This is a genomic window from Streptomyces resistomycificus, from assembly GCF_001514265.1.
Taxonomy (GTDB): Bacteria; Actinomycetota; Actinomycetes; order Streptomycetales; family Streptomycetaceae; genus Streptomyces; species Streptomyces resistomycificus.
On record NZ_KQ948998.1, the window covers coordinates 189,119 to 302,519 of the forward strand.

The 113,401-nt window shown below is 71.0% G+C and carries 99 protein-coding genes, 5 tRNA genes and 1 pseudogene (1 of these 105 only partly in view); 28 read left to right on the forward strand and 77 right to left on the reverse strand.

What is annotated here, in order from left to right; all coding sequences use genetic code 11:
• Positions 1–69: 69 nt before the first annotated feature.
• The 4 genes from AQJ84_RS29830 to leuC form a co-directional block, all read right to left on the reverse strand.
• Positions 70–714 carry an HU family DNA-binding protein gene (locus AQJ84_RS29830; RefSeq protein ID WP_030045294.1) on the reverse strand — a complete coding sequence of 215 codons (645 nt, stop codon included), beginning with the start codon at positions 712–714 and terminating at the stop codon, positions 70–72.
• A 137-nt stretch (positions 715–851) separates the two neighbouring features.
• Complete coding sequence (locus AQJ84_RS29835; protein WP_030045295.1) at positions 852–1,082, reverse strand: SCO5555 family protein; 231 nt, start codon at positions 1,080–1,082, stop codon at positions 852–854.
• Between the two features lie 276 nt (positions 1,083–1,358).
• Positions 1,359–1,952: a 3-isopropylmalate dehydratase small subunit gene (leuD, locus tag AQJ84_RS29840; protein ID WP_030045296.1), complete on the reverse strand. Its 594-nt coding sequence runs from the start codon at positions 1,950–1,952 to the stop codon at positions 1,359–1,361.
• A 5-nt stretch (positions 1,953–1,957) separates the two neighbouring features.
• Positions 1,958–3,388: a 3-isopropylmalate dehydratase large subunit gene (gene leuC / locus AQJ84_RS29845; RefSeq protein WP_053191542.1), complete on the reverse strand. Its 1,431-nt coding sequence runs from the start codon at positions 3,386–3,388 to the stop codon at positions 1,958–1,960.
• A 188-nt stretch (positions 3,389–3,576) separates the two neighbouring features.
• Between leuC and ndgR the strand changes: the two genes are divergently transcribed.
• Positions 3,577–4,293 (forward strand): IclR family transcriptional regulator NdgR, encoded by a 717-nt coding sequence (gene ndgR, locus AQJ84_RS29850; protein ID WP_010984119.1) that lies wholly within the window; start codon positions 3,577–3,579, stop codon positions 4,291–4,293.
• A 51-nt stretch (positions 4,294–4,344) separates the two neighbouring features.
• Here ndgR and AQJ84_RS29855 read toward each other — a convergent pair whose 3' ends face one another.
• Positions 4,345–4,911 carry a DUF4188 domain-containing protein gene (locus AQJ84_RS29855; protein ID WP_051870301.1) on the reverse strand — a complete coding sequence of 189 codons (567 nt, stop codon included), beginning with the start codon at positions 4,909–4,911 and terminating at the stop codon, positions 4,345–4,347.
• Between the two features lie 100 nt (positions 4,912–5,011).
• Here AQJ84_RS29855 and AQJ84_RS29860 point away from each other — a divergent pair, with 100 nt between their 5' ends.
• Positions 5,012–5,656, forward strand: a complete 645-nt coding sequence (locus AQJ84_RS29860) for a MerR family transcriptional regulator (protein ID WP_030045299.1) — start codon at positions 5,012–5,014, stop codon at positions 5,654–5,656.
• A 49-nt stretch (positions 5,657–5,705) separates the two neighbouring features.
• Here AQJ84_RS29860 and AQJ84_RS29865 read toward each other — a convergent pair.
• The 9 genes from AQJ84_RS29865 to AQJ84_RS29905 all read right to left on the reverse strand — a co-directional run bounded on the left by AQJ84_RS29865 (position 5,706) and on the right by AQJ84_RS29905 (position 9,770).
• Positions 5,706–5,778, reverse strand: a tRNA-Glu gene (locus tag AQJ84_RS29865).
• Between the two features lie 28 nt (positions 5,779–5,806).
• Positions 5,807–5,878, reverse strand: a tRNA-Gln gene (locus AQJ84_RS29870).
• Positions 5,879–5,898: 20 nt separating this feature from the next.
• Positions 5,899–5,971, reverse strand: a tRNA-Glu gene (locus AQJ84_RS29875).
• A 62-nt stretch (positions 5,972–6,033) separates the two neighbouring features.
• Positions 6,034–6,106 (reverse strand) — tRNA-Glu (locus AQJ84_RS29880).
• A gap of 42 nt (positions 6,107–6,148) precedes the next feature.
• A tRNA-Gln gene (locus tag AQJ84_RS29885) sits at positions 6,149–6,220 on the reverse strand.
• A gap of 91 nt (positions 6,221–6,311) precedes the next feature.
• On the reverse strand, positions 6,312–7,043 hold the full coding sequence (locus AQJ84_RS29890) for an HAD family hydrolase (RefSeq protein WP_030045300.1): 732 nt from the start codon (positions 7,041–7,043) through the stop codon (positions 6,312–6,314).
• A gap of 159 nt (positions 7,044–7,202) precedes the next feature.
• On the reverse strand, positions 7,203–8,687 hold the full coding sequence (gene gltX, locus AQJ84_RS29895) for a glutamate--tRNA ligase (protein ID WP_079022673.1): 1,485 nt from the start codon (positions 8,685–8,687) through the stop codon (positions 7,203–7,205).
• Positions 8,671–9,447, reverse strand: a complete 777-nt coding sequence (locus tag AQJ84_RS29900; protein WP_030045302.1) for a fumarylacetoacetate hydrolase family protein — start codon at positions 9,445–9,447, stop codon at positions 8,671–8,673. The genes gltX and AQJ84_RS29900 overlap by 17 nt, the downstream gene beginning before the upstream one ends.
• A 131-nt stretch (positions 9,448–9,578) precedes the next feature.
• A complete protein-coding gene (locus AQJ84_RS29905; RefSeq protein WP_030045303.1) occupies positions 9,579–9,770 on the reverse strand; it encodes a hypothetical protein in 192 nt (63 codons plus the stop codon).
• Positions 9,771–10,380: 610 nt separating this feature from the next.
• On the opposite strand from AQJ84_RS29905, the gene AQJ84_RS29910 reads away from it, so the two are divergent.
• The 8 genes from AQJ84_RS29910 (at position 10,381) to AQJ84_RS29945 (ending at position 20,990) form a co-directional block, all read left to right on the forward strand.
• Complete coding sequence (locus AQJ84_RS29910) at positions 10,381–14,169, forward strand: sensor histidine kinase (protein ID WP_053191546.1); 3,789 nt, start codon at positions 10,381–10,383, stop codon at positions 14,167–14,169.
• A gap of 9 nt (positions 14,170–14,178) precedes the next feature.
• The gene (locus AQJ84_RS29915) at positions 14,179–14,592 is read left to right on the forward strand and encodes a roadblock/LC7 domain-containing protein (protein ID WP_030611534.1); all 414 of its coding nucleotides are present in this window, start codon (positions 14,179–14,181) and stop codon (positions 14,590–14,592) included.
• 109 nt (positions 14,593–14,701) lie between these two features.
• The gene (locus AQJ84_RS29920; protein WP_030045307.1) at positions 14,702–15,097 is read left to right on the forward strand and encodes a DUF742 domain-containing protein; all 396 of its coding nucleotides are present in this window, start codon (positions 14,702–14,704) and stop codon (positions 15,095–15,097) included.
• Positions 15,078–15,653 carry a GTP-binding protein gene (locus tag AQJ84_RS29925; RefSeq protein WP_046258886.1) on the forward strand — a complete coding sequence of 192 codons (576 nt, stop codon included), beginning with the start codon at positions 15,078–15,080 and terminating at the stop codon, positions 15,651–15,653. The genes AQJ84_RS29920 and AQJ84_RS29925 overlap by 20 nt, the downstream gene beginning before the upstream one ends.
• Before the next feature lie 376 nt (positions 15,654–16,029).
• On the forward strand, positions 16,030–19,314 hold the full coding sequence (locus tag AQJ84_RS29930) for a nitrate- and nitrite sensing domain-containing protein (protein WP_053191548.1): 3,285 nt from the start codon (positions 16,030–16,032) through the stop codon (positions 19,312–19,314).
• Between the two features lie 10 nt (positions 19,315–19,324).
• A complete protein-coding gene (locus AQJ84_RS29935; RefSeq protein ID WP_005479603.1) occupies positions 19,325–19,738 on the forward strand; it encodes a roadblock/LC7 domain-containing protein in 414 nt (137 codons plus the stop codon).
• 96 nt (positions 19,739–19,834) lie between these two features.
• Positions 19,835–20,428 (forward strand): DUF742 domain-containing protein, encoded by a 594-nt coding sequence (locus AQJ84_RS29940; RefSeq protein WP_030040464.1) that lies wholly within the window; start codon positions 19,835–19,837, stop codon positions 20,426–20,428.
• Positions 20,409–20,990, forward strand: a complete 582-nt coding sequence (locus AQJ84_RS29945; RefSeq protein WP_026248371.1) for a GTP-binding protein — start codon at positions 20,409–20,411, stop codon at positions 20,988–20,990. The genes AQJ84_RS29940 and AQJ84_RS29945 overlap by 20 nt, the downstream gene beginning before the upstream one ends.
• Positions 20,991–21,057: 67 nt before the next feature.
• On the opposite strand, the gene AQJ84_RS29950 is transcribed toward AQJ84_RS29945, so the two are convergent.
• From AQJ84_RS29950 to AQJ84_RS29965, 4 genes are all read right to left on the reverse strand, one after another.
• The gene (locus AQJ84_RS29950; protein WP_030040466.1) at positions 21,058–21,585 is read right to left on the reverse strand and encodes a hypothetical protein; all 528 of its coding nucleotides are present in this window, start codon (positions 21,583–21,585) and stop codon (positions 21,058–21,060) included.
• A gap of 95 nt (positions 21,586–21,680) precedes the next feature.
• Entirely contained in the window at positions 21,681–21,869 is a 189-nt protein-coding gene (locus AQJ84_RS29955) for an acyl-CoA carboxylase epsilon subunit (protein WP_030040467.1), read from the reverse strand.
• A gap of 57 nt (positions 21,870–21,926) precedes the next feature.
• Positions 21,927–23,522, reverse strand: a complete 1,596-nt coding sequence (locus AQJ84_RS29960; RefSeq protein WP_030040468.1) for an acyl-CoA carboxylase subunit beta — start codon at positions 23,520–23,522, stop codon at positions 21,927–21,929.
• Positions 23,523–23,673: 151 nt separating this feature from the next.
• Positions 23,674–26,049 (reverse strand): polysaccharide lyase 8 family protein, encoded by a 2,376-nt coding sequence (locus tag AQJ84_RS29965; RefSeq protein WP_374935400.1) that lies wholly within the window; start codon positions 26,047–26,049, stop codon positions 23,674–23,676.
• 128 nt (positions 26,050–26,177) lie between these two features.
• On the opposite strand from AQJ84_RS29965, the gene AQJ84_RS29970 reads away from it, so the two are divergent.
• Positions 26,178–26,783 (forward strand): YceI family protein, encoded by a 606-nt coding sequence (locus AQJ84_RS29970; RefSeq protein ID WP_030040470.1) that lies wholly within the window; start codon positions 26,178–26,180, stop codon positions 26,781–26,783.
• Between the two features lie 96 nt (positions 26,784–26,879).
• Here AQJ84_RS29970 and AQJ84_RS29975 read toward each other — a convergent pair whose 3' ends face one another.
• The 12 genes from AQJ84_RS29975 to AQJ84_RS30030 form a co-directional block, all read right to left on the reverse strand.
• Positions 26,880–27,446, reverse strand: coding sequence for a YdeI/OmpD-associated family protein (locus AQJ84_RS29975; protein ID WP_030040471.1), 567 nt, complete (start codon positions 27,444–27,446; stop codon positions 26,880–26,882).
• Between the two features lie 19 nt (positions 27,447–27,465).
• Positions 27,466–28,020, reverse strand: coding sequence for a hypothetical protein (locus AQJ84_RS29980; RefSeq protein ID WP_030040472.1), 555 nt, complete (start codon positions 28,018–28,020; stop codon positions 27,466–27,468).
• Between the two features lie 31 nt (positions 28,021–28,051).
• Positions 28,052–28,966 (reverse strand): phytanoyl-CoA dioxygenase family protein, encoded by a 915-nt coding sequence (locus AQJ84_RS29985; protein WP_030040473.1) that lies wholly within the window; start codon positions 28,964–28,966, stop codon positions 28,052–28,054.
• 60 nt (positions 28,967–29,026) lie between these two features.
• On the reverse strand, positions 29,027–30,307 hold the full coding sequence (locus AQJ84_RS29990; protein ID WP_051869900.1) for an MFS transporter: 1,281 nt from the start codon (positions 30,305–30,307) through the stop codon (positions 29,027–29,029).
• Between the two features lie 14 nt (positions 30,308–30,321).
• Positions 30,322–31,881: an amino acid adenylation domain-containing protein gene (locus AQJ84_RS29995; RefSeq protein ID WP_063753109.1), complete on the reverse strand. Its 1,560-nt coding sequence runs from the start codon at positions 31,879–31,881 to the stop codon at positions 30,322–30,324.
• On the reverse strand, positions 31,881–32,123 hold the full coding sequence (locus tag AQJ84_RS30000; protein ID WP_030040476.1) for a phosphopantetheine-binding protein: 243 nt from the start codon (positions 32,121–32,123) through the stop codon (positions 31,881–31,883). Before AQJ84_RS30000 ends, AQJ84_RS29995 begins: the two co-directional genes overlap by 1 nt.
• A complete protein-coding gene (locus tag AQJ84_RS30005) occupies positions 32,123–33,247 on the reverse strand; it encodes an acyl-CoA dehydrogenase family protein (RefSeq protein ID WP_051869904.1) in 1,125 nt (374 codons plus the stop codon). The genes AQJ84_RS30000 and AQJ84_RS30005 overlap by 1 nt, the downstream gene beginning before the upstream one ends.
• Entirely contained in the window at positions 33,244–33,693 is a 450-nt protein-coding gene (locus AQJ84_RS30010; protein ID WP_053191549.1) for a hypothetical protein, read from the reverse strand. Before AQJ84_RS30010 ends, AQJ84_RS30005 begins: the two co-directional genes overlap by 4 nt.
• Entirely contained in the window at positions 33,686–33,964 is a 279-nt protein-coding gene (locus tag AQJ84_RS30015; protein ID WP_051869906.1) for a MoaD/ThiS family protein, read from the reverse strand. The genes AQJ84_RS30010 and AQJ84_RS30015 overlap by 8 nt, the downstream gene beginning before the upstream one ends.
• Before the next feature lie 32 nt (positions 33,965–33,996).
• On the reverse strand, positions 33,997–34,716 hold the full coding sequence (locus AQJ84_RS30020) for a hypothetical protein (RefSeq protein ID WP_128092267.1): 720 nt from the start codon (positions 34,714–34,716) through the stop codon (positions 33,997–33,999).
• 103 nt (positions 34,717–34,819) lie between these two features.
• Positions 34,820–35,959 carry a YcaO-like family protein gene (locus tag AQJ84_RS30025; RefSeq protein ID WP_030040480.1) on the reverse strand — a complete coding sequence of 380 codons (1,140 nt, stop codon included), beginning with the start codon at positions 35,957–35,959 and terminating at the stop codon, positions 34,820–34,822.
• Positions 35,952–37,175, reverse strand: coding sequence for a TfuA-like protein (locus tag AQJ84_RS30030; protein ID WP_053191553.1), 1,224 nt, complete (start codon positions 37,173–37,175; stop codon positions 35,952–35,954). The genes AQJ84_RS30025 and AQJ84_RS30030 overlap by 8 nt, the downstream gene beginning before the upstream one ends.
• A 1,082-nt stretch (positions 37,176–38,257) precedes the next feature.
• On the opposite strand from AQJ84_RS30030, the gene AQJ84_RS30035 reads away from it, so the two are divergent.
• Positions 38,258–39,235, forward strand: coding sequence for a hypothetical protein (locus AQJ84_RS30035; protein WP_128092268.1), 978 nt, complete (start codon positions 38,258–38,260; stop codon positions 39,233–39,235).
• 308 nt (positions 39,236–39,543) lie between these two features.
• The gene (locus AQJ84_RS30040; protein WP_030040484.1) at positions 39,544–40,326 is read left to right on the forward strand and encodes a serine protease; all 783 of its coding nucleotides are present in this window, start codon (positions 39,544–39,546) and stop codon (positions 40,324–40,326) included.
• 94 nt (positions 40,327–40,420) lie between these two features.
• On the opposite strand, the gene AQJ84_RS30045 is transcribed toward AQJ84_RS30040, so the two are convergent.
• The 7 genes from AQJ84_RS30045 to AQJ84_RS30080 form a co-directional block, all read right to left on the reverse strand.
• Positions 40,421–41,776 carry a hypothetical protein gene (locus tag AQJ84_RS30045; protein ID WP_030040485.1) on the reverse strand — a complete coding sequence of 452 codons (1,356 nt, stop codon included), beginning with the start codon at positions 41,774–41,776 and terminating at the stop codon, positions 40,421–40,423.
• 107 nt (positions 41,777–41,883) lie between these two features.
• Positions 41,884–42,216 (reverse strand): antibiotic biosynthesis monooxygenase family protein, encoded by a 333-nt coding sequence (locus tag AQJ84_RS30050; protein WP_053191555.1) that lies wholly within the window; start codon positions 42,214–42,216, stop codon positions 41,884–41,886.
• Positions 42,217–42,413: 197 nt separating this feature from the next.
• Entirely contained in the window at positions 42,414–44,018 is a 1,605-nt protein-coding gene (gene cimA / locus AQJ84_RS30055) for a citramalate synthase (RefSeq protein ID WP_030040486.1), read from the reverse strand.
• Between the two features lie 310 nt (positions 44,019–44,328).
• Positions 44,329–45,594, reverse strand: a complete 1,266-nt coding sequence (locus AQJ84_RS30060) for a TolB-like translocation protein (RefSeq protein WP_107082722.1) — start codon at positions 45,592–45,594, stop codon at positions 44,329–44,331.
• A gap of 193 nt (positions 45,595–45,787) precedes the next feature.
• Positions 45,788–47,869, reverse strand: coding sequence for a TolB-like translocation protein (locus AQJ84_RS30070; protein WP_037802898.1), 2,082 nt, complete (start codon positions 47,867–47,869; stop codon positions 45,788–45,790).
• Positions 47,870–48,312: 443 nt separating this feature from the next.
• Positions 48,313–49,401, reverse strand: a complete 1,089-nt coding sequence (locus tag AQJ84_RS30075; protein ID WP_053191557.1) for a branched-chain amino acid aminotransferase — start codon at positions 49,399–49,401, stop codon at positions 48,313–48,315.
• A gap of 338 nt (positions 49,402–49,739) precedes the next feature.
• Entirely contained in the window at positions 49,740–50,783 is a 1,044-nt protein-coding gene (locus AQJ84_RS30080; protein ID WP_030040492.1) for a 3-isopropylmalate dehydrogenase, read from the reverse strand.
• Positions 50,784–50,926: 143 nt separating this feature from the next.
• Here AQJ84_RS30080 and AQJ84_RS30085 point away from each other — a divergent pair, with 143 nt between their 5' ends.
• Entirely contained in the window at positions 50,927–52,498 is a 1,572-nt protein-coding gene (locus AQJ84_RS30085) for a purple acid phosphatase family protein (RefSeq protein ID WP_053191559.1), read from the forward strand.
• Between the two features lie 58 nt (positions 52,499–52,556).
• On the opposite strand, the gene AQJ84_RS44795 is transcribed toward AQJ84_RS30085, so the two are convergent.
• The 3 genes from AQJ84_RS44795 to AQJ84_RS30095 all read right to left on the reverse strand — a co-directional run bounded on the left by AQJ84_RS44795 (position 52,557) and on the right by AQJ84_RS30095 (position 55,601).
• Positions 52,557–52,688 (reverse strand): hypothetical protein, encoded by a 132-nt coding sequence (locus AQJ84_RS44795; RefSeq protein ID WP_107082724.1) that lies wholly within the window; start codon positions 52,686–52,688, stop codon positions 52,557–52,559.
• 305 nt (positions 52,689–52,993) lie between these two features.
• A complete protein-coding gene (gene pruA / locus AQJ84_RS30090; RefSeq protein ID WP_030040494.1) occupies positions 52,994–54,625 on the reverse strand; it encodes an L-glutamate gamma-semialdehyde dehydrogenase in 1,632 nt (543 codons plus the stop codon).
• 49 nt (positions 54,626–54,674) lie between these two features.
• The gene (locus AQJ84_RS30095) at positions 54,675–55,601 is read right to left on the reverse strand and encodes a proline dehydrogenase family protein (RefSeq protein ID WP_030040495.1); all 927 of its coding nucleotides are present in this window, start codon (positions 55,599–55,601) and stop codon (positions 54,675–54,677) included.
• 163 nt (positions 55,602–55,764) lie between these two features.
• Between AQJ84_RS30095 and AQJ84_RS30100 the strand changes: the two genes are divergently transcribed.
• The 5 genes from AQJ84_RS30100 (at position 55,765) to AQJ84_RS30120 (ending at position 62,040) form a co-directional block, all read left to right on the forward strand.
• Positions 55,765–57,039: a PucR family transcriptional regulator gene (locus AQJ84_RS30100; protein ID WP_053191561.1), complete on the forward strand. Its 1,275-nt coding sequence runs from the start codon at positions 55,765–55,767 to the stop codon at positions 57,037–57,039.
• Between the two features lie 122 nt (positions 57,040–57,161).
• Positions 57,162–58,658 (forward strand): ABC transporter substrate-binding protein, encoded by a 1,497-nt coding sequence (locus AQJ84_RS30105; RefSeq protein ID WP_030040497.1) that lies wholly within the window; start codon positions 57,162–57,164, stop codon positions 58,656–58,658.
• Entirely contained in the window at positions 58,655–60,406 is a 1,752-nt protein-coding gene (locus AQJ84_RS30110; protein ID WP_053191563.1) for an ABC transporter permease subunit, read from the forward strand. Before AQJ84_RS30105 ends, AQJ84_RS30110 begins: the two co-directional genes overlap by 4 nt.
• The gene (locus AQJ84_RS30115) at positions 60,396–61,379 is read left to right on the forward strand and encodes an ABC transporter ATP-binding protein (RefSeq protein WP_053191565.1); all 984 of its coding nucleotides are present in this window, start codon (positions 60,396–60,398) and stop codon (positions 61,377–61,379) included. Before AQJ84_RS30110 ends, AQJ84_RS30115 begins: the two co-directional genes overlap by 11 nt.
• Positions 61,366–62,040, forward strand: a complete 675-nt coding sequence (locus AQJ84_RS30120) for an ATP-binding cassette domain-containing protein (protein ID WP_030040501.1) — start codon at positions 61,366–61,368, stop codon at positions 62,038–62,040. Before AQJ84_RS30115 ends, AQJ84_RS30120 begins: the two co-directional genes overlap by 14 nt.
• Here AQJ84_RS30120 and AQJ84_RS30125 read toward each other — a convergent pair.
• A complete protein-coding gene (locus tag AQJ84_RS30125; RefSeq protein ID WP_030040502.1) occupies positions 62,027–62,611 on the reverse strand; it encodes a TetR/AcrR family transcriptional regulator in 585 nt (194 codons plus the stop codon). The genes AQJ84_RS30120 and AQJ84_RS30125 overlap by 14 nt on opposite strands.
• Positions 62,612–62,708: 97 nt before the next feature.
• On the opposite strand from AQJ84_RS30125, the gene AQJ84_RS30130 reads away from it, so the two are divergent.
• A complete protein-coding gene (locus tag AQJ84_RS30130) occupies positions 62,709–64,250 on the forward strand; it encodes an MFS transporter (RefSeq protein WP_053191566.1) in 1,542 nt (513 codons plus the stop codon).
• A gap of 36 nt (positions 64,251–64,286) precedes the next feature.
• Here AQJ84_RS30130 and serA read toward each other — a convergent pair whose 3' ends face one another.
• From serA to AQJ84_RS30160, 6 genes are all read right to left on the reverse strand, one after another.
• Complete coding sequence (gene serA / locus AQJ84_RS30135; protein WP_030040505.1) at positions 64,287–65,876, reverse strand: phosphoglycerate dehydrogenase; 1,590 nt, start codon at positions 65,874–65,876, stop codon at positions 64,287–64,289.
• Positions 65,877–66,143: 267 nt separating this feature from the next.
• The gene (ilvC, locus tag AQJ84_RS30140; protein WP_030040506.1) at positions 66,144–67,145 is read right to left on the reverse strand and encodes a ketol-acid reductoisomerase; all 1,002 of its coding nucleotides are present in this window, start codon (positions 67,143–67,145) and stop codon (positions 66,144–66,146) included.
• A 118-nt stretch (positions 67,146–67,263) separates the two neighbouring features.
• A complete protein-coding gene (ilvN, locus tag AQJ84_RS30145) occupies positions 67,264–67,791 on the reverse strand; it encodes an acetolactate synthase small subunit (RefSeq protein ID WP_030040507.1) in 528 nt (175 codons plus the stop codon).
• 20 nt (positions 67,792–67,811) lie between these two features.
• Positions 67,812–69,680: an acetolactate synthase large subunit gene (locus AQJ84_RS30150; RefSeq protein ID WP_030040508.1), complete on the reverse strand. Its 1,869-nt coding sequence runs from the start codon at positions 69,678–69,680 to the stop codon at positions 67,812–67,814.
• 237 nt (positions 69,681–69,917) lie between these two features.
• Entirely contained in the window at positions 69,918–72,932 is a 3,015-nt protein-coding gene (locus AQJ84_RS30155) for a putative bifunctional diguanylate cyclase/phosphodiesterase (RefSeq protein WP_030040509.1), read from the reverse strand.
• Positions 72,933–73,434: 502 nt separating this feature from the next.
• The gene (locus AQJ84_RS30160; RefSeq protein ID WP_078631891.1) at positions 73,435–74,388 is read right to left on the reverse strand and encodes a 2-hydroxyacid dehydrogenase; all 954 of its coding nucleotides are present in this window, start codon (positions 74,386–74,388) and stop codon (positions 73,435–73,437) included.
• A gap of 76 nt (positions 74,389–74,464) precedes the next feature.
• Between AQJ84_RS30160 and AQJ84_RS30165 the strand changes: the two genes are divergently transcribed.
• Positions 74,465–75,463 (forward strand): aldo/keto reductase, encoded by a 999-nt coding sequence (locus tag AQJ84_RS30165; RefSeq protein ID WP_030040511.1) that lies wholly within the window; start codon positions 74,465–74,467, stop codon positions 75,461–75,463.
• Positions 75,464–75,577: 114 nt separating this feature from the next.
• Positions 75,578–76,747 (forward strand): PQQ-dependent sugar dehydrogenase, encoded by a 1,170-nt coding sequence (locus AQJ84_RS30170; RefSeq protein WP_030040512.1) that lies wholly within the window; start codon positions 75,578–75,580, stop codon positions 76,745–76,747.
• Between the two features lie 3 nt (positions 76,748–76,750).
• Here AQJ84_RS30170 and AQJ84_RS30175 read toward each other — a convergent pair whose 3' ends face one another.
• The 7 genes from AQJ84_RS30175 to AQJ84_RS30205 form a co-directional block, all read right to left on the reverse strand.
• Positions 76,751–76,981, reverse strand: coding sequence for a DUF6191 domain-containing protein (locus AQJ84_RS30175; RefSeq protein ID WP_030040513.1), 231 nt, complete (start codon positions 76,979–76,981; stop codon positions 76,751–76,753).
• A 38-nt stretch (positions 76,982–77,019) separates the two neighbouring features.
• Positions 77,020–80,097, reverse strand: a complete 3,078-nt coding sequence (locus tag AQJ84_RS30180) for a helix-turn-helix transcriptional regulator (RefSeq protein WP_053191568.1) — start codon at positions 80,095–80,097, stop codon at positions 77,020–77,022.
• Between the two features lie 62 nt (positions 80,098–80,159).
• Positions 80,160–80,345 (reverse strand): hypothetical protein, encoded by a 186-nt coding sequence (locus AQJ84_RS30185; RefSeq protein WP_053191570.1) that lies wholly within the window; start codon positions 80,343–80,345, stop codon positions 80,160–80,162.
• A gap of 195 nt (positions 80,346–80,540) precedes the next feature.
• The gene (locus tag AQJ84_RS30190; RefSeq protein WP_030040514.1) at positions 80,541–81,158 is read right to left on the reverse strand and encodes a hypothetical protein; all 618 of its coding nucleotides are present in this window, start codon (positions 81,156–81,158) and stop codon (positions 80,541–80,543) included.
• 35 nt (positions 81,159–81,193) lie between these two features.
• The gene (locus AQJ84_RS30195; RefSeq protein ID WP_030040515.1) at positions 81,194–81,769 is read right to left on the reverse strand and encodes a GNAT family N-acetyltransferase; all 576 of its coding nucleotides are present in this window, start codon (positions 81,767–81,769) and stop codon (positions 81,194–81,196) included.
• Positions 81,747–83,993, reverse strand: a complete 2,247-nt coding sequence (locus AQJ84_RS30200; protein WP_030040516.1) for an MMPL family transporter — start codon at positions 83,991–83,993, stop codon at positions 81,747–81,749. The genes AQJ84_RS30195 and AQJ84_RS30200 overlap by 23 nt, the downstream gene beginning before the upstream one ends.
• Positions 83,994–84,194: 201 nt before the next feature.
• The gene (locus tag AQJ84_RS30205; protein WP_030040517.1) at positions 84,195–84,488 is read right to left on the reverse strand and encodes a hypothetical protein; all 294 of its coding nucleotides are present in this window, start codon (positions 84,486–84,488) and stop codon (positions 84,195–84,197) included.
• Between the two features lie 186 nt (positions 84,489–84,674).
• Between AQJ84_RS30205 and AQJ84_RS30210 the strand changes: the two genes are divergently transcribed.
• Positions 84,675–85,478 carry an SAM-dependent methyltransferase gene (locus tag AQJ84_RS30210; protein ID WP_030040518.1) on the forward strand — a complete coding sequence of 268 codons (804 nt, stop codon included), beginning with the start codon at positions 84,675–84,677 and terminating at the stop codon, positions 85,476–85,478.
• A gap of 75 nt (positions 85,479–85,553) precedes the next feature.
• On the opposite strand, the gene gatB is transcribed toward AQJ84_RS30210, so the two are convergent.
• From gatB to AQJ84_RS30255, 9 genes are all read right to left on the reverse strand, one after another.
• A complete protein-coding gene (gene gatB / locus AQJ84_RS30215) occupies positions 85,554–87,068 on the reverse strand; it encodes an Asp-tRNA(Asn)/Glu-tRNA(Gln) amidotransferase subunit GatB (RefSeq protein WP_053191572.1) in 1,515 nt (504 codons plus the stop codon).
• A 15-nt stretch (positions 87,069–87,083) separates the two neighbouring features.
• A complete protein-coding gene (locus AQJ84_RS30220) occupies positions 87,084–87,323 on the reverse strand; it encodes a hypothetical protein (RefSeq protein WP_030040520.1) in 240 nt (79 codons plus the stop codon).
• The gene (gene gatA / locus AQJ84_RS30225) at positions 87,320–88,822 is read right to left on the reverse strand and encodes an Asp-tRNA(Asn)/Glu-tRNA(Gln) amidotransferase subunit GatA (protein ID WP_053191574.1); all 1,503 of its coding nucleotides are present in this window, start codon (positions 88,820–88,822) and stop codon (positions 87,320–87,322) included. The genes AQJ84_RS30220 and gatA overlap by 4 nt, the downstream gene beginning before the upstream one ends.
• Positions 88,823–88,827: 5 nt before the next feature.
• Positions 88,828–89,124, reverse strand: a complete 297-nt coding sequence (gatC, locus tag AQJ84_RS30230; protein WP_007384860.1) for an Asp-tRNA(Asn)/Glu-tRNA(Gln) amidotransferase subunit GatC — start codon at positions 89,122–89,124, stop codon at positions 88,828–88,830.
• An 82-nt stretch (positions 89,125–89,206) separates the two neighbouring features.
• Positions 89,207–91,459, reverse strand: a complete 2,253-nt coding sequence (locus AQJ84_RS30235) for a putative bifunctional diguanylate cyclase/phosphodiesterase (protein WP_030040521.1) — start codon at positions 91,457–91,459, stop codon at positions 89,207–89,209.
• 279 nt (positions 91,460–91,738) lie between these two features.
• Positions 91,739–93,931 carry an NAD-dependent DNA ligase LigA gene (gene ligA / locus AQJ84_RS30240; protein WP_030040522.1) on the reverse strand — a complete coding sequence of 731 codons (2,193 nt, stop codon included), beginning with the start codon at positions 93,929–93,931 and terminating at the stop codon, positions 91,739–91,741.
• Between the two features lie 15 nt (positions 93,932–93,946).
• Positions 93,947–94,948, reverse strand: coding sequence for a methionine synthase (locus tag AQJ84_RS30245; protein ID WP_030040523.1), 1,002 nt, complete (start codon positions 94,946–94,948; stop codon positions 93,947–93,949).
• A gap of 292 nt (positions 94,949–95,240) precedes the next feature.
• Complete coding sequence (locus AQJ84_RS30250; RefSeq protein WP_037802891.1) at positions 95,241–95,939, reverse strand: SDR family oxidoreductase; 699 nt, start codon at positions 95,937–95,939, stop codon at positions 95,241–95,243.
• Positions 95,940–95,957: 18 nt separating this feature from the next.
• A complete protein-coding gene (locus AQJ84_RS30255) occupies positions 95,958–96,497 on the reverse strand; it encodes an LOG family protein (protein ID WP_030040525.1) in 540 nt (179 codons plus the stop codon).
• 50 nt (positions 96,498–96,547) lie between these two features.
• On the opposite strand from AQJ84_RS30255, the gene AQJ84_RS30260 reads away from it, so the two are divergent.
• Complete coding sequence (locus AQJ84_RS30260; protein WP_030040526.1) at positions 96,548–96,871, forward strand: DUF427 domain-containing protein; 324 nt, start codon at positions 96,548–96,550, stop codon at positions 96,869–96,871.
• A gap of 56 nt (positions 96,872–96,927) precedes the next feature.
• The gene (locus AQJ84_RS30265) at positions 96,928–97,707 is read left to right on the forward strand and encodes an alpha/beta fold hydrolase (protein ID WP_030040527.1); all 780 of its coding nucleotides are present in this window, start codon (positions 96,928–96,930) and stop codon (positions 97,705–97,707) included.
• Between the two features lie 13 nt (positions 97,708–97,720).
• On the opposite strand, the gene mnmA is transcribed toward AQJ84_RS30265, so the two are convergent.
• Complete coding sequence (gene mnmA / locus AQJ84_RS30270) at positions 97,721–98,851, reverse strand: tRNA 2-thiouridine(34) synthase MnmA (RefSeq protein WP_030040528.1); 1,131 nt, start codon at positions 98,849–98,851, stop codon at positions 97,721–97,723.
• 60 nt (positions 98,852–98,911) lie between these two features.
• Between mnmA and AQJ84_RS30275 the strand changes: the two genes are divergently transcribed.
• Positions 98,912–99,580: an N-acetylmuramoyl-L-alanine amidase gene (locus AQJ84_RS30275; protein ID WP_030040529.1), complete on the forward strand. Its 669-nt coding sequence runs from the start codon at positions 98,912–98,914 to the stop codon at positions 99,578–99,580.
• A 50-nt stretch (positions 99,581–99,630) separates the two neighbouring features.
• Here the strand turns inward: AQJ84_RS30275 and AQJ84_RS30280 are convergent, their stop codons facing one another.
• The 3 genes from AQJ84_RS30280 to AQJ84_RS42595 all read right to left on the reverse strand — a co-directional run bounded on the left by AQJ84_RS30280 (position 99,631) and on the right by AQJ84_RS42595 (position 101,390).
• Complete coding sequence (locus AQJ84_RS30280; protein WP_030040530.1) at positions 99,631–100,800, reverse strand: cysteine desulfurase family protein; 1,170 nt, start codon at positions 100,798–100,800, stop codon at positions 99,631–99,633.
• 117 nt (positions 100,801–100,917) lie between these two features.
• Positions 100,918–101,184 carry a hypothetical protein gene (locus AQJ84_RS30285; RefSeq protein WP_030040531.1) on the reverse strand — a complete coding sequence of 89 codons (267 nt, stop codon included), beginning with the start codon at positions 101,182–101,184 and terminating at the stop codon, positions 100,918–100,920.
• Positions 101,185–101,222: 38 nt separating this feature from the next.
• A complete protein-coding gene (locus tag AQJ84_RS42595; RefSeq protein WP_030040532.1) occupies positions 101,223–101,390 on the reverse strand; it encodes a hypothetical protein in 168 nt (55 codons plus the stop codon).
• Positions 101,391–101,526: 136 nt separating this feature from the next.
• Between AQJ84_RS42595 and AQJ84_RS30290 the strand changes: the two genes are divergently transcribed.
• Complete coding sequence (locus AQJ84_RS30290) at positions 101,527–102,153, forward strand: TetR family transcriptional regulator (protein WP_030040533.1); 627 nt, start codon at positions 101,527–101,529, stop codon at positions 102,151–102,153.
• A gap of 201 nt (positions 102,154–102,354) precedes the next feature.
• Here the strand turns inward: AQJ84_RS30290 and AQJ84_RS43225 are convergent, their stop codons facing one another.
• The 3 genes and pseudogenes from AQJ84_RS43225 to AQJ84_RS30305 all read right to left on the reverse strand — a co-directional run bounded on the left by AQJ84_RS43225 (position 102,355) and on the right by AQJ84_RS30305 (position 104,360).
• Positions 102,355–102,741 carry a hypothetical protein gene (locus AQJ84_RS43225; protein WP_030040534.1) on the reverse strand — a complete coding sequence of 129 codons (387 nt, stop codon included), beginning with the start codon at positions 102,739–102,741 and terminating at the stop codon, positions 102,355–102,357.
• 113 nt (positions 102,742–102,854) lie between these two features.
• Positions 102,855–103,432: pseudogene (locus AQJ84_RS40325) on the reverse strand (HTH domain-containing protein).
• Between the two features lie 76 nt (positions 103,433–103,508).
• Positions 103,509–104,360, reverse strand: a complete 852-nt coding sequence (locus tag AQJ84_RS30305) for a thioesterase family protein (RefSeq protein ID WP_030040535.1) — start codon at positions 104,358–104,360, stop codon at positions 103,509–103,511.
• A 155-nt stretch (positions 104,361–104,515) separates the two neighbouring features.
• Between AQJ84_RS30305 and AQJ84_RS30310 the strand changes: the two genes are divergently transcribed.
• Positions 104,516–105,727, forward strand: a complete 1,212-nt coding sequence (locus AQJ84_RS30310) for an alpha/beta hydrolase (RefSeq protein ID WP_030040536.1) — start codon at positions 104,516–104,518, stop codon at positions 105,725–105,727.
• On the opposite strand, the gene AQJ84_RS41495 is transcribed toward AQJ84_RS30310, so the two are convergent.
• The 7 genes from AQJ84_RS41495 to AQJ84_RS30345 form a co-directional block, all read right to left on the reverse strand.
• Positions 105,636–106,292 (reverse strand): trimeric intracellular cation channel family protein, encoded by a 657-nt coding sequence (locus AQJ84_RS41495; protein WP_078631893.1) that lies wholly within the window; start codon positions 106,290–106,292, stop codon positions 105,636–105,638. The genes AQJ84_RS30310 and AQJ84_RS41495 overlap by 92 nt on opposite strands.
• Positions 106,293–106,362: 70 nt before the next feature.
• Complete coding sequence (locus AQJ84_RS30320) at positions 106,363–107,655, reverse strand: ABC transporter ATP-binding protein (protein WP_053191576.1); 1,293 nt, start codon at positions 107,653–107,655, stop codon at positions 106,363–106,365.
• Positions 107,656–107,678: 23 nt separating this feature from the next.
• The gene (locus tag AQJ84_RS30325; RefSeq protein WP_030040539.1) at positions 107,679–108,776 is read right to left on the reverse strand and encodes an ABC transporter ATP-binding protein; all 1,098 of its coding nucleotides are present in this window, start codon (positions 108,774–108,776) and stop codon (positions 107,679–107,681) included.
• Entirely contained in the window at positions 108,773–109,771 is a 999-nt protein-coding gene (locus tag AQJ84_RS30330) for an ABC transporter permease (RefSeq protein WP_030040540.1), read from the reverse strand. The genes AQJ84_RS30325 and AQJ84_RS30330 overlap by 4 nt, the downstream gene beginning before the upstream one ends.
• 111 nt (positions 109,772–109,882) lie before the next feature.
• Complete coding sequence (locus AQJ84_RS30335) at positions 109,883–111,679, reverse strand: ABC transporter substrate-binding protein (RefSeq protein WP_030040541.1); 1,797 nt, start codon at positions 111,677–111,679, stop codon at positions 109,883–109,885.
• Positions 111,680–111,749: 70 nt separating this feature from the next.
• A complete protein-coding gene (locus AQJ84_RS30340) occupies positions 111,750–112,757 on the reverse strand; it encodes an ABC transporter permease (RefSeq protein WP_030040542.1) in 1,008 nt (335 codons plus the stop codon).
• Between the two features lie 307 nt (positions 112,758–113,064).
• Positions 113,065–113,401, reverse strand: the 3' end of a protein-coding gene (locus AQJ84_RS30345) for an enhanced serine sensitivity protein SseB C-terminal domain-containing protein (protein WP_053191577.1). 464 nt of this gene lie beyond the right edge of the window; 337 of the gene's 801 nt are visible here — the last part of the coding sequence; its start codon lies off the right edge, out of view; the stop codon is at positions 113,065–113,067.

Consider the following 113,401-nt stretch of genomic DNA (forward strand, 5'->3'; position numbering starts at 1 on the left):
CCCCCCAGCACGCGCCGCGGGCCGGACTCCGTGCGGAGTCCGGCCCGGCGCGTGAGTGCCCCTGTGCCCCTACCTCTTGCGGGCGGTGGCCTTCTTGGCGGTGGTCGTGCGAGCCGTCGACTTCTTGGCGGGGGCCTTCTTGGCCGTCGCCTTCTTCGCCGGGGCCTTCTTGGCCGTCGCGCTCTTCGCGGTGGTCTTCTTCGCGGCGGTGCTCTTGGCGGTCGCCGTGGTCTTCTTGGCGGGGGCCTTCTTCGCCGTGGTCTTCTTCGCGGTGGCCGTGGTCTTCTTGGCCGTCGTCTTCTTCGCGGTGGTCTTCTTCGCGGCTGCCGTCTTCGTGGTGGCCTTCTTCGCGGCCGCCTTCTTGACCGTCGCCGAAGAACCGCCGGTCAGGCTGCCCTTGGGGGCCTTCTTGACCGCGACGTCGTTCTTCGGGAGCTTCTTCGAGCCGCTCACCAGGTCCTTGAACCCCTGGCCCGCGCGGAAGCGCGGCACGGAGGTCTTCTTGACCCGAACCCGCTCGCCCGTCTGGGGGTTGCGGGCGTAGCGCGCCGGACGGTCGACCTTCTCGAACGAGCCGAAGCCCGTGACCGAGACCCGGTCGCCGGCGACGGTCGCGCGGACGATGGCGTCCAGGACCGCGTCGACGGCGTCGGCGGCCTGCTGGCGGCCGCCCAGCTTGTCGGCAATCGTTTCTACGAGCTGCGCCTTGTTCACGTCTTCCCCTTCGGAGACATTGCCAGAACGAAAGTGTTCAAGCTTTTTCGCACGTTAGGCAGATATATACCGCAAATCAAACACGAAACGGGCTTATCACCCGTGCGCCGCAACGAACTCGGCTGTCCTGGACTCGTTCAGCGTTCCTCTTCGGGGAATCGACCCGCGTCGAGGTCCGCCACGAACCGCTCCAGACGCCTTGTCGCGTCGGCGAGATCGTGCTTGGCCGCGGCCGTAATGACCAGCAGCTTCCGGGTCAGCGCCATCCGTACGCCCTCCGGGACTTGCAGTGCGCGCACTCTTGTGTGCGCTTCCTTGAGTTGGTCCGCGACTGCCGCATAGAGCTCGAGTTGGCCGTCGTGTTCCATGCACAGATTGTGCCATCTGGGGCGAGTTGTCGCCTGCTCAGGGGGCAACTGCCGCCTCGGACGGCCTCCCGGGCGCCTGGTGGAGCCACGGTCACCGTGGTCGCGTACCCCGGCAACAACCCTCATAACGTGGGAAGTTGAGAAGAGGTGTCGGCGGGGGCAGGGCCGTTCGGGTGCAGACACGGCTGTACCCCCGATCGGGCTGATCGGGGGTACAGGCGGGGTGTCGCGGTGGCCGAAACTCGACCTGTTCAGTTGCGCCGGGCGGTGCTCCGGTCAGATCTGGAGCGTCCTCGGCTTGTACGACGGGCGCTTGGCCTCGTACGCGGCGATGTCGGCCTCGTTCTGCAGGGTGATGGAGATGTCGTCCAGCCCGTTCAGCAGCCGCCAGCGGGAGTTCTCGTCCAGCTCGAAGGAGGCGGTGACGCCCTCGGCGCGCACTTCGCGGGCCTCCAGGTCGACCGTGATCTCGGCGGTCGGGTCCTTCTCCGTGAGTTCCTGCAGCGCGTCCACGATCTTCTGCTCCAGAACCACCGTGAGCAGGCCGTTCTTGAGCGAGTTGCCGCGGAAGATGTCGGCGAAGCGGGAGGAGATGACGGTCTTGAAGCCGAAGTTCTGCAGCGCCCAGACGGCGTGCTCACGGGAGGAGCCGGTGCCGAAGTCGGGGCCGGCCACCAGGACGGTCGCGCCCTGCCGCTCGGGGCGGTTGAGGATGAACTCCGGGTCCTTGCGCCAGGCCTCGAACAGCCCGTCCTCGAACCCGTCCCTGGTCACCTTCTTGAGCCAGTGAGCAGGGATGATCTGGTCGGTGTCGACGTTGCTGCGGCGCAGCGGGACGGCCCGGCCGGTGTGCTTGGTGAATGCTTCCATGACTCTCAGACTCCAGCGGGCGTACGGGTCTCGGCGTCGGACAGGTCAGCCGGTGAGGCCAGGTGGCCCAGCACCGCCGTGGCGGCCGCCACCTGCGGCGACACCAGGTGGGTACGACCGCCCTTGCCCTGTCGGCCCTCGAAGTTGCGGTTGGAGGTGGACGCGGAGCGCTCACCCGGGGCCAGCTGGTCGGGGTTCATGCCCAGACACATCGAGCAGCCCGCGTGCCGCCACTCGGCGCCGGCGTCCTTGAAGACGACGTCCAGGCCCTCGGAGACGGCCTGCAGGCCGACCCGCGCGGAGCCGGGGACGACCAGCATCCGTACGCCGTCGGCGACTTTGCGGTCCTTGACGATCTCGGCCGCGGCGCGCAGGTCCTCGATCCGGCCGTTGGTGCAGGAGCCTACGAAGACGGTGTCCACCTTGATGGACCGCAGCGGCTGGCCGGCCTCCAACCCCATGTACTCCAGGGCCTTTTCGGCGGCGTGGCGCTCCGAAGCGTCTTCGTACGAAGCAGGGTCGGGGACGTCGGCCGAAAGCGGCGCGCCCTGGCCGGGGTTGGTGCCCCAGGTGACGAACGGCGACAGCTCGGCGGCCTCGATGACGACCTCGGCGTCGAACTCGGCGTCCGCGTCCGTCTTCAGGGTCTTCCAGTACGCGACGGCCGCGTCCCAGTCCTCGCCCTTGGGGGCGTGCGGGCGGCCCTCGAGGTAGGCGAACGTGGTCTCGTCGGGGGCGATCATGCCCGCGCGGGCGCCGGCCTCGATCGACATGTTGCAGATGGTCATCCGGGCCTCCATCGAGAGCTTCTCGATGGCGGAGCCGCGGTACTCCAGGACGTAGCCCTGACCGCCGCCGGTGCCGATCCGGGCGATGATCGCCAGGATCAGGTCCTTGGCGGTGACTCCGTCGGGCAGTTCGCCGTTGACGGTGATGGCCATGGTCTTGGGCCGGACCAGCGGCAGCGTCTGGGTGGCCAGCACGTGCTCGACCTGGGAGGTGCCGATGCCGAAGGCCAGACCACCGAAGGCGCCGTGCGTGGAGGTGTGGGAGTCACCGCAGACGACCGTCATGCCCGGCTGGGTCAGCCCCAGCTGCGGGCCGACGACGTGCACGACACCCTGCTCGACGTCGCCCAGCGGGTGCAGCCGGACACCGAAGTCGGCGGCGTTCTTGCGCAGCGTCTCCAACTGGATCCGGGAGACCGGGTCCGCGATGGGCTTGTCGATGTCGAGGGTCGGGGTGTTGTGGTCCTCGGTGGCGATGGTCAGGTCGAGCCGGCGCACCTGGCGACCGCTCTTGCGCAGCCCGTCGAAGGCCTGCGGGCTGGTCACCTCGTGCAGCAGGTGCAGATCGATGAAGAGGAGGTCGGGCTCGCCCTCGGCGCGCCGGACGACGTGGTCGTCCCAGACCTTCTCCGCGAGTGTCCTACCCATCGCTTTCCCTCCGGCCGGAAAAGGTGCCCCGGCCCAAACTAGAGATCTTGAGGATGCGGCGCCCGCGCCCCTGTCCCCGGGCTCCGCCGCCTGGCCCGTTGGTCCGCGGGCCGCTGTGTCTTCCAGAGTGGCGTGTTCCACGCAAAATTGAACTTGCGTTTCACAGAGTGAGACGCGAGTATCGTTGCATGGACAACAGTAGCGGCGTCGGCGTTCTGGACAAGGCGGCCCTTGTTCTGAGCGCTCTGGAGTCCGGTCCGGCCACCCTCGCGGGTCTGGTCGCGGCCACCGGACTGGCACGACCCACGGCCCACCGGCTGGCCGTGGCTCTGGAACACCACCGGATGGTGGCGCGCGACATGCAGGGGCGTTTCATTCTCGGCCCCCGCCTGGCCGAGCTGGCCGCGGCGGCCGGCGAGGACCGCCTGCTCGCCACGGCGGGACCGGTGCTCACCCACCTCCGTGACGTCACGGGCGAGAGCGCGCAGCTCTACCGCCGCCAGGGCGACATGCGCATCTGCGTCGCCGCGGCCGAGCGCCTGTCCGGCCTCCGGGACACGGTCCCGGTCGGCTCGACGCTCACGATGAAGGCGGGCTCCTCCGCCCAGATCCTCATGGCCTGGGAAGAGCCCGAGCGGCTGCACCGGGGTCTGCAGGGCGCCCGCTTCACCGCCACCGCCCTCTCGGGCGTCCGGCGCCGGGGCTGGGCCCAGTCCATCGGTGAGCGCGAGCCGGGCGTGGCGTCGGTCTCCGCGCCCGTGCGCGGCCCCTCCAACCGCGTGGTGGCCGCCGTCTCGGTCTCCGGCCCCATCGAGCGCCTGACGCGCCACCCGGGCCGTATGCACGCCCAGGCGGTCATCGACGCCGCGGGCCGCCTCTCCGAGGCCCTGCGCCGCACCGGCTGACCCCGGGCACGCCTTCGGGGCACCTTCGGGGCAACACCGAGGGGGCCTGCCTCAACGCCGCGGCAGGCCCCCTCGGTCCCCCGACCCCCCTCGGACAGGCTTCTCGGCCTTCTCGTCCATCCCGGCCGACCGGTGCGCGAACCGCTGCGCCGCCCGCCGCCCCCGGCTCTCGACCGGCAGCACCCCCGTGGCCGCCGCGAGACCGAAGGGCGGCATGTCGAAGTAGATCGACTCGTACGACCCCTCGGGCACGACGTAGGCCTCGTGCCACAGCCCGACGTGCCCCCGCACCTTCCCCGCCCGCTCCTTGCGGTTGACGATCCCCCAGACCCGGTGGTGGAACATGTCGGGCGAGGCCGCGTACGCGTAGAGCTTCTCCTTGGACTCCCAGTACTGGACGACGTAGTACGTCCGCGGGGAAGCCGTCAGGAGCACGCGCCCCAGCAGCCCCCGGTCGGCGTCCCGCGCAAGCTCCCCCAGCATGCGGAACATCGACGCCATGACCGGCAGCCACTGGTGCACCGCCCAGAAGCGGTTGACACGCATCCCGATCAGCAGGACCACCACATCGCCTTCGGCGGCGGCGGTGGTGCGGCCGGCGATCGGCTTCGCGAACATGGCGACCCCCCGGCTGCCCGATCGGATAGCGGCACTATCCTTCTCAGCGATGCTTGGATAGTGGCACTTTCCAAGGAGAGGCGCAAGGGAGAGACGTGAGATGCGGCTGGCGGAGCTGAGCGAGCGCAGCGGTGTGTCCACCGCGACGATCAAGTACTACCTGCGCGAAGGGCTGTTGGCGTCGGGCCGCCAGATCAACGCGACCACTTCCGAGTACGACGACGAGCATCTGCGCCGGCTGCGGATGGTGCGGGCCATGATCCAGGTGGGCCGGGTGCCGGTGGCGACGGTCCGCAAGGTGCTGCGGCACGTCGACGACGAGTCCCTGGGGCGCACGATGCGACTGGGCGCGGCCCTGTGGTCCCTGCCGCAGGTCCCCGAGCCGGACGCGGACGACGAGTTCGTACGCTCCGCGCAGGGCGAGACGGAACAGCTGCTGGAGACGCTGGGCTGGTCGAACGCCCGGGCCCTGGTCACCATCTCCCCCGCCTACCGCTCGCTGGTGGTGGCGGTGGCCGCGCTCAGGCGGCTGGGCTACGACTGGAGTCCCGAACTGCTCGTGGCCTACGCCCGGTTGATGCACCAGGCGGCCGTGCTCGACCTGGACTTCATGGAGACCCACCCCTCGGAGGCCGAGAAGGCCGAGATCGCGGTCCTCGGAGCGGTCCTGGTGCAGCCGATGCTCCAGTCCCTGCACCGGCTGGCGCAGGAGGAGGAGTCGGGGCGGCGCTACGGCTTCGAGTGAGCGGACACGACGAAGGCCCCCCACCGAAGTGGAGGGCCTTCGCTTCGAGTACCCCCGACCGGATTCGAACCGGCGCTACCGCCTTGAGAGGGCGGCGTGCTAGGCCGCTACACAACGGGGGCGTGGACACTGCGTTTCCGCAGGCCCGAGCTGGTCTACCTGGACTCGAACCAAGACTAACTGAACCAGAATCAGTCGTGCTGCCAATTACACCATAGACCAAAGTGGTTTAGACCAGTCAGTACCCCCGACCGGATTCGAACCGGCGCTACCGCCTTGAGAGGGCGGCGTGCTAGGCCGCTACACAACGGGGGCCCTAGCGATCCTGCATGAGAGTCAGCGGGTGCGACCCGGACTGTCCCCCTGAGAAGGATCTGTACCCCCGACCGGATTCGAACCGGCGCTACTGCCTTGAGAGGGCAGCGTGCTAGGCCGCTACACAACGGGGGCTTCGCGGAGATGACCTCCGCTTTTGCAGATGAGCTCTGCGAGCTGGCCTACCTGGACTCGAACCAAGACTAACGGAACCAGAAACCGTCGTGCTGCCAATTACACCATAGGCCACTGGAACGCAAGCCCCTGAAGGGGTTTTGTTCTAGTGTGCTCCCCCGGGTTCCGGCCTTTCGGCCCGCTCTCCGGCGGCGCAGGAAGAACATTACCCGAAGGTGGACGGGGCTCCAAAACGGGTATCGGCGCCGAGGATCGCGGGGAGTTCGGCGAGCGAGACGATGCGGTGCCGCCCGGAGGGGACGTCGACGGTGGCCGTGCCCCCGTAGCGGTCGATCCACACGGAGAGCAGGCCGGCGTCCGCCGCGCCCTGTCCGTCGATCTCCGGGTGATCACCGACGTACGCGACCTGGTGCGGGGGCAGGGAGAGCGCCTCGCAGGCCGCGAGGAAGGCGGCGGCCTCGGGCTTGGAGACGCCGAGTTCCGCCGCGCACAGAATGGCCTCGAAGCGGTCGTGCACACCGAGGACGCGCAGTTTGCGGTCCTGGACCCGGATGCTGGAGTTGGAGAGCACGGCGTGCCGGTGAGTGGTGGCGAGGGCGTCCAGGACCGGCAGGACGTCCGGGAAGAGGGCCCAGGCCGTCTCGTAGTGGGCGATGTAGCGCTCGAACCAGGCGTCGGCCTCCGCGTCGCTCAGCTCCTCGCCCAGGAACACCCGCACGCGGTCCCTGCGCTGCCCCTGGAAGGTGTTCTCCCCCGCCGAGAACCGCGCCCACTGGGCGTCGGTGATCTCCCGCCAGCGCACGATCGCCTGCTCCAGGCTCTCGTACCCGTCGAGCAGGCCCTCGGCCGTGAGATGGCCGCGCATGCCGGCGCGGTCCGCGGCGCTGTAGTCGAAGAGGGTGTCGTCAACGTCCCAGACCACGGCGCGAATGCTCATGGTCCGACGGTAACTCCGCCCCGGGGTGCGCGTCCGGGGAACGGCGTTCCTCTTCGGGAAGTCATGATCGTGACGATGTGCGAGGGGAAGGCGCTCCCGTCACGGAACCACGCGGGGCGGCGGCCGTGCCGGCCGCCGCCCCGCGTGTCGGGTACCGGGCTACGCCGTCAGCTTCGCCAGTGCCGCGTCGACGCGGGCCAGTGTCGTCTCCTTGCCCAGGACCTCCATGGACTCGAAGAGCGGCAGGCCGACGGTACGGCCGGTGACGGCGACGCGGACCGGGGCCTGGGCCTTGCCGAGCTTGAGACTGTGGGCCTCGCCGGCGGCCAGGACGGCCTCCTTGAGGGACTCGGGGGACGTCCAGTCCGCGGACTCCAGCTTCTCGCGGGCCGTGCGGAGCAGGGCGTCCGAGCCCTCCTTCATCGCCTTCGTCCAGCTCGGCTCGTCGAAGACCGGCTCGGACAGGAACAGGAAGTCGACGTTGTCCGTGATCTCGGAGAGGACCTTGAGGCGGGTCTGGGCGTGCGGGGCGATCGCCTGCCACTTCGTCTCGTCGAAGTCCTCCGGCGCCCAGGGGGCGAACGGGGGCTGGAGCCACGGGCGGCAGCGCTCGGTGAAGTCCTTCACGTCCAGCAGCCGGATGTGGTCGGCGTTGATCGCCTCGCACTTCTTCAGGTCGAAGCGGGCCGGGTTGGGGTTCACGTCGGCGACGTCGAAGGCCGCGACCATCTCGTCCATCGTGAAGATGTCCTGGTCCGCGGAGAGCGACCAGCCCAGGAGGGACAGGTAGTTGAGCAGGCCCTCCGGCAGGAAGCCGCGCTCCCGGTAGAGGTTCAGCGAGGACTGCGGGTCGCGCTTGGACAGCTTCTTGTTGCCCTCGCCCATCACGTACGGCAGGTGCCCGAAGGACGGGATCTGCCGCGCGACGCCCAGCTCGATCAGCGCCTTGTACAGGGCGATCTGGCGCGGGGTGGAGGACAGGAGGTCCTCGCCGCGCAGGACGTGGGTGATCTCCATCAGGGCGTCGTCGACCGGGTTGACCAGCGTGTAGAGCGGGGCCCCGTTCGCCCGGACGATGCCGTAGTCGGGCACGTTCTCCGGGGTGAACGTCAGCTCGCCACGGACCAGGTCCGTGAAGGTGATCGTCTCGTCGGGCATGCGGAAGCGGACGATGGGCGTACGGCCCTGCGCCTCGTACCCGCCCACCTGCTCGGCACTCAGGTCGCGGCAGTGGCCGTCGTAGCCGGAGGGCTTGCCGGCGGCGCGGGCGGCCTCGCGGCGGGTGTCCAGCTCCTCCTGGGAGCAGTAGCAGCGGTACGCGTGGCCGGCGTCCAGCAGCTTCCGGGCGACCTCCTTGTAGAGGTCCATCCGCTGCGACTGGCGGTACGGCGCGTGCGGGCCGCCGACCTCGGGGCCCTCGTCCCAGTCGAAGCCCAGCCAGCGCATCGAGTCGAGCAGCTGGTCGTAGGACTCCTCGGAGTCGCGGGCCGCGTCGGTGTCCTCGATGCGGAAGACCAGAGTGCCCTCGTGGTGCCGGGCGAACGCCCAGTTGAACAGGGCGGTGCGGACCAGGCCCACGTGGGGGTTACCGGTGGGCGACGGACAGAAACGTACGCGGACGGGTGCGCTAGCCACGCTTGACAACCTTGTTGGTGAGAGTGCCGATGCCTTCGATGGTGACGGCGACCTCGTCGCCGACGGTGAGCGGTCCGACGCCTGCCGGGGTGCCCGTGAGGATCACGTCGCCGGGGAGCAGCGTCATGGCCTCGGTGATGTTGACGATCAGATCCTCGATCGGGTGAATCATCTCGCTGGTGCGGCCGAGCTGGCGCTGCTGGCCGTTGACGGTCAGCTGGATGGTGAGGTCGCTCGGGTCGAGGTCGGTCTCCACCCAGGGGCCGAGCGGGCAGGACGTGTCGAAGCCCTTCGCCCGGGCCCACTGCTTCTCGCGCTTCTGGACGTCGCGGGCGGTGATGTCCATCGCGCAGGTGTAGCCGAGGATGACGTCCTTGACGCGCTCACGCGGGACCTCTCGGCACATGCGGCCGATGACCACGGCCAGTTCGGCCTCGTGGTGCAGGTCCTCGGAGAAGGCGGGGTACTGGATCGCGTCGCCCGGGCCGATCACCGCGGTGGAGGGCTTGAAGAAGGCGAAGGGGGCGTCGGGCACCTCGTTGCCCAGCTCGCGGGCGTGCTCCGCGTAGTTGCGGCCGAAGGCCACGACCTTGTTGGGGAGCACCGGCGGCAGCAGCCTCACCTTGCTCAGCGGGACCTTCGTACCGGAGAGTTCGAAGTCGGCGAACGGGATGCCCTTGATGATGTCCAGGACGAGTTCGTCCGGCCTGTCACCCTCGACCGCGCCGAAGGCGACGTTCCCGTCGATGGAGAATCTGGCGATGCGCACGGGATCCTTGCGCCCCTCACTGAGCTGGCTGGAGTCTGACGCTCCAGGCTAACGCGGCCGGGCAGGCTCGAGGGGCTGGCGCCTCGCGCGTTTGCTGCGGGGCGCCCTTGATCCACGGCGGGCTTGGTGATCTACTCCTGGACGGCGCCGGCCATGGCCGGCATCTCCATCAGGATCGTGCGGCGGGGGTTGGCGGTCTGGGCCGGGAGGTCGACGGAGTGCTCCGGCTGCTCCGGGGTCTGCAGGTCGTCGGCGTCCTCGAGGTGCGCCAGCGTCGTGCGCCGCGGGTTGGCGGTGGTGCGGAACATCATCGTCGTCTTCACGGTGGTACGAGACCTGTTCTGTACGGGCGCCGGGTGTGCCGAGGACCGAAGGGCCCCTGGAGCGGCGCGGGTTGTCGGATCTGCCATCTCTGTAAAGCGTCAGGCTAAACATGCGATTCCCCTCGCGGACCGCACAGACTCCAAGATCGGTGTGTGAGTTTCCTCACTCACCTAGGGGTAAAACGGTCAAAACGGACCCACAACTCACCCTAACGAAACGGACATTGGCCCCCTGAAGCCATCATTCCGCTCCTGATCATGGCGACTGGGACACCGCTTGCCCTCGGTGAACTCGCGGGTGTATGCCCGGTATGGGTGGGATCGACTTCTACGTCCGGTGATCCGGCACTCACGTGGTGTCACGTAGGTCACGGCCTGGCCTACGGGCCTTGTTGGAGATCCTGCACTGTGCTGGAATTCCTCGGACCGCCGCAGGATCGAGCCGGCGCACAGGGGGCGCAGAGAAGCGCCGTGTGGCGGCGAGAAGGGGGAACCAGCGCGCCGGTCACTCACGACCACCAGGGGGGCGTAATTCAGGGCGCCCCCTACGACGCCGACACCGTCCTTCCGTTCGCGCGGAGGGGCGCCTGGTCCAGAGGTTGCGACGCTAGTGCAGGGACGTTTCAAGAGGGATGGCAGTGCTTCGGCGGAGCCGGAGCCGCGTGGCGGGACCGACCGCGGTTCCTCGCCCCAGCACGCCCAGAACCCGGGCACGGGTCCGTCCGGCGACGGCGGTGAGCGCCCCGGGCGCCCTGGTGTGTCCGCTACGACCGGCCCCGCCGCTCCGACCACGCCGGATGTGAAGCCGCCTAAGGGCCCGAGCGGTCCCGGCCCGCGAATAGCCCTGCGCAACTGGCGCATCTCCACGCGTCTGGTGTCGCTGCTCGCGCTTCCGGTGGTCGCGGCCACCTCGCTGGGCGCACTGCGTATCAACCAGTCGATGGACGACATCCAGCAGCTCGACAACATGAAGCTGCTGACGGAGATGACCAAGCAGGCCACCGAGCTGGCCGCCGCGCTCCAGGAGGAGCGCGACCAGTCCGCCGGTCCCCTGGCGCACTCCTCGGCCGCGAACAAGTACACGGTCAAGGGCTACCGGGACAAGACCGACCGGGCCATGGACGCCTTCACGGACGCCGCCGAGGAGATCGACTCCTCCAGCAAGGACGGCAACCTCCAGGGCGTCCGCGAGAGCCTCGTCGGCCTCATCCGTGACCTCAACGGCCTCGAGAAGATCCGCAGCTCGGCCTACGAGACCAAGAACAACGCCTCCCAGACGGTCGAGGGCTACCACCGCCTCGTCACCCACCTGCTCGACCTCTCGCAGGACATGGCCGAGGCCACCAGCAACCCCGAGATGATCCAGCGCACGCGCGCCCTGGCGGCCTTCTCGTCCGCCAAGGAGTACGCGTCCATCCAGCGCGCGATCCTCGCGGCGGCGCTGCCCGCCAGCAACACCACGGCCGGCCGGCTCACCGAGAACGACCGGCTGTACGCCGAGGGCGCCCTGGAGAGCGAGGACTCCGAGCTCTCCAGCTTCCGGAGCATCTACGGCACCGACAGCGCCCCCGAGCTCCTCAAGCCCATCGAGGAGAACAACCCGACCATCCAGGCCACCGACACCTACGCCAGCCGCGCGCTGCGCACGTCGACGGGTCTCGCCGACCTGGACAAGCGGTCGTACAAGGACTGGGTGGACGACAGCTCGACCAAGATCGAGCAGATGGGCAACATCGAGCACACGCTGCTCGAGGACATGGAGCAGAAGGCCCGCGAGCTGCGCAACGAGTCGGAGCGCGACGCGATCATCTCCGGTGCGCTGATCCTGCTCGTCCTCGGCATCTCGCTGGTCGGCGCGTTCGTCGTGGCCCGCTCCATGATCCGCTCGCTGCGCCGCCTCCAGGAGTCCGCCAACAGGGTCGCCCAGGACCGGCTGCCCGAGCTGGTCAAGCAGTTGTCGGAGTCCGACCCGCAGGACGTCGACACCTCCGTCGAGTCCGTCGGTGTGCACTCTCGGGACGAGATCGGCCAGGTGGCCGCGGCCTTCGACGACGTGCACCGCGAGGCGGTCCGCCTCGCCGCCGAGCAGGCCCTGCTGCGGGGCAACGTCAACGCGATGTTCACCAACCTCTCGCGCCGCTCCCAGGGCCTGATCCAGCGCCAGCTGTCGCTGATCTCCGAACTGGAGTCCCGCGAGGCCGACCCGGACCAGCTGTCCTCCCTCTTCAAGCTCGACCACCTCGCGACCCGCATGCGCCGTAACGGTGAGAACCTCCTCGTCCTCGCGGGTGAGGAGCCCGGCCGCCGCTGGACCCGTCCGGTCCCGCTGGTCGACGTGCTCCGTGCCGCCGCGTCCGAGGTGGAGCAGTACGAGCGCATCGAGCTGGCCTCCGTGCCGACCACCGAAGTGGCCGGCCGGGTCGTCAACGACCTCGTGCACCTCCTCGCCGAGCTGCTCGAGAACGCCACCTCGTTCTCCTCCCCGCAGACCAAGGTCAAGGTCACCGGTCACGCGCTGCCCGACGGCCGCGTCCTGATCGAGATCCACGACACCGGCATCGGCCTCTCCCCCGAGGACCTCGCCGCGATCAACGAGCGACTGGCGTCGCCGCCCACCGTGGACGTGTCGGTCTCCCGCCGCATGGGTCTGTTCGTGGTCGGTCGTCTGTCGCAGCGTCACGGCATCCGCATCCAGCTGCGCCCGTCCGACTCCGGTGGTACGACCGCGCTGGTCATGCTGCCCGTGGACGTCGCCCAGGGCGGCAAGAAGCCCCAGCCCAACCAGGGCGCCAACTCCGGTGGCGGTGCCGCCGCGGCAGCCGCCGGTGTGGCGGCCGCCCGGCGCGGCACCGGCCCGCAGGGCGGCGGCCCCCTCGGCGGCGGCCCCGCCGGTGCGGGCGCCCTCGGCGGCGGCGCGCCCACGGGCGGGCGGCTCGGTACCGGTCAGGGACCGCGCGCCGCGCTGCCCGGGCGTGACGGTGGCGGTCGTCCCGGTGGTGCGCCGGGCGGAGCACGCGGGCCTCAGGGTCCGGGCATGCCTCCGCAGGGCCGCCCCGCTCCCGCCGGTGCCGGTTTCGGCGGTCAGGCGCCGGGTGCCCCGCAGGGCCTGCAGGCCGCGGGCACCAACGGATCGCAGGGCCAGGACGCCTTCGGTGGCGGCCGTGGCCCCGTCCCGCCGCAGCCGCAGTCCTCCCCGCCCTCCAACGCGGGCAACGAGCAGCAGGGCCGGCGCCGTCGGCCGCAGCTGCCGGGCCGTGGCGGTGCGCGGGCCGAGCTGCCCGGTGGCAACGCGCAGCAGCCGCGGGTGCCCAGCTGGAGCGACGAGAACGCCCAGCCTCCGGTGCCGCGTGCCTCGCTCGACGCCCCGCGTGGCCACGACGAGCAGGACCCGGCGCAGACCTCCCGGATGCCGCGGATCGACGACCGGCAGGGCCCGGGCGCGACCTCGGAGATGCCGGCGATCCCGCGCGGCGACAGCCGTCAGGGCCCCGGTGTCCTGCCCGAGTTCGACTTCAACGCGCCGAACAGTGCCCCGAACACGGGCCAGTTCGACCGTCCCGGCTTCGACGCCCAGGCGCCTTCCGGCACCAACGGCACCCAGAACCCGGGCCAGTACGTCCGCCCGGACGTCTTCGGTACCTCGGCGGCCGGGCAGAGCAGCCCGACGGGTACGGGCCAGTTCCCCGCCCCGCAGGCGTACGACAACGGCTCCACCGGTCAGTTCTCCGTGCCGGGTTACGAGGGCGGCTCCACGGGCCAGCACGCGCTGCCCGGTCGCGAGAACCCGGCCGGCCCGTCCTCCACCGGCCAGTTCGAGCGGCCGCAGGGCAACGGCGCCGACTTCGGCGCTCCGCGTCCGCCGGCCCCGCAGCGTCCGCAGCAGCGGCCCGCCCGTCAGGAGCCCGAGGCGCTGCCGCCGGCGGGTCCCGGTGACGGCCGTACGCCGCTGTACGACACGCTCGAGACCAACTGGTTCCACGGCCAGAACGGCCAGCAGAACGGTCAGCAGGGCGCACAGCAGAGCGGTCAGCACAGCAACGGCTCCGCTCCCGCCGCGCCCGCCCCGCAACAGCAGGCTCCGGCCGCTCCTCAGCGTCCCGTCGCCAGCTCCTGGCGCAGCTCTCCGAACGACGACCTCGTCCGGCAGGCAGAGCGCGTACGGCAGCCGGCAGCGGGCGGCGTCACCACCTCCGGCCTTCCGCGCCGGGTGCCCAGGGCGAACCTCGTCCCGGGCACGGCTCAGCAGCAACAGCACCAAGCCGGTCCGCAGGTCTCGCGTGCGCCTGACGACGTACGCGGGCGGCTGACCAATCTCCGTCGGGGCATCGCGCAGGGTCGACAGGCCGGTTCCGGCCAGACCGGCAGCTTCCCGAGCCCCACTCACCAGCAGGAGCGTTAGTTGAGTCCGATGAGCCAGGCGGCACAGAACCTGAACTGGTTGATCACCAACTTCGTGGACAACACCCCCGGGGTGTCCCACACCGTCGTCGTGTCCGCCGACGGCCTTCTGCTGGCGATGTCCGAGGGTTTCCCGCGGGACCGTGCCGACCAGCTGGCCGCCGTCGCCTCCGGCCTCACCTCACTGACGGCCGGCGCGTCCCGGATCTTCGAGGGGGGCAGCGTGGCGCAGACGGTCGTCGAGATGGAGCGGGGATTCCTCTTCCTGATGTCCGTCTCGGACGGCTCGTCCCTCGCCGTACTCGCCCACCCCGACTGCGACATCGGCCTCGTCGGCTACGAGATGGCGCTCCTGGTCGACCGCGCGGGCGCGGTGCTCACGCCCGATCTGCGCGCCGAACTCCAAGGCAGTCTGCTCCACTGACCCGTCCGGATCCACCCGTCTCACCAAAACACCGTCCGGCCGACACATTCCCCCCACCGGCCTCTTCGGACGGCTTGCTGACCGACTTGCTGTCCCGCCCGGAGGACTCATGACCCCGCCCACCGCCTCTCATGATCCGTACGCGGAGCCGTACGAGGATGAGGGCGACCAGCCGCTGGTACGTCCGTACGCGATGACCGGCGGCCGGACCCGGCCGCGCTACCAGCTCGCCATCGAGGCCCTGATCAGCACCACGGCCGACCCAGCGGCGCTCATGGGACTGCTCCCGGAGCACCAGCGGATCTGCCACCTGTGCCGCGAGGTGAAGTCGGTCGCCGAGGTGTCGGCGCTCCTGGCCATGCCGCTCGGCGTGGCCCGCATCCTCGTCGCGGACCTCGCGGAGGCCGGACTCGTCGCCATCCACCAGCCGGGTGGCGACGACAGCACCGGCGCTCCGGACGTGACACTGCTCGAAAGGGTGCTCAGTGGACTTCGCAAGCTCTGACGGAGGCCGGGCGACCACCTCCGCGAAGATCGTGGTGGCCGGTGGCTTCGGCGTAGGCAAGACCACGTTCGTGGGCGCCGTCTCCGAGATCAACCCGCTGCGCACGGAGGCCGTCATGACGTCCGCTTCGGCGGGCATCGACGACCTGACCCACACCGGAGGCAAGACGACCACGACGGTCGCCATGGACTTCGGCCGCATCACGCTGGACCAGGACCTGATCCTGTACCTGTTCGGCACCCCCGGCCAGGACCGCTTCTGGTTCATGTGGGACGACCTGGTGCGCGGCGCGATCGGCGCCATCGTGCTGGTGGACACCCGCCGCCTCGCCGACTGCTTCCCCGCCGTCGACTACTTCGAGAACAGCGGCCTGCCCTTCGTCGTCGCGCTCAACGGCTTCGAGGGGCACCAGCCGTACGCTCCCGAGGAGGTGCGCGAGGCGCTGCAGATCGGCCCCGACACCCCGATCATCACGACGGACGCCCGCCACCGCTCCGACGCCAAGAGTGCGCTGATCACGCTGGTGGAGCACGCTCTGATGGCACGGCTGAGGTAAGACCAAATCGGCAGTTCCAGACGGAAGTTGCCGTAGACGCTTCGGAGCCGGCTGTGTCCTTTGACACGGTCGGCCCCGGTGTTCATAACGTTTCGGCAGAGGTATCCGTCGGTACGGCCACGCGACGCGGTCAAGCGGTGTCGCTGCGCGCACGAAAGCCCCGTCTTTTGACGGGGCTCGCGCTTTATGACCGTTTTATCTGGGGCTTACATCACGTCGTATCCACGCTCTCCCATGTTTGGTGGTGCGCAGGACGACATGCTGGAATGCCTGAACTGCCCAATAGTCAAAGACGTACTCACAGTCGTTGGCGAACCGGGCTCTGAGACACTGCGGCACAACGTTAGGTGCCGACCGCCGGAAGGTTGTTGGTCGAGTGAGGCGAAGCAAGAACGGTCCCGAGCCGTCGGCCCGGGGCAACTTCACCCCGCCGCCGCGCGGAGCGGCGTCCGCCCCTGTGCCCGGTTCGGAGCCGACGGCCACCCCCGCTTCGAGCGGCGGCCGTTTCTCCCCGCGCAACTGGCGGGTACCGACCCGGCTGAACGCGATCCTGCTCATACCCGTGCTGGTCGGCCTCGTCATGGGCGGCTTCCAGGTGAAGAGCTCGATCGACACCTGGCAGGAGGCCGAGGACGCGGAGAACACCGCGCGTCTGGTGCGGGCCGCGCTGGCCTACGGCAACGAACTGCTCGTCGAGCGCGACGTCACCGCCGCGCCCCTGCTCCAGGGCAAGGGCGAGAAGGACAAGACGGTCGTAGAGGCCCGCGCGAACACCGACAGGGCCGCCGACGCCTTCGACGAGGCCGTCCGGAGCATGCCGGACCGGCCCAACCTGAAGCGGCGCCTGGAACGCTTCCGCGAGGTGGAGCCGAACCTGGCGAAGCTCCGCAAGGCCGCCTACACCGACCAGCTCTCCGGCGTCGAGACCGAAGAGGGCTACGTCGACACCGAGCACAGGCTGCTGGAGTTCGCCAACGAGCTCGGTCTGGGCACCGGCAACATCACCAGCTACGGCCGTACGGTCTACGCCATCTCGCTGACCAAGGGCGCGGTGTCCCTGGACCGCTCCATCGGCATGCACATGCTGATCAAGCCCGGCCCCGAGGCCGCCGACCTGGCCAAGCAGCGTGTCGCCCTCACCTCGTACGCGTACCTGGAGGGCATCGCCATCCAGGAGTACGAGAGCGGCGGCACCGAGGCGGACGTCGCCAAGCTGGCGACGGCCCAGACGCAGATCAAGGCCGAGGGCGCGGCCATGGCCAAGGCGGCCAAGGCCAAGGACCCGGACTACGTCGAGCCGCCCGCCGACCCCACCTTGATGGTCACGAAGCTCGCCTCGCTGACCTCCACGGACACCAGTGAGCGCGCCGCGCTGGCCCAGGAGGGCATCACCGCGCAGAACTGGTGGGCGGTCACCACGCTCAAGTTCAACGCGTACAACAAGATCGAGACGGATCTGGCCGACACCGCGGTGGGCGAGGCCTCCGACATCGCCGACAGCGCCAAGCGCGACGCGCTCATCACCGGTGCCGCCGTCGTGATCGCCCTGCTCGCCGCGTTCATCCTGGCCGGCATGGTGGCCCGCCAGATGAGCCGCGCGATGCGCCAGCTGCGCAACGCCGCCTTCGGTATCGCCGAGCAGCGTCTGCCGATGCTGGTCGACCAGCTCTCCCGCACCGACCCCGGCCGCGTGGACACCCGTGTCCAGCCCATCCCGATCACCACCAGGGACGAGATCGGCGAGGTCGCCCGGGCCTTCGACCAGGTCCACCGCGAGGCTGTGCGACTCGCCGCCGAGCAGGCCCTGCTGCGGGGCAACATCAACGCGATCTTCACCAACCTGTCGCGCCGCAACCAGTCGCTGATCGAGGGCCAGCTGACCCTGATCACCGACCTGGAGAACAACGAGGCCGACCCGGACCAGCTGGAGAACCTCTTCAAGCTGGACCACCTGGCCACCCGTATGCGCCGCAACGGCGAGAACCTCCTGGTCCTCGCCGGCGAGGAGCCCGGCCGCCGCTGGGACCAGCCGGTCCCGCTGGTCGACGTGCTGCGCGCCGCCTCCTCCGAGGTGGAGCAGTACGAGCGCATCGAGCTGTCGGGCGTCCCGGAGGCCGAGATCCACGGCCGTGCCGTGACCGACCTCGTGCACCTGCTGGCCGAGCTCCTGGAGAACGCCACCACGTTCTCCTCCCCGCAGACCAAGGTCCGCGTGACCGCGACCCGTCTCCCCGACGGCCGCGTGATGATCGAGATCCACGACAAGGGCATCGGCCTCACCGCCGAGGACTTCGCGGACATCAACCACAAGCTGGCGAACCCGCCGACCGTGGACGCCGCGATCTCGCAGCGCATGGGCCTGTTCGTGGTCGGCCGCCTGTCCGACCGGCACGGCATCCGCGTCCAGCTGCGTCCCTCCGGCGAGCAGGCCGGCACCACCTCGCTGGTCATGCTGCCCGACGCGATCACGCACGGCGGCAGTGGCGGCGAGCAGCAGCGCGACGAGTTCACGGTCTCGCAGATCATCCCGGAGCAGCAGAACTTCCAGGGCGAGAACTTCAACAACGGCCTGCCGATGCGCACGGCCGCGGAGCTCGGCTTCGACGACAGCCGCTACACCGAGGTCCCGGACGACATCCGCGAGCTGGACCCCGTGGGCCGTTCGCTGATGCGCGAGGAGCGCCGCGCGGCCCTGGAGTCGACCCACGGCCAGCTGCCCGGCGAGCAGTCCCCGGACTCCGCCGCGTACGCCGAGGGCTTCAACGGGCAGGGCGGCTACCAGGACCCGCATCAGCCGTCGTACGACCCCCAGACGGCGTACGAGGACCCGCACCAGCCGTCCTACGAGGACCAGCAGCAGACGGCATACGAGGACCCGCAGCGGACCGCTTACGACGAGCCGCAGCAGCCGGCGTACGACGACTCGTACTACGCGCCGAACGGCGGGCTGCCGCAGAACGACACCTTCTCGTCCAACGGCGGTTACCCGGAGCCGACCTATCCGGAGCCGACGTATCCGGAGCCGGCCCGCGAGGAGCCCGCTCGGTCCCGTGCCGCCGCACCGGAGACGTTCTCGGCCTTCGAAGAGCAGTCCTATCAGGACGACTGGCCGCAGCAGGACGACTACCGCAACGGATACCAGGACCAGTACGCTCCGCAAGCGGAATCTGCGCAGGCCGCTGACGTGAGCGAGCAGGACCGCGTAGGCTTCGACCGTCCGGGACCGGCCGCCTCTGTCGGCCAGAACCTGACCGACGCCGGGCTCCCGCGCCGCGGATCCACCGCGAGCGGCGCGAACGGCTCGGGCGGCGCACGGCACGCGACCCAGGAGCCGTCGGCCCCCGCGGCGGCCCCCGCGGAGCGCAACGGCGACTGGCGTTCGTCGAACGACGAGCGCTGGCAGCAGGCCTCGGCTCTTCGCAAGCCCAAGGCGGGCGGGGTCACCTCCTCCGGCCTGCCGCGGCGGGTACCCAAGGCCAACCTGGTCGAGGGAGCCGCCGAGACCACTCCCCAGGGAGGCCCACAGGTCTCCCGCGCTCCCGAGGACGTCCGGGGCAGGCTGAGCAACCTGCGCCGTGGTGTCCAGCGGGGACGCAACGAAAGCAGCGAAACGAACGGCCAGGGCTTCGGTCCTGACAGCACCTACAACCAGGAGCGTTAGTGTGAGCCCGATGAGCCAGGCGGCACAGAACCTGAACTGGTTGATCACCAACTTCGTGGACAACACCCCCGGGGTGTCCCACACGGTGGTGGTCTCCGCCGACGGACTCCTTCTGGCGATGTCCGAAGGCTTTCCGCGCGACCGTGCCGACCAGCTCGCGGCCGTCGCCTCCGGTCTGACGTCTCTGACGGCAGGCGCCTCCCGCATCTTCGAGGGCGGCAGCGTGAACCAGACGGTTGTGGAGATGGAGCGGGGATTCCTGTTCATCATGTCCGTGTCCGACGGTTCGTCGCTGGCGGTTCTCGCACATCCGGAGGCGGACATCGGTCTCATCGGGTATGAGATGGCGCTTCTGGTGGACCGTGCCGGAACGGTCCTGACGCCCGATCTGCGTGCGGAGCTCCAGGGGAGCCTGCTCAACTGACAGACAGACGGTGCGTTTTGGCGTCCCGGGGCCGTAAGGTTTCGGGACGCGGCTCCACATTGATGGGTGCCCGGCACAGTCGGAGGAGGAGAGAAAGTGGCAACACCCCCAGGCGGTTCACCTTCGGGCAACTGGTCGTACGGCCCTGCCCAGGGCCAGGGCGACGGTTCCCAGAACCCGAACCGTTACAACTTCCCCTCCGCCCCCAGCCAGCAGCGGCGTCAGCCGTACGCGCCCCAGGGCCCCCAGGGTCCCGGGCCGTCGCCGTACGACCAGCCGCCCGCGCCGCGCATCCAGCCTGTGCAGCCGCAGCGACGCGCCCCTGAGCCCGCGCCCGCAGGCTCGTCGAACAACCCCCTGGTGCGCCCGTACGCCATGACGGGCGGTCGTACCAGGCCCCGCTACCAGCTCGCCATCGAGGCGCTGGTGCACACCACCGCTCAACCGCACCAGATGCAGGGTCAGCTGCCCGAGCATCAGCGGATCTGCAATCTCTGCCGGGAGATCAAGTCGGTGGCCGAGATCTCGGCCCTCCTGACGATCCCACTCGGCGTGGCCAGGATCCTCGTCGCCGACTTGGCGGAGGCAGGCCTGGTCGCCATCCATCAGCCCGGCGGCGACGAGAACGCCGGCGGCCAGCCAGACGTGACACTGCTCGAAAGGGTGCTCAGTGGACTTCGCAAGCTCTAGCGGCGGTCCTTCCCGCTCCACCACCTCGGCGAAGATCGTGGTGGCGGGTGGCTTCGGCGTGGGTAAGACCACGTTCGTCGGGGCCGTCTCGGAGATCAACCCGCTGCGCACCGAGGCCGTCATGACGTCCGCTTCGGCGGGCATCGACGACCTGACCCACACCGGGGACAAGACGACCACCACGGTCGCCATGGACTTCGGCCGCATCACGCTGGACCAGGACCTGATCCTGTACCTGTTCGGCACCCCCGGCCAGGACCGCTTCTGGTTCATGTGGGACGACCTGGTGCGCGGCGCGATCGGCGCCATCGTGCTGGTGGACACCCGCCGCCTCGCCGACTGCTTCCCCGCCGTCGACTACTTCGAGAACAGCGGCCTGCCCTTCGTCATCGCGCTCAACGGCTTCGACGGCAACCAGCCGTACAACCCGGACGAGGTGCGCGAGGCCCTGCAGATCGGCCCCGACACCCCGATCATCACGACGGACGCCCGCCACCGCGCGGACGCGAAGTCGGCGCTGATCACGCTCGTCGAGCACGCCCTGATGGCGCGTCTGCGCTAGCCACGGACACCGGACGGCCCCCGCACCTCCCTCGGGAGGTACGGGGGCCGTTTCGCGTGTTCTCGGGTCACCAGAGCCCCGCGGGGTCGCGACCGGCCGCTCTGAGCAGGATCTGCCGGATGGATCCCATCCCGTACCTCTCCTCGTCGCCGGAGATCTCGGCGACCTCCAGGAGGAGGGGCCGGGTGTCGACCTGCGCGCCACGGGCCTGCTCGCACAGCCGGTTCGACGCGACCATCTCGTCCCGGGTGTCGCGGCCGTGGTCCCTGGCGGACAGATACACGACGTGACGGCGGAAGCCGTCGGGGGTCCGCGCCGCGGGAAGTCCCGTGGCCCAGTGGAACGAGTGGCAGCGCTCCAGGAGCGCGCGCACCTCGCTCCGGGTCTGCTCGTCGCCGCGCTCGTAGAGGTCGAGCAGTCGGCTCAGGGCGGCTTCCGCCTCCTCGCGGACGTTCGCCTCGTCCAGCGGCCTGGGCCCTTCCCGCAGGCGTCTGTGCCAGTCGGGGTCGGTGAAGTCGATCGGCCGCCGCGCCAAGCGCTTCACCATCGCGTCGACCAGTTCGATCTCTTCCGCCAACTCGCCCGGTACGCCCACCGTCTCCCCCTGCCGGTCGTAGGGCCTCAACGTACGCGCGAAGGCCCCGGCCGCCCAAGTGGGCGGTCGGGGCCTTCGCAGGTCCTGCGCTGGGCTCAGCGCCAGCTGTGCGGGGCGCGGAAGCCGGGCTCGCGCTCCAGGCGGCGCCAGCCGGCCTTCGGGCGGCCACGGTGGGTCGGGGCAGCCGGGGCGGCGGCCGCGCGGGCCAGGAGGAGGGCCGTGATGGCGGCGACTTCCTCGGGCTCGGCGTGGCCCTTCTCGACACGAATGTCAGGGGTGTTCATGGGTGTCAGTCTCCGTGAGAGAGGTTTCCGCGGGGGTACCGCGAAGGATCCGCCGGGTTACTGCGGGGGGTTGCCGTGCTTGCGGGACGGCAGGTCGGCGTGCTTGGTGTGCAGCATCGCCAGGGACTTGATCAGGATCTCGCGGGTCTCGGCGGGGTCGATGACGTCGTCGACCAGGCCGCGTTCGGCCGCGTAGTACGGGTGCATGAGCTCGGACTTGTACTCCTTGACCATGCGGGCCCGCATGGCCTCGGGGTCCTCGGCCTCGGCGATCTGGCGGCGGAAGATCACGTTGGCCGCGCCTTCCGCGCCCATGACGGCGATCTCGTTGGTGGGCCAGGCGTAGGTGAGGTCCGCACCGATGGACTGGCTGTCCATGACGATGTACGCACCTCCGTAGGCCTTGCGCAGGATCAGGGAGATCCTCGGCACGGTCGCGTTGCAGTAGGCGTAGAGCAGCTTCGCTCCGTGCCGGATGATCCCGCCGTGCTCCTGGTCGACGCCCGGGAGGAACCCGGGGACGTCCAGGAAAGTGATGATCGGGATGTTAAAAGCGTCGCACATCTGGACAAAGCGTGCAGCTTTTTCGCTCGCCTCGATGTCCAGGACGCCGGCCAGCGAGGACGGCTGGTTGGCGACGATGCCGACGACCTGGCCGTCCAGCCGGGCCAGGGCGCAGATGATGTTGCGGGCCCAGCGCTCGTGGACCTCGAGGTAGTCGCCGTCGTCGACGATCTCCTCGATGACCTTGGTCATGTCGTACGGCCGGTTGCCGTCGGCGGGGACCAGGTCGAGCAGGACGTCGCTGCGGCGGTCCGTCTCGTCGCTCGGCTCCACCCGGGGCGGGTTCTCGCGGTTGTTCTGCGGGAGCATCGACAGCAGGTAACGCACCTCGGCGAGGCACGTCTCCTCGTCGTCGTAGGCGAAGTGCGCCACGCCGGACGTCTCCGCGTGCACGTCCGCGCCGCCGAGGCCGTTCTGGGTGATCTCCTCGCCGGTGACCGCCTTGACGACGTCCGGGCCGGTGATGAACATCTGCGAGGTCTCGCGGACCATGAAGACGAAGTCCGTCAGGGCGGGGCTGTAGGCCGCGCCGCCCGCGCACGGGCCGAGCATCACCGAGATCTGCGGGATGACGCCGGAGGCCCTGGTGTTGCGCTGGAAGATGCCGCCGTATCCGGCGAGCGCGCTGACGCCCTCCTGGATGCGGGCGCCGGCGCCGTCGTTCAGGGAGACCAGGGGCGCGCCGGCCGCGATGGCCATGTCCATGATCTTGTGGATCTTCGTGGCGTGGGCCTCGCCCAGCGCGCCGCCGAAGATGCGGAAGTCATGGGCGTAGACGAAGACCGTGCGGCCCTCCACCGTGCCCCAGCCGGTGATCACACCGTCCGTGTACGGCTTCTTGGCCTCCAGGCCGAAGCCGGTGGCGCGGTGCCGTCGCAGCTGCTCGACCTCCCGGAAGGAGCCCGGGTCCAGGAGCAGTTCGATGCGCTCCCGGGCGGTCAGCTTGCCCTTGGCGTGCTGCGCCGCGGTCGCCTTCTCGCCCGGGCCGGCCAGCGCCTGCGTACGGATCTCGTGCAGCTCGGCGACCCGCCCACGCGCGTCCGTCGGCTCGCCCGTCGACTCACCCGGCGCCTCATCCAAAACGGTCATGTAGCGACCTTACGAACACCACCGAGAAAAGCTCGCCGTCGACTCTTCACAGTCTCCGGACCGTTTTCCTGGTACCCCTGAACAGAACCTGGGCGGCATGCAGGCGTTCCGACTGCTCAGAGGGCGTCGCCGTTGTAGAGGTCGCACAAACTCATCCGGTGAGAGCCACCTCACATTCATGGGTGGCACATGCCCTCCCCGGAGTGACACGGAGGCGCAATCGGCGGTCTGCGGCGAGCACCTCGACCGAGTCGTCCGCGCGGATCACCTCGCCCACCGGCCGGTCCCAGGTGAGCTCGAGGGGCTCTCCGGTGCGGGGCGGTTCGCTCACGCAGAGGGTAGCGGTGCGGCCGCGGCGGCGGACCAGCACGCTCGCGCCGGCCGAGACGGTCAGTCCGCCGGCCGTGCCGCCCTGCCAGAAGTTGACGGCCGTGACGCCGAGGGAGGGGACGTGGACGGCCTGGCGCAGGCGGTCGTTGGCGGGGACCGCCAGCCAGTGGCGGTCGGCGGCTCGGGCGGCGACCGTGCGGCGGGAGGCTCCGGGCAGCAGGACGTAGGCGTGGGAGGCGTCCCTCGGGTCGGTGCCGTGGTCCAGCCAGAGCGTCTGCCAGCGGCGGGTACGGCGCTCGGTCGTGCTGCCGGTGTTGATGTCGGACCAGGCGCCGGTGCGGTCCTCGCGGAGCGTCCGCAGGCTGCCTCGCATGACCACCCAGCCTCCGTGGTCCTCCAGGTGAGCCCAGTCCCGGCCCCGTGTGAACTCCTGGGCGCCGCCCTCCCCCAGGTTGCGGTTGTCGACGACCGTCTCGACGGGGACGCCGTCGGCGCAGGTGATGCCGGCACCGAGGCAGACGACCGCGTCGTCGAGGCAGAACCACGACATGCGGGCCTCCAGGGTCGAGCCGAGCCCCTTCAGGTGCTGGCCGATGGCCGCGTACTCGCCGTCGGTCGTGCCGCCGACCCACCGCACCTCCGGTCTGGGCTCGCCCCACTCGCCGCCCGCCCGGTCCGGGAGGCGCCGGGTGGAGACGGTGGTGCCGGGGAGCCGGTACCAGTCGACGGTGGGCCAGTACCAGTCGGTGTACTGGTCCGCGCGCCCCGTCGGCCACCAGGAGAGCATGCCCGCCCCCGTGTGCCAGCCGCGCGGGTTCTCGCCGTTGCCGCACTCGTAGAAGGCGACGCGGTCGCTCGCCATGGCGATGCTCGCGGTGAAGGCCGGGCGGCGGTGGACGGCCCGGTCCATGGCCGCGAAGAGGTGGTGGCCGACGGGTTCGGGTGCGGGTGCCACCGGCGAGTCGGCGACGGCGTGCAGCCGGGCCAGGTCGGCCACGTCGAACTGCCGCGCCGTCAGGACGGGTGCCACGGTGTCCCGTTCGATCCAGCCCTTGACCCGTCCGTACCAGCGCTCGCGCTCTGCCGCGCTCGCGCCTTCGGCGAGCAGGGCGACGGCGGCGATGACGCCGTGCCCGTGGAAGTGGTCGCTGCGCAAAACCTGGCGGTCGTCGGCCTTGAGGTGACCGCGGCTGATGGCACGGCCGTTGACGCAGTCCATCACCAACCCGTCGTGGATCAGGGGTGCGTAGGCGCGCTCGACGCTGTCCAGGACGATCTGCCGGTTCGGGTCCGTCACCTCCCAGGCGGATCCGGCGAGCAGCGCGAAGAGGCGGCCGAGGCCGTCGAGCATGACCTGGCCGTACGTTCCCGAGTAGGCGACGCGGGTGTGCTGCACGAAGGAGCCGTCGGCATAGAGCCCGTCGCCTTCGGTGACGTACGGGAAGACCGGCGACAGCGCGTCGCGGGCGAGGGAGATCTTGGCGTCCGCGCGCCCCAGGACGCCGCGCAGGGCCACCGAGCGGCACAGGTCGACACGGTTGGCGCCGGTGGAGGTGCCGGAGTAGTCGGTGAGCATCGTGTCGGGGACGAAGTGGTCGACGGCGGCGCAGGCGGCGGCCCGTTGGGCGTCGGTGAGGTGGTCGTACAGGGCGGCCGTGAGGTCCATGAGCAGGCGGGGGCTGCCGACCTGCCATTCCCACCAGTTGCCGTAGCGGGTGGTGGAGGGGTTGTAGACGGTCGCGGAGAGGTGGTCGAGGCCTCGGATCACGTCCGCCAGGAGTGCGGGGTCGGCGGTGGAGCCGGTGCCCTGCCGGACGTACGCCTGGGTCATGGTCCACAGGCGGCCGTAGCTCTGGGTGATGCCGGCGGGCGGGTCGTAGGGGCGGTCCGGCCAGAGGGAGGCCGGGGCGGGGGCCATGGTGGCGCGGAAGCCGCGGGCCAGGTCGCCGGTTTCGGCGAGGCGGGCGGCGTAGGGCTCGGCGGTGGGGTCGTAGCCGGTGCCGAGGGCGATGTCGAGCCAGCGTCGGCGGAGGGCGGCGTAGGGGTCGTCGTCGCCCCGGGCGTCCTCGGCGCTGCCGCCGGACCGGCTCCCGGGGCCCGCCGCGGCGGCCGTCGCCATCAGGGCGGCCGTGAGCAGGAGGGCGCGGCGGGTGGTTCTCACGGAGGCGAGGGCTCGGCGCTGGTGCGTCATGCCCATGTCCTCTATCACCTCGGCTCGCTCACGCCAACACTCCGCCGACGGCATTGCAGGGGGCGCGGAATAGGTCTACGGTCTCCCTTGTTGGCAAAGTTGAACGTTCAACATTCTCTCTCAAGGAGCACACCATGAGCATCTTCGGCCGCAAGGACAGCACGGACACGACCGCCTCGGCGGCCGCCGTGAACCCCGACCTCGCCGCGCTGACCGGCGACTACTCGATCGACCCGGCCCACAGCACGCTCGGTTTCGTCGCCCGGCACGCCATGGTCACCAACGTCAAGGGCAGGTTCCTCGACTTCAGCGGCTCGCTGCACCTCGACGGCACCGACCCGTCCGCGTCCAGCGCGTCCATCGACGTCAAGATGGACAGCATCGACACGGGCTCCGCGGACCGCGACGGCCACCTCAAGAGCGCGGACTTCTTCAAGACGGACGAGTTCCCGGCGATGACCTTCCGCTCCACCTCGGCGGAGGCTCTCGGCGGCGACGACTACCGCATCACCGGCGACCTCTCCATCCTCGGCGTCACCAAGCCGCTCACCATCGACCTCGAGTTCAACGGCGCCGCGAAGGACCCCTTCGGCAACGAGCGCGTCGGTTTCGAGGGCAAGGCGGAGATCCTCCGCTCCGAGTGGGGCCTGACCTGGAACGCCGCGCTGGAGACCGGCGGCGTCCTCGTCTCCGACAAGATCAAGCTGAACTTCGACATCTCGGCGATCAAGAACCCGTGAGCCGGCCCGCGGCGACTCCGGTTCGCCGCGCGCCCCGTCGATCCCTGAGCGCACCCGCCCTCCACCCGCGTACCGGGAGGGCGGGCGCTCGGCGTGTCAACGCTGTGCCAGCCTGTCGACGGCCACCGCCACCTGGGCCGCGCGGCTCTCCGGGGTGCGGGCACGCAGCACGGGGAGCATGGCGAGGTACTGGTCCGTCCTGCCGAGGCCCTCGAAGGCGGCCCGGGCGCGAGGATCCCGCGCCAGTGCCGCGGCGAGGTCGTCGGGGACGGTGGCATCGCGCTGCGACTCGTACGCGGCGGACCACCTGCCGTCGGCCCTGGCCGCGTCCACCTCGGCGAGTCCGGCGGGACGCATGCGGCCGGCCGCCGTCAGTTCCTCCACGCGCCGGACGTTGACCATCGACCAGAGGCTGCCGGGGCGGCGCGGGGTGATCCGTTGCCGGTAGTGCGTGGCGTCGAGGCTCTTGCGCAGGCCGGTGATCCAGCCGTGGCACAGGGCTGCGTCGTTGACCTCGGCGGCGGTGACGGAGGGCAGCCCCGAGGACTTCTTGGCGATCTCGACCCAGAGGCCGGGGTGGGGGGCGGGGTGGGAGGTGAGCCAGCTGTCCAGGTCGGACACGGTCTCGAAGGGGCGGGACTCCGGCTCGTCGGAAGAGGGCATGAAGACACCCTAGGCAGGGTCACCCGCGCACCTCGGACAGCGCGCGAAAGCTGCGGACCCGGTCCGGCCGCGAGGTCGCGGCGACCGCGCGCAGGTGCCAACGGGCCGCGGGCAGACGGGAGTCGCGGTCCGGGGAGGTGTCGGGCACGGCGACGACGTCGTCCTGGTACACCTCCGTGAAGACGTATCCCGCCCCCGGGTCACCGAGCACCGGGCAGTACCGGACGGCGATCCGGAGGCACTCGGCGTGGAGGGCGGCGGAGGACACCACCGCCGATCCGTCCCTCGGCTCCTGGAGGGCCACCCAGGCCGTGACGTCCAGGTCGTCCCCGCACACCTGGCAGCCCCAGAGCCGACGGCACAGCTCCGCCTTCGCCCGCTCGATCTCGCGGAAGAGCGGTACCCCGTCGCCCATGGGGGTGACCCAGGGGTAGGGCAGTCCGCCCACCACGGGGCGTGGCAGGCCGGCCGGGTTCTGGAAGTCCTCGCCCTTGTAGCGCGGCGGATGGACGTAGACGACGTCCTTCATCCGCTGGCCGTCGTCCCGGTCCCGCAGGTAGACAACTCTCTGCATGTCCTCGTCCCTCCGTTCGGCGACCCCGCGGTCAGCGGGCGACGGTGCCTTCCCTCAGCCGCTCGATCATGCGCGCGGTCGTGGCGAGGGGAGCCTCGTCGGCCCGGGCGCCCGGCGGGGCGACGGCCGGCTGGTCGTTCCAGGTGTCGTGGCCGGCGAACGGGATGGTCTCGCCGGGCGAGTAGCGCGGCAGGCGACGGTAGGTGTTCACGCCGTCGACGGGTTCGCCGCGGACCAGGACGGGGTCCAGGTAGAGGCCCTGGCTCTCGATCCGGGTGGAGGTGGCGATGTAGCCGATGTCGAGGCCGCAGCGCCGCTTGGGCGAGGTGTTGGCCTCGGAGCAGTGCAGCAGGTGCGGGTGGTGGATGGAGACGTCACCGGGGTTGAGTTCGATGTCCACGACGCCCCGCTCCTCGGCCCACGCGCGCACCAGTCCCCCGTCGGCCTCCGAGAAGAGCATGTTGGGCCGGTCCGTGCGCGGGTTCGGCGGGTACAGCGGCAGCTTGTGGCTGCCGGGGATCATGCGCAGGCAGCCGTTCTCGGTGGTGCTCTCGTCGACGGCCAGCCACACCGTCAGCGCGTTCATCGGCGCCAGCTTCCAGTACGCGCCGTCCTGGTGCCACAGCACGGGCTGGCCGTCGTAGGGCGGCTTGCAGATGTAGTGCGCAGTGAAGCAGGCGAGGTCCGGGCCGAGGAAGTACGCGCCGATGTCCACGAGCCGCGGGTCCGATATGAGCCGTACCCAGAAGGCGTCGTTGCGGATGAGGGGGTGGTGGAGGTGCTCCGGCCGCAGCTGCGGGTACCTGGCGGTGAGCCACTCGACGTGGGCGCGCGCCTCTGCGAGCAGGTCCTCGGTGATGACGTCGCGGATGATGGCGAAGCCGTGTTCCTCGTAGTCGGCCGCGGCCTGTTCCAGTGCGGTGATGCGCGTCTTGGGTGCGGACATGTTCGTCTCCAGGTGGACGGGCGATGGTTCGGCGGGTGACGTGGTTTCAGGCCCCGGGGGTCAGACCTCCCACTCGGCGGGGAGCCGCCGGTAGCCGCGCAGCGGGGAGAGCAGCAGCAGGACGAGCGGAACGCCCATGGCCAGCGCTCCCGCCCACAGGGCCGTACCGGTGGACCAGCGGTCGGCGACCACACCGCCGACGAGTGCGCCCAGGGGTGTGGCGCCCTGGACGACGACGCTGTAGGCGGCGGTGACCCTCCCCATGTACTCGTTCGGGGTCACCCGGGCGCGAAGTCCCGCCGTGGACACCGACCGGCCGACGATGGCGAAGCCGATGAGGATCTCCGCCAGGGCGACGAGCGGCACCGCGGCGCCCCGGAAGTCTCCGGCCAGGGGCGCCGCCAGTACGGCGAACGGGGCCAGCGCGGAGAAGACGAGGGTCATCCGTATCTCCCCGTACCGGCGCCGCAGCCTGGGGGCGAGCAGGGAGGCCGTGAGTCCGGCGAGGGCGCCGAGGGTGGAGAGCAGACCGAACATCCAGGGGGCGATGCCGATCTCCTTGAGGAGGAAGACCGGCAGCATCGCCAGGATGATGCCCGCGCCGATGTTGTTCAGGGCAGCCTGGTTGAGCAGCAGCCTCAGCAGTGGCTGGCGGAACAGGATGCCGATGCCGTCGGTGATCTCGCGGCGGAACTTCCGTTCGGGCACGGCCTTGCCCCGGGCCACGTCGCCGTCCGGGTGGATGCGGCGCAGCAGCAGGACCGACGTGAGATGGCAGAGGGTGGCGAAGCAGTAGAGGACGGGTGCCGCGACCCCCTGGGTCAGGACGCCGGCGACGCCGGGGGAGATCGCCTGGATGGTGGTCTCGGACGTCTGGAGCCGGGCGTTGCCGTCCGCCACGCGCCGTCGGGGCAGCAGGTACGGCAGCACACTGCTGTGGGCGACGTCGAAGAAGACGCCGGCCAGGCTCACCAGCAGGGCCACCACGACCAGTTGGGCCACGGTGAGGACGCCCAGGACGTAGGCGACGGGGATGCTGCCGAAGGCGACCGCGTAGACGACGTCCGCGCAGACGAGCACGGGTTTCTTGCGCCAGCGGTCGATCCAGACACCGGCCGGCAGACCCACGGTCAGGAACCCGGCGCGGCTGCAGACGAAGATCAGGCTCATCACCAGGGGCGGTGCGTGCAGCAGCAGGAGAGCGGTCACGGGCAGGGCGAACCCGGCGACCTCCGAGGCCGCGTATCGGAACCCGTTGGCGGCCCACAGCCGCCGGAAGTCGGGGACCTTGAGGACCTCGGTGGTGTCGTCGTCGACGGCGTGGACGGAGGGGAGCGTCACGGTGGTGCCTTCCGTCAGCGGATGAGCGTCAGGCCGGGGGTCTCGGCGAGCGACGGCCGGGCTGCCAGTTCCGCCAGGGCCTTCCGGTCGACCTTGCCGTTCGCGTTGCGGGGCAGCCCGTCCGCGACCAGCACGAGATGCCGCGGGATCATGTAGTGCGGCAGCCGGGTGCGCAGCAGCTCGGGCAGCGGCCTGACGTCGTCCGGGCGGTCCGCGGTCACGAAGGCCGTGATCAGGTTGGAGAAGACCGGGTCCGGAGTCGCCACGGCTACGCACTCGTGGACGGCGTCGAGGGCGCGCAGGTGCCGTTCGATCTCGCCGAGTTCGACCCGGAAGCCGCGCGACTTGATCTGGGCGTCCTCGCGGCCGACGAACTCCAGGTCGCCGGCCGGGTTCTCTCGGACCAGGTCGCCGCTGGCGTACCACGACCGGCCGTCGGGGGTGCGGACGAAGGCGCGGGCCGTCTGCTCGGGGTCGAGGTAGCCCTCCATCAGCATGGTGCCCCGCACCAGGAGCCGGCCGGTGCGGCCGGGTTCCACCTGCTCCAGCCGCTCGTCCACGACGGTGATCTCGGCGCCGGGCAGCACGCGGCCGATGGGGATGACGGCGTCCGCGGGCTGCGGGCCGCGGATCTCGTGGAACGTGCAGACGTTGCTCTCGGTCGGCCCGTACACGTTGAGCAGGCGTACTGCGGGCAGGGCCGCGAAGAGGGTGTTCACGTCGCCCGGTTGCAGCACCTCGCCGCCGACGACGGCCGCGCGCAGTGACCGCAGTCCCGGGAGCAGGTCCCTGCCCCGGCGGGTGAGCCAGACCAGGGTCGAGGTCACGGCGTACCAGACGGTGCCGCCGACCTGGCGGCAGAAGTCGACGTAGGCGGCGGGGAAGGGCGCCGCCGACGCGGGCATCAGGGCGACGGCGGCGCCCACCCGGGCGGCGCCGAAGAGGTGCAGGATCGTGGGGTCGAAGTGCAGCGGAGCGGAGTTGACGATGACGTCGTGTTCCGTGAGGCCGAGCTCCCCGACCGACCAGTCGACGAAGGCCGAGGCGCTGGCGTGGGTGTGCACCACGCCCTTGGGCAGGCCGGTGCTGCCGGAGGTGTGGAGGACGTACGCGAGGTTGGCCAGCCGGTCGCGGGGCGCGGCGTCGGGGATCGCGCACCACAGCGGGCCGGCCTCCTCGTAGCCCGTGGGCAGGGGCTGCCACCGAAGGTCCGGGGCGACGGTGCGCCACTGCTCGCGGGCGGTGGTGTCGGCCACTAGGGCCCGTGGGCGGCAGCGGCCGACGATGAGCTCGGCGCGGGCGGGGGGCCCGTCCGGGTCGACCGGCACATAGCCGGCACCGGACCGCAGGATCCCGTGGACGGCCGCCACCGCGAGGGACGACTTCGCCCCGTGCCAGACGACCGCGTCCCCGGACTGGACGCCGAGGCCGCGCAGTGCGTCGCAGACGTGCTGGGCGATGCGGTCCAGTTCGGCGTACGTGAGCGTGACGACCGCGTCGATGACGGCGGGGCGGTCGCCGTGGCGGGCGGCGGTGGACCTCAGGTCGTCCGCGAGGGAGTGTCCGGCGGCCATCAGCACCCCTTGGTCCGCAGGAACGCGCGGATGGCGAGCGGGCTCTCGAAGTGGGCCGGGAGGATCTCCGAGTCCCGGATGGTGACCGACAGCTCCTTCTCCAGCAGCGAGACCAGGCTGAGCAGGGAGAGGGAGTCGACGATCCGGTGGGCGATCAGTGGGGTGTCGTCGACGATCTCGGCGCCCGGCGCCACCTCCCGGACCGCGGCGACCACGGCCCTGAGCACCACGTCTTCTGCCATCACAAACCCAGCCCTTCAGCGATGATCTTCATCTGCATGTCGGAGGTGCCGGAGTAGTACCGGCTGGCCACCGCGTCGGCCAGCAGCTGGGTCGCGCCCGTCTCGGGCAGCAGCGCGTAGCCGCCGTACAGGTCCGGCAGTTCCTGGCAGAACCGGTTGAACTCCGTGCTGACGTGCAGTTTCGTCAGGGACGACCGGCCGTGGTCGAGGGAGCCCCGGTCGGCCGCCCGCGCGGTGGCGTACAGCAGTTCCCGGGCGCTGGTCAGGCTCAGGTGCATCCGCACCAGGCGCCGGCGGATCGTGTCGTACGAGCTGAGCGGCTGCCCGAACTGGCTGCGTGCCCGGGTGTGGTCGAGCGCCCGGCGCAGCGCCCTGGCCATCAGCCCCAGCGTGGGCGCCAGGATGAAGGCCCGCTCGTGGCGCATCGCGTGCATGAGGACGGCGAATCCGCCGCCGGTGCCGCCGAGCCGGTCCGCGTCGTCCACCACGCAGTCGTCCAGGAGCAGTGAGCCGAGCTGGGCGCCCGCCAGGCCGGACTTCTCGATCGTCCTGCCGATCCGCAGTCCCGGGGTGCCCCGCGGGACCAGGAAGGCGGTGAGGCCGGACAGCGCGCTGCCCTCGGCGGTGCGGGCGAGGACCAGGAAGACATCGGCCGACGGTCCGTTGGTGACGAAGGTCTTGGAGCCGTCCAGACGCCACCGGCCTTCGCCGTCCCGCTCGGCGCGGGTCCGCAGGGACAGCAGGTCCGAGCCCGAGTCGTACTCGGTCGCGGCGAACGCGCCGACGGCCGTCCCCGAGGTGAGCCGCGTGAGGTACCCGGAGTGCTGGGCCTGGCTGCCGAACTCGAGGATCGGTTCCTGGCACGCCCACATCTGGGCGGCCATGGAGAAGGGCAGCCCGCTCAGCCCGCTCTCCTCGGCGAATGCCTCCAGGGCCAGACAGGCCGCCTCGTAGCCGGCACCGGCGCCGCCCGCGGTCTCGGGAACCGCCAGGGACAACAGTCCCTGGGCGGCCGCCTCGCGCCAGGCGGTCGACTCGCCCGGGCCCTTGCCCGCCCAGGACCGCAGCCCGGCCAGCCAGTGCGCGAACTCCGCGCCGTGCGCCGTGGTCTGCTGGACCGTCATGTCCGTGCGCCCCCGTCCGGGACGGGCCGCTTGAAGGCCCGATGTGACTCGGTGAGGCCGAACTCGGCGAAGCCGGCCGGCTGTTGGTCCAGTGGGGCGAGTGCCAGCAGCTCCGTCTCGGTGCCGACGGCACGGCTCGCGGCCAGCCAGTCCAGGATGTCCTCGGCGACTCCGGCGCCCCGCAGGCTCGGCCGGAGCTTGATCTCGTGGAGCATCAGCCGGCGCCGGCCCCCGGGCCGCAGCCGGCCGAGGGCGGTGACCGCGAAGGCGGCGACGACCTGGCCGTCCCGCTCGGCGACGTAGTGCGTGGTGCCGGGTGCGGTACGCCGGTCCGCCAGCCGGTCGGTGAACTCCTGCACGTCGCCGAATCCGTAGAGCTCCTGGACGGCCGCGGCGTCGTCGACCGCGGCCGCGCGGATCGTCCGGTGGGTTCGCGGGCTAGCCACCGGCCACCGCCGACATGATCATCACGGTGCTGCGGGGTGCCACCGCGACGTCCGGCGAGCCCAGGTCGCGGATGTTGTCCTCGCCGACGTAGACGCTGACGAAGGGAAGCAGCGCCCCGGAGCTGTCCGCCACGCGTGTACGCAGCGCCGGATGGCGCTCGTACACCTCGTCGATGACCTCCTGGAAGGTGCCGGCGGGCACGCGGAACCTGGTCTCGCCGTCCGCGAACCGGGCGAGCGGCGTCGAGAGGATGACCTCTACGTCGGACACTGCGTACTCCTCACGCTGATGCGGTGCGGTCGTCATTCGGAGGTGCTCGCCACCGTGGCGGAACGCCGGTCCCGGTGGGTCTCCCAGTGGCGGATCGCCTGCCGGAGCCGGGAGTCGTAGTCGGCGTCCTTGATGAAGCCGTGGCCCCGGCCGTCCCGGAGCATGGCGGCCCGGGCACTGTCGTGGCCCTTGAGGCTCCGCATGATCGGGCGCAGGTGCTCCAGCGCGAAGTAGGAGTCCTTCTCCGACACCAGCGCGTGCAGACAGCGGCCGCTGCCGGGTGCCGCCCAGTCCCGGATGATGTCGGTCATGGTCTCGGGTGCGGCCATGCCGGGCAGCCCGGCGAACGGAGCGGCCTCGCGTTCCCACTGCGGCAGGACGGTGGGGTCGTTGTGCGGCGAGACGACGAACGCGAGGTCGTCACCACCGGCCCGCACGCAGTGCTTGAGCGCGGCGTACCCGCCGGACGACAGTCCGTGCCAGACGGTGCCGCCGAGCCCGTGACGTTCCAGCAGGGCGGCGCGCAGCTCGTACATCCTCGGTGCGAACTCCTCCTCGCCGAGCAGGAACCAGCCGCAGCACGAGGTGGGGGTGAAGCGGTGGATGGGGTCGGAGAAGGACACGCACACGGACCCGGCCGCCTGTTCCCACTGCTTGCGCGCGAACACCGGCGGCACGTGTTTCTCGATCCGGCTGAAACCGTGGAAGAGGATGTGCAGATAGGGGCTGGTGACGGCCTCGGGCTCGGTCACCTCGTACTCGAGGACATAGCCTCGCGAGTGTCGGAAACTGCCCCGTCGGATCTTCACTGGCGAACCTCGCATCACTGGTCGGGCGTGGCAAGGGCGGTGGCGTTCAGGGGGAGAGCGTGCGTCCCTCCGCGTAGCGGAGTCCCGGGCAGACCACCCGCACGACGCTGAACGGCTCGGACGGCCCGGACAGCCGGACCACGAGGGGGACGTGGCCGGTGACGTCCGTCAGCCTCCGTACGACCGCGGCCAGTTCCTGTTCCATGTCCTCGTGGTCGCCGCCGTGGCCCCGCAGGGCGTCGGCGATGTCCAGCCCGTCCGCGTGCGGGTGGAAGCCGGGATCCGTACTGGCGTCCCGGGCGGTGTCCTGGTCCGACGGGATGTCGTCCCGGGTCGCGCTGATCTCGGTCAGCCGGCTCTGCACGGCTTCGGTCAGCGCACGGGACACCGCGACGTCCGGGTCCGTGTGGGTGCCGGAACCGGCGCACACGATGGGAAAGAGCGGGGACCACACGAACGCGGCGAACGTCGGTATCCGGAACCGGTTCGGGATACACGTGATCTCGAACCGGACGCCCGCGTCGGTGAGTTGGCGGGCCAGGGCGCGCAGGTGCCCGTCCCGGAGCGACGCCGGGTTCACCCTGAGGCGCCCCGGGCCGGTGCGGGACGGGTGGGCCGCCAGCACGTCGCGTTCGACCGCCTCGTAGATCCCGTGCAGACACGCCTCGGCGAACGTGTTGCCGGATGCCAGCCCGGTGCTGCTGGTCTGGAAGAGGCGTGGGCGCCAGAAGTGTTCCCCGCTGTAGGAGAGCCGGACGAGGTCGAGCGGAACCGGCACGGGCCGGTCGTCGGCGAGTGACCGTGCCGCGACCCAGGGCAGCTCGAGCTCCTTGACCCAGTCCTGCGTCGTACGGAGGTTCAGATCGGTCAGGGCGTACGGCAGGTCGAGGTCGCCGGCCGGGGCGACGAAGACCTCGGCGGACGGCCGTTCGGCGTGCCACAGCTCGACGGACTCCATGACCGCGGAGAGCTTCGCGAGGATCGGCGAGGCGCCCTTGCCCTGGGACACGGCGAGGGTCTCCGAGTCGGGCCGTACGGCGAGGAACACCGGGATGCCGATGTTGTCCAGTCGGGTGACGTCGGCGACCCGGGTGATGCCGTAGCGGCGCAGCCGGGGCTCCAGCCGCGCCCAGGTGATCTCCGGGGGCACCGCGCGGTGGGTGCCCGGCAGCCGGACCTTAGACATGGCCGCGCCCCTCGCTCGTGTGCGCCTCCTTCAGGGCCGACAGGTATCCGATGGCGAAGGGGCGCAGGGCCCGGGCTGCCTGGCGCGGCGAGGGGAACCCTCGCCTGCCGCACTCCGCGGACAGGTCCTCGCCGGCTCCGACGCCCCAGGTCCGCGTGAGCAGGCGGGTACAGACCGCCTCTCCGATCTGACCGAGGCTGCGCTCCGGGTGGGCGTCCAGGTGCTGCCGGGTCCGTGCGAGCCACTCGGCGACCCGGTCGCGGTCCTGTGCGGACTCGCGCCGCAGCAGGAGCCCGGCCTGGTGCGGATCGGCCAGGTCGGGGAGCGGACACAGCACGGCGGTGACCCGGCTCCGCAGCACGGGGTCGTCGAGCCAGCGGGCGGCGGCGGGGCCGAGTTGCCGCCGTACGTGTCCGCGGAACCCGGCCGCGGCTGCCGGGAGGGCCGGGTCGGGCGAGCCGTTCAGGTAGTCCCACCACACGTCGGGGAACCGGGCGTCGAAGATCTGCTGGTAGGCCAGCCGGTGGTGCAGGTCGCCGGCCGCGCTCGCGAACCTGTTGCGCCAGCGGCGGTGGTACTCGGTGTGCCAGTCCCGCTCGCCGGGAGACGGCGGGGAGTGCGTGGCGGGCGCGGCGGGCGCGGCGGGCGCGGCGGTGCCTGGTCGCCCGGCCCGTGCCCCGTCGCCGTGTCGCTTCTCCCGGGCCTCGTCGTCGAGTCGTCCGGCGAGGGCGAGGCTTTCGAGGGCGTCCTTCCGCTTCTGGTCGAAGGCACCGGGGTCGGCGGCGACGCGCTCGCCGTACCAGTCGGCGAAGCCGGGCTCGCCGCACTCCGCGGCGATGGCGCGTACCCGTTGTGAGGTGCGCAGCGGGTAGTACTCGCGCTCCAGCCGGGTCATCAGGGACCGGCTCGCCTCGCGCCGCAGGACGCCCGCGTCGCACGCGGCCAGGACGGCCCCGTACACGTTGACGAGAGGGACGTTGATCCCGGCCGGTGGACCGGTCTCGCTGTGCGCGACGCTCACCGCGTCGTCCCCGTCGAAGACGCCCGTGCGGTACCAGTGGTAGACGCGGCCGACGCCGATCATGCCGAACCGGTCGAGTTCGGCGGCGCGCAGGGCGCCGATGCTGGCCGCCCCGAGGACCGTGATCCCCCGCTCCAGCGCGTCGAGGATCTCCTTGTGCCGCAAGGCCAGACGGTGGTGGTAGATCCCGTCCACGATGACGGCGACATCCCCCGCGCGGAGCGCGCCCGTGAAGAGGTCACCGTGCCGGACAGGGCTGTGCAGGACGAATTCCGGGTGTTTCTTTCTTACGAGAGGTTCAGGGCACGACGGCCCGACATACACATGAACCGCCATGCCCTTCCCCCTTTTTCAACGGCGTGCCGGTCGAACCGATTCAGCCGGTCCGAACAACACGAACCGGTTGATGCGACATCGTCAGTCGCGGACTTCGCTGTCGGTGATGATCAGCGGGCTGTCGGCGAACAGACCCTCGAAGTCCTCACCGGTGAGCTCCTCGACGTCACTGGCCGTCTCGACAATGACCTCAGCCATGGATTTCTCCCAATCGCTATCGGTGGGAAGTGCCAGCACCTCTTGGCGCCGACTGCACGCTACAACGACGCCCGCTCACCTCGGGGAGGGGTATTAACCAACGTTGAAAGTCCTTTGCCTGGGAAGAGGATATCGACCAGCTCCCCTTGGGCCGGAATTTGCCATTCCGCGGTCAACCAAGAGCGTCGACCTTTCGGAAGTTTCTGTGAAAGCCCAGGTCAGAGCCACATTTGGCGGGCTTGGTCGACTGTTCCGGCACACGGGCCGAAGACGGTTCATTGCGTTTACCGAGGCGCTCTTGACGCCTCGCAAAGCCGGAGTGCAGGATCCCGAAGAGGGCATCGGAGTCATGGCACGTAATCCACGGGGGACTCGGAATGACTTTCCAGACCACACCCATGACCCTGGTCGTGGCCGGTCTTCTCTTTCACCAGGTCAACAGACACTGGGAGTACGGTTTCTCGGGCATCGGGCACCATTTCGCCCCGGTATTCGGTATACGACTGCCGCGCCCGGCGGTGATTTTCGGCCAAGTGGCCGCTCTCCCACTGGCCCTCCTGACGTCCGTCACCGTCCCTTCTCTCGCCGGACGCGCCGCAGCCGTCGCCCTCGCGTTTTACTGGATGCTTTCGACGCACCGGCGCCTTTCGGACCATTCCTGGCTCGGCGCGGTGGCCGCGGCGGTCATGGCGTTCACTCCGGTGGGCCTACACCCTTTTGTCGCACGGGATTTCCTCGCGGGCGTGTATCTGACCGCGGCGGTGCTGAAGGTGAACGACGAGTACCTGTTCACCGAACGGAGCGCGGGCCGGGTCGTCACCGCGCACTACTTCCGCCTGCTCAAGGTGCCGGTCCACCCCGGGCTGCTGCGGGCCGTCCCGCCGTTGGTGATCGTCTCCGAGTTCGCCGCCGGCGTGCTGCTCCTGGTGCCCGGCGGGGAGCGCGGGAGCCTGTGGCTCGCGATCCTGATGCATCTGGCCTTCGGTGTCTCGGGGAACTTCCCCTTCTCCGTCGTCGCCATGACGCTCTGGGTCACGGCGTTCTCCCCCGTCGGCCGGATCGACGTTTCCGGCAGCCCTTCGGCCATCTGGTCCGCGGCCCTGCTCGCCGGCCTGCTCGCCCTGGCCGCGGGGCGGACCGCCACCGGCCGCCGGTCCCTCAGCTGGCTGGTCAAGGACGCCTACCAGGGCGCGGTCTACGGCGGCCTGTGCGCGGTCGCCGTGCTGTCCCGCGGCCACGGCCCGGCCCCTGCCGACGGACAGGTGACGCTCGTCCACGGCATGGTCGCCCTCGCGTTCACCGTGAACTTCCTCCTGGTCGTGACCGGGGTGAAGCTGGAGTGGGCCTTCGCCATGTTCACCAGCCTCCGGCCCTTCGGCCGCTCCTGGCTGGAACGCCACCGGCTGCGGGACTGGCCGCGCTACTACGCGCTGGCCCTGCCCGCGCGGATCCCGACGTCACTGCTGCGCGAGATCGATCCCGGGTTCGTCTATCTGGCGACCCGGGCGGAGAACGTCGTCCACGAGGGCGTGGTCTACCACCTGGAGGCCGCGGCGAGGAAACACGGCGTCTCCTTCACCCCGAGGGCGATGACGGTCGACCCCCTCCTGCGTGAACTCGTCCCGGCGCCCACGGAACCGCCGGCTCCCGCGCCCCGGCGCCGCCTCCTGTCCTACCCGGCCATCGCACCCAAGAGCCTGGACCGGCACTACCTCGTGTGAGACCGGCGCGAGCCGAGGCACTCCGGCGGCTCGGGCTGCATCCGAGTCGGCCGTCATCTGTCGTCGACGGGCCCTCGCCGCCCGGGTGGTGGCACGCGGCCGCCGAGCGCGCCGCGCGTGGCTGAATCGCACCCCTTGTGCGGGCGGTCACAGCGTTCTCATAATCCAGCAACAGATTGACCTGCCCATGCCAGCGAGTACGCGCTTCTTTGTTCGCATAATTGGCATGCGCACGTCAATTTTCCATCTCGCGTTACGTCCGCACGTGTTGCACGACCCCAGGTCCACCCCCCACGGAAGGCATCACGGTGAAGAGACTCCTCACGGCACTCAAGAGATGCGCGGCCGTCGGCGCCGCCGCCCTCGCGATCGCCAGCCTTCAGCCCGTCTCGGCGGCCAACGCCGCCCCCGCGCCCGTAGTGGGCGGAACCCGCGCCGCGCAGGGCGAGTTCCCGTTCATGGTCCGGCTCTCCATGGGCTGCGGCGGCGCGCTCTACACCCAGCAGATCGTGCTCACGGCCGCGCACTGTGTGGGCTCGACCGGCCGCAACACCAGCATCACGGCCACCGCGGGCGTCGCGGACCTGCAGTCCACCAGCGGACGCGTCCAGGTCCGGTCGACCTACGTCTACCGGGCGCCCGGCTACAACGGTGACGGCAAGGACTGGGCGCTCATCAAGCTCGCCTCGCCCATCAACCTGCCGACGCTGAAGATCGCCACGACCACGCAGTACAACACCGGCACCTTCACCGTCGCCGGATGGGGCGCGGCCACCGAGGGCGGTTCCCAGCAGCGCTACCTGCTCAAGGCCAACGTGCCGTTCGTCAGCGACGCCACCTGCCGTTCCTACAGCGGCTACAGCGGTCTGATCCCCGGCGAGGAGATCTGCGCGGGCTACACCGCCGGCGGCGTCGACACCTGCCAGGGCGACTCCGGTGGCCCGATGTTCCGCCGCGACAGCGCCAACGCCTGGATCCAGGTCGGCATCGTCAGCTGGGGCATAGGCTGCGCCCGGCCCAACGCGCCCGGCGTCTACACCGAGGTCTCCACCTTCGCCTCCGCGATCGCCTCGGCCGCGTCGTCGCTCTGACGCCCGGCTCGCCCCACACCCACGTCCGCGGGTCCGGTGCTCCTTGCGCCGGGCCCGTGTCGGCGTTCTCGCCCCCTCGGCCCTGGCCCGTCCCTCAGAATCCCCCGCCGAAGTCCCCGCCGCCCCCGAAGTCCCCTCCTCCGCCGAAACCGCCGCTGAAGTCGCCGGAGTCGAAGTTCGCGCCGGAGACGTCGCCGCCTTCGTAGCCGCCGAAGTCGCCGTAGCCGGAGCCGTAGTCGGAGGCGTAGGCCGGGGTGGCCATCATGCCGCCGAGCATCGTGCCGATGAGGAGGCCGGGCAGGATGCCGCCGCCGAAGTAGCCGCCCGCCCAGGGACCGTAGGCCGGGCCCGCCTCCCAGTAGGGGCGACGGCCCTGTTCGGTGTCGACCTCGCGGATCACCGGGTCGCGGCCGTCGGCGAGGCGGGTCCGGTCGGCCGCGCAGACCGGGACCTCACGCGGGGCTGAGCCCACCGGCGTCCAGGTGGCGTCGGCGACGGACGGGCCGTGGCGCGGGTCGAAGAAGCAGGGCGAGCGACGGTCGGGCAGCGGCGCTCCCTCACGGCGGGCGGCGAGCCTGGCGAGCGAGAAGCGGCCGTCCTCGATGGCCTGGGTGACGGCCCGGACGTCCTCCGGTCTCGCCGCCTGGGCCATGTACGTCTTCCCCTTGTCGTAGGCGTCCAGCGCCTGCTCGTAGTCCGCCCGCATGGCGTCGTCCGCGCCGGGCTCCCCGGGATGGAAGTCGAGACGGTCCAGTTCCTCGCCGAACGCGGTGATGTCCTCGTCGACCACGACCCGCAGCTTCTCCAGCGCGGCCCGCTGCTCCTCCTCGTGCCGGCGCCGGTTGCGCCGCACCAGCGCGTACGCGCCCCCACCGCCGGCCACCAGGACCGCGCCGACGGTGATCAGGGCCGTGGTGGAGACCCCGCCGCCGCTGTCGGCGGAGTCCCAGGACGCGGGCGCCGAGCCGCCCATGCCGGGGAGGGCCTGGTCGGTGAAGTCGCCGAGCTGGGTCTTGGCGTCGCGCTCGCCCTCGACACTGCCGACCAGGTTGCGCACGGCGGCGTTCGAGAGGACGGAGGAGTCGGCACCGGCGTCGAAACGGTCGCCTACCCGGACCGCGTACAGGCCGGTCACGCCGGTGGCGGTGCGCAGGTTCCGCAGCAGGTTGTCGGTGGGCTGGTCGGCGGGCAGGACCGCCACGAACAGGGGCTTGTCCGCGTCCTCGATCTGCTTCGCCAGCGCGTCGGCGTCCGCGGAGGACAACTGCGCCGACGCGGCCGGATCGACGTAGACGGGGCTTTCGCGCAGGGCTTCGGCGACCGCCGTCAGACTCGTGGCCGCGGAGGCGCGCGGGGCGCCCGCCGTCAGGACCGCCATCGCGGTCAGGACGGCGAGCGTCAGCGCGACCAGCAGTCCGGTCGCGCCTCGGGTCGGTGTCGCGGCCTTCATACCTCGAAAGTACCCGAAAACGCAGCTATCGGACATGCGTGCGCATGCGGACTTCAGGCCGCGCGACAGGCCCGCGAGGGATCCCCCACAGGATTCCCCACCGCCCCTCAGTCGCGGCTGAAGGCGTAGGCCCGCTCCACCCGCGCGACTTCCACGCTGTAGGAGGAGTACCAGCGTTCACGTCCGAGCCGCTGGGCTTCGAGATGTTCGGGGTGGGCCTTCCACGCCGCTATCGACGCCTCGTCCGCGTAGTAGATGACGGTGAGGTCCCGGCCGTTCTCGTCCGTCAGCGACTCGCGGCCGAGGTAGCCGGGCTGCGCCTCACCGAGCGCGGCCATGCGCTCGCTCATCGCCGCGTAGCCTTCGAGATCCGCGGCCGGCCGCGCGGTGATGATCACTGCGTAGTACGGCGGCGCGGGGCGGGCGAACGAGGTGGTCATGCGAGAGGCCCTCCGTCTGTAAGGAGCAAATGACGCAAGGCTACTGACATGATTCTCGGGTGGCCACCGCTTTGTACGACGAGGCTCCGGCGCGGCCGGTGGCGGCGGCGAAGACGATCGCGGCGAACACCGCACGGCCGTCACAGCTCCGCCGGCCACCACCCTTGTGCGTCCGTCTGCGCCGTCAGGACATCGTCCTACTCCGCCGGCGCCACCCCGGCCCGGAGCAGCCCGTAGGTGTACGCGTCCTCCAGCGCCTGCCAGGACGCCGCGATCACGTTCTCGGCGACGCCCACCGTCGACCACTCCCCCGCCCCGTCGGACGTGGAGATCAGGACGCGGGTCGTGGACTGCGTGCCGTGGACGCCTTCGAGGATGCGGACCTTGTAGTCGACGAGCTCGAGCTTTGCGAGCTGGGGGTAGATGCGCTCCAGGGCGACGCGCAGGGTGCGGTCGAGGGCGTTGACCGGGCCGTTGCCCTCGGCGGTGGCGACGATGCGCTCGCTCTTGGCCCAGAGCTTGACGGTGGCCTCGTTGGCGTGGGTGCCGTCCGGGCGGTCCTCGACGATCGCACGCCAGGACTCGACCTCGAAGTACTTGAGGGGCTTGCCCTCCACCTCGGCGCGCAGCAGGAGTTCGAAGGAGGCGTCGGCGGCTTCGTAGGTGTAGCCCTTGAGTTCACGCTCCTTGACCCGCTCGACCACCCGGCCGACCAGCTCGCGGTCGCCGCCCAGGTCGATGCCGAGTTCCTTGCCCTTGAGCTCGATCGACGCGCGGCCCGCCATGTCGGAGACCAGCATCCGCATGGTGTTGCCGACCTGCTCGGGGTCGATGTGCTGGTACAGGTCGGGGTCGACCTTGATGGCGGACGCGTGCAGGCCCGCCTTGTGGGCGAAGGCGGAGACACCGACGTACGGCTGGTGCGTGGACGGGGTGAGGTTCACGACCTCGGCGATCGCGTGCGAGATGCGGGTCATCTCGCGCAGCTTGCCGTCGGGCAGCACCTTCTTGCCGTACTTCAGCTCCAGGGCCGCCACCACCGGGAACAGGTTGGCGTTGCCGACCCGCTCGCCGTAGCCGTTGGCCGTGCACTGGACGTGGGTCGCGCCCGCGTCCACCGCGGCCAGGGTGTTGGCGACCGCGCAGCCGGTGTCGTCCTGGGCGTGGATGCCGAGGCGGGCACCGGTGTCGGCGAGGACCGTGGAGACGACCGCCTGGATCTGGGCCGGGAGCATGCCGCCGTTGGTGTCGCAGAGGATGACCACGTCGGCGCCGGCCTCGGACGCGGCCCGTACGACCGCCTTCGCGTACTCGGCGTTCTGACGGTAGCCGTCGAAGAAGTGCTCGCAGTCGACGAAGACTCGGCGGCCCTGCGCCTTGAGGTGGGAGACCGTGTCGCGGACCATCTCCAGGTTCTCGTCCAGCGTGGTGCGCAGGGCGAGCTCCACGTGCCGGTCGTGCGACTTGGCCACCAGGGTGATCACGTCGGCGCCCGCGTCCAGGAGTGCCTTGACCTGGGGGTCCTCGGCGGCCTTGGCGCCGGCCCGGCGGGTGGCGCCGAAGGCGACCAGCTTGGCGTGCTTGAAGTCGATCTCCTGTCGGGCGCGGGCGAAGAACTCGGTGTCGCGCGGGTTGGCGCCGGGCCAGCCGCCCTCGATGAAGCCCACGCCGAAGTCGTCCAGGTGCCGTGCGATGGCCAGCTTGTCCGCGACGGTGAGGTTGATCCCCTCCCGCTGCGCGCCGTCGCGCAGGGTGGTGTCGAAGACGTGGAACGAATCGTCGAGCTCGCTGGTTGCGGTCATGGTCTCAAGGCTCCTGAGGATTGGATCTCGGTCTTTACCGGAATGACCGGCTCCACCGTCCCCACATAGTCCCTCGCGCTCTCGCCTCCGGCTGCGGGTGGGCCAGAAAAGCGAAAAACCTCTCGCGGGTGCGAGAGGTCTGCGCGCGGGTCGAGGACGACGGTGTCCGCCCGTACCTGGTCGTACGTGGCGGTCACTGCGGACCGGCGCGCCTGCTGCCAATAATCGTGGCGAACGAGAGCACGGAGGCAGTCTGGCACAGACCGTCCCCGTGCTCACCGTCCGTCTCAGGATGCGAGCACTCGGTTGATCACCGCAGGTGCCGGACGAAGACGTGCGTGGTGTCGTGGGAGTCACCGGGCACGAGGTCCGCGGCGCTGCTGCTGAAGGCGACCTGGCGGCCGTGCCGGTCGATGACCGGGAAGGACACCCCGTAGGAGCCGCTCGGGCCGCCCTGCACCGAGGGGCTGGCGAGCACGGTGTGTCCGGTGCGCAGATCGCGCACGTACGCCTGACGCGCGTGGTTCGGGTCGGCGGGGTCGGACGAACCGAACACGAGGTAGCGGCTGTCGGCGCTGAGCCGGGGATAGGCGGTGGAGGCGGCCGGGTCGGCGGCGTCGATCCGGCGCACCTGACCCGTCCTCAGGTCGCGGACGAAGGCGTTGTGCCCGTTGTTGGTGTCGCCCGGGGTCAGCTGCGAGTCCAGCGAGTTGAAGACCGCGTACCGGCCGTCGGCGCTGACCTGCGGAAACTCCGTCTGCCCGTCTGAGGTCGTGCCCTGCGGTGCCTGGTCGGCCTGGAACAGCTCGCCGCTCGGCACGTCACGCACGTACGCGTCGCTCCAGTCACCCCGGGCGGGGTGCGGGACGAGGAACTGGTAGCCGACCCGGCTGCCGTCCGCGCTGATGGACGGGCGGGCGGCGGCGGACTTCCAGGCGTTCTCGCCGGGCACCTGGCTGATCCGGACGGCGTCGCCGGTCACGCGGTCGACGCGGTAGACCCGGTTCGAGCCGTCCCCCGCCGGCGCGTCTCCCGTGCGCAGGGCGACGAGGGCGACATAGCGGCCGTCGGCGCTGAGGGCGGGGCTGCTCGCGGCGCCGTAGCCCGTGGCGAGGGCGTCGTCGATCCGCTGGAGGGCGCCGGTCTTGAGGTCCTTGACGAAGACGTGGTTGTCGGCGGTGTCGTAGGTGGGGTTGGAGGTGAACGCCAGATGGCGGCCGTCGGCGCTCAGGGAGACGTCCAGGACGTGACCGCCCCCCGAACCGCCGTCCTCCCCGGTGCTCGCCAGGCGGGTGGTGCCGGTCCTCAGGTCCCGCACGAAGGCGTCGGCGGTGCCGTCGGAGTCGCCCGCGACGAGGTTGTCGGCGTCGGAGACGAAGGCCAGGTAGTGGCCGTTCGCGCTCAGACTCTGTCCGCTGGAGGCGCCGTTGCCGTCCGTGCCGTCCGGGGCCACGCTCGCCTTCTCCGTGTGCGGGGCGCCGGGTGCCGCGCCCGCCGTGGATCCGGTGAGCGCCAGGGCCGCGGTGGCCGCGACGACGGTGGCCGCCAAGGCGGCGCGGTGCTTCTTCGTGCGCATGGTTGTTCCCCCGTTGTGCCTGTGCATGGTCAATCCCCCGTGGTCGTTCGCTGTGATCTGGTCGTCGGGCGTGATCCGGTTGATCGTCGTGATCCGGTCGTTCGCTGTGGTCCGGTTGATCGTCGTGAACCGATCGTTCGCTGTGGTCCGGCTGATCGTCGTGAACCGGTCGTTCGGCGTGACCGCCGTACGGTCATTGCACTGTCCGCAGGAAGACGTCCGCCACCCCGTTGGTGTCCCCCTCCACCAGATCGGGTGACGCCGACTCGAACGCGACGACCGTGCCGTCGGCGTTGACGGAGGGGTGCCGGGCCGGGAGGTCGTTACGGCCGCCCCAGCGGTCGACGCTGATCAACTGCCGCTTCCCGGTGGCGAGTTCCGTCAGGTGGACGGCGCCGCGTGCGGTGTACGCGACGAACGCGCCGTTCCCGGCGAGCGAGGGCTGCGCGCCCCTGATCCGGGTCGTGGTCCCGGTGTCGAGGTCGCGGACGTGGACCTCGCCGCCCCGCTGGAAGGCGACCCGGCGGCCGTCCGCGCTGATGGACGGCGCCGAGGAGCGGTCGCCGGCCTTCTCCAGATCGCCGGTGTCCAGGTCACGGACGTAGACGTCGCCGCCCTGCTCGAAGGCGACGTACCGGCCGTCGTGGTTGATCGACGGGTTGCCCGCCGCCCTGCCCGAGGGCTCGCTGACCACGTCCGTGGTGCCGCCGTTGAACTTGAAGCGGTAGACGCGGGGCTGGGGCGAGGGGTCCGCGTCGGTCGCGGGCAGGGTGGCGGCGTAGGTGATCCACTGGCAGCTGGGGTCCACGCCGGGCTGTCCCGTCCAGGTGAAACGGACGCCCTGGTAGGAGCCCAGGGTGGTCAGCTTGCCGACCGAGCGGTTGCGGATGTGGATCTCCGGGCCGCCGTCGGTGCCGGAAGGGGCCACGTAGCCGACCATGCGCCCGCTGGAACAGGGTGTGCCCTCGTGCGAGGGACCCTGGGCGGTGGAGTCGACCTGGGCGATGCCGCCGGCCGCGTGGACGAACACGTCCGTGTCCTGGGGGTCGACGCTCCCCCGTGAGGTGAAGGCGACGACCTTGTCCTCACCCATCACCGGTTCGTACGACGCCCCGGGCCGCTGCTGCCCGGTCGCCGTGAGGCTGACCCGCTCGGTGACGGACGGCATCGGGGCCGGGTGTGCCCGCAGCCCGCCCGAGAAGACGAACACGTCCGCCTCCCCGTTGGTGTCACCCGGCACCAGGTGGGACGCCCTCGAACCGAACGCGACCGCCCGCCCCTTGGCGGCGAGCGCGTCCGGCATGATCTGGGCGTCCGACGGCAGGACGGCCCCGCGCGCCCCCGTCCGCAGGTCGCGCACCCGCCTGCCGTCCTCGCCCGCGACGACGGCGTACCGGCCGTCCGCCGTGACCGCGGAGACGCTCCCCTCGGCCACGGGCCGTCTGTCGCCCGTGCGGAGGTCGTAGGCGTACAGCCGGCCCTCGGCCTCGAAGAGGACGCGGTGGCCGTCCTCGGTGATGCGGACCAGTGAGCCCTGGCCTAGGCCCGCGTCGGCCTGGGTCCGCTCGCCCGTCGCCCGGTCCTTGACGAAGACGTCGTTCGGGTCGTCCTCGGATCCCGCGACCTGGTAGGCGACCCGCCGGCCGTCGCCGCTCACCGAGGCCCCGCGCTTCGCACCCTCCTCGGCCGGCGAGACGAGCTCGTCGGTGCCGGTGGCCGTGTCGCGGACGTACAACAGCCGGGTGCCCTGCGGGCCGTTGCGGTTGCCGACGGTGTACACGACGTGGGTGCCGTCCGGGCTGATCGCCTGCATGCCGCCCAACTCCGCGGAGCCGGGCGGGTCTTGCGGCCACAGCCGCTCGGAGCGGCCCGTGACCCGGTCGTGGACGTAGGGAGCCGCGAACCGGGTGCCCGCGGAGAACCCGACGAACCGCCCGTCCGCGCTCATCGTGGGCGAGCCGTACGTGTAGCCGGGGCCGAGGTCTATCGCGGTGAGCCCGCCCGTGGCCAGGTCCTTCACCCGCAGGCACGTGAACTGCGCGCAGCCCAGGCTCGCCGCCCTCGACGTGAACGCGACGGACCGGCCGTCGGCGCTGATCGCGGCACCGTCGGACGGCCCGTCGGCCTGGTTGCCGTCGGCGGCGGTGCTGACCCGTTCGACGCGCGGCGTGTGCGGTGCGTGAGCGTGCGGTGCGTGCGGTGCCGCTGCGGCACTCGGAACGGCGGCTCCGGCGAGCGCGAGCAACAGCACCGCACCTAACGAGCCTCTGGACACACGTACGACGTTGGACATGTTCCCCCCAGTGATCCCCGTGGACGCTTCGCCCCCGGCCCCGCGCCAAGGGCTCCGTCCGAGGCAAACGCACCATCGGCCACCGGGTCAATCGGCCTTATTGCGTACAACCCGGGCGGAAGGTCAGGCGTCCGCGAGGAGGCTCTCGCCCAGGAACTCCCGTACGTGGCCGAGATTCATCCCCCGGTCGGGGCCGACGGCCGGAACTCGGCGCGCGAACCCCCTCCGCGATCAGCGCCACCGGATCCCGGTCCGGTGCGGGTCGCGGTGGGCGTCGGGGACGTACAGGTCAGGGGACGTACAGGCCGAGGTTCACGTGAGGCGTTCGCGGGCCGGGCCCGCACGGGCGAGCGGCCGGCCGCGCTCGGCGTCCAGCCGGCCCTCGCCTCACTCCTGGGTCTGCGCCACGAGGTGCGTGGGCGGCCTCAGCCCAGCCGGTGCATCCAGCCGTGCTTGTCCGGCGTCGTCCCCCGCTGGACGTCCAGCAGCGCCTGGCGCAGCTTCAGGGTGACCTCGCCGGGCTCGCCGCCGGACTGCCGCCACTCGGCGGTGGCGCGCTTGACCGTGCCGACGGGGGTGATGACGGCGGCGGTGCCGCAGGCGAAGACCTCGGTGAGGCTGCCGTTCTCGGCGTCACGCTGCCACTGGTCGATGGAGACGCGGCCCTCCTCGGACTCGTAGCCGAGGTCGCGGGCGACGGTGAGGAGGCTGTCGCGGGTGACGCCCTCCAGGATGGAACCGGTCAGCGAGGGCGTGACGATCCTGTCCCCGTACACGAAGTACAGGTTCATGCCGCCGAGTTCCTCGATCCACTTGTGCTCGACCGCGTCGAGGTAGCAGACCTGGTCGCAGCCCTTGGCCGCCGCCTCCGCCTGGGCGAGCAGCGAGGCCGCGTAGTTGCCGCCCGTCTTGGCGTCGCCCATGCCGCCGGGGACGGCGCGGACGCGGTCCTCGGAGAGCCAGATGGAGACGGGCTTGACGCCGCCGGGGAAGTAGGCGCCGGCCGGGGAGGCGATGACCAGGAAGAGGTACTCGTTGGCCGGCTTCACGCCCAGGCCGACCTCGGTCGCGATCATGAAGGGGCGCAGGTAGAGGGACTCCTCGCCGCCGTGTGCCGGCACCCAGGCCTGGTCCTGGCGGACGAGGGCGTCGCACGCCTCGATGAACGTCTCGACCGGCAGTTCCGGCATGCCGAGGCGGCGCGCGGAGGCCTGGAAGCGGGCCGCGTTCTTCTCGGGGCGGAAGCTGGCGACGGAGCCGTCGGGCTGGCGGTAGGCCTTGAGGCCCTCGAAGATCTCCTGCGCGTAGTGCAGGACCATGGTCGCCGGGTCGATGGAGAGCGGCGCGTACGGGACGAGCTGGCCGTCGTGCCAGCCGCGTCCCTCGGTCCACTTGATGACCACCATGTGGTCGGTGAAGTGGCGGCCGAATCCGGGGTCGGCCAGGATCGCCTCGCGCTCCGCGTCGGAAAGTGGCGAGGCCGAGGGCTTGAGCTCGATCGTGGGCGTCGTCATGAGTGTGATGTCCTTCGCTTCCTGGCGAACGTCTGGGCTACCCCGCGTCCTTCTGCCGGGGGTCCGGGGATTGCCCCCGGGAGATGCAGCACCGGTCGGATGGTGACGGGCCGCGCTCACGCCCGTACTGCCAGTGGCCAGTGCTAGGACGTCCGAGCATTCCCTCATTCCGCGGCTCCGCGTTCGATTATCGCGCGACGGAGGCCGAGGACGAAAACAGCGTGAATGCGACCCAGGGGATGATGGTGGCACCCGGCGGGGACATGCGAAAGCCGCCGGGTACGAGTGACCCGGCGGCTTGGGGAGATCTCGCTGGGGAGATCGAGGAGCGCGGCGGGTCAGCCGGCTACTCGTACGGCGAGGGCGTCGCCGATCTCCGTGGTGGAACGGGCGGGCTTGCCGGTGCGCTCCGCGAGGTCGGCGGAGACGGCGTCCTCGATGCGGGCCGCCTCGGCCTCGTAGCCGAGGTGGCGCAGCAGGAGGCCGACGGACAGGACCGTGGCGGTGGGGTCGGCCTTGCCCTGGCCGGCGATGTCCGGGGCCGAGCCGTGCACGGGCTCGAACATCGAGGGGAACTCGCCGGAGGGGTTGATGTTGCCGCTCGCGGCGACGCCGATGCCGCCGGAGACGGCCGCGGCAAGGTCGGTGATGATGTCGCCGAAGAGGTTGTCGGTGACGATCACGTCGAAGCGCTCGGGCTGCGTGACCAGGTAGATGGTCGCCGCGTCCACGTGCATGTACTCGGTGGTGACGTCGGGGAACTCCGCGGCCACCTTGTTGAAGATGTCGGTCCACAGGTGCCCGGCGAAGGTCAGCACGTTGTTCTTGTGGATCAGTGCGAGCTTCTTGCGGGGGCGGGCCTGGGCGCGGGCGAAGGCGTCACGGACCACGCGCTCGACACCGAAGGCGGTGTTGACCGAGACCTCGGTGGCGACCTCGTGCGGGGTGCCCTTGCGGATGGTGCCGCCGTTGCCGGTGTACGGGCCCTCGGTGCCCTCACGGACCACGACGAAGTCGATCTCCGGCTCGCCGGCCAGCGGGGTGGCGACACCCGGCAGCAGCTTCGACGGACGCAGGTTGACGTGGTGGTCGAAGAGGAAGCGGAGCTTCAGCAGGAAGCCGCGCTCCAGGACGCCGGACGGGACCGACGGGTCGCCGATCGCGCCGAGCAGGATCGCGTCGTGCTGCTTGAGGGCCTCGGCGTCCGCGTCGGTGAGGGTCTCACCGGTGGCGTGGTAGCGCGTGGCGCCGAAGTCGTACTCCTTGGTCTCCAGCTTCACATCCTGCGGGAGGACGGCGGAGAGGACCTTCAGGCCTTCGGCCACGACTTCCTGCCCGATGCCGTCACCGGGGATCACTGCGAGATTGATGCTGCGAGACATGTCGGCACCGTACTCCTTGTCCCATGGGATGACACGCTCCGTCCGCGATACGGACACCCACACGGGGGGACGGTGTCGTTCGTTCCGTTGGCGTTCACCCGTATGTGTGGCGGGTGTTGGGCTGCGATGGGAAGTTCACCGGCATGGACACACCGGACTTCGGCATTCCCCCGCAGCTCGCGCGTCGGATGAGCATGGCGGAGCAGTACGAGTACCTGCGCACCAGGCTGACCCGGCGCCGCACGCTGGTGACGGCCGGCGCGGTGGCGGGCGGGCTGCTGACCGGCTGCTCCTCCTCCGGGTCCGGATCCTCGGCCGCCGCGTCGGCGTCGGCGAGCGCCTCCTCTCGCGGGGCTGTCCACGGTTCTGTCATCGCGCCCTTCGGCCGCCATCTCGCCTTCGGCACCGACCCGAAGACCCAGATGCGGATCTCCTGGCAGGTGCCGCTCGCCGTACGGAAGCCGTACGTCCGCATCGGCACGCGACCCGACGACCTGAGCCGCCGGATCGAGGCCGAGGTCCGCGACCTGCACACGCCGGGAGTGACGGGCGTACGGCCGGCGCTCGACCAGTACTACCTGCACGCGGCCCTGGACGGCCTGCGCCCCGGCACGACGTACTACTACGGCGTCGGACACGACGGCCTCGATCCCGCGTCGCCGCGGCACCGCAGGACCGTCACGTCCTTCCGCACCGCCCCGGCGAGCCCCGAGCGGTTCGTGTTCACCGCCTTCGGCGACCAGGGTGTCAGCAAGGCGGCCGCCGCCAACGACCACGTCCTGCTCCGCCAGGACCCGGCCTTCCACCTGCACGCAGGTGACATCTGCTACGCCGACGTCAACGGCCGGGGTGAGAAGTCGGACGGCTACGACCCCGCCTTCTGGGACCTGTTCCTCCGGCAGAACGAGCCGGTCACCAGGTCCGTGCCCTGGATGGTGACGACCGGCAACCACGACATGGAGGCCTGGTACTCACCGGACGGCTACGGCGGCCAGCTGGCCCGCTGGTCCCTCCCGGACAACGGCTTCGACCCCCGCTCGGCCCCGGGCGTGTACGCCTTCACGTACGGCAACGTCGGCTTCGTGGCGCTGGACGCGAACGACGTGTCGTACGAGATCCCCGCCAACCTCGGCTACAGCGGCGGGAGGCAGACGGCCTGGCTGGACCGGAAGCTGACCGAGCTGCGGGCGGCCGAGGGCGTCGACTTCGTCGTCGTCTTCTTCCACCACTGCGCGTACTCGACCTCCTCGCACGCCTCCGACGGCGGTGTGCGCGACGCGTGGCTGCCACTGTTCGACCGGCACCAGGTGGACCTGGTGATCAACGGGCACAACCACGTCTACGAGCGCACCGACGCCGTCAAGGACGGGAAGGTCGGCGGGACGGTCCCGATCGGCGGAACCACCGACCCCACCCGGGACGGGACCGTGTACGTCACGGCGGGCGGTGGCGGCAAGGACCTGTACGGATTCCCGGACGGCGTGCAGGAGAGCTACCAGGGGCACGTCAGGGACCGCGAGTCCGTCGACACCTTCTCCTGGAGCAAGGACAAGGAGTCCGCGCCGGAGACCGTGGAGTGGTCGCGGGTGCGCTACCGGGGCTTCTCCTTCCTCTCGGTCGAGGCGGAGAGCGGGGCGCGGCCGCGCCTGAAGGTGTCGGCGCTGGCGCAGAGCGGGGAGCGGGTCGACGGGTTCGAGGTGCGGCGCGGCGGTTGAGACCGCGCCGCACCTCGAGCGGGTGCGGCTCCCGGCTCGAACGAAGAGGTGGGTCGGCTCAGTGGCCGGTCTCGCCGCCGTTGTCGCGGCGGTCGAGGGCGCGCTGCAGGGCGGCTGCGGCGTTCTTTCGGTCGGACTCGGGCGTACGGGAGATACGACGGACTCGGCGGCGGGCGGTCGTCTCGGCCATGGGAAATCGACTCCTTCGAATTCCTGGAGTGCACGGAGGATTGCGAGACGCCGGAAGGGGCGGGGAGCTGTGCCGCAGGGGTTGCCTGCACGGGGCGCGCTCTCGACCGCCATTCGCTTGGTCGAGCGAGACGTTCGGCTCCTACAAAGCTAAGGGAGGAGCACGCCCCTGTCTCCACAATTACTCGGACTTCCTACTATCTGAGACGGTGCAGTGGCTCACACCCCACTGAGCTGCGGTTTCACCGACGCGGACACACGAACGGGCCAGGTCGAGGACCTGGCCCGTTTCCCGTGGGGGGAGTGTCAGCCCATGTGCGGGTACGTGTAGTCGGTCGGCGGGACCAGCGTCTCCTTGATGGCGCGGGTGAGCGTCCAGCGCATCAGGTTCTGCGGGGCACCGGCCTTGTCGTTGGTGCCGGAGGCACGGCCGCCGCCGAAGGGCTGCTGGCCGACCACGGCGCCGGTCGACTTGTCGTTGATGTAGAAGTTGCCGGCCGCGTAGCGCAGCTTCTCCATCGTGTACGCCGCCGCCGCGCGGTCGCCCGAGACTACCGAGCCGGTCAGCGCGTAGTCGGACACCGACTCCATCTGCGTCAGCATCTCGTCGTACCGGTCGTCCTCGTAGACGTGCACGGCGAGGATCGGGCCGAAGTACTCCGTGGTGAAGACCTCGTTCTCCGGGTCGGTGCACTCGATGACGGTCGGCCGGACGAAGTAGCCGGTCGAGTCGTCGTACGAGCCGCCCGCGACGATCGTGCAGTGGGGGTCCGACTTGGCGCGGTCGATGGCCGCCTTGTTCTTGGCGAACGACCGCTCGTCGATGACCGCGCCGATGAAGTTCGACAGGTCGGTGACGTCACCCATGGTGAGGTAGTCGACCTCGGCGGCGAACTCCTCCTTGAAACCGGAGTTCCAGATGGAGGCCGGGATGTACGCCCGGGAGGTCGCGCTGCACTTCTGGCCCTGGTACTCGAAGGCACCACGGGTCAAAGCGGTCTTCAGGATCGCCCGGTCGGCGCTCGGGTGGGCGACGACGAAGTCCTTGCCGCCGGTCTCGCCGACCAGGCGCGGGTAGGAGCGGTACTTCTCGATGTTGTTGCCGACCGTCTTCCACAGGTACTGGAAGGTCTTGGTCGAGCCGGTGAAGTGGATGCCCGCGAGATCGCGGTGCTCCAGGGCGACCTTGGAGACCTCGATGCCGTCGCCGGTGACGAGGTTGATGACACCCTTGGGCAGCCCGGCCTCCTCCAGGATCCGCATGAGCAGCACGGCGGCGTGGGTCTGCGTCGGCGACGGCTTCCACACCACCACGTTGCCCATCAGCGCGGGCGCGGTCGGCAGGTTGCCGGCGATCGCCGTGAAGTTGAAGGGCGTGATCGCGTAGACGAAGCCCTCGAGGGGGCGGTGGTCGAGGCGGTTCCAGACGCCCGGGGAGTTCGCCGGGGGCTGCTCGGCGAGCAGGTCACGGGCGTACTTGACGTTGAAGCGCCAGAAGTCGACGAGCTCGCAGGGGGTGTCGATCTCGGCCTGCTGGGCGGTCTTGGACTGGCCGAGCATGGTGGAGGCGGCGAGCGTCTCGCGCCAGGGGCCGGCCAGCAGTTCGGCCGCGCGCAGGATGATCGCCGCACGGTCGTCGAAGGCCATCGCACGCCAGGCGGGCGCGGCGGCGAGGGCCGCGTCGATGGCGTCCTGGGCGTCCTGCTGGGTGGCGTTGCCGTAGGTACCGAGGACGGCCTTGTGGTTGTGCGGCTGCACGACGTCGAAGCGCTCGCCGCCGCCCAGTCGCTTCTGGCCGCCGATCGTCATCGGCAGGTCGACGGGGTTCTCGGCCAGTTCCTTCAGCTTGGCTTCCAGCCGGGCGCGCTCGGGCGAGCCGGGGGCATAGCCGTGCACCGGCTCGTTGACGGGGGTGGGGACCTGGGTCACAGCGTCCATGGGTTCCGTAACTCCTTCTTGAGCGGTGTGTGTCGAGCGGGGTGCGGGCTCAGCCCTTGGTGATCATGCTTCGTGCGAAGAACCGCAGGTTGGCGGGCTTCTCCGCGAGGCGCCTCATGAAGTAGCCGTACCAGTCGGTGCCGTAGGCGGTGTAGACACGCATCCGGTGGCCCTCGGCGGCGAGCCGCAGGTGCTCGTCGCCCCTGATGCCGTACAGCATCTGGAACTCGTACTCGTCGAGCTTGCGGCCGGCCTGCCGGGCGAGCTCCTGGGCGATGGAGATCAGGCGCGGGTCGTGGGACCCGATCATCGGGTACCCCTCGCCCTCCATCAGGACCTTCAGGATCCGGACGTACGCCTTGTCGATCTCATGCTTGTGCTGGTAGGCGACCTCGGCGGGCTCCTTGTACGCCCCCTTCACCAGCCGGACCCGGCTGCCGCTTTCGGCGAGGCGGCGGGCGTCGGCCTCGGTGCGGAACAGGTAGGCCTGGATGACGCAGCCGGTCTGCGGGAAGTCCTTCCGCAGCTCGTCGTGGATGGCGAACATCGAGTCGAGGGTGGTGTGGTCCTCCGCGTCGAGCGTGACGGTCGTCCCGATGGCGGCGGCGGCCTCGACGACGGGCCGGACGTTGGCGAGGGCCAGTTCGTGGCCGCCGGGCAGCGCCTGTCCGAACATGGACAGCTTGACCGACATCTCGGCGCGGGTGCCCAGCTCCAGCTGCTTCAGCCGGTCGACGAGCTCCAGGTACGCGTCCCGCGCGGCGGCGGCCTGCTCGGGGGTGGTGATGTCCTCGCCGACGACGTCCATCGTCAGCTCCAGGCCCCGGTCCGTCAGCTCCCGGACGATCGGCACGACCTCGTCCACGGTCTCACCGGGAATGAAGCGGTCGACGACCTGCTTGGTCACCGGCGCCGCCGAGATCAGGCGGCGCATCCGGTCGCTGCGCGACGCGGCGAGAATCACGGGACCCAACACGGGGCACCTCCACATACCAACCCAGATGAGGCCGCCTCCCGACGATCCGGGAACGGCACGGAGAACCACCGTGAAACCTAAGGATCCCTCCGATCGTCGGCCATCGACAGCTGTCACGCATCCGTGCCGCAGATCTCAGACAGATGTATGAAGGGCTCGCGAAATGCGGGAGAATGCCCGGGTGACGACGTCGGACCACAAGGACCACAAGGACGACTACCAGGAGCTGGTCGACGAGCTCTCGGCGCTGCTCGGCACCCCGGCGACGCTCGAGAGCCGGGACTTCGAGCTGATCGCCTTCGGCGCCTACGACAGCGAGGGCGAGCTCGACGCCTCGGCCCTGGACCCGGTGCGCACCCGCTCGATCCTCACCCGGCGCTCCACGGCCGCCGTCCGGACCTGGTTCGAGGGCTTCGGCATCACCCGGGCGACCGGTCCGGTCCGCATTCCGCCCACCCCTGAGGCGGGCGTCTACCGCGGCCGGATCTGTCTGCCCGTACGCCACCGGGGCGCCGCCCTCGGATACGTCTGGCTCCTGGACGACGACCCGGGCCCGACCGGGCTCCAGCTCACGGCCGCGATGGAGGTGACCGCCCGGATCGGCGCGCTGCTCGCGGACGAGGCACAGCACGGCGCGGACCTCTCGCGGGAGCTGCGGGCGGTGCTCACCGCCGAACGCGGCTGGCCGCGCGACATGGCGGTGGCCGAACTGCGCACCGCTCTCGGCCCGCGCGCCGACACCCTCCACACGGTCGTCTGCGTGACCCCGTGGCCCTCCGCCGACCCGGACGACGCCCCCTCCGTCCGCACGGTGCCGGGGGCCACGGCCCTGTGCACCCTTCCCTGGGGGGCGACGGCCACCTCCCTCGCCCTCCTGGTGCGCCTGCGCTCGACGGACGTCCTCACGCCGGCGACCTCGGCGGCGAGCCGGCTGCTGGAGCGGGCTCGGCAGGGACCGTGGGGCGAGCAGGACTCCGCCAAGGCAGCCGCCCCGGCCGCCTCCAGGGCCGCCGCCAGTGTCCCTCCCGGTGTCGCCGCGGGGATCGCCGCCGCCCGCACCGGCCTCGCCGACCTGGGCACCGCCTGGCACGAGGCGTCGGCAGCCGCCCGCGCCGCCCTCGCGGAACCCCACCTCGGCCCGGTAGCCGAGTGGTCGTCGATCGGCCCGTACCGCCTCCTGACCTCGCTCCCCCCGGAGACGGTCCAGGACCCCGCCGTACGCACCCTCCTCTCCCCCGCCCACCGCGAGCTGGCCCGCACCGCCGAGGTGTACCTGGACTGCGCGGGGCAGGCCGGCCGCACGGCGGCGGAACTGGGCATCCACCGGCAGACGCTCTACTACCGGCTCTCGCGGGTGGAGCAGCTGACGGGCCTGGACCTCGACGACGGGGAGGACCGGCTGTTGCTGCACATGGCGTTGAAGGGGGCGCGGCTGTAGCGGGGCGCGGCTGTAGCGGGCGCCGCCGCTGGTCCGACATCCGGGACGCAGTTGATGAAAACGATTGTCATCGTGCTACGGTCACCTCGCTCCCTTGACCACCCCTTTGCCCGGAGGGCCCTGTGCGCCTGCCCGCCCGCCGTCTGCTGCCCGCCACCGCCGTCGCGGCCGTCTCCGCCCTGCTCACCGGCTGTTTCGCCGGCGCGGAGTCGGCCACGGAGGGCGAAGCGGGCGGCAAACGAATACGTGTCGCGATGATGCAGCCCCCGCGCTCGGGGCTCTCCCCGCTGTCCGACGACGCGTTCAAGCTGTCCCGCTGGTCGACGGCCGAGACGCTGGTGCGGCTGGACGAGGACGGCGACGCCGAGCCCGCGCTGGCCACCAAGTGGACTCAGTCGGGCAGGAGTTGGACCTTCACCCTCAGAGAGGGCGTCACCTTCCACGACGGCACGGACCTGACCGCCGAGACCGTCGTCCGCTCGCTCGGCGAGGCCGCCGACGCCTCCCCCAAGCCGCGCATCCTGGACGGCGTGGACCTGACGGCGAAGGCCCGGGGCGAACACACGGTCGTCGTCACCACCGGCACCGAGGACCCCCTCGTCCCGCAGCGGCTCAGCTCCCCGCAGCTGTCGATCCTCGCGGCGAAGGCGTACACCGGGAAGACGGTGAACCCGGTCGGCGCCGGCACCGGCCCCTTCGAGCTGACCAGGGTCGACGGCACCTCCTCCGCCACCCTCGACCGCTACGACGGCTACTGGGGCGGCAAGGCCCAGGCCCCCGGAATCGACGTCAGGTTCGTGCCGGACGGGACCGCCCGCGCCGCCGCGCTGCGCAGCGGCGAGGCCGACATCGTCGAGGCGGTGCCCGTGTCGCAGGCCGCGCTGCTCGACGAGGACCTGATCACCGAGGTCCCGATGCCGCGCACCAACACGCTGTATCTGAACACCGAGAAGGGCGCCTTCAAGGACGCCTCGCTGCGCGCCGCCGCCCGCGAGGCGATCGACGCCGAGTCGATCGTGAAGGGTGTGTACGAGGGACGCGCCGACGTCGCCGAGGGACTGCTGGGGCCCGCCCTGCCCTGGGCGTCCGAACTGCGCGCCCCGGTGTCCCGCGCCAAGGCGGGCGCCCCGTCCGGGAAGACCATCACCATCGGCACCTTCACGGACCGCGCCGAACTGCCCGAGGTGGCGGCCACCCTGCAACAGCAGCTCCAGAAGGCCGGCTTCAAGGTCAGGCTCGACGTCCGTGAGTACGCCAACATCGAAAGCGACGCGCTGGCGGGCGAGTTCGACGCGTTCATCCTGTCCCGGGCCACCGTCCTCGACTCCGGTGACCCGGCCGCCTACCTCTACAGCGACTTCGCCTCCGACGGCTCCTTCAACATCTCCCAGCTCGCGAACTCCGGGGTGGACAGGGCCCTGACGAAGGCGGGCGGCACGCGCAGCGGTGAGGCCCGGCGCAAGGCGGTCATCCAGGCCGAGGCCGCCGTGCTCGCCACCGACGCCGCCGTGCCCATGCTGCACGAGCGGGTGATCCAGGGCGACGCCGCCTCGGTCGTCGGCGCCGCCCACGACCCCCGTGAGCGGGAGCTGGTCACGGCGGACACCCACCTCAAGTGAAGCGCCCCACGTTCCCCTCGGGCACGGCCGGGGCGACCCGGGCACTGTGCCTGCTCGCGGTCCTGACCACCGTGGGCCTGCTGCCCTGGCTCTCCGGCAGGGACCCCGCCCTCACGGTCCTGCGGGCCCGCTCCGCCGAGCAGGAGCCGACCGAGGAGGCGCTGGACGCCGTACGCCAGGATCTCGGACTCGACGCCGGTCCCCTCTCGCTGCTGGGGAAGTGGGCCTCGGACCTGGCGCGCGGGGACCTCGGCACGTCCTGGGTCTCCGGCACCGACGTCCTGCCCTCGGTCGCCTCCGGGCTCCAGGTGTCGCTGGCGCTGATGGGCGTGGCCTTCGGTGTGGCGGTGCTGCTGGCGTGCGCGCTGGTGGCGCCCGTGCTGGTCCGGGGGCGCGGGTCGGCGGGGGCCTGGGCCGCGATGCTGGCGGCCCTGCCCGAGTTCCTGCTGGCCACGGTCGCGCTGCTGGTGTGCGGGGTGTGGCTGGGATGGCTGCCGACGTCCGGCTGGCAGGGCCCGCTGTACATGGTCCTGCCCGCGCTCGCCCTCGGTGTCCCGGCGGGCGGTCTGCTCGGCCGGCTCGTCGCGGACGCGCTGCCGGCCGTGCTGGACGAGCGGTGGGTGGAGTTGTGGCGAGGGGCCGGAGTCAGCCGCGGGAGTGTCTCGGCGGCCGCGCTCAAGCGCGTACTGCCGCCGCTGGTACCGCAGTTCGGCATGGTCGCGGTGGGGCTGACGGGCGGCGCGGTGGCCGTGGAGACCGTGTTCGCCGTGCCCGGCATCGGCCGTACGGCGCTCGGCGCGGCCAAGTCCCAGGATCTGCCGCTGCTCCAGGGGGCCGTCCTGGCCCTGCTGCTGCTCGGTCTGGTCACCGGCGCGGCGGCGGCGCTGGTACGGCGTCGGCTGCTGGGCCCGGCCCTGCGGGACTCCGGGCTGTCCCTGCCGCCGGCCCGGCCGGTCCGCGCGCACCCGGTGATCCCGCTGGCCCTGTTCACGGTGCTGGCCGTGACGATCGGCTGGGGCCTGCTGCGCGACCCGTACGCCCTCGACACGACCGCGCGGCTGGCCGCGCCCTCCTGGTCGCACCCGCTCGGTACCGACGGTCTGGGCCGCGACGTACTCGCCCGGCTCGGACACGGCGCCGCCCCCACGGTCGGCACGGCGGCGGCCGTCTGCCTGCTGAGCCTGCTGGTCGCCCTGACACTCGGCTTCCTGCCCGGCGTCGCGGCCGGCGCGGCGGACATCGCCAACGCCCTGCCTCCGGTGATCGTCGGCATCCTGGTCGCCGCGGTGGCCGGGCCCGGCACCGGCGGGGCGGCCCTCGCGGTCGCGCTGATCTCCTGGCCGCCCCTGGCCGCACACGCGGCGGCCCTGGTGCAGGAGGTGCGCGCGTCCGCGTTCCTCACCGCCCAGCGGGCCATCGGCGCGTCGCCGTGGTGGATCCTCACCCGGCACGTGCTTCCGTCGGTGGCGGCGCCCGTGGCCCGGCACGCCCTGCTCCGGCTGCCCGGCATCGCCCTCGCCCTGGCCTCCCTCGGCTTCCTCGGCCTGGGCGCCCAGCCGCCCGCCCCGGAGTGGGGCCTGCTGCTCGACGAGTCCCGCGCCTACGTGGAACGCGCCCCGTGGGCGGCGCTCGCCCCGGCGGTGGCGCTGGCCCTGCTGGCCGGTCTCGCGGTGTCGGGCGCGGCGTACGCACAGGGCCGTCGGACCACTCGACGCGTCACGAAGAAGGAGGCCCTCGTTGCGGCCTGAGCCCCTGCTGTCGGTACGCGATCTGCGGATCGCCTTCGACGGCGTCGAGGCCGTGCGCGGCCTGTCCTTCGACGTCCGCCCGCGCGAAGTCCTCGCCGTGGTCGGCGAGTCGGGCGCGGGCAAGTCCCTCACGGCCCGGGCGCTGCTGGGGATGCTGCCGCCGGACGCGACGACGAGCGGGACCGTCCGGCTGCTCGGCGAGACCGACCTCGCGGCCCAGCGCGGCCGGCGCATCGCCCTGGTCCCGCAGGACGCGCTGTCCGCCCTCTCCCCCGTGCACACCGTGGGGGACCAACTCGCCGCCGCGGTGAGGTCCGTGACCCGTGTGTCGCGCAAGGAGGCCCGGGCCCGGGCGGTGGCCGCACTCGACCGCGTGGGCATCCCGGACGCCGCCCGCAAGGCGCGGGCGTATCCGCACGAGTACTCCGGCGGCATGCGGCAGCGGGCGGTCATCGCGATGGCTACCGTCAACGCACCCGACGTCCTGGTCGCCGACGAACCGACCACCGCCCTCGACGAGGAACGCCGGGAGCAGGTCCTGAGCGTCCTCGGCGAGCAGCGGGAGGCGGTCGGGGCGGCGCTCGTGCTGGTCACCCACGATCTGGAGGTGGTGGGCCGGCACGCCGACCGCGCGCTGGTCATGTACGCCGGACGACTGACCGAACTGGGCCCGGCCAAGGAGGTGTTGGGCCGCCCCCTGGCCCCCTACACGGCGGGCCTGCTGGCGTCCCTCCCCCGGTACGCCCCCGCCGGCCGCCGCCTGCCCACCCTTCCCGGCACCCCGCCCGCGCCGGGCGCGTTGCCCGAGGGCTGCGCCTTCGCCCCGCGCTGCCCGCTGGCCGCGGACGCCTGTCACCACGAGGAACCGGAGCCGCAGCGGCTGGACGAACGGCTCGTGGCCTGCCACCGCCAGGCCGAAATCCCCCACCCCGCGGTCGAGTTGTTCCGGGAGGAGCCGCATGCCGCTTCTTGACGTCCGCGATCTCGTCGTCCGATACGGCCCCCTCACGGCGGTGGATCACGTCTCCTTCACCCTGCGGGCCGGAGAGACCCTCGCCCTCAACGGCCCCTCCGGCTGCGGCAAGTCCTCCACCGCCTTGGCCGTGCTTGTGCTGCGCCGACCGGACGCCGGTGAAGTGCGCTTCGAGGGACGGGAGTTGACGACCCTTACGGAAGGCGAGCTCCGCCCCCTCCGTCCGCTTATGCAGCCCGTGTTCCAGGATCCGTACGGCTCCCTCAGCCCCCGCCACCGCATCCGTGACGCGGTGGCGGAACCGCTGAAGGTGCAGGGCCGCTGGAGCGCGGGGGCCGGCCCGGCGCGGGTGGCCGAACTCCTCGACCGGGTCGGTCTCGACCCGTCGTACGGGGACCGGTACCCGCACGAGCTCTCCGGCGGCCAGTGCCAGCGCGCCGGCATCGCCCGGGCGCTCGCCTCCGAGCCACGTCTGCTGGTCCTCGACGAACCGGTCTCGGCCCTCGACCCGTCCGTGCGGGCCGGCGTGCTGAACCTGCTGGCCGACCTGCGGGACGAGCTCGGCCTCGGCTACCTGTTCATCTGCCACGACCGGGCGGTCGTACGGCACTTCGCGGACCGGGTGCTGGAGATGCGGGCCGGGCGGATCAGCGCTTCGTAGCCGCGGCGATCACCTGGCGCAGACCCTCCGCGATCTGCTCCGCACCGGGCGCGGTCTTCGGGTCGAAGGTCCACTGCGCGATGAGGCCCGTCATCAGGGTCACGTACAACATGCCGACGGTGTCGGCGGTCTCGTCGGAGACGTCCTCCTCGCGGCCGCCCATGAGCAGCGGGATCAGGCCGCGCCCGGCCTCCCGCTGGGCGCGGGCCAGGTGGTCACGCACCTCGGGCAGCTGGTCGCCCATGGTGACGACCTCCATGCTGAGGTGCCAGAGGGAACCCGGCTGCCGCATGGTGCCGATGATGTTCGACCACACCTCCTGGAACCGTTCGAGGGAACCGGGCTCGGTGGCGCTCAGGCCGGCCTCGCCCCCCTCGAACGCGTCGCCCATCCCCTCGACCAGCGAGACGTACGCCTGGGCCAGCAGCGCGCCCTTCGAGCCGTAGTGATAGCCGATCGAGGCGAGGTTGGTCCCCGACTCCTTGACGATGTCGCGCGCCGTCGTCCGCGCGAAGCCCTTCTGCAGCAGGCAGCGCTTGGCGCCTTCGAGCAGATCCTCACGGTGTCCCATGCGGCCCACCCTACCGCCGCCCCATACAACCGTCCTAGACGCACGTATTACACAAGCGTTCTAGACAGACGTTTAATACGTGCGTACATTCCTCGGCATGACGACGAACCCGACGAGCACCGCCCCGCCCCCCGCCCGAGCCGGGCGCCGCGAATGGACCGCCCTCGGCGTGCTGATGCTCCCGCTGCTGCTGGTCTCGATGGATGTCTCCGTGCTCTACTTCGCCATCCCGGCGATCAGCGCGGACCTGGCCCCGAGCGGCACCCAACAGCTGTGGATCTTCGACATCTACGCGTTCGTGCTGGCCGGACTGCTGATGACGATGGGCTCGCTCGGCGACCGCGTCGGCCACCGCAGGCTCCTGCTGACCGGCGCCGCCGCCTTCGGCACCGCCTCACTGGTGGCGGCGTACGCGAACAGCGCCGAGACCCTGATCGCGGCCCGCGCGCTCCTCGGCATCGGCGGCGCCACGCTGATGCCGTCGACGATGGCCCTGCTGCGCACCATGTTCACCGACCCCGGCCAGCGCGCGAAGGCGATCGGCATGTGGTCCGGCGTGATGACGGCCGGGATCGCACTCGGCTCGGTGATGAGCGGTGTCCTGGTCGAGTTCTTCTGGTGGGGCTCGGTCTTCCTGGTCAACCTGCCCGCCATGGCCCTGCTGCTGGCCCTGGGCCCGGTGCTGCTCCCCGAGTCGAGGAACCCCGCCCCCGGCCGCTTCGACTGGCTGGGCGTCCCCCTGTCGATGGCCGCCGTGCTCCCCGTGATCTACGGCCTGAAGGAGATCCCCTCGGAGGGCTGGAACGTCCGCTACGTCGTCTCGATCACCGTCGGACTGCTCTTCGCGGCCTTGTTCGTGCGCCGCCAGCGCACCGTGGACTCGCCGATGATCGACCCCGCCCTGTTCCGCGGCCGCGGCTTCGCGCCGTCCGTCGCCCTGAACCTCGTCTCGGCGTTCGGGATCATGGGGTCGGCCTACTTCACCACGCAGTACCTGCAGTCGGTGCTCGACAAGAGCGCGCTGGAGGCGGCCCTGTGGGCGCTGCTGCCGTCGCTGCCGATCGGGGCCGCGGCGCCGGCCGCGACCGCCCTGGTCCTCAGGGGCGTCGACCGCGCGCACGTCGTCACCGCGGGCTTCGCGATCGCCGCGGGCGGCTTCGCGCTGCTCGCCCTCGCCGGTACGGACTCGATGGGGCTGGTGCTGACGTCCTGCGGTGTCCTCGCGGTCGGCGGCGTCACCGTGATGTCCCAGATCATGGACCTCGCGATGGGCAGCGCCCCGGTCGAACGGGCGGGCAGCGCGTCCTCACTGATGGAGACGGGCGCGGAGTTCGGCGGCGCGCTGGGCATGGCGCTGCTCGGGTCGATCGGTACGGCGGTCTACCGCCACGAGATCCCGGCCTCGGCACCGGAGGCGGCCCACGAGACGCTGGGAGGAGCGCTGGCGGTCGCCGACCGGGTGCCCGGGCTGGCGGCCGCGGCCCGGGAGGCGTTCACCAGCGGGATGCAGGGAGCGGCGATCGCGGGGGCGGTGGTCCTGGCGGGGGCGGCGGCGGTTGCGGCGGTGACGCTGCGGGGGCTGCACGCGCACAGCAGGACGCCGGACGAGCCGAGTGATCTCAGCCCGTCCGGCGTCTGAAGCTCCTCCCGGGAGCGCGGCCCCCGGGTGGTGATGTCAGACGAGGTTCACGGCGCGAGCGGACGTCGCGCCGATCTCCTCGGCGACCTCGGTCAGCACTCCGGCCGGCACCGTGTCGTCCACGGTCAGCACGGCCAGCGCCTCGCCGCCGGCCACCGCACGCGACACCTGCATGCCGGCGATGTTGATGCCGGCCTCGCCGAAGACACGGCCCACGGTGCCCACGACACCCGGACGGTCCTCGTACTTGAGGACGACCATGTGGTCGGCGAGCGCGAGATCCACGTCGTACTCGCCGACGGCGACGATCTTCTGCAGGTGCTTCGGGCCGGCCAGCGTGCCGGACACCGACACCTCCTCGCCGTTGCCGAGCGTGCCGCGCACGGTCACGACGTTACGGTGGTCGGCCGACTCCGAGCTGGTCGTCAGCCGCACCTCGACACCGCGCTCCTGCGCGAACAGCGGGGCGTTGACGTACGACACCGTCTCGTCGACGACGTCCTCGAAGACACCCTTGAGGGCGCTGAGCTCCAGCACCTTCACGTCATGCTGGGTGATCTCGCCGTAGACCTCGACGTCGAGGCGGACCGCGACCTCACCGGCGAGCGCCGTGAAGATCCGGCCGAGGCGCTCGGCGAGCGGCAGACCCGGCTTGACGTCCTCGGCGATGACACCGCCCTGGACGTTCACCGCGTCCGGCACGAGCTCACCGGCGAGGGCGAGGCGCACCGAGCGGGCGACCGCGATACCGGCCTTCTCCTGCGCCTCGTCGGTGGACGCGCCGAGGTGCGGGGTGCACACGACCTGGTCCAGCTCGAACAGCGGCGAGTCGGTGCACGGCTCCTTCGCGTACACGTCCAGGCCGGCGCCGGCGACGCGGCCCTCCTTGAGCGCGGAGTACAGCGCCTCCTCGTCGACGATCCCGCCGCGCGCGGCGTTCACGATGCGCACCGACGGCTTGACCTTGTGCAGCGCCTCGTCGCCGATGAGACCGAGGGTCTCGGGGGTCTTCGGCAGGTGCACGGTGATGAAGTCGGCGACCTCGAGCAGCTCGTCGAGCGACAGCACCTTGACGCCCATCTGCGCGGCCCGCGCGGGCTGCACGTAGGGGTCGTAGGCGACGACCTTCATGCCGAAGGCCGACATGCGCTGGGCGACGAGCGCGCCGATGCGGCCGAGACCGACGACACCGAGGGTCTTCTCGGCGAGCTCCACACCCGTGTACTTGCTGCGCTTCCACTCGCCGTTCTTCAGGGCGGTGTTGGCCTGGGGGATGTGGCGCGCGGTCGCGACCAGCAGTCCGCAGGCCAGCTCGGCGGCGGTGACGATGTTAGAGGTGGGGGCGTTGACGACCATCACACCGGCCTTGGTGGCGGCGGAGACGTCGACGTTGTCCAGGCCGACGCCGGCTCGAGCGACGACCTTCAGCTTGTTGGCGGCGGCGATGGCCTCGGCGTCGACCTTGGTGGCCGAACGGACCAGGATGGCGTCGACCTCGGCGATGGCGGGGAGCAGTTCGGCGCGGTCGGCGCCGTTGCAGTGCCGGATCTCGAAGTCCGGCCCGAGCGCGTCGACGGTGGCGGGCGACAGCTCTTCAGCGATGAGTACGACTGGTTTCGAGCTCACGTGAGTCCTCACATGTCCAATGCGGACGGCCGTCCCGACGGCCGCATGCGGTGGAGGGTTGCTAGCCGCGTGGAAGACGCACGACGCTGTGGGCCTGACGCGTATGTAGTACGGCAGTGTAGTGGCGCGGCTGAGGTCGTCTTACGCCTCGGCGGAAGGATCACCCGTCCGTGGCCGGACAGGTGGGACGACACCCGGCGGGGGCGGGCGTCACCCGGTGCGCCGAAGGGGCCGGAACGGATGCTCCGGCCCCTTCGGGCTGAGGGCCTACGCCTCGTCGTCGTTGACCCACGACATGAGCTTGCGCAGCTCCTTGCCGGTGGTCTCCAGGAGGTGGTTCTCGTCCTGGGTCTTGTACTCGTTGTACTTCTTCAGGCCGCCGTGGTACTCGGCCATCCACTCACGGGCGAAGGTGCCGTCCTGGATCTCGGCGAGGACCTTCTTCATCTCGGCCTTGGTGGCGTCGGTGATGATGCGCGGGCCGGTGACGTAGTCGCCCCACTCGGCGGTCTCGGAGACGGACCAGCGCATCTTCTCCAGGCCGCCCTCGTACATGAGGTCGACGATCAGCTTCAGCTCGTGGAGGCACTCGAAGTAGGCGATCTCCGGCTGGTAGCCCGCCTCCGTCAGCGTCTCGAAGCCGGCCTTGACCAGCGCGGCCGTACCACCGCAGAGGACGGCCTGCTCACCGAACAGGTCGGTCTCGGTCTCCTCGGTGAAGGTGGTCTTGATGACGCCGGCGCGGGTGCCGCCGATGCCCTTGGCGTACGACAGGGCCAGCGCGAAGGCGTTGCCGGTGGCGTCCTGCTCGACGGCCGCGATACACGGAACGCCGCGGCCCTCCTCGTACTGGCGACGGACGAGGTGGCCCGGGCCCTTGGGGGCGACCATGCAGACGTCGATGCCGGCCGGGGGCTTGATGAAGTCGAAGCGGATGTTCAGACCGTGGCCGAAGAAGAGGGCGTCGCCCTCCTTGAGGTTGTCCTTGATGGACTCCTCGTAGACCTGGGCCTGGATCGGGTCCGGGACGAGGATCATGATGACGTCGGCCTCGGTGGCGGCCTCGGCCGGGGTCACCACGCGCAGCCCCTGCTCCTCGGCCTTCGCCTTGGACTTGGAGCCCTCGTGCAGACCGACACGCACGTCGACACCCGAGTCACGGAGCGACAGCGCGTGGGCGTGGCCCTGGCTGCCGTAACCGATGACCGCGACCTTGCGGCCCTGGATGATGGACAGGTCGGCGTCGGCGTCGTAGAACAGCTCGGCCACTTTGGGTTCTCTCCTTGTGTGCAGGTGTTGCGTTCCACCGTATGACGGCGGGCGGAAGTGAAGTTTCGGGGTCTCGGTATACGGGCGGTCGGTGGTCGCCGACCGCCCGGACACGTCGTTATGCCGACCGGTCGAGGGCGCGCAGCGACCGGTCCGTGATCGAACGCGACCCGCGTCCGATCGCGATGGTGCCCGACTGGACGAGTTCCTTGATGCCGAACGGCTCCAGCATCTTGAGCATCGCGGACAGCTTGTCACTGCTGCCGGTCGCCTCGATGGTGACGGCCTCGGGGGAGACGTCGACCGTCTTGGCGCGGAACAGCTGGACGATCTCGACGATCTGGGAGCGCGTCTCGTTGTCGGCGCGCACCTTCACCAGAACGAGTTCACGCTGGACGGCGGAGCCCGGCTCCAGCTCGACGATCTTCAGCACGTTGACGAGCTTGTTGAGCTGCTTGGTGACCTGCTCGAGCGGCAGTTCCTCGATCACGTTCACCACGATGGTGATACGGGAGATCTCCGGGTGCTCGGTGACGCCCACGGCGAGCGAGTCGATGTTGAAGCCTCGGCGGGAGAACAGGGCGGCGATCCGGGCGAGGATGCCGGGCGTGTTCTCCACCAGGACGGAGAGCGTGTGCTTGGACATGTCTCTTGGGTCTCTCTCGCTCAGTCGTCTTCGTTGTCGCCGAAGTCGGGGCGGACGTCCCGGGCGGCCATGATCTCGTCGTTGGAGGTGCCGGCGGCGACCATCGGCCACACCATCGCGTCCTCGTGGACGATGAAGTCGATGACGACCGGGCGGTCGTTGATCGAGTTCGCCTCCTCGATGACCTTGTCGAGGTCGTCCGGCGACTCGCAGCGGATCGCGTAGCAGCCCATGGCCTCCGACAGCTTCACGAAGTCGGGGACGCGGGTGCCGGCGCCCGGCTGCTTGCCGGAGCCGCTGACCGACCCGGCGGGGCCCGAGTGCAGCACCGTGTTGGAGTAGCGCTGGTTGTAGAAGAGGGTCTGCCACTGGCGGACCATCCCGAGGGCGCCGTTGTTGATGATCGCGACCTTGATCGGGATGTTGTTCAGGGCGCAGGTGGTGAGCTCCTGGTTGGTCATCTGGAAGCAGCCGTCACCGTCGATCGCCCAGACCGTCGTGTCCGGCGCACCGGCCTTGGCGCCCATCGCGGCCGGGACCGCGTAGCCCATCGTGCCCGCGCCACCGGAGTTCAGCCAGGTCGCCGGCTTCTCGTACTGGACGTAGTGCGCGGCCCACATCTGGTGCTGGCCCACGCCCGCGGCGAAGATCGTGCCCTCGGGAGCGAGCTGCCCGATGCGCTCGATGACCTGCTGCGGCGACAGGGACCCGTCCTCGGGCTGGTCGTAGCCCAGCGGGTACTTCTCGCGCCACCGGCTGAGGTCCTTCCACCAGGCGCTGTAGTCGCCCCGGTGGCCCTCGCTGTGCTCGCGCTGGACGGCCTGGACCAGGTCGGCGATGACCTCGCGGGCGTCACCGACGATCGGCACGTCGGCGGCGCGGTTCTTGCCGATCTCCGCCGGGTCGATGTCGGCGTGGACGATCTTGGCGTACGGGGCGAAGCTGTCCAGCTTGCCGGTGACGCGGTCGTCGAAGCGGGCTCCGAGGGCGACGATCAGGTCGGCCTTCTGCAGCGCGGTGACGGCGGTGACCGCACCGTGCATGCCCGGCATTCCCACGTGCAGCGGGTGGCTGTCGGGGAATGCGCCGAGCGCCATCAGTGTGGTGGTGACGGGCGCTCCGGTGAGTTCTGCGAGGACCTTGAGCTCGGCGGTCGCCTGGGCCTTGAGGACGCCACCGCCGACGTACAGGACGGGCCGCTTGGCGGCGGTGATCAGCTTGGCGGCCTCGCGGATCTGCTTGGCGTGCGGCTTGGTCACCGGCCGGTAGCCGGGCAGGTCCATGACCGGCGGCCAGGAGAAGGTCGTCTTCGCCTGGAGGGCGTCCTTGGCGATGTCGACCAGGACCGGGCCCGGGCGGCCGGTGGCGGCGATGTGGAAGGCCTGGGCGATCACCCGCGGGATGTCCTCGGCCTTGGTGACCAGGAAGTTGTGCTTGGTGATCGGCATGGTGATGCCGACGATGTCCGCTTCCTGGAAGGCGTCCGTACCGATCGCCTTGGAGGCCACCTGGCCGGTGATCGCCACGAGCGGCACCGAGTCCATGTGGGCGTCCGCGATCGGCGTGACCAGGTTGGTGGCACCCGGGCCGGAGGTCGCCATGCAGACGCCGACCCTGCCGGTGGCCTGCGCGTAACCGGTGGCCGCGTGGCCGGCGCCCTGCTCGTGGCGGACCAGGACGTGACGCACCCGGGTGGAGTCCATCAGGGGGTCGTACGCCGGGAGGATCGCACCGCCGGGAATGCCGAATACCGTGTCGGCCCCGACCTCCTCGAGAGAACGGATGAGGGACTGCGCACCCGTCACCTGCTCGGGCGCGGACTGGTGTCCTCCGGATCGGGGCCGCGGCTGCGGGTGATGGGCCCCGGTGGCCTGCTCGGTCATCGGCATTCTCTTCTCGATGCTGAGGGTTTTTGCGAAGTTTGTGCGGTATACGGCATTTGTACGGCAGGTACCTGTGCAACAAAAAACCCCTCGTGCCGGGAGGCAAGCGAGGGGAGCGCGCCGGGTGCGGTCGCTGGGAGTTCCGGGTCCGTCCGGACCTCACCAGCGTCAGCCGACGCGCTTTCCAAGTACGAGAATTCGGGTGCGCATGGCATTGACCCTCCCCCCGGCGCGCACCCACTGTCAAGTGGGTGGGACGGGAGTCTCATTATGTGAGCGCAGGGTAGTGGCGCCACCGAGAACCGCGGGCACACCACTGGTGTACACCCCCGCACCGCCACCCGCGAACGCGGGCTCCGCCGGTCCGTGCGGCACCGGATAGTGGCCGGATCCGAGCGCTCTGCGCAGCCGGTACTCGTCCAGCGGACCGGAGAACGCCATGCCCTGGCCGTGCGTGCACCCCATCGCGCGCAGCGCCAGGACCTGTTCCGGGAGATCCACGCCGTCGGCGACGGACTGCAGTCCCAGGTCCCCGGCGATCCGCAGCAGCCCGCTGGTGATCTTGTGCAGCCGGGCGGACTCGACGACTCCCTCGACGAGACTGCGGTCGAGCTTCAGCACGTCGACGGGGAGCCTGCGCAGGGCCGTGATGGCCGCGTAGCCGCTCCCGAAGCCGTCGAGGGCGATCCGGACGCCGAGTCTGCGCAGGGCGCTCAGGCGGCGTTCCAGCTCGTCCAGCGGGACCCGGGGGTCGGCGTCGGAGAGTTCGACCACCAGCGACCCGGACGGCAGCCCGTGCCGGGTCAGCAGGGCCTCGACCGAGCCGAGCGGCATCGAACGGTCCAGCAGCCGACGCGCGCCCAGCCGGACCACCACCGGCACGGCCACCCCGGCCGCGGCCCGCTCGGCGGCCTGTTCGACGGCTTCTTCCAGGACCCAGCGCCCCAGCTCCGCGGTCTTGTCGCTGTCCTCGGCCACCCGCAGGAACTCGGCGGGTGTGAACAGCACGCCCTGCGAGGAGCGCCAGCGCGCCTGCGCGGCGACCGACGCGATCCGGCCGTCCTCCAGACACACCACGGGCTGGTGCAGCAGGGTGAACTCGCCGTCGTGCAGTGCGGCCCGCAGCCGCGTTGCCAGCTCAGCCTTGCGTACGACGTCCTGCTGCATCTGGGGGGCGTACAGCTCGACCCGGCCCTTGCCGCCCGCCTTGGCGCGGTACATGGCGAGGTCGGCGTTGCGCAGGATCTCGCCCGCGCCGAGGCCCGGCTCGGCGAAGGCGACGCCGATGGAGGCGGCGACCCGGACGTCGTTGCCGTCGATGAGGTAGGGCTGGGAGAGGGTGATTCTCAGCCGGTCGGCGAGATCCAGGATGTGGCCTTCCCTGGCGGTGCGGTCGCGGCTGCCGTCGCCGACGATCAGCGCGGCGAACTCGTCGCCGCCCAGCCGGGAGGCGGTGTCCCCGTGCCGGACGGAGTCCTGGAGTCTGCGGGCGGCCTGGACGAGCAGCTCGTCCCCGGCCTGGTGCCCGATCGTGTCGTTGACCGCCTTGAAGCCGTCCAGGTCGATGAAGAGGACCGCGGTGCCGCGGTCGGAGGAGCGGCGCCCGGACAGGGCCTGCTGGACGCGCTGGGTGAACAGCGCGCGGTTGGGCAGGTCGGTGAGCGGGTCGTGCTCGGCGTTGTGCTGGAGCTGCGCCTGCAGGCGCACTCGTTCGGTCACGTCCCGGCTGTTGAAGATGAGGCCGCCATGGTGCCGGTTGACGGTGGACTCGACGTTGAGCCAGCCGCCGTCGCCGGAGCGGAAACGGCACTCGATACGGGTGGTGGGTTCCTCCAGGGGGCTGGCGGCGAGGAAGCGGCGCACCTCGTGCACCACGCAGCCCAGGTCCTCCGGATGGATGAGGCCGGCCAGTTCGGTTCCCACGAGCTCCTCCGCGGGACGTCCGTAGACGCCCGCGGCGGCCGGGGAGACGTACCGGAGGATGCCGTTGGGTGCGGCGATCATGATGACGTCGCTGGAGCCCTGCACCAGGGAGCGGAAGTGGTTCTCCTTCTGCGCCAGCTCCTGGGTGAGGGTGATGTTGTCGAGCAGCATGATGCCCTGGCGCATCACCAGGGCGAGCACCACGGTGCCGCCGGTCAGGAGGACCACGCGGTCGACGCTGCGGCCGCTCAGGACGTTGTAGAGGATCCCGAGCGTGCAGACGGCGGCGGCGAGATAGGGCGTGAGCGCGGCCAGGGAGCCGGCGATGGGCCGGGACGCCGGGTACCGGCTGCGATCACCCCCCTGTGCGGGCGGGTGCGGGTGGGGGTGCGGGCCGGTTCGCTGTCCCGGCAGGTGTTCGTGCACCACGCGCGTGTGCCCGTCGGCCCGGCGCCGGGCCGGGTGCTGCCGCGGGGCGTCGGGCCGGCCCTGGCGCGGAGCGGCCCAGGGGGCGTACGCGAGCAGCAGCGAGCCGGCGAACCAGCCCGCGTCGAGCAGCTGCCCAGAGCGGTAGGTGTGGTGCAGCAGCGGTGAGGTGAACAGGGCGTCGCACATCACGGTCAGGGCGAGTGCGCCGATCGCGGTGTTGACCGCCGTACGGTTGCCCGCCGAGCGCCGGAAGTGCAGCGCGAGCACCATGCTGACCAGGGCGATGTCGAGGAGCGGGTAGGCGAGCGACAGCGCGGTGTGCGCGACGCTCGACCCCTCGGACTTCGCCGCCTGCGCGAGGGCGAGGCTCCAGGAGAGGGTGAGCAGCGAGCCGCCGATCAGCCACGCGTCCAGGCCGAGACAGACCCACCCCGCCTTGGTGACCGGTCGCTTGGCGAGAACCAGCAGGCCCACGATGGCGGGCGGCGCGAAGCACAGGAAGAACAGGTCGGCGTAGCTGGGGCTGGGCACGGGCCGCCCCAGGACCACCTCGTACCACCCCCAGATCAGGTTGCCGAGGGACGCCATCGCCGAGGAGAGGGCGAACAGCATCCAGGCGGGTCGAAAGCGGATACGGCGCCTACGGGCGTAGAGGAAGCAGGACACCGCTGCGGCGCCGGCCGCGGCGCTCAGCCCGAAGTCACCCATGATCAGTGCGACTTGGCGTGAGCCCCAGCCGGCCGCGGAACCGACGGCGTATCCCGCGCAGACCAGGGCCAGGACGAGTTGGCGGACCAGGCCGGACCCACCACCGAAGGCCGGAGGGCGGGGCGGCGTCGCCCTCGGGACGGGGTGTGCGCGCGGGGCCCCGTCGAGCGTGGTCGTGGAAGGCGGGGGCGAACTCACCGGGCCCTCCCGGTCCGCGCCGCTTGGGGGTCCCTGGGGTCCCGGTGCGCTGGGTGCGCATGCCTCCTGCGGCTGCTGTGCCTGCGGTGTGGATGACTGTGCTGCTGGTGGCTGTGCCGGTGATGGCCCTGCCGGCCGCCGTGCTGTCCGTGGTGACTGCAATGGCCGGCGTGGTGACCGCGTCTGCGCGCGGCCGTGTGCCAGGGTCGCCGTCGGCGGCTCCGCCGCGTCGGATCGTTCGTCCATAGGCCGTGCATCGCCCGTCGCCCCCCTCACAGTCTGAAATGTCCATCCCCGGCGCCGAATGTGCGCGGCGCAGCCCCTGTCGGGACGATACACCAGTCTCGTCACTCAGGGACATAGTTCCTCTACGCTCCGTGACGACCAGCGGCGATGTGAGCACGGACCGCGTCCGGGAGGTTGCGGAGGGTGCCGGAAACGGGTTTTCGCGCCTGTCGCGCCCGTCGTGCGGAGCGTGCGCGCGGCGCTCATCTCGCGGGCGTCACGCGCCCGTTGGGCCCGTCGTAAGGATCACGTTGCGCAGGGGCTCCCGGTTCACGAATCGGTTCAACTGGTCCACCAGCAGCCGCTTGGCACGGGGCAGGAACGCCGACGAGGGGCCCCCGACGTGCGGGCTGACGAGCACGCCCGGCGCGTGCCACAGGGGGTGCCCCGGGGGCAGCGGTTCGGGGTCGGTCACGTCGAGGGCCGCGGTGATCCGGCCGCTCTCCAGCTCGGCCAGCAGCGCCTTGGTGTCGACGACCGGGCCCCTGGCCACGTTGACCAGCAGCGCGCCCTCCTTCATACGGCCGAGGAAGTCGGAGTTCACCAGGTGGCGGGTTGCCTCGGTGAGGGGCGTGGCCAGGATCACGACGTCCGCCTCGGGGAGCAGGGCGGGCAGTTCGGTGAGCGGATGCACGGGCCCGCGCGCCGTGGTGCGCTCAGAGCGCGCGACGCGCGCCACCCGCGCGACCTCGAACGGAACGAGCCGGTCCTCGATGGCCGATCCGATCGAGCCGTATCCCACGATGAGCACGTTCTTGTCGGCGAGCGCCGGCCGGAACCCACCGCGCCACTCCCCCTTGTCCTGGGCCCGCACGAAGTCGGGAACGCCGCGCAGGGAGGCGAGGACCAGGGTGAGCGTGAGCTCGGCGGTGCTGGCCTCGTGCACCCCGCGCGCATTGCACAACCGCACGCCGGGACGCAGGTACCCGAGGCCCGGCTCGATGGAGTCGGTGCCGGCCGTCAGTGTCTGCACCACCTCCACGGAGCGCAGCCGGGGCAGCGGCCGCAGCCCGACCTCCAGGGGCTTCATGTAGGGGACGACGTAGTACACGCAGTCGGCCGGGTCCGCCGGGAAGTCCTCGCCCCCGTTCCAGAAGCGGTAGTTGAGGCTCTGGGGGAGACCCTCGATCTCTTCCGGCTGGATGGGCAGCCACACGTCAGCAGCAGTCATGGTCAGGAGGCTATGTCAGGGACGCGGCACGGCAGAGGTTAGGTTGGGGGGCCAGGAGAGGGAGGGTCACGAGCAGGTGGAGCGCAGGACGATCGGCGCGGCGGCGCTCGCGGTGGGAGCCGTCGGACTCGGGTGCATGCCGATGAGCTGGGCGTACAACGGATCCCGGCAGCGCGGCGACGAGTCGCTCCGGGCCGTGCACCGGGCGCTGGATCTGGGCTCGACTCTGCTGGACACGGCCGACATGTACGGCCCGTTCACCAACGAGCTGCTGCTGGGGCGGGTGCTCAAGGAGCGGCGCCAGGACGCGTTCGTGTCGACCAAGGTCGGCCTGCTGGTGGGCGAGCAGCACATCGTGGCCAACGGCCGTCCCGGTTATGTCCGGCGCGCCTGCGACGCGTCACTGCGGCGCCTGCAGACGGACGTCATCGATCTCTACCAGCTCCACCGGGCCGACCCCGAGGTGCCCGTGGAGGAGACCTGGGGCGCCATGGCGGAGCTCGTACAGGCCGGGAAGGTGCGGTCCTTGGGGCTGTGCGCGATGGGCGCGCGGGGCGGTCGCCGTTCCGGGGCGCGGTTGTACGACGCGACGATCCGGCAGTTGCAGCGGGTGCAGCAGGTCTTCCCGGTGAGCGCGGTGCAGGCCGAGCTGTCGGTGTGGTCGCCGGAGGCGACGGAGGCGCTGCTGCCGTGGTGCGAGGCGCGCGGCATCGGTTTCCTGGCGGCGATGCCCCTCGGCAACGGCTTCCTGACCGGCACGCTCACCCCCGGCCAGGGCTTCGAACCCGACGACGTGCGTGCCCGCCACCCTCGGTTCACCGCCGAGATGATGGCCGCCAACCAGCCGATCGTGGTCGGTCTGCGCCGCGTGGCCCGCCGGCACGGCGTGGACGTCACCCCGGCCCAGGTGGCCCTGGCGTGGGTGCTGGCGCAGGGGCGCCACGTGGTCCCGGTGCCCGGGACCAAGCAGGAGCGCTGGGTGACGGAGAACGCACGGGCGGCGGCCCTGCGCCCCACGGCACAGGATCTGGCGGAGGTGGCGGAGCTGCCGAGGGCGCAGGGATCCTGGGAGTAGAGGTCGTCGGTGGGCAGGCCCTCACGTATCGGGTTGCGGTGATCGGGAACCTGTGAGGCGCGAGCGGTGTATGAAAAGGAGAACCTGCCGCTGGACCGCCCCGTCGAAGGGACCATGATCGTGCAACGTCGAGCTGTGTCGGCCGTGTTGGCCGCGGCCGCGCTCGTACTGACAGCCGGATGTTCCTCCGACGACGGAGGGGGGTCGTCGGGGAGCGACAGCGCCGCACCGAGTACCACGGCGTCGGGGTCCGGGCCCACCGGGCAGGCCGCTGAGGATCCCCCTCCCGCCAAGGGTTCGGTGAAGGTGGTCCGCACGGTCGCCGAGGGTCTGAGCACCCCGTGGGGCCTGGCCCCGATCCCCGGCGGCGGCCTGCTGGTCTCCTCCCGCGACGAGGGCACCATCACCCGGGTCGACGAGAAGACGGGCAGGAAGACCGAGCTGGGCGAGGTGCCCGGGGTGTCCCCGGCCGGCGAGGGCGGCCTGCTGGGCATCGCCCTGTCCCCGGACTACGCCTCGGACCACATGGTCTACGCGTACTTCACCTCGGCCTCCGACAACCGCATCGTCCGCATGCTGTACGACGAGCGAAAGCCGTCGGGCCAGCAGCTGGGCGCCCCCGACACCGTCTTCAAGGGCATCCCCAAGGGAGTGATCCACAACGGCGGCCGGATCGCCTTCGGCCCCGACAGGATGCTGTACGCGGGCACGGGCGAGAGCGGTGACACCGGTCTGTCCCAGGACACCAAGTCCCTGGGCGGCAAGATCCTGCGCATGACCCCGGAGGGCGAGCCCGCCCCGGGCAACCCCTTCCCCGACTCCCCCGTGTACTCCTACGGCCACCGCAATGTGCAGGGCCTCGCCTGGGACGACAAACAGCGTCTGTTCGCCTCGGAGTTCGGCCAGAACACCTGGGACGAGCTGAACGCGATCAAGCCGGGCGACAACTACGGCTGGCCGGAGGCCGAGGGCGACTCCGACGACTCCGCGTACCGCAACCCCGTGGCCCAGTGGGGCACGGACGACGCCTCCCCCAGCGGGGCCGCCTACGCCGAGGGTTCCATCTGGATGGCGGGCCTCAAGGGCCAGCGCCTGTGGCGCATCCCCCTGAAGGGCACGGAGGCCTCGGCGGACCCGCAGGCCTTCCTGGAAGGCGAGTACGGCCGGCTGCGCACGGTCGTCGCGGCCGGCGGCGACAAGCTGTGGCTCGTGACCAGCAACACGGACGGGCGGGGTGACCCGAAGGAGGGCGACGACCGGATCCTGGAGATACAGGTCAGCTGACCGTCAGCCGCCGGAAGAGGAGGAGCCCTCCTCTTCCGGTCCGTCCGGCCCGTCCGGCCCAGTCGGCTCGTCCGGCAGGGGTGGCCGTACGACGACCTTCCCGGACGTGAGGTCTATGGGCCCGCGGCCGGGGTCGCCGTCGCCGACGTCCTCCCGGGTGAGCTCCAGCCGGTTCTGCTCGTCGCGGGTGTGCTTGCGACCGGGGGCGAACAGGTCCTCGAAGGCGTTGAACACGGGGTCTCCCTCGGCCGGTGTCTCTTACAGCGTATGCCTCAGGGTGCCGTCCGCACCGGGAGGGATTCGGACGGGAACAGCCCGAGCCGATGCGCGACCGCCGCCGCCTCACCTCGGCCCGAGACGTCCAGCTTGGCCAGGATGTTCGAGACATGGACGCTGGCTGTCTTCGGGGAGATGAAGAGTGCCTCGGCTATCTGGCGGTTGGTGCGGCCCGCGGAGACCAGTCTCAGGACGTCGCGTTCCCTGCCGGTGAGGCCGAGGGAGCCGGCCGGGTCGGCGGGGGCGGGCCGGTGCTCGGCGGGCCGCTTCAGGGGAAGGCGGGCGCGTTGGGCGAGGTGCGTGACGGCGTCGTCGAGGGGGCGGGCTCCGAGGTGGGAGGCGACGGCGTGGGCGAGACGGAGCAGCTCGGTGGCGCGGTCGCGGTCGTCGGCGCTCTCCCCCGCGAGCAGCAGTTCCTCGGCGAGGCGGTGACGGACGCGGGCGAGGTCGTAGGGGCGCTCCAGTGCCTCGAAGGCGGTGACGACCTCCGTCCAGGTGTCCGGGTCGGCGGCCTGCTCGGCTCGCAGCAGTTCGGCGCGGACCCAGCGTTCGTAGGCCTGCCAGACCGGGACGTGGGTGGCCAGCGGCTTGGCTGTGCGGCGGATGCGTTCGAGGATCCCGGACCGGCCGCGGTCGGCGGCGGGCAAATCGCGCGCGTCGGCCTCCGCGGCGGCAGCGGTGAGCAGCATCCGCCAGACATAGCGGTGGGTGCCGGGTGGGAAGCCGGCCTCGAGGGCGCGTTCGAGTTCGGCGCGGGCGTCCAGGAGGCGGCCCTCACCCGCGGCGATGCCGATCGCGATGCGGACGAGGGGCAGGTCGTGCTGGGGCGTGCGGTCATGGGTGCCGAAGTGCGCGCGGGCGGCGGCCAGATGGTCTGCGGCCGCGGTCAGGTCGCCGCGGTCGAGGGCGAGTTCGGCGCGCAGGGTGGCGTGGAAGCCGCGTGGTTTGGCGCTCTGGCCGACGCGTTCGGCCCTGGTACCCGCTTCGGCGGCGCGGTCCCAGTTGCCCAGGGTGTAGAGGGTCTCGGCGAAGTTGCCCCAGATCCAGGCCTCGGAGTCCAGCAGGCCGAACTTCCTGGTGTAGGCGATCCCCTCCTCCAGGAGCGGCACCGCTTCCTGGGAGCGGCCCACGGACTCGAGGGCGGAGGGCAGGTTCACATAGGCACGGCCGGCGATGGTGGTGATGCCGCACTCCACCGTCTGCCGTTTGACGTCGGCCATCTCGGCGAGCCCCCTCTCCACGTCACCGGCCTCGACCGTGAGACCGCCCAGGGTGAGACGGCCGTTCATCTCCGTCTCGCGCACGCCGAGCATGCGCGCGTACTCGACGGCGCGTTCGGCGGCCGTGAAGGCCTCGGGGCCTGGGGCATGCACCATGGACCAGTTGGCCACGTTGGCGAGGACCTCGGCGTGCACCTCTGAGGGCGGCAGGCCGCGGACGAGTTCCTGTGCGGTGGCCAGTTCGGCCCAGCCGTCGCCGCGGGCCTGCGACTGGACCAGGCGGGAGCGCTGGGTCCAGAACCAGGCGGCGCGCAGCGGGTCGTCCTCGTCCTCCAGCAGCCGCAGCGCCCGCTTGGTGATCTTCAGGGCGCGTTCCCGCTCCGAGCACAGCCGTCCGGCCACCGCGGCCTCGGCCATCAGGTCGAGGTAGCGCAGCGGGCTGGTGGCGGAGTCGCCGCCGCGGGCCGGGGAGGTCTCGGTGTAGTCGGCGGGGCGCAGTCCGGCGCGGACCTCCTCGGGGGCGGAGTCCCAGAGTTCCATCGCCCTCTCCAGAAGCCGCAGTTGTTCGGAGTAGGCGTGCCGGCGGCGGGCGGTGACCGAGGCGTCGAGGACCGCGGGCAGGGCCTTGGCGGCGTCGTGGGCGTGGTACCAGTAGCTGGCCAGGCGCATCACGCGTTCGCCGGCGGGGACGAGCGTGGGATCGGCTTCCAGGGCCTCGGCGTAGCGGCGGTTGAGGCGGGAGCGTTCGCCGGGCAGCAGGTCGTCGCCGACGGCCTCGCGGACCAGGGAGTGGCGGAAGCGGTAGCCGTCGCCGTCGGGGGCGGCGAGCAGGATGTTGGAGTTGACGGCCGCCCTGAGCGCCTCGATGAGGTCGTCCTCGGCGAGTCGGGCGACGGCGGCGAGCAGCCGGTACTCGACGGTGGAGCCGCCCTCGGCGACGATCCGGGCGACCCGCTGGGCGCTTTCCGGCAGGCCCTCGACGCGGACCAGGAGCAGGTCGCGGAGGGAGTCGGTGAGGCCGGCGCAGCAGTTCTCGGAGGTGGCGACGGCAAGTTCCTCGACGAAGAAGGCGTTGCCGTCGGAGCGTTCGAAGATGTCGTCGACCTGGGCCGGGTCGGGTTCCCTGGCGAGGATGCCGGCGATCTGGCAGCGGACCTCGGTCCGGTTGAAGCGGCCGAGTTCGATCCGGCGGACCGTGCGCAGCCGGTCGAGTTCGGCGAGCAGGGGCCGCAGCGGGTGGCGGCGGTGGATGTCGTCGGAGCGGTAGGTGGCGAGGACGACCAGACGGCCGGTGCGCAGGGTGCGGAAGAGGTAGGCGAGGAGATGGCGGGTGGAGGCGTCGGCCCAGTGCAGGTCCTCGAGGACGACGACGACCGCGCGGTCGGCGGCGACCCGCTCCAGGAGGCGGGCGGTCAGTTCGAAGAGGCGGGCCATGCCCTCCTCGTCGTGCCGGCCGGAGGCGGCCTCGCCGAGTTCGGGCAGCAGCCGGGCGAGCTCCTCCTCCTGGCCGGCGGCCGCGGCGGCCAGTTCGTCGGGCAGTTCGCGGCGCAGCGCGCGCAGGGCCGTGGAGAAGGGGGCGAAGGGCAGCCCGTCGGCGCCTATCTCGACGCAGCCGCCGAGCACGACGACGGCACCCCGGCGGCGGGCCGCGGTGGCGAACTCCTCGACAAGGCGGGTCTTGCCGACTCCGGCCTCGCCCCCGAGCAGTAACGCCTGCGGATCTCCCTCAGTGCCTGAAGCCTGGGATGGCCCCCCACCCGCGGCGCGGGCGAGCGCGTCGGACAGCGTGTCCAGCTCCTCGGTGCGACCGACGAACACCGGACTGACGGATTGGGTCTCCACGCGCCCGAGCATCGCACGCGAGTGCGAGGGCACGGCACCTGTTTTCGCGGGGAGACCCGTTCCCGTCCCGGCGCTCACGCCGTACGCGGGAAGCGGTGCCGGCGGGGGCGGCCGGTATGCGCCTCGCCGTCGGCGGCGCGTGCGGCCGCTTCACGGCGGGCGGCACGGCGGCTGAGGACGGCCTCGCGGGCCTGCCGCTCGTGCTCGGCCCGGCGTATCAGGTCGGCGGAACGGAACTGGGAGAGCTCGTACTCGTACATGGTGTGTCCCTTGGTGAGAGTCGGTTTCGCGTCGCCCTCGGCGATGTCTCAACCTTCGTCTCCCAGGAGGGTCCGCCACATCGGGAGAGTTCCGCATCTTCGGCGGTGGGCGGGGCCTTAGACGTGCGTGAGGGGCCTTAGGCGGGCCGTAAGGCGTTCACGGCGTACCTAAGACCCCTCGGGTCACGTGGTGTTTCAGCTGGTGGAGGGCAGCCCCATCAGGACGTCGGTGTACTTGAGGACGGCCAGGAGCAGGCCGATCACGCCGAGCGTGACACCGCCCCAGGCGACCGACTTGATCCACACGGGCTGCGGCCTGCCGGGCACCCCGAAGGCGGGCCGGGCGAGCACGACGACACCTACGATCAGCGCGGTCAACGCGAACAGACCGGCCCACACCGCGGTGGTCTGCCAGGCGTCGCCGTAGACCTCCTTGACCTGCGTGGCGACGCTCGCGCTGGACGAGGTCTGCAGCTGGCCGACGAGGGTCTCCCGCGCGGCACCGACGGTGCCGATCCACCCGCCGGTGAGCGAGACGAGGCCGAGCGCGGCGGAGACGACGGCGCCGGCGCCCTGTCCGACGCCGGTGGGTCCCTCGGCCTCGACCGGCACGAGGCCCTCGTCCAGGTCGTCGGCGTCGGTGCCGGAGCCGGCCTCGGCACCGGCCTCCGTGTCCGCCTCGGTCTTCGAGTCCGCCTCGGTCTTCGTCACACCGTCGGTCTTGGTGAGCTCGGTGGCGCCCGCCTTCTCCTCGTCGGTCGTGGCCTCGGCACCCGTCTTGGCGCCGGTCTCGTCAGCTGTCTTGGTTCCCATGTCCGGCACCGTACGGATCCTGTCTGAGAGGTTTCTTAACGTTGGCTGTGCGCGGTACGCGCGCGTGCTTCCCGCCACTCGGGCGCGAGGACGGACCACACCTCGAGGTCGTGCCGCACCCCACGATAGGGGTGGGTCTCCCGCTGCACGCCCTCCAGGGTCATCCCCAGCCGCCGGGCCACGTTCAGGCTGGGCGTGTTCCCCGAGGCGGCGATCCACTCGACGCGGTGGATGCCGCGCTGCTCGATCGCGAAGTCGATGAGCACCCGCATCGCCCGGGTGACCAGACCCCTTCCGGCGCCGGCGGGTTCCAGCCAGCAGCCGACCTCGCAGTTGCCGGTGTCGGCCCGGAAGTTCAGGAACAGCACACCGCCCACGAGCCGACCGTTCAGCCACAGTCCGTGCAGGGACCCGGTGTCGGCGGCGCGCATGTCGGCGTACCGCTGGAGCAGGGCACGGGCGGACTCCACGTCCGTCTCCTTGGAGCCGAAGGCGATGAACTGCCCGATGAACTCGCGTCCGCGGTCCAGATGCGCCAGGAACTCCTCGGCGTGCCACGGCTCCAAGGGACGCAGTTCCGCTCCGTCGTCACCCAGAGATATCGCGTACATCCTCTTCTTCCCGCCCCTTCGCCAGTACGTCCGCCGCTTCGGCGTCCGTCGCGGCGGCCAGCCTTTCATGGGCGGCGCGGGCCTCGGGCGGCTCGATGCTGATGCGGGGCATACGGCGGTCCAGCCAGCCTGGCAGCCACCAGTTGGCGCCGCCGAGCAGGTGCATCAGGGCCGGGACCAGCAGCGTGCGCAGCACGAAGGCGTCGAGGGCGACGGCGGCGGCGAGCGCGATGCCGAACATGGCGATCACACGGTCGCCGCTGAGGACGAAGGCGAGGAAGACGGAGATCATGATGACGGCGGCGGAGTTGATCACCCGGCTGGTCTCGGCGAGGCCGACGCGGACGGCCCGCCGGTTGTCGCCGGTCTCCAGCCACTCCTCGTACATCCGGCTGACCAGGAAGACCTGGTAGTCCATGGAGAGCCCGAAGAGCACCGACACCATGATCACGGGCAGGAAGGGCTCGATGGGGCCGGCCCGGCCCAGACCCAGCAGTTCGCTGCCCCAGCCCCACTGGAAGATCGCGACGACCACACCGAAGGCGGCGGCGACGGCTGCCACGTTCATCACGGCGGCCTTCAGCGGGATGCCGACGGACCGGAAGGCGAGCAGGAGCAGCAGACAGCCCAGCCCGATGACGACGCCGACGAAGACGGGCAGCTTGCCGACGATGACGTCGGCGAAGTCGTCGTAGCCGGCCGTCACCCCGCCGACCTGGACGTCGAGGGAGGTGCCGGTCTCGGCGCGCGGCAGCACCTCGGTGCGCAGCCGGTCGACGAGGTCGCTGGTGCGCTGGGACTGCGGCGACGACTCGGGGACGATCGTGAAGTACGCGGTGTGGCCACCCGTGTCGTACGTCACCGGGGTCACCGAGGCGACGCCCTCGGTGGTGCGGATCGTCGCGTCGAGGTTGTCGAGCGCGAGCCGGTCCTCGGCACCGTGGACCTGGGTGACGAGGGTGAGGGGGCCGTTCACGCCCGGCCCGAAGCCGTCGGCGAGGAGGTCGTAGGCCTGGCGTGTGGTGGCGGCCTGCTGGTTGTTGCCCTGGTCGGACGTGCCCAGGTGGAGGGAGAACGTGGGCAGGGCGAGGAGGGTGATGACGCCCAGGGCGAGAGCGCCGAGCAGCTTGGGATGGCGCTCCACGAACGCGGACCAGCGGGCGGCGAATCCGGTCGGCAGTTCGGGCTGGGGCCCGTGCTCGGTGAGGTGGCGGCGTTCTCGGCGGCTGAGGGCGCGCATGCCGATGAGGGAGAGCAGGGCGGGCAGCAGGGTCACGGAGGCCGCGACCGTCAGGACGACGGTCAGCGAGGCGGCTATCGCGACGCCGTTGAGGAAGCCGAGCCTGAGGATCAGCATGCCCAGCAGGGCGATGCACACCGTGGCACCCGCGAAGACGACCGCGCGCCCGGTGGTGGCGACGGCGTTGGCGACCGCCTCGGTGACCGTCAGGCCCCGCTTCAGGCCGCGCCGGTGTCTGGTGACGATGAACAGCGCGTAGTCGATGCCGACGCCCAGCCCGATCAGCATCCCGAGCATGGGTGCGAAGTCGGCGACGGTCATGACGTGGCCGAGCAGCACGATCCCGGCGTACGCGGTGCCGACGCTGACGAGTGCGGTGGCCAGCGGCAGCAGTGAGGCGGCGAGCGATCCGAAGGCGAGGAAGAGGACGACCCCGGCGACGGCGACGCCGACCACCTCGGCGAGGTGTCCGCCGGAGGACTCGGTGAGCGCTATCGCGCTGCCGCCCAGCTCCACCCGCAGGTCGTCGCCGCGGGCTTCCCCGGCGGTCCGTACGACGGCCTGCGCCTGGCCGCGGTCGACCTCCTCGGCCGGGTCGTCGAAGGTGACGGTCGCGTAGGCGGTGTGCCCGTCGGCGCTGATCCGGCCGGCGCCCTGCCCGTCGTAGGGCCCGGAGACGGCGGCGACGCCGGGCAGTGCCGCGATGCGGTCCAGGGTGCGGGTCATGGTCTGTTCCACGTCGGCGGAACGGACGGATCCGGAGTCCGTGTGCCAGACCACGGTGTCGCTGTCGCCGCCGAGGTCCGGAAAGCCGTCGCGCAGCAGTTCGGTGGCGCGGCCGGACTCGGTGCCCGGGACCTCGTAGTCGTTCGAGTAGGCGGAACCCGTGACGGCGGCGGCCGTGGTCACTCCGCCGAGGGCGACGAGCCACAGGATGACGACGACGAGGCGTCGTTGGACACACCAGCGTGCGAGGGCTGCCACGAACGAGCTCCCGGGGGCTATATGTGGATCTTTGGCCGGGAACAGTCGTCCATGTCACGTCATGATGTGAACGGCCCGCAAAGAACGCATGAGCAATGCAAGAGCCACTCTTGCAGGAGGAAATGATCGTTTACGCAGTTCGTGGGCTTATTCACAGGAGTGGGAGGTAGATCACAGGACAGTAACGGGTGCTCTGTCACCTCAGTCGAACTGATCGCCCAGCGCCATCACCATCACGCCGAAGACCAGCAGCCACAGGGCCCGCCTGGTACGCCCCCGGGACCCGAGGACCGACGCCAGCGCGCACACGACCGCGCCGCACGCGTAGGCGGCGGGCACGAGCGCGGGCGCCGAAGAGGTCAGGCGGAGCGTCGACGCGGCCACGCCGGCGAGCGCCAGCACCGCCCCGGTCGTGGCCGCGGTCCACCGGGCCCGCCGCGCCTCCTGGGCCGGATCTCCGACGTCGTGCATCTCGGAATCACCGCGTCCGCTCATGGCGGGCGAGCGTAGCGCGTCGCCCTGAGAAACCCGGGTGCGGGACGGCGGCGCGGCTGCTAGCGTCCCCGCGTCCGTCGTTCCCGGCACATCGCCGTCGACCGAAGCAGGTGCATTGTTTGAAGGTCCGACCGAGCTCCTACGCATCTCTTTCCCCTACGAAGGACTCAAGGAGCCCGTTCACCGATGTCCGACATCACATCGAGGACCACGAACGACGACCTCGCTAGTCGTCTGACCCACCCCCGCTGGTCGCGCAGCAACCGCTACGACGCCCGCTGGACCATCGAGAACCAGATGGGCCCGCACGCGCTGTGGCTGCTGGAGTGGCTGGCCCCCGCACTCGGCCTGGAGGACCTGCGCCCCGGCGCCCGTGTCCTCGACCTGGGCTGCGGCCGCGCCATGACGTCCGTGTTCCTCGCCAAGGAGTATGACGTCCACGTCACCGCCGCCGACCTGTGGGTGAAGGCCGACGAGAACGCCGTACGCGTCGCCGAGGCCGGCGTCGGCGACCGGGTGCTGCCCGTGTTCGCCGAGGCGCACGACCTGCCGTTCGGCGAGGGGAGCTTCGACGCGATCGTCTCCGTCGACGCCTACCAGTACTTCGGCACCGACGACCTGTACCTGCCCACGCTGACCCGGCTGTTGAAGCCGGGCGGGCGGATCGGTGTCGTGGTCCCCGCACTGCGCGAGGAGCCGGAGGGCAGCGAGCCTCCGGAGCACCTCAAGCCGTTCTGGGACCCCGGCTTCTGGGCCTTCCACACCCCCGGCTGGTGGCGCCGCCACTGGACCCGCAGCGGGGCCGTGGAGGTCGAGGCCGCCGACTGGCTGGAGGACGGCTGGAAGGACTGGCTGCTGTGGAGCGAGGTCTGCGCCGAGGAGAGTCCCTACCCGTGGATGGCCGACATGGCCCGTGAGTCGGTGGACCTGATCCACGCCGACGAAGGGCGCGCGCTGGGCTTCGCACGGGTGGTGGGCCACCGCCGGTAAGTGACACACCTGGGGGGATGCATCGCAACCGATGCATCCCCCCAGGGCCGGCGAAAAGAGCGTCCGGCAGGAGCCTCAGCCCTCGCTGACGCCCAGCTTCTCCAGGATCAGTTCCTTGACGCGGGCCGCGTCCGCCTGACCGCGCGTGGCCTTCATGACGGCGCCGACCAGCGCGCCCGCCGCGGCCACCTTGCCGCCACGGATCTTGTCCGCGACGCCCGGGTTGCCGGCGATGGCCTCCTCGACGGCGGTGGTGAGCGCGCCCTCGTCGGAGACGACCTTCAGACCGCGCTTGTCAACGACCTCGTCCGGGGTGCCTTCGCCCGCGAGAACGCCTTCGATGACCTGGCGGGCCAGCTTGTCGTTGAGCGACCCCTCGGCCACCAGGGACGTGACCCGGGCGACCTGCTGAGGCGTGATCGGCAGCTCGTCCAGCGACTTGCCCGACTCGTTGGCGCTGCGGGCCAGTTCGCCCATCCACCACTTGCGGGCGGACGCCGCGTCGGCACCGGCGTCGATCGTGGCGACGATCGGCTCCAGGGCGCCGGCGTTGAGGATCGCCTGCATGTCGAGGGCGGAGATGCCCCACTCGGCCACGAGCCGGTTGCGGCGGGCCAGCGGCAGCTCCGGCAGCCCGGCGCGGATCTCCTCGACCCACTCGCGCGTGGGGGCCACCGGAACGAGGTCCGGCTCCGGGAAGTACCGGTAGTCCTCGGCCTCCTCCTTCACGCGGCCCGAGGTCGTCGACCCCGTGTCCTCGTGGAAGTGCCGCGTCTCCTGGATGATCGTGCCGCCGCCGTTCAGCACGGCCGCGTGCCGCTGGATCTCGAAGCGGGCCGCACGCTCCACGGACCGCAACGAGTTGACGTTCTTCGTCTCGGAACGGGTGCCGAACTTCTCGCGGCCGTGCGGGCGCAGCGACAGGTTCACGTCGCAGCGCATCTGGCCCATCTCCATCCGGGCCTCGGAGACGCCGAGCGCCTTGATGACCTCGCGCAGCTCGCGCACGTAGGCCCGCGCGACCTCGGGAGCACGCTCCCCCGCACCCTCGATCGGCTTGGTGACGATCTCGATGAGCGGGATGCCGGCGCGGTTGTAGTCGAGCAGCGAGTGGGAGGCGCCGTGGATGCGGCCGGTCGCGCCGCCCACGTGGGTCGACTTGCCGGTGTCCTCCTCCATGTGGGCGCGCTCGATCTCCACACGGAAGGTCTCGCCGTCCTCCAGCTGCACGTCGAGGTAGCCGTTGAAGGCGATCGGCTCGTCGTACTGGGAGGTCTGGAAGTTCTTCGGCATGTCCGGATAGAAGTAGTTCTTCCGGGCGAAGCGGCACCACTCGGCGATCTCGCAGTTCAGCGCGAGACCGATCTTGATCGCGGACTCGACGCCGGTCGCGTTGACGACCGGGAGCGAGCCGGGCATGCCGAGGCAGGTCGGGCAGGTCTGCGAGTTGGGCTCGGCGCCCAGCTCGGTCGAACACCCGCAGAACATCTTGGTCTTGGTGCCGAGTTCGACATGGACCTCGAGGCCCATCACGGGGTCGTACGACGCCAGCGCGTCCTCGTACGACACCAGGTCGGTCGTGGTGGTCACGGTGTAACTTCCCTCTCAGCCCAGCAGGACGTCGTCGTCGCCCAGCCGCTTCAGCTCGCGGTAGAGGATGGCGAGGCCGGTGACGATGGCGACGGCGGACACGGTGGCGTCGATCAGGACCAGGGTGTCCTTGTCGGCGCGGGCCTTCTTGAGCCGCTTGGCGACACCGAACGCGCCGAACGCGGTCCCGGCGATGGACAGGTACGTACCGGACTTGGACTTCTTGAAGCCCTTGGCCTTGGTCAGTGCGCTCACAGCGACGGAGCCTCCTCGATCAGCGGGTGACCCCACCTTTCCACGAAGGCGGCCTCGACGGCGGCGCCGACCTTGTAAAGACGGTCGTCCTTCAGCGCCGGGGCGATGATCTGCAGCCCGACCGGGAGGTTGTCCTCCGGGGCGAGACCGCAGGGCAGCGACATGGCCGCGTTGCCCGCGAGGTTGGTCGGGATGGTGCACAGGTCGGCGAGGTACATCGCCATCGGGTCGTCGGCACGCTCGCCGATCGGGAAGGCGGTGGTCGGCGTGGTCGGCGAGACGATCACGTCGACCTGCTCGAAGGCCTTCTCGAAGTCGCGGGTGATGAGCGTACGGACCTTCTGGGCACTGCCGTAGTACGCGTCGTAGTAGCCGCTCGACAGGGCGTACGTGCCGAGCATGATGCGGCGCTTGACCTCGGGTCCGAAGCCCGCCTCGCGGGTGAGGGAGGTGACCTCCTCGGCCGAGTGGGTGCCGTCGTCGCCGGTCCGCAAGCCGTAGCGCAGGCCGTCGAAGCGGGCGAGGTTGGACGAACACTCGGACGGCGCGATCAGGTAGTACGCCGACAGGGCGAGGTCGAAGGACGGGCAGTCCAGCTCGACGATCTCGGCACCGAGCTCCTTGAGGAGGGCGACGGACTCGTCGAAGCGCTGGATGACGCCGGCCTGGTAGCCCTCGCCGCGGAACTGCTTGACGACGCCGACACGCATGCCCTCGACGCTGCCGTTGCGGGCGGCCTCGACGACCGGCGGGACCGGGGCGTCGATGGAGGTGGAGTCGAGCGGGTCGTGCCCGGCGATGACCTCGTGCAGGAGGGCCGCGTCCAGGACCGTACGGGCACAGGGGCCGCCCTGGTCGAGGGAGGACGAGAACGCCACCATGCCGTAACGGGAGACGGCCCCGTAGGTCGGCTTCACGCCGACCGTGCCGGTGACCGAGGCCGGCTGGCGGATGGAGCCGCCGGTGTCGGTGCCGATGGCGAGCGGGGCCTGGAAGGAGGCGAGCGCGGCCGAGGAGCCGCCGCCGGAGCCGCCGGGGATCTTGGTGAGGTCCCAGGGGTTGCCGGTCGGGCCGTAGGCGCTGTTCTCCGTCGAAGACCCCATGGCGAACTCGTCCATGTTGGTCTTGCCGAGGATGACCACGTCGGCGGCCTTCAGCCGCTTGGTGAGGGTCGCGTCGTACGGCGGGATCCAGCCCTCGAGGATCTTCGAACCGACGGTCGTCGGGACGCCCTCGGTGGTGAAGATGTCCTTGAGCGCGAGCGGGACGCCGGCGAGCGGGCCGAGCTTCTCGCCCTTCGCCCGCTTCTCGTCGACGGCCCTGGCCTGCGCGAGAGCGCCCTCGCGGTCGACGTAGAGGAAGGCGTGGACCTTCTCGTCGACGGCCTCGATACGGGCCAGGTGGGCCTCGGTGACCTCGACAGCGGTGAGCTCGCCGGAGGCGATCCTCGCGGCGGTCTCGGCGGCCGTGAGCTTGATGATGTTGACGTTGTCCGTCATGGCGGTTAGTCCTCCCCCAGGATCTGCGGCACCTTGAAACGCTGCTGCTCCTGGGCCGGGGCGCCGGAGAGCGCCTGCTCGGGGGTGAGCGACGGACGGACCTCGTCCGCCCGCATGACGTTCGTCAGCGGGAGCGGGTGCGAGGTCGGCGGTACGTCTTGGTCGGCGACCTCACTGACGCGTGCGACCGCGCCGATGATGTCGTCCAGCTGTCCCGCGAAGTGCTCGAGCTCTTCGGGCTTCAGCTCCAGACGCGCCAGCCGGGCGAGGTGGGCGACCTCCTCGCGCGTGATGCCAGGCATGCAGCGATCCTCTGGGGTGAGTGCGTGTGGTGTGGGGCCAATCCTATGGGGCCGCCGCCCGTGCCTGTTAAACGGTTTCCCGTTACTCGGCGGCCGGGAGCGCCGCCCGCGGCCGCTGCCAGCCGCGTGCGCCCCGTGCCCTGAGCCACGCCGTGGTCTCCTCGGGCGGCATCGCGGCCGCGACCAGCCAGCCCTGTACGGCGTCACAGCCCAGGTCCCGCAGCCGCTCCCAGGTCTCGTCGTCCTCGACACCCTCCGCCACGACGAGCAGGCCCAGCGAGTGGGCCAGGTCGATCGTGCAGCGGACGATCGCGGCGTCCTCGGTGTCGATGGCGAGCCGGGCCACGAACGAACGGTCGATCTTCAGCTCGCTGACGGGCAGCCGGCGCAGATGCACCAGCGAGGAGTAACCGGTGCCGAAGTCGTCCAGGGACATCTTCACGCCGTGGCCGGTGAGCCCGGCGAGGGTGTCGGCGGCGCGCTGCGGGTCCTCCAGCAGGACGTGCTCGGTTATCTCCAGCTGGAGCGCTCCCGCCGGGACGCCGTGGCGGGCCAGCCGGGCTGCGACGGAGCCGGCGAAACCGGGAGTGTGCACGTCACGCGGGGAGACGTTGACCGCCACCGGCACGAACAGCCCCTGGGAACGCCACCGGGCGACCTGGCCCAGCGCGGTGTCCAGGACGTACTCGGTGAGGTGGGGCATCAGGCCGGACGACTCGGCGATGGCGATGAACTCGTCCGGCGGGACCTTGCCGCGCTCGGGGTGCACCCAGCGGACCAGGGCCTCGAGCCCGGCCACCTGTCCGTCGAAGCGGACCTTGGGCTGGTAGTGCAGCTGGACCTCGTGCGCGTCCAGGGCCCGGCGCAGATCGCCGAGCAGGCCGAGGCGGTCCGGGGTGTTGGAGTCCCGCTTGGACTCGTAGACCTCGACGCCCGTGCGGTCCCGCTTCGCCTGGTACATCGCCACGTCCGCCCGGCGCAGCATGCCCTCGGCGTCCAGGGCGTGGTCGGGGAAGACGGCGACTCCGGCGCTGGCCTCCAGGACGAGGGTGAGGCCGTCGAGGTCGAGCGGGGAGCTGAGGGCGGCGACGAGGCCGCGGGCGACCCGGGTCGCGGAGGTGGTGGAGTCGGCGACCGGCAGTAAGACGGCGAACTCGTCGCCGCCGAGCCGGGCTGCCTCCGCCCCGCGGGGAAGCGCCAGCCGGAGCCGGTCGGCTATCTGGAGGAGCAGCCGGTCACCGGCGAGATGACCGAGGGTGTCGTTGACCGAGCGGAAGCGGTCGAGGTCGATGAGCATCAGGGCGGAGCGGGCGCCGATGCGCTCGGCGTCGTCCAGGGCCGTCCAGATGCGCTCCAGCAGCCACTGGCGGTTGGGGAGCCCGGTCAGGGGGTCGCGCAGCTGTTCCTCGGCCCGGGCCCGGGCTATCCAGAGGGTGGAGTCGAGGGCGATGAGGGGGATGGCGAACAACGGCAGCAGGATGGGCTTGGCGGTGGCGACCACGCAGACCAGGGGCGCGATGCCGAGCAGGGCGGCGGCGAGCAGGCCCTGTCTGACCAGGGCGGTGCGGGCGACGGTGGGCAGGCCGCCTGAGCGCGGGGCGTGCAGGTACCAGCCCAGGGTGCGGGTGACCGCGAGGTAGGCGACCGCGACCAGCACCACCTCGGGGGCGGTGTAGAGGGTCCAGGTGTCCGGGTTCCACGGATGCTCGACGGACGGCACCCGGCCGAACGCGCCCAGCAGGAGGGCCCCGGCGGCGATGCCGAGGATGTCGACCGCGCCGTGCAGGACGCCCTGGCGCCAGCGGTGGCGGCGGGCCACACCGACCAGCAGGACGACGGTGAGGCTGACCATTCCGGCGGGCACCCAGCCGTACAGCAGCAGGACGGCGAGGGTGAGGGCGGCGCCCGAGCCGGTGCCGCCCCACCAGCGGGCGCGGCCGAGCGCGACCAGGTGGCCGACGATGATGCCGGTCAGGACGGCCAGGGCCCAGCCGACCGTGCCGGACGGGAAGAGCGCGTGGCCGCCGGTGAAGGCCCGGTAGAAGCCGGCGCCGAGGACGAAGCCGGCCGCCGCGACGATCGCCGCGGGCAGGGCGGGCCAGGACAGGTGGCGTTCCAGCTCGGCGCTCCGCAGCCCGGACGAGTGGTCGTCGGTGAGCTGGGCACTCGTGTCGTCGGTCTGCGTGTAGGGTCCGGCCGGGTACTGTCCGCTGACGCGCCCCTCCGCGCCCGGACGCTCCTGCGGCCGTCCGCCACGCCGGCTCTCCCGCCATGCGCCGAGCATTCCGCGCAGGCGCAGGCGTGAGTCCGGGGCGGCGCTCTCGCTCGGTTCCATTCCCGTCCCTCTCACTGCCGGCGGTGCCCACGCCACGCGGCCCGATGCCCGACAAACCTCGACGGCGCCGCGTCGGAAAACCCTTCCCCGCGCTCTTCAAGGCTCTTCAAGAGCAAAGGGATGCCCCGACCGCAGCTGGGCACGGCAGGCGCACATCTCAACAGTAGGCCGCAGAAGGCTTCCACGGGCACCGGTCGGCGACGGTTGCCCGAATGCGCACCGGCCACCCGTATGCATCTGGTATGCGCCGATCGGGTGGCCTTCAACCGCTGCTCCTCGCTACTCCTGTGCCGGAAGCACGACTTCGGCGGCCGCTTCGGGGCCCTGTTCCAGCAGGACCGTGAAGCCGTCCTCGTTCAGAACGGGCACCTTGAGCTGCATCGCCTTGTCGTACTTCGATCCCGGATTGTCACCCACTACGACGAAAGACGTCTTTTTCGAAACAGAACCGGTCACTTTCGCGCCACGGATCTGCAACGCCTCCTTGGCGCCGTCACGGGTGAATCGCTCGAGAGTGCCGGTCACGACGACGGTGAGCCCTTCGAGGGGACGCGGGCCCTGGTCCTCACCCGAGCCCTCCTCCTCCATCCGGACGCCGGCGGCCTTCCACTTGCGGATGATCTCCTGATGCCACTCCTCGGAGAACCACTCTTTGAGTGATTTCGCGATGATCGGGCCGACCCCGTCGGTGGTCGCCAGCTCCTGCTCGGAGGCCTGCTCGATACGGTCGACGGAACGGAACTCGCGGGCCAGCGCCTCGGCGGCGACCGGACCCACGTGACGGATCGACAGGCCGGTGAGGACGCGCGCGAGCGGGCGCTCCTTCGCGGCCGCGATGTTCTCCAGCATGGCGAGCGCGTTCTTCTTCGGCTCACCCTGCTGGTTGGCGAAGACGGTGGCGACCTTCTCCTCACCGCTCTTCGGGTCACGCTTGGGCAGGCCGCTGTCCTGGTCGAGGACGTACGCCTTGATGGGCAGCAGCTGCTCGATGGTGAGGTCGAACAGGTCGCCCTCGTCGGCGAGCGGGGGCTCGGCGGGCTCCAGGGGCTGGGTGAGGGCGGCCGCGGCGACATAGCCGAAGTGCTCGATGTCCAGCGACTTGCGCCCGGCAAGGTAGAACAGGCGTTCGCGCAACTGGGCGCGGCAGCTGCGGGCGTTCGGACAGCGCAGGTCGATGTCGCCCTCCTTCATCGGCCTGAGGCCGGTACCGCACTCCGGGCACTCGCTCGGCATCACGAACTCGCGCTCGCTGCCGTCGCGCAGGTCGGCGACCGGCCCGAGGATCTCCGGGATGACGTCACCGGCCTTGCGCAGCACCACCGTGTCCCCGATGAGGACACCCTTGGCCCTGACGACGTCCTGGTTGTGCAGTGTGGCGAACTCGACCTCGGACCCCGCGACGGTGACCGGCTCGACCTGTGCGTACGGCGTGACCCGGCCCGTACGGCCCACGCCCACACGGATGTTGATGAGTTTGGTGTTCACCTCCTCGGGCGCGTACTTGTACGCGATCGCCCAGCGCGGGGCGCGCGAGGTGGAGCCCAGGCGGCCCTGCAGCGGAATCTCGTCGAGCTTGACGACCACGCCGTCGATCTCGTGCTCCACGGAGTGGCGGTTCTCGCCGTAGTACGCGACGAACTCCCGCACGCCGTCGAGGCCGTCGACCACCTTGTTGTGCCGGGAGGTGGGCAGGCCCCAGGTCTTGAGGAGGTCGTAGCCCTGGGACAGGCGGGTCATGCCGTCGAAGCCCTCCAGGGCGCCGATGCCGTGGACGACCATGTGAAGGGGGCGGGTGGCGGTGACGCGCGGGTCCTTCTGACGCAGCGAACCGGCCGCTGCGTTGCGCGGGTTGGCGAAGGGCTTGTCACCGGCCTCGACCAGCCGGGCGTTGAGCTCCTCGAACTTCTCCATCGGGAAGTAGACCTCGCCGCGGATCTCCACGAGGTCAGGGACGCGGTCGCCGGTCAGCCGGTCCGGGATCTCCGCGATCGTACGGACGTTGGGTGTGATGTCCTCGCCGGTGCGGCCGTCGCCGCGGGTCGCCGCGCGCGTGAGGCGGCCGTGCTCGTAGGTCAGGTTGACGGCCAGGCCGTCCACCTTGAGCTCGCACAGGAGGTGGTAGCCGGAGGCGCCGACGTCCTTGGCGACGCGCTCCGCCCAGGCGGCGAGCTCCTGGTCGCTGAAGGCGTTGTCGAGCGAGAGCATGCGGGAGCGGTGCCGGACCGCCGTGAACTCCGTCTCGTAGGCCCCCGCGACCTTCTGCGTCGGCGAGTCCGGGGTGCGCAGCTGCGGATACTCCTCCTCCAGCGCCTCCAGGGTGCGCAGGAGTTGGTCGAACTCCGCGTCGCTGACGACCGGAGCGTCCTTCACGTAGTACCGGAAGCGGTGCTCCTCGATCTGCTCAGCGAGCTTCGCGTGCTTCTCCCGTGCCTCCGCGGGCACCGTAGTCTCCGCTTGCTTGTCGCCGGCCACCGTGTTGTCCTCCCGTTACTCTGGGTTGTCCGCGAGGGATCTCGCCGCCCGGACGCAGTGCGCGAGGGCCTCGCGCGCATACGCGGGGGAAGCCCCCGCGAGTCCGCACGACGGCGTGAGGGTGACCGCGTCCGTGAGAAGCCCCGGATGCAGCCCCAGCCTGCGCCACAGCGTTCTGACACCCATGACGCTACCGGCAGGGTCTGACAATCGGGTGTCCGTGCCCGGCACGACACCGGCGAACAGCCGGGTGCCGCTCTCCACCGCCTCACCGATCACGTCGTCGTCACGCTCGGTGAGGAGCGAGAAGTCGAAGGAGACAGCCGCCGCGCCCGCCCGGCGCAGCAGGGCGAACGGGACGTCCGGTGCGCACGAGTGGACCACGACCGGGCCGCCGGCGTGAACCCCGACGACGTCCCTCAGGGTGGCCTCGACGACCTGCCGGTCGGGGGCGCGGTGGGTCCGGTAGCCGCTCGCGGTCCTCACCTGCCCGCGGAGCACGGCGACGAGGGAGGGCTCGTCGAGCTGGAGGACGAGTTGGGCGCCGGGGATTCGGCGCTGTACCTCCGCGAGGTGCTGCCGCAGGCCCTCGGCCAGGGAGGCGGCGAGGTCGCGGCAGGCGCCGGGGTCGCCGAGGGCGGCCTCGCCGTTTCTCAGTTCGAGGGCGGCGGCGAGCGTCCACGGGCCCACGGCCTGCACCTTCAGCGCGCCCTCGTATCCCTGGGTGAACTCCTCCAGTGCGTCCAGGTCCTCGCCGAGCCAGGAGCGGGCCCGCTTCGTGTCCCGGCCCGGGCGGTCGCCGATCCGCCAACCGCTGGGCTCCACGCGCGCGTACAGCTCCACGAGCATTCCGGCGGTCCGGCCGATCATGTCGGCGCCGGGGCCGCGGGCGGGGAGTTCGGGCAGGAACGGGAAGGTCTCGAAGGAGCCGGTGGCGGTCCTGGCGGCTTCCCTGGCGTCGCCGCCGGGCAGCGAGCCGATGCCGGTGGCGGGGCCGAAGGTGGGGTTCGCGTTCACGTGGGGAAGCCTACGGAGGTCTGGGAGGGGCGGGGGCGCGGGTGCGGGCTTGGTGGTCTCGCCCCCGCCGCCCCTACCCGTCCCGTCCCCAGGGGCGGCGCCCCTTCGACCCCGCCGGGGGCTGCGCCCCCGAACCCCCGTCGGCCCTGAAGGGGCCTTGTCCTCAAACGCCGGACGGGCTGGGGGTGGCCGTACCGAGGCCTGGGGTGTGGCCGTACCAAGGCCTGGGGTGTGGCCGTACCAAGGCCTTGTCCTCAAACGCCGGACGAGCTGGGGGTGGCTTACATGTGGTTCAACGGCCCGGTCGCACCGTGAGGTCGTTGATCTCCGCGTCCTTCGGCAGGTCCAGCGCCGTGAGGATCGTCGTCGCCACCGACTCGGGATCGATCCAGCGGGACGGGTCGTAGGTCTTGCCCTCCTGCTGGTGGACCTTGGCCTGCATGGGGCTGGCGGTGCGGCCGGGGTATACGGAGGTGACGCGGACGCCGTTGGCGTGTTCCTCGTGCCGCAGGGAGTCCGCCAGGGCCTTCAGGCCGTGCTTCGACGCCGCGTAGGCCGACCAGTCTGCGTGGGCGTTGAGGCCGGCGCCGGAGTTCACGAAGACCACGTGGCCGTGGCCGGCGCGGAGCTGGGGCAGGAAGTGGCGGGTCAGCTCGGCGGGGGCGACGAGGTTGACGTTGAGCTGGTGGCGCCAGGTCTTGGGGGTCAGCTCGCCGACCGGACCGAGGTCGACGACGCCGGCGATGTGGAGCAGGGAGTCCACCCGGTCCGGGAGCGACTGGTGGGAGAACGCCCAGCTCAGCTTGTCGGGGTCCGCGAGGTCGCCCACGAGTGTCCGCGCGCCGGGGTACTCCGCCGCCAGTTCCTTCGCGCGCCCGGCGTCGCGCGCGTGCAGCACGAGATCGTCCCCGCGCGCGTGCAGCCGGCGGGTCACTGCCGCGCCGATGCCGGAGCCGGCTCCGGTGATCACATGAGTAGCCATGCCCGCCATGCTCGCATCACGCCGGTGTCACTCGACGCCCTGGCTCTCCTCCAGATACGCCAGCGCCCCCACCGGCTCCTCCGCGAAGAACACCAGGTCGGTCAGCGGGCGCGGCAGGAATCCCTCGTCCTCCATGCGGCGGAACTGCTCCTTGAGCCCGTCGTAGAAGCCCGCGGTGTTGAGGAGCACGACCGGTTTGTCGGTGTGACCGTGCTTCTTCAGCTCCAGGATCTCGGTCGCCTCGTCGAGGGTGCCGGTGCCGCCGACCATGACGACGACGGCGTCGGCGTTCTCCAGGAGGAGCCTCTTGCGCTCGGCCAGGTCCTTCGCCACGACCATCTCGTGGGCGCCCGCGCGTGCCTTGGCCGCCAGGAAGTCCACGGAGACCCCCAGCAGCCGGCCGCCCGCCTCCTGCGCCCCGTCGGCGACCACCTTCATCAGCCCGACGTCGGAACCGCCCCACACCAGCGTGTGTCCGCCCTTGCCGATCAGCCTGCCGAACTCCCGCGCGGGCCGGGTGTAGCGCTCGTCGAGGTCGGCGGCGGAGAGGAAGACGCAGATTCGCATGAAGCCACCGTACGCGGGAAGAACCGGCGGACCGCGGGCGCTGTTCCGGTATGGCCGAAGGACACAGGATCACCATCGAGCAGGGCACGCAGCGGGTACGGGTCGTGCGGGGCGACCAGGTGCTGGCGGAGACCGAACGGCCCCTCCTCCTGCGGGAGACGGGCTGTCCGGTGCGGTACTACATCCCTCCGGAGGACGTACGGCTCGACCTGCTGACGCCCTCCGGGACGCACACCTACTGCCCGTTCAAAGGCACCGCCTCCTACTGGTCGCTGCCGGACGCGGCCGACCTGGTCTGGGCGTACCCCGACCCGAAGCCGGACGTGGCCGGCATCAAGGACCACCTCTGCTTCTACGAGGTGGAAGTGCTGTAGCGGAACTGACGTGTCGTGACCGGTGAGTCCGGTGCGGTCCGGCAGTCTCCACAGGCATGGACAAGAAGACGACTTCGCGCGACGGCACCCCCCTCGCGTACCAGAGCAGCGGTGCGGGCCCCGCGGTCATCCTCGTCAGCGGTGCCATGTCGACGGGGGCCACGGTGGCACCGTTGGCCGGACACCTCGCCGACCGGTTCACCGTGGTCCCCTACGACCGCCGGGGCCGTGGCCACAGCGGCGACACCGCCCCGTACTCGGTGGACCGGGAGGTCGAGGACCTGGGGGCGCTGATCGAGGCCGTGGGCGGTCAGGCGTCGCTCTTCGGCGTCTCCTCGGGCGGCGCGCTGGCGCTGCACGCGGCGGCGAGCGGGCTGCCGGTGCGTCGGGTCGCCGTGTACGAGACGCCGTACGCCGTGGACGAGGACGGCGTGCGGCGGTGGGCCGAGTACACCGAGCGGCTGAACGGGGCGCTCGCGCAGCAGCGGCGCGGGGACGCGGTCGAGCTGTTCCTGCGGCTCACCGGCATGGCCGAGGAGATGATCCAGGGTGCTCGCCAGGCCCCCATGTGGGCCGGCATGGAGGGCGTCGCCCCGAGCCTCGCGTACGACGCCGCCGTGCTGGGCGACGGGCGGGTCCCGGGGTCCCTGCTGGCCTCGGTCACCGTCCCCGTCCTGGCGGTCGCCGGAGGCGCGAGCCCGGCGTGGATGCGTCAGGCCGCGCGGACGGTCGCCGAGGCGGCGCCTGAGGGCACGTACCGGGCGCTGGAGGGGCAGACCCACATGGTGGATCCGGTGGCCCTGGCGCCGGTGCTGGCGGAGTTCTTCGCCGAGTGACCCGCCGGGGTGGTCAGGCCACCCCGGCCGCCGCCCGCACCGTGGACGCGATCGTGGCCGAGCCCACCACGCGCGTGCCGTCGTACAGCACGATCGCCTGGCCGGGGGCCACGCCGCGGACCGGCTCCGTGAAGGTGACCTCCAGGGAGCCGTCGACGAGTTGGGCGGTGACCTCGGTCTCACCGCCGTGGGCGCGGAGCTGGGCGGTGTAGGTGCCGGGGCCGGTGGGGGCGGCGCCGCACCAGCGGGGCTTGATCGCCGTCAGGGCGTTCACGTCGAGGGCGTCGGCCGGGCCGACCGTGACCGTGTTGTTCACCGGGGAGATGTCGAGGACGTAGCGCGGCTTGCCGTCGGCGGCCGGGGTGCCGATGCGCAGGCCCTTGCGCTGGCCGATGGTGAAGCCGTACGCGCCCTCGTGGGTGCCGAGCCTGGTGCCCGACTCGTCGACGATGTCGCCCTCCGCCTTGCCCAGGCGGGCGGCGAGGAAGCCCTGCGTGTCGCCGTCGGCGATGAAGCAGATGTCGTGGGAGTCGGGCTTCTTGGCGACGGCCAGCCCACGGCGCTCGGCCTCGGCGCGGATCTCGTCCTTCGTCGTCACGGTGTCGCCGAGCGGGAACATCGCGTGGGCGAGCTGCCGGTCGTCCAGGACGCCGAGGACGTAGGACTGGTCCTTGGCCATGTCGGAGGCGCGGTGCAGTTCCCGCGAGCCGTCGGAGTTCACGGTGACCTGGGCGTAGTGGCCGGTGCAGACCGCGTCGAAGCCGAGGGCGAGCGCCTTGTCGAGCAGGGCGGCGAACTTGATCTTCTCGTTGCAGCGCAGGCAGGGGTTGGGGGTGCGGCCGGCCTCGTACTCGGCGACGAAGTCCTCGACGACGTCCTCCCGGAAGCGGTCGGCGAGGTCCCAGACGTAGAACGGGATGCCGATGACGTCCGCGGCGCGGCGGGCGTCGCGCGAGTCCTCGATGGTGCAACAGCCACGCGCGCCCGTGCGGAACGACTGCGGGTTCGCCGAGAGGGCGAGGTGGACGCCGGTCACGTCGTGCCCCGCCTCGGCCGCGCGGGCGGCGGCGACGGCGGAGTCGACGCCGCCCGACATGGCGGCGAGGACGCGAAGGGGACGGGTGGGCTGCGTGGTCTCAGTCATAACCCTTCAAGAGTAAGGGCGCTCGGGAACCGGAGCCCACGAGTATCCGTTCACGATCACATGGGGGCGAGACGAGCCAACGAGAAGGACGCCGACCGGCGGATCGGTCGGCGTGCCCTGCTGATCGGCGGGACCGCCGCGGCCGTGGGCACCGGGGTGCTGGCCCGCGACGAGCTGGCCCGCCTGTGGTGGCGCGCGCCGGGCGTGGAGAAGCCGCGCAAGGAGGGCGAGGTCGACTACACGGGCGCGCGCTGGGTGGCGGCGTCCGACGCGAACTGGCGGCGCGCGGACCGCCCCGACGACTACGGCGTGGACATGGTGATCATCCATGTCACCCAGGGCAGCTTCGACAGCGCGGTGAAGGTCTTCCAGGACCCGGGGCACGGCGCGGCCGCGCACTACATCGTCGGCAAGGACGGCACCGTCGCCCAGATGATCCGCGAGCTGGACGTGGCGTACCACGCGGGCAACCGCGACTACAACGAACGCAGTGTCGGCATCGAGCACGAGGGTTTCGTCGACCGGCCGCAGGACTTCACGGACGAGATGTACGAGGCCTCGGCGCTCCTCACCGCCCGGATATGCGCGCGCTACGACATCCCGGTCGACCGGGAGCACATCATCGGCCACGTGGAGGTGCCGGGCACGGACCACACCGACCCGGGCGAGCACTGGGACTGGGACCGGTACCTGAAGCTGGTACGGAAGGCGCGTACGGCGGTGGCGTGAGCGGCCCCGCGTCCGCGGCGTGACCCGAACGACAGGCCCTGCGACAGGCCTTACGTCAGTCCCGCCGCGCGGGCCCGCTCCACCGCCGGGCCGATCGCCTGGGCGACCGCCTCGACGTCGGCCTCGGTGGAGGTGTGGCCGAGGGAGAAGCGCAGGGTGCCGCGGGCCAGGTCGGGGTCGGTGCCGGTGGCCAGCAGGACGTGGCTGGGCTGGGCGACGCCCGCGGTGCAGGCGGAGCCGGTGGAGCACTCGATGCCCTGGGCGTCCAGGAGGAGGAGCAGGGAGTCGCCCTCGCAGCCCGGGAAGGTGAAGTGCGCGTTGGCCGGGAGGCGGCCTCCGGGGGCCGGGTCGCCGCCGAGGATCGCGTCGGGGACGGCCTTGCGGACCTCTTCGACCAGGCTGTCGCGCAGGGCGCCGATCTCCCGCTCGAACCACTCGCGCTGCTGGGCGGCGAGCCGGCCGGCGACCGCGAAGGACGCGATGGCGGGGACGTCGAGGGTGCCGGAGCGGACGTGCCGTTCCTGTCCGCCGCCGTGCAGGACGGGGACGGGGGTGTGCTCGCGGCCGAGCAGCAGGGCGCCGATGCCGTACGGTCCGCCGATCTTGTGGCCCGAGACGGTCATCGCGGCGAGGCCCGAGGCGGCGAAGTCGACGGGGACCTGACCGAATGCCTGGACGGCGTCGGCGTGCAGCGGGACGTCGAACTCGGCTGCGGTTTCGGCGAGTTCGCGGATCGGCAGGACCGTGCCGATCTCGTTGTTCGCCCACATGATCGTGGCCAGGGCGACGTCGCCGGGGTCGCGGGCGATGGCCTCGCGCAGTGCGTCGGGGTGGACCCGCCCGTACGCGTCGACCGGGAGGTACTCGATGGTGGCGCCCTCGTGTTCGCCGAGCCAGTGGACGGCGTCCAGGACGGCGTGGTGCTCGACGGGGCTGGCGAGGACCCGGGTGCGGGCCGGGTCGGCGGCGCGGCGGGACCAGTACAGGCCCTTGACCGCGAGGTTGTCGGCCTCGGTGCCGCCGGAGGTGAGGACGACCTCGCTGGGGCGGGCGCCGAGAGCTTCCGCGAGGGTCTCGCGGGCCTCCTCGACGGTTCGCCTCGCTCGGCGGCCGGATGCGTGGAGGGCGGAGGCGTTGCCGGTGACGCTCAGGTGCGCGGCGAGTGCCTCGACTGCCTCGGGGAGCATCGGGGTGGTCGCGGCGTGGTCGAGGTATGCCATGGTGGCCACGATTCTACGGGGCCGTGGTGAGCGGTCTCCGGGCGAGGTTGGCCTGGCGGCGGAGTAGGGACCGGCCGCTGGGACGGGCTCGCGCCGGCACGCCGTTGTGCCGGTCGGTCAGAAGCTCCAGGAGACCGAGTTGTCCATCTGCATGAAGGCCAGCAGGACGACGAGGTCGGCGATGCCCAGGCCCATGCCGAGGTAGGCGCGGCCCTTGCGGGTGGTGCCTCGCCACAGGGAGGCGGCGGCCAGGGCGATGGCGGTCGGGCCGAGGAAGAGGTTGAGGACGAGAAGGCCGATGAGGCCGAGGACGAAGGACGCGACGGCCATGCCGTCGGCGTCGCGGATGCCGGTGCGGCGGCTGGCAGGTGCGGTGAGTTGCATGACGGATCAGCTCCCGGGGTCGGACGGACGGCGGACGGTCAGTGGGTGGTGGTGCCGCGACGACGGCCGTGGCGCTCGCGGATCGCGAAGATGCCGAGCCAGGCGGCGATCACGACGGCGGTGACGGCGGTGAAGCCGAGCGGCGCGTGGGCGACGGCTCCGAGGACGACGCCGAGCAGCAGGAGTGCGGCGACGAGGAACAGCATGGGTGGGACCCCCTCCGGCGAGACGGACTCGCGTGACGTTTCGGTGAACGGTTGTGGTTACAGTTGTTCACTGACTTCCCAGTCTAGCGCGTCTCACGACTTTTCAATTACAGAGAACAGTTGTTAACTGCATGGCATGAGTCACACCCTCGGTATCCGGCAGGCACAGAAGCAGAAGACCCGGCAGGCGCTCCTGGACGCCGCGTTGGAACTGCTGGAGGAGCAGAGCCTGAGCAGCCTCGGTCTGCGCGAGGTCACCCGTGCCGTCGGCGTCGCCCCCACCGCCTTCTACCGGCACTTCCGCTCCACCGCGGATCTCGGCGTGGCCCTGGTCGAGGAGGCGCTGGGCAGCCTGCACCCGATGATCAGGACGACGGTGTCCTCGGCGGACGGTCACGACCAGCGCATCACACGGGCTGTCGAGTTGATCGCGGGCCATGTGGACGCGTACCCCGCCCACGTCCGCTTCATCGCCCGTGAGCGACATGGCGGAGTGCAGCCGGTGCGGGAGGCCATACGGGACCAACTGGTCCGGTTCGGCGAGGAGGTGCGGGCGGAGCTGGCCAAGGACCCCGAGTCGGCGGGCTGGAGCGAGGACGACCTGCTGATGCTGGCCAACCTGTACGTCGACCAGATGCTGATCACCGCCTCGCTGTTCCTGGAGGCGCAGGAGGCGTCGGCGGAGGAGCGCGAGCGGGTCGTGCAGGTGGCGACCCGGCAGCTGCGGCTCATCAGCATCGGCCGCGACCACTGGCTGGACTGAGCCGGCGCGCCGACCGGGCCGCGCCTGCCGGGGCCGGGCGACACTCCGGGGCCGGGCGACGCGCAGGGGCGGCACCCCCGTTCACCGGGTGTGCCGCCCCTGCCGTTCGACGTCCCGTCGGACGTCGGACGTCGGATGTCGGACGTCGGATGTCGGACGTCGGATGTCGGACGTCGGACGTCGGACGTCGGATGTCGGACGTCAGTTCTTCGTCGCCTGCTGACCAGGGGCACCGCTGGGCTGGGCGCCGCCACCGCCCGGACCGCCGCCGCAGCCGCCGCCCTGGCCACCGCCGGGGCCGCCGCCCTGACCGCCACCCGGCGCGCCGTCGGCCGCGCCGCTCGGCATGCCCGAGGGAGCACCGGACGGCCGGGCGGTGGCGTCGCCGGTGGGAGTGCCCGACGGAGCACCGCTCGGCATCCCGGACGGGTTGCCGCTGGGCGCGCCGGACGGCGGTGAACAGCTCTGGGTCTGCCCGGAGTTGCCGCTGTTCGAGGTGGACGACGAGTCGCCCGAGCCGCAGGCCACGAGGGCGAGGGGCGAGAGCGCCAGCAGGGCCACTGCGGGGACGAGACGCACACGCTTCATGAGGAACAACTCCAAGAAGGATGAGGAAGGCCTGAGACCGGCACTCAACCAACGCCCCTTGGGGGTTTCTTGGGACCGCCCTGTCCCCCGCCTGTGCGAGACGCAAAGCGCGGCTAAAGGTGCCCCTCTGAACTGGGGTTTTCCTCGGACCCCTCGCCTACTCGCTGGTACAAGCCCGTGACAGAAGCGGCCGCGCGGGCCAGCTCCTGGCGCACCTCCGATGGCGACAGCACCTCCACGCGGTCACCGAACGCGAGGAGTTGGCGGGCCTCGCCGACCACGCCGTACGACAGCCGTGCCGTCACCCACTCGCCGGCCCCGCCGTCGTCCGGGAGTTCGGCCGGCGAGGCGGCGTTCAGGCGCAGGAACAGGTCGAGGCGGTCACGCAGGACGCGGACGGTGACGTCGAGCCCGCCGGGGCGTTCCTCGACCTCCCGGCGCAACACCTCCCAGACGTCGGCGACTCGTCGGCGGTCAGTCCCGTGACGTCCGTACGGAATCCGGCGAGCAGTCGGATGCCGCCGTGGCGGCCGCGTTCGGCGTACACCGGGACCCCGGCGGCGGACAGCGCCTCGACATCCCGGTGGATGGTGCGCACGGACACCTCCAGCCGCTCGGCGAGTTCGTGCGCGGGGACGCGGCCGCGGGTCTGCAGGAGCAGCAGGATCGAGAGCAGGCGGTCTGACTTCACCGCTCCAGGATCCCGTGCGGCACGACGGCCGGGCGGCGGCCTGCGAGAGGCCGGCGCCGACCGGGAAGCACTCCCCTCAGCCGAGCCTGGCCCTCGCCAGTTGCCGCGACTGGGCGACCAGCCGGTCCCTGCTGTCCCACACCTCGGCGTCCTCCTCCAGGAAGCCGCCAGCGAGGTTGCGGGTGGTGATGGCGACGCGCAGCGGGCCGGGGGCCGGGCGGCAGCGGATGTGGACCGTCAGCTCGACCGTGGGCACCCAGCCGGACAGGCCGATCTCGAACGCGGTCGGCGGCAGCGCGTCGACCGCGAGGAGCAGCGAGAAGGGGTCGGGGTCGCGGCCGTCCGCGAGCCCGAACCAGGACCGCATCTCCCCCTTGCCGGAGGGCTGCCCGAGCGCCCACCCCAGGGTGGAGGGGTCGAGCTTGAGCATCAGCCGGTCGGTGATGGCCGAGCTGCCCTCGACCGGGGCGGGGCCGTCCTCGGGGCCGAAGCACTGCTCCATGGGCGGGATCACCGGCGGCCGGGCCGTCGTACGGACGTCGTCGGGCAGCGCGTCGAGGTCCCCGTAGGAGGCGAGGACGCGGATGCGCTCGACCTCGCGGCCCTGCTCGTCGTACTGGAGGAGCGAGGCCTGGCCGGTCGAGAGCGTGCGGCCGGTGCGGACGACATCGGTGCGGACGACCGCCGGGCCGGGCTGGGACGCGGTCAGGTAGTGCGCCGAGATGGTGAACGGGTCGGCGTGCGGCAGGGCGTCCGCGAGGGCGCGGCCCAGGACGGCCAGCAGGTAGCCGCCGTTGACGGCGCTGATGATCGTCCAGCCCGCGGAGAGGTCGATGTCGTACACGCCGGGTTCGCGCAGGGTGACCGCGGTGTCCCGGTCGAACTCGCTGTCGCCGATCACGGCGCGCACGGTGGCTGCTTCTGGCATGCCTGAACGGTACAACAGGTGATTACTAAGCGGTAGCTTTTTTCGTTACGGCCGCATGAAGCCCCCACCACACGTAGGTGAGACGAGGTCAATTTCTCGGTAAGTGTCCGCACTCGTCCGTAAACCCGGCGCCCCGGCCGCCCCTCTGTAGGAGCATGAGCCTCACCGGGACTTCGTTCCTCTACACCCTGATCGCGCTGGCCGTGGTCGCCCTCGCGCTGCCGCTCGTGCTGTGGTCGCGGATGCGGGGACACCGGGCCCTGCGCGCCGCGGCCCGGGTGCTGATGCTGCTGTTCGCCCAGGGCACTGCGGTCGCCCTGGTCTTCGTGCTGGTCAACAACGAGAACAACCTGTACGACAACTGGTCGGACCTGCTCGGCACCGGCGACCACGTGCAGCAGGCCGCCGACCTCGGCGCCGACGGCACCGGCGGGATCGCGCTGAAGCGACTGCCCCGGGTCCGCCAGACGTTCCGGGCGACGGGTCCCGACGGCGTGCGCGTCACCCAGCTCAGAGGCCGGGTGTCGGGCGTGAACGCCGAGGTCTACGTCTGGCTGCCACCGCAGTACGACGAGCCCGCCTACCGGCACCACCGGTTCCCGGTCGTCGAGCTGCTGTCGGGCTACCCCGGTTCCGCGAAGGCCTGGTTCGGGTCCCTCCACGCCGCCCGGCAACTGCGTCCGCTGATGAGCGGCGGCCAGATCGCGCCGTTCATCCTGGTCGCCCCGCGCACCAATCTGCTGGCCGGGGTGGACACCGGCTGCGCCAACATCCCGGGCACGGTCGACGCCGACAGCTGGCTGAGTCTCGACGTGCCGAGGATGGTCACGGACAACTTCCGTGCCCAGACCGGGCCGGCGGGCTGGGCGGTGGCCGGGTACTCGGCCGGGGGGCACTGCGCGACGAAGCTCGCCGTCGCCCACCCCGACCGCTACCGGGCCGCGGTCAGCCTGTCCGGCTACAACGACCCGAGCGCCGAACGCGCCTCGCTCGCCGCGCAGGACCCCGTGCTGCGCGACGCCAACAACCCCTACCTGCTGCTGCGCGCGGCCCGTACCCCGCCCCGGGTCGCGCTCTACCTCTCCGGCCAGCCGCACGACGGCTACGAGGCGGCACTCGCCCTGCAACAGTGCGCGAAGGCGCCGACGACCGTGCACGTCGTCTACGTCCCGACCAGCGCCGGTGGTCACACCATGGCGCTGTGGCGGCCGCAGGTGGTACCGGCGTTCCGCTGGCTGACCGAGGAGATGGGGCAGCCGCACCCGCGTGCCGGTGCTACTCCTCGCGCACGGTCGACCGGCGGTTCCACGCACGCGGCGCTCGCCAGTGGAACCGCATCGCGAGCAACCGCAGCACGAAGGCGGTGACGACCGCGAGCGCGCTGGTGACCGGGGACAGCATGTCGAAGCGGATGCACAGGACGACCATGGTGGCGCCGACGATGGCCGGTACCGCGTACAGGTCGCGGTCCCAGCGCAGCAGCGAGGGCACCTCGTTGGCGAGCACGTCCCGCAGCACCCCGCCGCCGACCGCGGTGGCCAGTCCCAGGGTCGCCGACTGGGTGAGGCCGAGGCCGTACTCGTACGCCTTCGTCGTGCCGGCGACGCAGAACAGGCCGAGGCCGGCCGCGTCGAAGACGTTCACGCCGACCTGGATGCGCTCCACGTGCGGGTGCAGGAAGAAGACCAGGAGGGCGGCGAGCAGCGGGGTGAGGAAGTACCCGAGGTCGGTGAAGGCGGCGGGCGGCACGGCCCCGATGATCAGGTCGCGGAACAGCCCTCCGCCCAGCGCGGTGACCTCGGCGAGGACGGCGATGCCGAAGACGTCGAAGTTCTTGCGGACGGCCAGCAGGGCGCCGGAGATCGCGAAGACGAAGATGCCGATCAGGTCGAGCGTGTGCTGGACGGAGGGACTGAACAGTTGCTGAAGCACCCGAACATTCTTACCTGACACCGGGCCCCCGCCTTCCAAATGAAGGCGGGGGCCCGGTGACTCGGCAGGGCTACTTCTCCTTGGACGGCGTCTCGCCCTCCGTGGAAGCGGTCTCGGCGTCGGTCGCGGCCTCGGCGTCGGTCTCGGCTTCGGCCTCGGCGGAAGCGGTCTCGGCGTCGGTCTCGGCTTCGGCCTCGGCGGAGGCGGTCTCGACCTCGGCCGCCACCGCCGCGGAGGTCTCCGCCGACTCCGCCAGCACCTCGTCCGCGACCAGCGCGGCCGCCTCCTTGGCGGCGGTCAGCAGCACCGTGTCCTGCGGCGCCTGGTCCTCGAAGTTCTCCGGGTGGTGGCAGGCGACCTGCTGGCCGGGCTTCAGCTCCACGAGCGGCGGCTCGACCGTCGTGCAGATCTGCGTCGCCTTCCAGCACCGGGTGTGGAAGCGGCAGCCGCTCGGCGGGGAGATCGGCGAGGGCACGTCGCCCTTGAGTAGGATCCGCTCGCTCTTGGCGTTCCTGCGCCGCGGGTCCGGGATCGGCACGGCCGACATGAGCGCCTTGGTGTACGGGTGCATCGGCGCCTTGTAGAGGGACTCGCGGTCGGCGAGCTCCACGATCTTGCCGAGGTACATCACGGCGATACGGTCCGAGACGTGCCGCACGACGGACAGGTCGTGCGCGATGATCACGTACGTCAGGCCCAGTTCCTGCTGGAGGTCGTCCAGCAGGTTCACGACCTGCGCCTGGATCGACACGTCCAGGGCGGAGACCGGCTCGTCCGCGACGACCAGCTTCGGGTTGAGCGCGAGCGCGCGGGCGATGCCGATGCGCTGGCGCTGACCGCCGGAGAACTCGTGCGGATAGCGGTTGTAGTGCTCGGGGTTGAGACCGACCACCGACAGCAGCCGCTGGACCTCCTTCTTCACCCCGCCCTCGGGCGTGACGTTCTGGAGCTTGAAGGGGGCGCCGATGATCGTGCCGATGGTGTGGCGCGGGTTCAGCGACGAGTACGGGTCCTGGAAGATCATCTGCACGTCGCGGCGCAGCGGGCGCATCCCGCCCACCCCGAGGTGCGTGATGTCCTTGCCCTCGAACTCGACCTGGCCCGCGGTCGGTTCCAGCAGCCGGGTGATCAGCCGGCCCATGGTCGACTTGCCGCAGCCCGACTCGCCCACGACACCGAGGGTCTCGCCGGACTTCACCTCGAAGTCGATGCCGTCGACCGCGCGCACCGCGCCGACCTGCCGCTGGAGCAGGCCTTTTCGGATCGGGAAGTGTTTCTGGAGCCCGGTCACCTTCAGCAGGGTCTCGCCGGGGGCTGCGTCCTTGGTGAGGCGAGCACCAGCACTCTGCGCAGGAATGGTCACCGCTGCGTCCTTAGGGGTCTCGCTCACAGCTTCGGCGCAATCTCTTCGGTCCAGATCCGCTCCCGCTGCTCCTGCGACATGTGGCAGGCGGCCCAGTGCTGGCTGCCGACCTCGGTCAGCTCGGGGCGGACCGTGCGGGTGAGGTCGTCCTTGGGGATGTCGGCGTACGGGCAGCGCGGGTTGAAGGCGCAGCCGGACGGGACGTTGATCAGGGAGGGCGGGGAGCCCTTGACCGGGATCAGACGGTCCTGCTGCTCGCGGTCCAGACGCGGCATCGAGCCGAGCAGGCCCCAGGTGTAGGGGTGGCGGGGCTCGTAGAACACCTTCTCGGCCGGGCCGCGCTCCACGCAGCGCCCGCCGTACATCACCAGGATGTCGTCGGCGAGTTCGGCGACGACGCCCAGGTCGTGGGTGATGACGACGACCGCGGAGCCGAACTCCTTCTGCAGATCGCGGATCAGGTCGAGGATCTGCGCCTGGACGGTCACGTCGAGGGCGGTCGTCGGCTCGTCCGCGATGAGCAGCTCGGGGTTGTTGACCAGGGACATCGCGATCATCGCGCGCTGGCGCATACCGCCGGAGAACTCGTGCGGGTAGCTGTCGACGCGCTTGTCCGGCTGCGGGATGCCGACGCGCTCGAGCATCTCCACGGCCCGGCGCTTGGCGGCCTTCTTGTCCACGTCGTGGTGCGTGCGGTACGCCTCCACGATCTGCTGACCGATCGTGTAGTACGGGTGCAGCGCGGACAGCGGGTCCTGGAAGATCATCGACATCTGACGGCCGCGCAGCTTGCGCACCTCGTCCGGGTCGGCGGACAGCAGCTCGGTGCCGTCCAGCCAGATCTCGCCGGAGATCTGCGCCTTGCGCTTGCCGTACTGGCCGGCGGTGTGCAGGCCCATGATGCCGAGCGAGGTCACGGACTTGCCGGAGCCCGACTCGCCCACGATGCCGAGGGTCTTGCCCTTCTCCAGCTTGAAGCTGAGCCCGTCGACGGACTTGACCAGACCGTCGTCGGTCGGGAAGTGCACCTTCAGGTCGCGCACTTCGAGGAAGGAACTCGGGGCGGGCGAGGTGCCGGTGGGCTCGCCCACCGCCGCCCCGCTCTTGCTGAGTTCGGTCATGAGAGCCTCACTCGGGGGTCGATCACGGCATACAGGACGTCCACCACGAGGTTGGCGACGAGCACCGCCACGGAGGTGATCAGGGTGACGCCCAGGATGATGGGCAGGTCCTGGGTCTTGATGCCGTTGAGCACGGCCTGGCCGAGGCCGGGCAGGCTGAACGTCGTCTCGGTGAGGATCGCGCCGCCGATGAGGGCGCCGAGGTCCATGCCGAGCATGGTCAGGATGGGGGTCATCGTCGAGCGCATGGCGTGCTTGCCGATGACGGTCTGTTCCTTGAGGCCCTTGGCGCGGGCCGTGCGGATGTAGTCCTCGCCGAGGATCTCCAGCATGGTGGCGCGGGTGATCCGGGCGTACATCGCCGCGTAGAGGAACGCGAGGGTGATCCACGGCAGGATCATGCCGCCGAACCAGCCGGTGAAGCTCTCCTCCAGGGGCACGTACTGCCCGTCGAACAGCTTCAGCCCGAAGACGAAGATGGCCAGCGAGAGCATGCCGGTGAAGTAGATCGGGAGCGAGACACCGGCGAGCGCGACGACCATCGCGCCGCGGTCCCAGAAGCTGCCCCGCTTGAGCGCGGAGAGCACACCCGCCGCGACACCGAGGATGAGCCACAGCACGGCGGCGCCGAGCGCGAGACCCAGGGTCACCGGGAAGCGGTCGGTCAGCACCGGCCAGACGGCCTGCTCGCTGCGGAAGGAGTAACCGAAGCACGGCGCCGAGCACTGGGTGACGTCGCCGCCGCCCGAGTAGGTACGGCCTACGAAGATCCCCTTGAAGAACTCCCAGACCTGGGCGTAGATCGGGTCGCCCAGACCCAGCTTCTGCCGCACCGCCTCGACGGCGGCAGGGTCGGCCTGCTTGCCCACGAAGCTCGTGGCGATGTCCACGCCCGCCCACTTGGGGACGAGGAAGAAGATGCAGAAGACCACCATGACGATGACCACGAGCATCACTGCGGCGGCGAACAACCGCCTGATGAGGTAAGCGAGCACAGCTCTCGGCCCGCCGCGGACCGCGGGCCACCGGAGGTCTTCCGGTGACCCGCGATCACGCTGCGCCGGCCTTCACCTGCCTTTCGTGCCGTTCGGCGGGTGTGCCGGTTATCAGTTCGTGGACTTCAGGCCGAGGTTGACGAAGTCGTACATGCCGCTGTAGCCGTCGGACGTGTACACGTTCGCCAGGTTGCTCGACCGCCAGTTGATGAACTTCTCGAAGACGAAGGGCAGGTAGTAGCCGCCCTCCATGACCTTGTGGTTGATCTCGGTGGCGATCTTGGTCTTGCCCGAGTCGTCCAGCGTGGTGACGTACTGGTCGAACAGACCGTTGATGGTCTTGTCGTCGATCAGGGCGAAGTTGTTGTTGCCGCTCTCCAGGATGTACGAGCCGTCCCACAGCGGCAGACCGAAGCCCTGCACGGACGGGAAGTCCGGGCCCCAGCCCATGATGATGATGCCGTAGCCCTTCTTCTTCACGTTCTCGGGGCTGCCGATGATGCCGGAGGTCTGCGAACCGTCGTACTGGTCGATGTCGACGGTGATGCCGACCTTCTTCAGCGACGCCTGCAGGGACTGGGCCGTGGCCACCTCGACCGGCTTGTTGTTGCGGACCGCGATGGTGGTCTTGAAGCCGTTCGGCTGACCGCAGGCCTTCAGCTCTTCCTTGGCCTTGGCGGCGTTGCCGCTCTTGTTGGCGCCGTTGAGCTCGTACGGGTCGTACGCCTGGCCCTCGGCGCCCGGGACGGACGGCGGGAGCATGTTGGTGCCGATGTCACCACCGGCGACCGGGCCACCGCGGGCGGTCTGCAGCGACACGTGGTCGGCGCCGTAGATCACGGCCTTGCGGCAGTGCTCGTTGTCGAACGGCTTCACGCTCTGCGGGAAGACCGCGTAACGGACGTAGCCGGAGACCGGGTTGTCCAGGTTGGCCTTGTGCTGCTTGAGGGCGGTGGTGCGGCCCTGCGGCGACATGCCGGTCTGGTTGATGTCGAGGTCCAGGTCACCGCTGATCAGGCGCTGGTCCAGGTCGTTGGCGTTCGAGAAGAACTTGACCGTGATCTTGTCCGGGTACGCCTTGCGGACCGGGTCCGAGGACTGCTTCCACTCGGTGTTGCGGACCAGGGTCAGGTCCTTGCCCGGGCTGTACGACTGGAACTTGTACGGGCCCGAGGAGAACGGGTGCAGGCCGTACTTGGACTTGGTGTCCTTGTCCTGGCGGACCGGGGACGCCGAGGTCAGGGCCAGCATCTCCTCGAAGTCCGAGTTGGCCTTCGGCAGCTTGAAGACGATGGTCTTGTCGTCGGGCGTCTCGATCGCCTTCAGACCCAGCTTGTCGGCGGACTTGTCCTTGTAGGGGCCCTTGTACTCGCCCTTGGGGTCGAGGACGTCCTTGAGGTAGACCGGACCGCCGGACAGCACGTCCTGCGCCCAGACGCGCTCGATGCCGTACTTGATGTCCTTGGACGTGATCGGCTTGCCGTCTTCCCACGTGACGCCGTCACGCAGGGTGTACGTGTAGGTCTTGCCGTCGTCGGTGACCTTGGCGACGTCGGTGGCGAGGTCCGGAGTGACCTCGGCGCCGGCCTTGCCCGGCTCCGCCTTGTTCGTGACGAGCTGGCGGGAGTAGTAGCGCGAGAAGTTCCACATGAAGCCGTAGTAGCCACGCGTGGTGTCCCACGAGTCGGCGTCCTGGGCACCGCCGAACTTCAGCGTGCCGCCCTTCTTGGCCGCGGAGGCCTGGGCGATCTTGTTGTTCGCGGCGTCGAAACCGGCGGCGCCGTTCTTGGAACCGCCGTTGCCGTCAGAGTCACCGCCGCCGCACGCCGCCGTGGTCAGCAGCGCGGTGACCGCGGCGACAGCGGCCAATGCCTGCTTTCGCCGCCCTGAGGTGCGTTGGGTAGTCACGATCTCGGATCCTCCGGATTAGATGAGAGACCCCGTAGTCGGTGCCACGGGACGCTTGGCGTACGGCAGTTCAGCGGGAGCCCTTCGGGTCCAGCGCGTCGCGCACGCCGTCGCCGAAGAGGTTGAAGGCAAGAACGGTGATGAAGATCGCCACACCCGGGACCACCATGTACATGGGGTCGGAGTCGTAGTAGTCGAGAGCGCCGGAGAGCATCTGCCCCCAGGAGGACGTGGGCGGCTTGACGCCCACGCCCAGGAAGCTGAGCGCCGCCTCGGTCAGGATGTTGGTGGGGATCATCATCGTCGTGTAGACGATGATCGGCGCGACCAGGTTGGGCAGCAGTTCCTTGAACAGGATGTACAGCCGCCCGGCGCCCAGCGACCGGGCCGCCTCGACGTACTCCCGTTCGCGCAGGGAGAGCGTCTGGCCGCGCACCACGCGTCCGATGTAGGGCCAGCCGAAGAAGCCGATGACCAGGATCATCACGAAGACGCGCACGCCGGTGCCGGTCAGCCCCAGCAGTTCGTTCGGCATGACGGAGACCAGCGCGATGATGAACAGCAGCTGCGGGAAGGCCAGCAGACCGTCCATCACGCGGCTGATGGCGGAGTCGACCCAGCCGCCGAAGAAACCGGCGAGGACTCCGAGGATCGTGCCGAGGATGACGGCGACGATCGCGGACAGGAAGCCGACGAGCAGCGAGATCCGGGCGCCGTAGAGGATGCGCGCGAAGATGTCGCGACCGTTGACCGGCTCGACGCCGAGGAGGTGGTCGCCGCTGATGCCGCCCAGCGATCCCGTGGGCGTGCCGAACAGCGGGTCGATCAGGTCCTCGTGGTACGCGTCGGGGTCCTGCCCCACGAGGTTGGTGATCACGGGCGCGAGCAACGCGACGGCGATGAGGAGGAGCACCACGATGCCGCCCGTCAGGGCGAGTTTGTCCCTTTTCAGGCGCTCCCAGGCGATCCGGCCCAGGGAGCGCCCCTGTACGGCCTTCGCATCGGCGCTGATCAGCGCCGCTTCCTCGGCCGCACTCGGGGCCGCTTCCGCGGTCGGCTCGTGCAATGGTGCCGTCATCTGGCAGGGACCCCTCTCAACCGGCGGTAGCCGGCCCGCACTTGCCGCTGTGGCGGCGTTGATCAGTCCGTCATACGAGGGCGAAGAGCCCCTGGTGCGGGAGTCTTCAACGCTTTGGCGATCTGTTGCCAGACTTGGCGGTGAAAGGATGCATAAACGTGATGAGAGGCGAAGGGTTCCGTTATCCGGACGACGGGTAACGAGGGGCGGACGCGCGCCAGTTGTGACATTCTGGACATAGGGCCACGATCCACCCTGCTCTACGCGCGAAGACGAGTCCGGCCGCCAGGGCCGGTGTGGCGTTCGGTCAGTAACCGCCGCGGGCCGGCGGATAGCCGTAGCCGGCCACCGGAGCCTGCGCCGGGGCGGGGGCCGCGTGGGCCTCCCGGTCGTAGAAGGGGCGGGCGCTCGCCCGCATCCACAGGGCCACCGGGTCGTACTCGTCGGACATCGCCACGGTCGACACCGGCAGTCCGTCCGGCACCGCGCCGATCGACTGCTGCATCATCGCCCGCACCGAGTCGACGGCCGGCGGGCTGGTGTCGTACACGTCGAGACCGATGGCGAGGTACGGCGCCCCCAGCGCGGGCTGCACCCAGGCCCTGCGCAGCGCGCGGACCGCCGGCGTGCGGTGGGCGTTCTGC

Excerpts from the sequence above, each read along its gene's own strand:
- AQJ84_RS29835 (WP_030045295.1), bottom strand. The coding sequence starts at position 1,082 with ATGGAACACGACGGCCAACTCGAGCTCTATGCGGCAGTCGCGGACCAA.
- leuD (WP_030045296.1), bottom strand. The coding sequence starts at position 1,952 with ATGGAAGCATTCACCAAGCACACCGGCCGGGCCGTCCCGCTGCGCCGC.
- leuC (WP_053191542.1), bottom strand. The coding sequence starts at position 3,388 with ATGGGTAGGACACTCGCGGAGAAGGTCTGGGACGACCACGTCGTCCGG.
- ndgR (WP_010984119.1), top strand. The coding sequence starts at position 3,577 with ATGGACAACAGTAGCGGCGTCGGCGTTCTGGACAAGGCGGCCCTTGTT.
- AQJ84_RS29855 (WP_051870301.1), bottom strand. The coding sequence starts at position 4,911 with ATGTTCGCGAAGCCGATCGCCGGCCGCACCACCGCCGCCGCCGAAGGC.
- AQJ84_RS29860 (WP_030045299.1), top strand. The coding sequence starts at position 5,012 with ATGCGGCTGGCGGAGCTGAGCGAGCGCAGCGGTGTGTCCACCGCGACG.
- AQJ84_RS29890 (WP_030045300.1), bottom strand. The coding sequence starts at position 7,043 with ATGAGCATTCGCGCCGTGGTCTGGGACGTTGACGACACCCTCTTCGAC.
- AQJ84_RS29915 (WP_030611534.1), top strand. The coding sequence starts at position 14,179 with ATGAGCCAGGCGGCACAGAACCTGAACTGGTTGATCACCAACTTCGTG.
- AQJ84_RS29920 (WP_030045307.1), top strand. The coding sequence starts at position 14,702 with ATGACCCCGCCCACCGCCTCTCATGATCCGTACGCGGAGCCGTACGAG.
- AQJ84_RS29935 (WP_005479603.1), top strand. The coding sequence starts at position 19,325 with ATGAGCCAGGCGGCACAGAACCTGAACTGGTTGATCACCAACTTCGTG.
- AQJ84_RS29955 (WP_030040467.1), bottom strand. The coding sequence starts at position 21,869 with ATGAACACCCCTGACATTCGTGTCGAGAAGGGCCACGCCGAGCCCGAG.
- AQJ84_RS29960 (WP_030040468.1), bottom strand. The coding sequence starts at position 23,522 with ATGACCGTTTTGGATGAGGCGCCGGGTGAGTCGACGGGCGAGCCGACG.
- AQJ84_RS29965 (WP_374935400.1), bottom strand. The coding sequence starts at position 26,049 with ATGGGCATGACGCACCAGCGCCGAGCCCTCGCCTCCGTGAGAACCACC.
- AQJ84_RS29970 (WP_030040470.1), top strand. The coding sequence starts at position 26,178 with ATGAGCATCTTCGGCCGCAAGGACAGCACGGACACGACCGCCTCGGCG.
- AQJ84_RS29975 (WP_030040471.1), bottom strand. The coding sequence starts at position 27,446 with ATGCCCTCTTCCGACGAGCCGGAGTCCCGCCCCTTCGAGACCGTGTCC.
- AQJ84_RS29980 (WP_030040472.1), bottom strand. The coding sequence starts at position 28,020 with ATGCAGAGAGTTGTCTACCTGCGGGACCGGGACGACGGCCAGCGGATG.
- AQJ84_RS29985 (WP_030040473.1), bottom strand. The coding sequence starts at position 28,966 with ATGTCCGCACCCAAGACGCGCATCACCGCACTGGAACAGGCCGCGGCC.
- AQJ84_RS29995 (WP_063753109.1), bottom strand. The coding sequence starts at position 31,881 with ATGGCCGCCGGACACTCCCTCGCGGACGACCTGAGGTCCACCGCCGCC.
- AQJ84_RS30000 (WP_030040476.1), bottom strand. The coding sequence starts at position 32,123 with ATGGCAGAAGACGTGGTGCTCAGGGCCGTGGTCGCCGCGGTCCGGGAG.
- AQJ84_RS30005 (WP_051869904.1), bottom strand. The coding sequence starts at position 33,247 with ATGACGGTCCAGCAGACCACGGCGCACGGCGCGGAGTTCGCGCACTGG.
- AQJ84_RS30025 (WP_030040480.1), bottom strand. The coding sequence starts at position 35,959 with ATGTCTAAGGTCCGGCTGCCGGGCACCCACCGCGCGGTGCCCCCGGAG.
- AQJ84_RS30045 (WP_030040485.1), bottom strand. The coding sequence starts at position 41,776 with ATGAAGGCCGCGACACCGACCCGAGGCGCGACCGGACTGCTGGTCGCG.
- AQJ84_RS30050 (WP_053191555.1), bottom strand. The coding sequence starts at position 42,216 with ATGACCACCTCGTTCGCCCGCCCCGCGCCGCCGTACTACGCAGTGATC.
- cimA (WP_030040486.1), bottom strand. The coding sequence starts at position 44,018 with ATGACCGCAACCAGCGAGCTCGACGATTCGTTCCACGTCTTCGACACC.
- AQJ84_RS30060 (WP_107082722.1), bottom strand. The coding sequence starts at position 45,594 with ATGCGCACGAAGAAGCACCGCGCCGCCTTGGCGGCCACCGTCGTCGCG.
- AQJ84_RS30075 (WP_053191557.1), bottom strand. The coding sequence starts at position 49,401 with ATGACGACGCCCACGATCGAGCTCAAGCCCTCGGCCTCGCCACTTTCC.
- AQJ84_RS30080 (WP_030040492.1), bottom strand. The coding sequence starts at position 50,783 with ATGTCTCGCAGCATCAATCTCGCAGTGATCCCCGGTGACGGCATCGGG.
- AQJ84_RS30085 (WP_053191559.1), top strand. The coding sequence starts at position 50,927 with ATGGACACACCGGACTTCGGCATTCCCCCGCAGCTCGCGCGTCGGATG.
- AQJ84_RS44795 (WP_107082724.1), bottom strand. The coding sequence starts at position 52,688 with ATGGCCGAGACGACCGCCCGCCGCCGAGTCCGTCGTATCTCCCGTACG.
- pruA (WP_030040494.1), bottom strand. The coding sequence starts at position 54,625 with ATGGACGCTGTGACCCAGGTCCCCACCCCCGTCAACGAGCCGGTGCAC.
- AQJ84_RS30100 (WP_053191561.1), top strand. The coding sequence starts at position 55,765 with ATGCGGGAGAATGCCCGGGTGACGACGTCGGACCACAAGGACCACAAG.
- AQJ84_RS30120 (WP_030040501.1), top strand. The coding sequence starts at position 61,366 with ATGCCGCTTCTTGACGTCCGCGATCTCGTCGTCCGATACGGCCCCCTC.
- AQJ84_RS30125 (WP_030040502.1), bottom strand. The coding sequence starts at position 62,611 with ATGGGACACCGTGAGGATCTGCTCGAAGGCGCCAAGCGCTGCCTGCTG.
- AQJ84_RS30130 (WP_053191566.1), top strand. The coding sequence starts at position 62,709 with ATGACGACGAACCCGACGAGCACCGCCCCGCCCCCCGCCCGAGCCGGG.
- ilvN (WP_030040507.1), bottom strand. The coding sequence starts at position 67,791 with ATGTCCAAGCACACGCTCTCCGTCCTGGTGGAGAACACGCCCGGCATC.
- AQJ84_RS30150 (WP_030040508.1), bottom strand. The coding sequence starts at position 69,680 with ATGCCGATGACCGAGCAGGCCACCGGGGCCCATCACCCGCAGCCGCGG.
- AQJ84_RS30160 (WP_078631891.1), bottom strand. The coding sequence starts at position 74,388 with ATGACTGCTGCTGACGTGTGGCTGCCCATCCAGCCGGAAGAGATCGAG.
- AQJ84_RS30170 (WP_030040512.1), top strand. The coding sequence starts at position 75,578 with ATGATCGTGCAACGTCGAGCTGTGTCGGCCGTGTTGGCCGCGGCCGCG.
- AQJ84_RS30180 (WP_053191568.1), bottom strand. The coding sequence starts at position 80,097 with ATGCTCGGGCGCGTGGAGACCCAATCCGTCAGTCCGGTGTTCGTCGGT.
- AQJ84_RS30185 (WP_053191570.1), bottom strand. The coding sequence starts at position 80,345 with ATGTACGAGTACGAGCTCTCCCAGTTCCGTTCCGCCGACCTGATACGC.
- AQJ84_RS30190 (WP_030040514.1), bottom strand. The coding sequence starts at position 81,158 with ATGGGAACCAAGACAGCTGACGAGACCGGCGCCAAGACGGGTGCCGAG.
- AQJ84_RS30195 (WP_030040515.1), bottom strand. The coding sequence starts at position 81,769 with ATGTACGCGATATCTCTGGGTGACGACGGAGCGGAACTGCGTCCCTTG.
- AQJ84_RS30205 (WP_030040517.1), bottom strand. The coding sequence starts at position 84,488 with ATGAGCGGACGCGGTGATTCCGAGATGCACGACGTCGGAGATCCGGCC.
- AQJ84_RS30210 (WP_030040518.1), top strand. The coding sequence starts at position 84,675 with ATGTCCGACATCACATCGAGGACCACGAACGACGACCTCGCTAGTCGT.
- gatA (WP_053191574.1), bottom strand. The coding sequence starts at position 88,822 with ATGACGGACAACGTCAACATCATCAAGCTCACGGCCGCCGAGACCGCC.
- gatC (WP_007384860.1), bottom strand. The coding sequence starts at position 89,124 with ATGCCTGGCATCACGCGCGAGGAGGTCGCCCACCTCGCCCGGCTGGCG.
- AQJ84_RS30235 (WP_030040521.1), bottom strand. The coding sequence starts at position 91,459 with ATGGAACCGAGCGAGAGCGCCGCCCCGGACTCACGCCTGCGCCTGCGC.
- AQJ84_RS30250 (WP_037802891.1), bottom strand. The coding sequence starts at position 95,939 with ATGGCGGGCATGGCTACTCATGTGATCACCGGAGCCGGCTCCGGCATC.
- AQJ84_RS30255 (WP_030040525.1), bottom strand. The coding sequence starts at position 96,497 with ATGCGAATCTGCGTCTTCCTCTCCGCCGCCGACCTCGACGAGCGCTAC.
- AQJ84_RS30260 (WP_030040526.1), top strand. The coding sequence starts at position 96,548 with ATGGCCGAAGGACACAGGATCACCATCGAGCAGGGCACGCAGCGGGTA.
- AQJ84_RS30265 (WP_030040527.1), top strand. The coding sequence starts at position 96,928 with ATGGACAAGAAGACGACTTCGCGCGACGGCACCCCCCTCGCGTACCAG.
- mnmA (WP_030040528.1), bottom strand. The coding sequence starts at position 98,851 with ATGACTGAGACCACGCAGCCCACCCGTCCCCTTCGCGTCCTCGCCGCC.
- AQJ84_RS30275 (WP_030040529.1), top strand. The coding sequence starts at position 98,912 with ATGGGGGCGAGACGAGCCAACGAGAAGGACGCCGACCGGCGGATCGGT.
- AQJ84_RS30280 (WP_030040530.1), bottom strand. The coding sequence starts at position 100,800 with ATGGCATACCTCGACCACGCCGCGACCACCCCGATGCTCCCCGAGGCA.
- AQJ84_RS30285 (WP_030040531.1), bottom strand. The coding sequence starts at position 101,184 with ATGCAACTCACCGCACCTGCCAGCCGCCGCACCGGCATCCGCGACGCC.
- AQJ84_RS42595 (WP_030040532.1), bottom strand. The coding sequence starts at position 101,390 with ATGCTGTTCCTCGTCGCCGCACTCCTGCTGCTCGGCGTCGTCCTCGGA.
- AQJ84_RS30290 (WP_030040533.1), top strand. The coding sequence starts at position 101,527 with ATGAGTCACACCCTCGGTATCCGGCAGGCACAGAAGCAGAAGACCCGG.
- AQJ84_RS43225 (WP_030040534.1), bottom strand. The coding sequence starts at position 102,741 with ATGAAGCGTGTGCGTCTCGTCCCCGCAGTGGCCCTGCTGGCGCTCTCG.
- AQJ84_RS30305 (WP_030040535.1), bottom strand. The coding sequence starts at position 104,360 with ATGCCAGAAGCAGCCACCGTGCGCGCCGTGATCGGCGACAGCGAGTTC.
- AQJ84_RS30310 (WP_030040536.1), top strand. The coding sequence starts at position 104,516 with ATGAGCCTCACCGGGACTTCGTTCCTCTACACCCTGATCGCGCTGGCC.
- AQJ84_RS30325 (WP_030040539.1), bottom strand. The coding sequence starts at position 108,776 with ATGACCGAACTCAGCAAGAGCGGGGCGGCGGTGGGCGAGCCCACCGGC.
- AQJ84_RS30340 (WP_030040542.1), bottom strand. The coding sequence starts at position 112,757 with ATGACGGCACCATTGCACGAGCCGACCGCGGAAGCGGCCCCGAGTGCG.